The organism is Rhodococcus zopfii NBRC 100606 = JCM 9919, assembly GCF_001895025.1.
GTDB lineage: Bacteria > Actinomycetota > Actinomycetes > Mycobacteriales > Mycobacteriaceae > Rhodococcus > Rhodococcus zopfii.
The window spans coordinates 56,165-153,709 of record NZ_BCXI01000009.1 but is presented as its reverse complement, the minus strand read 5'-3'; the positions used below and the strand labels follow the sequence as shown (position 1 = coordinate 153,709).

At 68.3% G+C, this 97,545-nt stretch carries 81 protein-coding genes and 3 pseudogenes (1 of these 84 running past the window's edge); 26 read left to right on the top strand and 58 right to left on the bottom strand.

Annotated elements, in window-relative coordinates:
* The 11 genes from RZ1_RS06365 to RZ1_RS06315 all read right to left on the bottom strand — a co-directional run.
* Positions 1-267: ATP-binding cassette domain-containing protein (locus RZ1_RS06365; protein WP_139281778.1), on the bottom strand; the 267-nt coding region annotated here is incomplete at its 3' end.
* 254 nt (positions 268-521) lie between these two features.
* Positions 522-2,177, bottom strand: a complete 1,656-nt coding sequence (locus tag RZ1_RS06360; RefSeq protein WP_072810208.1) for an FAD-dependent oxidoreductase — start codon at positions 2,175-2,177, stop codon at positions 522-524.
* Positions 2,178-2,225: 48 nt separating this feature from the next.
* Positions 2,226-3,557, bottom strand: a complete 1,332-nt coding sequence (locus RZ1_RS06355) for a C40 family peptidase (protein ID WP_072810206.1) — start codon at positions 3,555-3,557, stop codon at positions 2,226-2,228.
* Between the two features lie 236 nt (positions 3,558-3,793).
* Positions 3,794-4,414, bottom strand: coding sequence for a TetR/AcrR family transcriptional regulator (locus RZ1_RS06350; protein WP_072810205.1), 621 nt, complete (start codon positions 4,412-4,414; stop codon positions 3,794-3,796).
* Between the two features lie 105 nt (positions 4,415-4,519).
* Complete coding sequence (locus RZ1_RS06345) at positions 4,520-5,755, bottom strand: cytochrome P450 (RefSeq protein ID WP_072810203.1); 1,236 nt, start codon at positions 5,753-5,755, stop codon at positions 4,520-4,522.
* 25 nt (positions 5,756-5,780) lie between these two features.
* Positions 5,781-5,999, bottom strand: coding sequence for a ferredoxin (locus tag RZ1_RS06340; RefSeq protein WP_072810202.1), 219 nt, complete (start codon positions 5,997-5,999; stop codon positions 5,781-5,783).
* Between the two features lie 40 nt (positions 6,000-6,039).
* Entirely contained in the window at positions 6,040-6,915 is an 876-nt protein-coding gene (locus RZ1_RS06335; protein ID WP_072810200.1) for an SDR family NAD(P)-dependent oxidoreductase, read from the bottom strand.
* 274 nt (positions 6,916-7,189) lie between these two features.
* Positions 7,190-7,825 carry a TetR/AcrR family transcriptional regulator gene (locus tag RZ1_RS06330; protein ID WP_072810198.1) on the bottom strand — a complete coding sequence of 212 codons (636 nt, stop codon included), beginning with the start codon at positions 7,823-7,825 and terminating at the stop codon, positions 7,190-7,192.
* 175 nt (positions 7,826-8,000) lie between these two features.
* Positions 8,001-8,843, bottom strand: coding sequence for an enoyl-CoA hydratase-related protein (locus RZ1_RS06325; protein WP_072810197.1), 843 nt, complete (start codon positions 8,841-8,843; stop codon positions 8,001-8,003).
* Positions 8,844-8,880: 37 nt separating this feature from the next.
* Positions 8,881-10,398, bottom strand: coding sequence for a class I adenylate-forming enzyme family protein (locus RZ1_RS06320; protein ID WP_072810195.1), 1,518 nt, complete (start codon positions 10,396-10,398; stop codon positions 8,881-8,883).
* Positions 10,399-10,622: 224 nt separating this feature from the next.
* Complete coding sequence (locus RZ1_RS06315; RefSeq protein WP_072810193.1) at positions 10,623-11,585, bottom strand: PDR/VanB family oxidoreductase; 963 nt, start codon at positions 11,583-11,585, stop codon at positions 10,623-10,625.
* Positions 11,586-11,688: 103 nt separating this feature from the next.
* Here RZ1_RS06315 and RZ1_RS06310 point away from each other — a divergent pair, with 103 nt between their 5' ends.
* The 3 genes from RZ1_RS06310 (at position 11,689) to RZ1_RS06300 (ending at position 14,075) form a co-directional block, all read left to right on the top strand.
* Positions 11,689-12,480 (top strand): SDR family NAD(P)-dependent oxidoreductase, encoded by a 792-nt coding sequence (locus RZ1_RS06310; RefSeq protein ID WP_072810191.1) that lies wholly within the window; start codon positions 11,689-11,691, stop codon positions 12,478-12,480.
* Between the two features lie 22 nt (positions 12,481-12,502).
* On the top strand, positions 12,503-13,372 hold the full coding sequence (locus RZ1_RS06305) for an alpha/beta fold hydrolase (protein WP_072810190.1): 870 nt from the start codon (positions 12,503-12,505) through the stop codon (positions 13,370-13,372).
* Positions 13,373-13,448: 76 nt separating this feature from the next.
* On the top strand, positions 13,449-14,075 hold the full coding sequence (locus RZ1_RS06300; RefSeq protein ID WP_072810188.1) for a TetR family transcriptional regulator: 627 nt from the start codon (positions 13,449-13,451) through the stop codon (positions 14,073-14,075).
* A 64-nt stretch (positions 14,076-14,139) separates the two neighbouring features.
* Here the strand turns inward: RZ1_RS06300 and RZ1_RS06295 are convergent, their stop codons facing one another.
* The 3 genes from RZ1_RS06295 to RZ1_RS06285 form a co-directional block, all read right to left on the bottom strand.
* On the bottom strand, positions 14,140-15,624 hold the full coding sequence (locus RZ1_RS06295; protein ID WP_072810187.1) for an aldehyde dehydrogenase: 1,485 nt from the start codon (positions 15,622-15,624) through the stop codon (positions 14,140-14,142).
* 19 nt (positions 15,625-15,643) lie between these two features.
* Positions 15,644-16,468 carry a mycofactocin-coupled SDR family oxidoreductase gene (locus tag RZ1_RS06290; protein ID WP_072810185.1) on the bottom strand — a complete coding sequence of 275 codons (825 nt, stop codon included), beginning with the start codon at positions 16,466-16,468 and terminating at the stop codon, positions 15,644-15,646.
* Positions 16,469-16,644: 176 nt separating this feature from the next.
* Positions 16,645-17,631, bottom strand: a complete 987-nt coding sequence (locus tag RZ1_RS06285; protein WP_072810249.1) for a GNAT family N-acetyltransferase — start codon at positions 17,629-17,631, stop codon at positions 16,645-16,647.
* A 186-nt stretch (positions 17,632-17,817) separates the two neighbouring features.
* Here RZ1_RS06285 and RZ1_RS06280 point away from each other — a divergent pair, with 186 nt between their 5' ends.
* Both RZ1_RS06280 and RZ1_RS06275 read left to right on the top strand, forming a co-directional pair.
* A complete protein-coding gene (locus RZ1_RS06280; RefSeq protein WP_072810183.1) occupies positions 17,818-18,987 on the top strand; it encodes an aromatic ring-hydroxylating oxygenase subunit alpha in 1,170 nt (389 codons plus the stop codon).
* A 48-nt stretch (positions 18,988-19,035) separates the two neighbouring features.
* Positions 19,036-20,187, top strand: coding sequence for an acyl-CoA dehydrogenase family protein (locus RZ1_RS06275; RefSeq protein WP_072810182.1), 1,152 nt, complete (start codon positions 19,036-19,038; stop codon positions 20,185-20,187).
* An 88-nt stretch (positions 20,188-20,275) separates the two neighbouring features.
* Here RZ1_RS06275 and RZ1_RS06270 read toward each other — a convergent pair whose 3' ends face one another.
* From RZ1_RS06270 to RZ1_RS06230, 9 genes are all read right to left on the bottom strand, one after another.
* Positions 20,276-20,428, bottom strand: a complete 153-nt coding sequence (locus RZ1_RS06270) for a DUF1059 domain-containing protein (protein ID WP_372481602.1) — start codon at positions 20,426-20,428, stop codon at positions 20,276-20,278.
* 64 nt (positions 20,429-20,492) lie between these two features.
* Positions 20,493-22,919, bottom strand: coding sequence for a CaiB/BaiF CoA transferase family protein (locus tag RZ1_RS06265; protein ID WP_072810179.1), 2,427 nt, complete (start codon positions 22,917-22,919; stop codon positions 20,493-20,495).
* Positions 22,920-22,961: 42 nt separating this feature from the next.
* Positions 22,962-24,407, bottom strand: a complete 1,446-nt coding sequence (locus tag RZ1_RS06260; RefSeq protein WP_072810177.1) for an aldehyde dehydrogenase — start codon at positions 24,405-24,407, stop codon at positions 22,962-22,964.
* A gap of 31 nt (positions 24,408-24,438) precedes the next feature.
* A complete protein-coding gene (locus tag RZ1_RS06255; protein WP_072810175.1) occupies positions 24,439-25,632 on the bottom strand; it encodes a thiolase C-terminal domain-containing protein in 1,194 nt (397 codons plus the stop codon).
* Positions 25,632-26,081, bottom strand: coding sequence for a Zn-ribbon domain-containing OB-fold protein (locus tag RZ1_RS06250; protein ID WP_072810174.1), 450 nt, complete (start codon positions 26,079-26,081; stop codon positions 25,632-25,634). Before RZ1_RS06250 ends, RZ1_RS06255 begins: the two co-directional genes overlap by 1 nt.
* On the bottom strand, positions 26,078-26,413 hold the full coding sequence (locus tag RZ1_RS06245; RefSeq protein ID WP_072810172.1) for a hypothetical protein: 336 nt from the start codon (positions 26,411-26,413) through the stop codon (positions 26,078-26,080). Before RZ1_RS06245 ends, RZ1_RS06250 begins: the two co-directional genes overlap by 4 nt.
* 79 nt (positions 26,414-26,492) lie before the next feature.
* Complete coding sequence (locus tag RZ1_RS06240) at positions 26,493-27,980, bottom strand: acetyl-CoA acetyltransferase (RefSeq protein ID WP_072810171.1); 1,488 nt, start codon at positions 27,978-27,980, stop codon at positions 26,493-26,495.
* A 110-nt stretch (positions 27,981-28,090) separates the two neighbouring features.
* Positions 28,091-29,269, bottom strand: coding sequence for an aromatic ring-hydroxylating oxygenase subunit alpha (locus tag RZ1_RS06235; protein ID WP_072810247.1), 1,179 nt, complete (start codon positions 29,267-29,269; stop codon positions 28,091-28,093).
* A 2-nt stretch (positions 29,270-29,271) separates the two neighbouring features.
* Positions 29,272-30,825, bottom strand: a complete 1,554-nt coding sequence (locus RZ1_RS06230; protein WP_072810169.1) for a class I adenylate-forming enzyme family protein — start codon at positions 30,823-30,825, stop codon at positions 29,272-29,274.
* 112 nt (positions 30,826-30,937) lie between these two features.
* On the opposite strand from RZ1_RS06230, the gene RZ1_RS06225 reads away from it, so the two are divergent.
* The 4 genes from RZ1_RS06225 to RZ1_RS06210 all read left to right on the top strand — a co-directional run bounded on the left by RZ1_RS06225 (position 30,938) and on the right by RZ1_RS06210 (position 35,309).
* Complete coding sequence (locus tag RZ1_RS06225) at positions 30,938-31,528, top strand: TetR/AcrR family transcriptional regulator (protein ID WP_072810246.1); 591 nt, start codon at positions 30,938-30,940, stop codon at positions 31,526-31,528.
* Between the two features lie 333 nt (positions 31,529-31,861).
* Entirely contained in the window at positions 31,862-32,428 is a 567-nt protein-coding gene (locus RZ1_RS06220) for a DinB family protein (protein WP_072810167.1), read from the top strand.
* Between the two features lie 43 nt (positions 32,429-32,471).
* Entirely contained in the window at positions 32,472-34,706 is a 2,235-nt protein-coding gene (locus RZ1_RS06215; RefSeq protein WP_072810165.1) for a glycoside hydrolase family 3 C-terminal domain-containing protein, read from the top strand.
* Between the two features lie 171 nt (positions 34,707-34,877).
* Positions 34,878-35,309: a YncE family protein gene (locus RZ1_RS06210; protein WP_072810164.1), complete on the top strand. Its 432-nt coding sequence runs from the start codon at positions 34,878-34,880 to the stop codon at positions 35,307-35,309.
* Between the two features lie 152 nt (positions 35,310-35,461).
* Here RZ1_RS06210 and RZ1_RS06205 read toward each other — a convergent pair whose 3' ends face one another.
* Both RZ1_RS06205 and RZ1_RS06200 read right to left on the bottom strand, forming a co-directional pair.
* Positions 35,462-36,313, bottom strand: a complete 852-nt coding sequence (locus RZ1_RS06205) for a sulfurtransferase (RefSeq protein ID WP_072810162.1) — start codon at positions 36,311-36,313, stop codon at positions 35,462-35,464.
* 2 nt (positions 36,314-36,315) lie between these two features.
* Positions 36,316-38,216, bottom strand: a pseudogene (locus RZ1_RS06200) (TerD family protein).
* Positions 38,217-38,282: 66 nt separating this feature from the next.
* On the opposite strand from RZ1_RS06200, the pseudogene RZ1_RS30835 reads away from it, so the two are divergent.
* From RZ1_RS30835 to RZ1_RS06190, 4 genes and pseudogenes are all read left to right on the top strand, one after another.
* Positions 38,283-38,561 (top strand): annotated as a pseudogene (locus RZ1_RS30835) (hypothetical protein); the annotation flags it as partial.
* Complete coding sequence (locus tag RZ1_RS29895; RefSeq protein WP_072810244.1) at positions 38,559-38,855, top strand: cytochrome C oxidase subunit IV family protein; 297 nt, start codon at positions 38,559-38,561, stop codon at positions 38,853-38,855. The pseudogene RZ1_RS30835 and the gene RZ1_RS29895, both read left to right, overlap by 3 nt.
* Positions 38,856-39,007: 152 nt before the next feature.
* Positions 39,008-39,103 (top strand): annotated as a pseudogene (locus tag RZ1_RS31165) (DUF2510 domain-containing protein); the annotation flags it as partial.
* A 105-nt stretch (positions 39,104-39,208) separates the two neighbouring features.
* Positions 39,209-39,781, top strand: coding sequence for an Ltp family lipoprotein (locus RZ1_RS06190; RefSeq protein ID WP_238071660.1), 573 nt, complete (start codon positions 39,209-39,211; stop codon positions 39,779-39,781).
* On the opposite strand, the gene RZ1_RS06185 is transcribed toward RZ1_RS06190, so the two are convergent.
* A complete protein-coding gene (locus RZ1_RS06185) occupies positions 39,778-40,620 on the bottom strand; it encodes an enoyl-CoA hydratase-related protein (protein WP_072810157.1) in 843 nt (280 codons plus the stop codon). The genes RZ1_RS06190 and RZ1_RS06185 overlap by 4 nt on opposite strands.
* A 91-nt stretch (positions 40,621-40,711) precedes the next feature.
* Between RZ1_RS06185 and RZ1_RS06180 the strand changes: the two genes are divergently transcribed.
* Both RZ1_RS06180 and RZ1_RS06175 read left to right on the top strand, forming a co-directional pair.
* On the top strand, positions 40,712-41,497 hold the full coding sequence (locus tag RZ1_RS06180) for a hypothetical protein (RefSeq protein WP_072810155.1): 786 nt from the start codon (positions 40,712-40,714) through the stop codon (positions 41,495-41,497).
* A 12-nt stretch (positions 41,498-41,509) separates the two neighbouring features.
* Positions 41,510-41,929: a CoA-binding protein gene (locus RZ1_RS06175; protein WP_072810153.1), complete on the top strand. Its 420-nt coding sequence runs from the start codon at positions 41,510-41,512 to the stop codon at positions 41,927-41,929.
* A gap of 4 nt (positions 41,930-41,933) precedes the next feature.
* Here the strand turns inward: RZ1_RS06175 and RZ1_RS06170 are convergent, their stop codons facing one another.
* The 3 genes from RZ1_RS06170 to RZ1_RS06160 form a co-directional block, all read right to left on the bottom strand.
* The gene (locus tag RZ1_RS06170) at positions 41,934-42,434 is read right to left on the bottom strand and encodes a hypothetical protein (RefSeq protein WP_072810152.1); all 501 of its coding nucleotides are present in this window, start codon (positions 42,432-42,434) and stop codon (positions 41,934-41,936) included.
* Positions 42,431-43,288, bottom strand: a complete 858-nt coding sequence (locus RZ1_RS06165; protein WP_072810150.1) for a ParA family protein — start codon at positions 43,286-43,288, stop codon at positions 42,431-42,433. Before RZ1_RS06165 ends, RZ1_RS06170 begins: the two co-directional genes overlap by 4 nt.
* A gap of 76 nt (positions 43,289-43,364) precedes the next feature.
* Positions 43,365-44,465: a zinc-binding dehydrogenase gene (locus tag RZ1_RS06160; RefSeq protein ID WP_072810148.1), complete on the bottom strand. Its 1,101-nt coding sequence runs from the start codon at positions 44,463-44,465 to the stop codon at positions 43,365-43,367.
* Between the two features lie 162 nt (positions 44,466-44,627).
* Between RZ1_RS06160 and RZ1_RS06155 the strand changes: the two genes are divergently transcribed.
* On the top strand, positions 44,628-45,458 hold the full coding sequence (locus RZ1_RS06155; protein WP_072810145.1) for an oxygenase MpaB family protein: 831 nt from the start codon (positions 44,628-44,630) through the stop codon (positions 45,456-45,458).
* Between the two features lie 35 nt (positions 45,459-45,493).
* Here RZ1_RS06155 and RZ1_RS06150 read toward each other — a convergent pair whose 3' ends face one another.
* Complete coding sequence (locus tag RZ1_RS06150; RefSeq protein ID WP_083583548.1) at positions 45,494-45,964, bottom strand: hypothetical protein; 471 nt, start codon at positions 45,962-45,964, stop codon at positions 45,494-45,496.
* Between the two features lie 77 nt (positions 45,965-46,041).
* Positions 46,042-47,223, bottom strand: a complete 1,182-nt coding sequence (locus RZ1_RS06145; protein ID WP_372481601.1) for a hypothetical protein — start codon at positions 47,221-47,223, stop codon at positions 46,042-46,044.
* A gap of 744 nt (positions 47,224-47,967) precedes the next feature.
* On the opposite strand from RZ1_RS06145, the gene RZ1_RS06140 reads away from it, so the two are divergent.
* The gene (locus RZ1_RS06140) at positions 47,968-53,445 is read left to right on the top strand and encodes an ATP-binding protein (protein ID WP_072810143.1); all 5,478 of its coding nucleotides are present in this window, start codon (positions 47,968-47,970) and stop codon (positions 53,443-53,445) included.
* 286 nt (positions 53,446-53,731) lie between these two features.
* On the opposite strand, the gene RZ1_RS06135 is transcribed toward RZ1_RS06140, so the two are convergent.
* Entirely contained in the window at positions 53,732-54,508 is a 777-nt protein-coding gene (locus RZ1_RS06135) for an alpha/beta fold hydrolase (RefSeq protein WP_072810141.1), read from the bottom strand.
* A 769-nt stretch (positions 54,509-55,277) separates the two neighbouring features.
* Between RZ1_RS06135 and fabG the strand changes: the two genes are divergently transcribed.
* The 3 genes from fabG to RZ1_RS06120 all read left to right on the top strand — a co-directional run bounded on the left by fabG (position 55,278) and on the right by RZ1_RS06120 (position 58,553).
* Entirely contained in the window at positions 55,278-56,111 is an 834-nt protein-coding gene (gene fabG / locus RZ1_RS06130) for a 3-oxoacyl-ACP reductase FabG (protein ID WP_072810238.1), read from the top strand.
* A gap of 63 nt (positions 56,112-56,174) precedes the next feature.
* Positions 56,175-58,058 carry a 3-oxoacyl-ACP synthase III family protein gene (locus RZ1_RS06125; protein ID WP_072810139.1) on the top strand — a complete coding sequence of 628 codons (1,884 nt, stop codon included), beginning with the start codon at positions 56,175-56,177 and terminating at the stop codon, positions 58,056-58,058.
* Positions 58,059-58,154: 96 nt separating this feature from the next.
* Positions 58,155-58,553: an excalibur calcium-binding domain-containing protein gene (locus RZ1_RS06120; protein WP_072810137.1), complete on the top strand. Its 399-nt coding sequence runs from the start codon at positions 58,155-58,157 to the stop codon at positions 58,551-58,553.
* 62 nt (positions 58,554-58,615) lie between these two features.
* Here the strand turns inward: RZ1_RS06120 and RZ1_RS06115 are convergent, their stop codons facing one another.
* The 4 genes from RZ1_RS06115 to RZ1_RS06100 all read right to left on the bottom strand — a co-directional run bounded on the left by RZ1_RS06115 (position 58,616) and on the right by RZ1_RS06100 (position 62,172).
* Positions 58,616-59,326 carry a maleylpyruvate isomerase family mycothiol-dependent enzyme gene (locus RZ1_RS06115; RefSeq protein ID WP_072810135.1) on the bottom strand — a complete coding sequence of 237 codons (711 nt, stop codon included), beginning with the start codon at positions 59,324-59,326 and terminating at the stop codon, positions 58,616-58,618.
* Positions 59,327-59,338: 12 nt separating this feature from the next.
* Positions 59,339-60,160, bottom strand: a complete 822-nt coding sequence (locus RZ1_RS06110) for a fumarylacetoacetate hydrolase family protein (protein ID WP_072810133.1) — start codon at positions 60,158-60,160, stop codon at positions 59,339-59,341.
* 4 nt (positions 60,161-60,164) lie between these two features.
* Entirely contained in the window at positions 60,165-61,235 is a 1,071-nt protein-coding gene (locus RZ1_RS06105) for a cupin domain-containing protein (RefSeq protein WP_072810131.1), read from the bottom strand.
* Positions 61,236-61,314: 79 nt separating this feature from the next.
* Positions 61,315-62,172 carry an IclR family transcriptional regulator gene (locus RZ1_RS06100; protein ID WP_072810130.1) on the bottom strand — a complete coding sequence of 286 codons (858 nt, stop codon included), beginning with the start codon at positions 62,170-62,172 and terminating at the stop codon, positions 61,315-61,317.
* Positions 62,173-62,220: 48 nt separating this feature from the next.
* Here RZ1_RS06100 and RZ1_RS06095 point away from each other — a divergent pair, with 48 nt between their 5' ends.
* From RZ1_RS06095 to lhgD, 3 genes are all read left to right on the top strand, one after another.
* Positions 62,221-63,480, top strand: a complete 1,260-nt coding sequence (locus RZ1_RS06095) for an MFS transporter (protein ID WP_072810128.1) — start codon at positions 62,221-62,223, stop codon at positions 63,478-63,480.
* Positions 63,481-63,602: 122 nt separating this feature from the next.
* A complete protein-coding gene (locus tag RZ1_RS06090) occupies positions 63,603-64,799 on the top strand; it encodes an FAD-dependent monooxygenase (protein ID WP_072810126.1) in 1,197 nt (398 codons plus the stop codon).
* Between the two features lie 141 nt (positions 64,800-64,940).
* Positions 64,941-66,140, top strand: coding sequence for an L-2-hydroxyglutarate dehydrogenase (gene lhgD / locus RZ1_RS06085; protein ID WP_072810124.1), 1,200 nt, complete (start codon positions 64,941-64,943; stop codon positions 66,138-66,140).
* 21 nt (positions 66,141-66,161) lie between these two features.
* Here lhgD and RZ1_RS06080 read toward each other — a convergent pair whose 3' ends face one another.
* The 13 genes from RZ1_RS06080 to RZ1_RS06020 all read right to left on the bottom strand — a co-directional run bounded on the left by RZ1_RS06080 (position 66,162) and on the right by RZ1_RS06020 (position 77,779).
* Positions 66,162-66,866, bottom strand: a complete 705-nt coding sequence (locus RZ1_RS06080; protein ID WP_072810236.1) for a type 1 glutamine amidotransferase — start codon at positions 66,864-66,866, stop codon at positions 66,162-66,164.
* A 42-nt stretch (positions 66,867-66,908) separates the two neighbouring features.
* Positions 66,909-67,652 carry an oxygenase MpaB family protein gene (locus tag RZ1_RS06075; protein WP_238071971.1) on the bottom strand — a complete coding sequence of 248 codons (744 nt, stop codon included), beginning with the start codon at positions 67,650-67,652 and terminating at the stop codon, positions 66,909-66,911.
* Between the two features lie 18 nt (positions 67,653-67,670).
* Entirely contained in the window at positions 67,671-68,579 is a 909-nt protein-coding gene (locus tag RZ1_RS06070; RefSeq protein WP_072810122.1) for an oxygenase MpaB family protein, read from the bottom strand.
* Between the two features lie 65 nt (positions 68,580-68,644).
* Complete coding sequence (locus RZ1_RS06065; RefSeq protein ID WP_072810120.1) at positions 68,645-69,865, bottom strand: MlaD family protein; 1,221 nt, start codon at positions 69,863-69,865, stop codon at positions 68,645-68,647.
* Entirely contained in the window at positions 69,862-70,941 is a 1,080-nt protein-coding gene (locus RZ1_RS06060; protein ID WP_072810118.1) for an MlaD family protein, read from the bottom strand. The genes RZ1_RS06065 and RZ1_RS06060 overlap by 4 nt, the downstream gene beginning before the upstream one ends.
* On the bottom strand, positions 70,938-72,068 hold the full coding sequence (locus tag RZ1_RS06055) for an MCE family protein (protein WP_238071970.1): 1,131 nt from the start codon (positions 72,066-72,068) through the stop codon (positions 70,938-70,940). Before RZ1_RS06055 ends, RZ1_RS06060 begins: the two co-directional genes overlap by 4 nt.
* The gene (locus RZ1_RS06050) at positions 72,065-73,114 is read right to left on the bottom strand and encodes an MCE family protein (protein WP_072810232.1); all 1,050 of its coding nucleotides are present in this window, start codon (positions 73,112-73,114) and stop codon (positions 72,065-72,067) included. The genes RZ1_RS06055 and RZ1_RS06050 overlap by 4 nt, the downstream gene beginning before the upstream one ends.
* The gene (locus RZ1_RS06045; protein ID WP_139281776.1) at positions 73,114-73,335 is read right to left on the bottom strand and encodes a hypothetical protein; all 222 of its coding nucleotides are present in this window, start codon (positions 73,333-73,335) and stop codon (positions 73,114-73,116) included. Before RZ1_RS06045 ends, RZ1_RS06050 begins: the two co-directional genes overlap by 1 nt.
* On the bottom strand, positions 73,332-74,369 hold the full coding sequence (locus tag RZ1_RS06040) for an MCE family protein (protein WP_072810113.1): 1,038 nt from the start codon (positions 74,367-74,369) through the stop codon (positions 73,332-73,334). The genes RZ1_RS06045 and RZ1_RS06040 overlap by 4 nt, the downstream gene beginning before the upstream one ends.
* Complete coding sequence (locus tag RZ1_RS06035) at positions 74,366-75,646, bottom strand: MCE family protein (RefSeq protein WP_072810111.1); 1,281 nt, start codon at positions 75,644-75,646, stop codon at positions 74,366-74,368. The genes RZ1_RS06040 and RZ1_RS06035 overlap by 4 nt, the downstream gene beginning before the upstream one ends.
* A gap of 1 nt (position 75,647) precedes the next feature.
* Positions 75,648-76,496, bottom strand: a complete 849-nt coding sequence (locus tag RZ1_RS06030) for an ABC transporter permease (RefSeq protein WP_238071972.1) — start codon at positions 76,494-76,496, stop codon at positions 75,648-75,650.
* Between the two features lie 2 nt (positions 76,497-76,498).
* Positions 76,499-77,311: an ABC transporter permease gene (locus tag RZ1_RS06025; protein WP_072810107.1), complete on the bottom strand. Its 813-nt coding sequence runs from the start codon at positions 77,309-77,311 to the stop codon at positions 76,499-76,501.
* A gap of 279 nt (positions 77,312-77,590) precedes the next feature.
* On the bottom strand, positions 77,591-77,779 hold the full coding sequence (locus tag RZ1_RS06020; protein WP_072810231.1) for a hypothetical protein: 189 nt from the start codon (positions 77,777-77,779) through the stop codon (positions 77,591-77,593).
* 424 nt (positions 77,780-78,203) lie between these two features.
* Here RZ1_RS06020 and RZ1_RS06015 point away from each other — a divergent pair, with 424 nt between their 5' ends.
* From RZ1_RS06015 to RZ1_RS06005, 3 genes are all read left to right on the top strand, one after another.
* Positions 78,204-79,451, top strand: coding sequence for a TetR/AcrR family transcriptional regulator (locus RZ1_RS06015; RefSeq protein ID WP_169917876.1), 1,248 nt, complete (start codon positions 78,204-78,206; stop codon positions 79,449-79,451).
* The gene (locus RZ1_RS06010) at positions 79,433-80,095 is read left to right on the top strand and encodes an SDR family oxidoreductase (protein WP_072810104.1); all 663 of its coding nucleotides are present in this window, start codon (positions 79,433-79,435) and stop codon (positions 80,093-80,095) included. Before RZ1_RS06015 ends, RZ1_RS06010 begins: the two co-directional genes overlap by 19 nt.
* Positions 80,096-80,172: 77 nt before the next feature.
* Entirely contained in the window at positions 80,173-80,964 is a 792-nt protein-coding gene (locus tag RZ1_RS06005) for an alpha/beta fold hydrolase (protein ID WP_072810103.1), read from the top strand.
* 66 nt (positions 80,965-81,030) lie between these two features.
* On the opposite strand, the gene RZ1_RS06000 is transcribed toward RZ1_RS06005, so the two are convergent.
* From RZ1_RS06000 to RZ1_RS05960, 9 genes are all read right to left on the bottom strand, one after another.
* A complete protein-coding gene (locus tag RZ1_RS06000) occupies positions 81,031-82,950 on the bottom strand; it encodes an FAD-dependent monooxygenase (RefSeq protein WP_072810101.1) in 1,920 nt (639 codons plus the stop codon).
* Between the two features lie 4 nt (positions 82,951-82,954).
* Positions 82,955-84,286: an MFS transporter gene (locus RZ1_RS05995; RefSeq protein ID WP_072810099.1), complete on the bottom strand. Its 1,332-nt coding sequence runs from the start codon at positions 84,284-84,286 to the stop codon at positions 82,955-82,957.
* Positions 84,287-84,404: 118 nt separating this feature from the next.
* Positions 84,405-85,343: a LysR substrate-binding domain-containing protein gene (locus RZ1_RS05990; protein ID WP_072810097.1), complete on the bottom strand. Its 939-nt coding sequence runs from the start codon at positions 85,341-85,343 to the stop codon at positions 84,405-84,407.
* Complete coding sequence (locus RZ1_RS05985; protein WP_072810096.1) at positions 85,340-86,044, bottom strand: DUF6875 domain-containing protein; 705 nt, start codon at positions 86,042-86,044, stop codon at positions 85,340-85,342. The genes RZ1_RS05990 and RZ1_RS05985 overlap by 4 nt, the downstream gene beginning before the upstream one ends.
* Before the next feature lie 107 nt (positions 86,045-86,151).
* Complete coding sequence (locus RZ1_RS05980; RefSeq protein ID WP_072810094.1) at positions 86,152-93,216, bottom strand: non-ribosomal peptide synthetase; 7,065 nt, start codon at positions 93,214-93,216, stop codon at positions 86,152-86,154.
* Between the two features lie 150 nt (positions 93,217-93,366).
* Entirely contained in the window at positions 93,367-94,359 is a 993-nt protein-coding gene (locus RZ1_RS05975; protein WP_072810092.1) for an aldo/keto reductase, read from the bottom strand.
* Positions 94,360-94,393: 34 nt separating this feature from the next.
* Positions 94,394-94,789 (bottom strand): MerR family transcriptional regulator, encoded by a 396-nt coding sequence (locus tag RZ1_RS05970; protein ID WP_072810090.1) that lies wholly within the window; start codon positions 94,787-94,789, stop codon positions 94,394-94,396.
* Positions 94,790-94,822: 33 nt separating this feature from the next.
* Positions 94,823-95,818 carry a hypothetical protein gene (locus RZ1_RS05965; RefSeq protein WP_139281775.1) on the bottom strand — a complete coding sequence of 332 codons (996 nt, stop codon included), beginning with the start codon at positions 95,816-95,818 and terminating at the stop codon, positions 94,823-94,825.
* Between the two features lie 72 nt (positions 95,819-95,890).
* Positions 95,891-97,545, bottom strand: the 3' portion of a protein-coding gene (locus RZ1_RS05960) for a hypothetical protein (protein WP_072810087.1). 463 nt of this gene lie beyond the right edge of the window; 1,655 of the gene's 2,118 nt are visible here — the last part of the coding sequence; its start codon lies off the right edge, out of view — the gene reads right to left on this strand; it ends in the stop codon at positions 95,891-95,893.

Below are 97,545 nucleotides of genomic sequence, written 5' to 3'. Positions count from 1 at the left end.
GTCCTGGAACAGCACCCCGAACAGCTTCCGGATCTCGTAGAGCTCCTTGCTCGAACACTGCAGGATGTCCGTGCCGTCGATGACGATCGAGCCCTGCTCCGGACGCAGCAGACCGATCAGCGACTTCAGGAACACCGACTTGCCCGTACCGGACGGGCCCAGCAGCGCACTGACCTCCCCCGCGGGGAGAGTCAGCGACACGTCACCCCAAATCCTTTGGCGTCCAAAGGATTTTGTCAATCCTTCGACCGAGACCTCGACACCCATCGGTTTCCTCCCGTCCGCCACTGCCTCTTCGGCGTACGCCGTCGACAGCAGCTGTCAGCGGATCATCGTGTGTAGACACATGCCGCGCAGCGGGACTCGAAGTGACCAATGTCCCGATCGCAGACAACTGTGATGCAAAATACGAAATTTGTCAATCGTCCTCAGTCCGTGTCGGAACGCCGATTGCGACCACCGCCAGCAAAATTCGGCGAACAGGAAGAATCGGACACTCCGGGTCGGCTGACGACTCGCGGTCACCGGGCGACCGCAGGTTCTCCCCGCGCGACCGACGACATCGCGCTCGTGCTCACGACCTTCACGCGGGGTCTCCCGGCGGACCGGCCCGCATTCCGTTCGAACGCGTCGATGCGACGCCATCCCTGCAGGTCGAGATAGTCGGGTTGCCGGGCGGACACAAGGGCCGCAAACGCCTTTCGGTCGCCGGCCGGTGTCGCGTGGCGGCCCTCGACGAAGTCGCCGACGATCGATGCGGCAGTCTCCGCCGAGCAGGTCTTGTTGGACCCGATCACCCCGCTCGGTCCGCGCTTGAGCCAGCCCGCCGTGTAGACACCGGGCACGCGTTCGCCGGAATCCGGGTCGATCGCCGCGCCCGCCAGGTTGGGGATCACCGCGCGGTCCTCGTCGAACGGCACTCCGGGCCGGCGCTCACCCCGGAATCCGATCGACCGGAGCACCAGACCGGTCTCGATGTCCTCGAACTCGCCGGTCTCTCCGACCCCGCCGTGCTCGTCGAGTGCATTCACCGCGGTTCTCAAGTACTCGACACGCCCGTTTCCGAGCACCTCGACGGGCGACCGCAGAAACTGCAGATGAATACGACGCCGCCCCGCCATCGGGTCCGTCTCGGCGTAGCGAGTGAGGATGTCCGCCCGGATGTGTTCGAGCGCAGACATTTCCGCGCTACCGTGATCGATTCCCGAGGCTGTGACATCGACGCCGGGAATCTCACCGAGGCCGAGCAGCTCCGGGGTGCTGAACGAGGCCGATCGCGCGCCGCGACGCCCCAGGACCACGACCTCGCGGATACGGCTCGCCGCGAGCGCTTCCAGCGCGTGCGCGGCGATGTCCGTCGTCATCAGCCTGGACACATCCGACGTGAGGACGCGCGCGACGTCGAGCGCGACGTTGCCGTTGCCCACGACCACCGCCCTCTGGCACGACAGATCCAGCCGCAGGTCCGCGTACTCGGGATGCCCGTTGTACCAGGCCACGAACTCGCGCGCAGACATACTGCCCGCCAAGCCTTCTCCCGGCACTCCGAGTGCACGATCTCCCGTCGCGCCACTCGCATACACCACAGCGTGGTGATGACGCAGAAGATCGTCGTGCGTGAGGTGACGGCCCACCTCGACGTCGAGATAGACGTCGACGTTCCGGCGCCCCATGATCCGTGTGAACGTGCCGGCGATGGACTTCGTGGAACTGTGGTCGGGCGCAACGCCGTAACGCACGAGCCCGCCCGGGACCGGGAGCCTTTCGATCATCGAGATCTCGACGTCGAGACCACGGTGGGTGCAGAGCGCGTCCGCCAGGTAGCACGCCGACGGCCCGCTTCCCACGATCGCGACGCGCAGGACACCCGATCCCCGGGCGACCTTCGGCAGCTCGGAAGCGGCCACCGGTTCCGGCGTCGGATTGTCCTCGTAGTAGGCGGCGTTCATGTCGACGAACGGCTGCATGGCGGGCGTGAGATCCTCGGGCGGAACGATCGCGTCGACCGGGCATTCGTCGACGCAGGCACCGCAGTCGATGCACGTCGCAGGGTCGATGTACAGCATCTCGGTGCGCGCGTGGATTCGTTCCTCCGGGGTCGGGTGGATGCAGTTGACCGGGCAGACCGCCACGCACCCCGCATCGTTGCAGCATGGTTGCGTCACCACGTGGGCCATCGTCGAGTTCTCCTTGTACTGGCTGTTGCTTGTTCTGGAGGGTCGAGGTCAGAGGATGCGGCGCGCCCGCATGTCGGGGAAGACATCGCCGATCCGGACGACGTCGCCGGTGGTGGGCGCGTGGACCATCTGTCCCCCGCCGATGTAGATCCCGACGTGACCGGGGCCGGGGGCCTGCCAGTTCCCGAAGACGAGATCGCCGGGACGGGCCTCCGAGAGCGGAACCTCGACCCCGACCTGCCATTGCGTCTCCGATGTTCGGGGCAGGGCGATTCCGGCCGCGGCGTGCACCGCGAACGAGGTGAGACCCGAGCAGTCGAAACCGCCGCCGGACGGCCCGTTGATGTTGCCGCCGCCCCACACGTACGGCAGTCCCAGGTAGCGGAACGCCGCGTCGATCACGTGCCGGCCGGTGTCGTCCGCGACGGGCAGGCCGAGCGCCACGAACGGCGCGAGGATCCGCTCGAACACCGGCCGGGCGGCGAGGATCTTCGCGACGTACGGCTTGGTCTGGTTCTCGTAGTCGGGTAGGCCCGCGGGCATTCCCCCCGAGCGGAGGACGGCACCGAGTCCGGCGTTGTACGCCGCGAGCGTCAGTCCGAGCGTGTCGCCCGTGACGCGCCCCTCGCGCTTCCACCCCTCGATGCGAGACCAGTTGTCGCACAGCAGGTGACCGGAAGCCATCACGGGATCGGCAACGCCGAGCACATCGGCCTTGCCGTCGCCGTCCGCGTCCTTGCCGTAGGCGTCCCACGTCCCGGGCATGAACTGGCCGGGTCCGCGGGCGCCCACGGGCGACACCGGCGCGGTGGGACCGTAGCGGAAGCCGTTCTCGACCGAGTACAGCGCGGCGAGCACCGGTGCGGTGACACCCTCGCAGATCTCTCCGGCCTTCTTCAGCCACGGCGCGAACACGGCGACCGCTCCGATCGGAGCGAGCGACGTTCCCGGGACGATCGCCGGCAGTGGTGGAAGCACAGCGGGCACGCCCGCGGCGGGGGCGGCGGTCGAGGCACCGGATCCGATGCCCCACGGGTTCGGTCGCGGCGCGGGCCCGGCGATCGCCGGCGCTCCGTCCGTCACCGGTGGTGCATCGACATCGGCGTCGCCGGTGGACGACTCGGGTACGGAGGAGTCGATCGCAGCGGTCAGGCGATCGTGGGTGTCGGTGACGGCCTGCTGGGCCGGGGCTTGAACGCCTTCGGGAAGCACGGCAAAGGCATCGTCGAGTTGTGCGCCGAGTGCGGCCGCGCCCTGCTCGACCGACTCGGCGAATGCGGCCGCGGGCTCCTGGAATGCGTCCGGCACTTCCACGCCGAGTACAGCGGTGCTGACGGCGGAGGCCACTGCCACGATCAACGACGACGGATCCACGGTCATGGTGGGTAACCCTCTCGGATCGATGGGATTCCACGTCGTCGATCTCCGCCTACGGGCGGGAAATTCTCCGCGAGTTCTTGCGGGCGACCGGACGTCGTGGGAACAAGATACAAACTTCGTACTTTGTTATACATCATGTGAGCTGAGCCACGCAACCCAGAGTCACATGAAACGACAAGGGCCCGTGGACAATTCGTCCACGGGCCCTTGCGGTGAAACCACGGGTTACGGTACCGCTACCGCATGACCTCCACGGGGGTGGTCACGATCCCGGGCAGAAGAAGGTTGGTGAGCAGGCGCTTGTTCCCGGGTCCGTCCGGCTCGCCGAAATCCATGCGCCCCACGAGAATCAACTCGACCAGAGTGATCCAGTTGCAGATCTCGACGTCGGAGATTCCCTCGCGGATCTCACCGCGACCACGAGCTGCGGCGATGAGCGGAGCCCACATCTCGTATGTCAATCGGGATGCGAGCCCGGAACTTCCGGCGAGCGCAGTCTGCCGGCCGGCATGCTCCGGAGTGACGATCAGCCGGATCGCAGGGTCCTGACGTCCTCGGTCCACGAGGTACAGCAATCCGTCCACCACCTGTTCGGCGAACGTGCTCCGATCCGCGAGATACTCGCGGGTTTGCTCGAAGAGCCTGCGGGACCTGATCTCGATCATCGATGCCATCAGGGTGTCGCGATCGCGGAAATACCGGTAGATCGTCGGTCGCGAGACACCGGTCTCCTTCGCGACGTCGTCGATGGTCGTTTTGGCGATACCGAATCGCTGGATCGCGGTGTCGGCCGCCGCAAGAATCTGCGAACGGGCAACCTCCGGGTCCTCGTCGAGGACACCTTGACGTCGCGCCATCTCGCCTCCGCTGCCGATCGGTTGCCCAGTCCGCCCCGACGATACCTCAGTTGTGCCGTTCGCCCGCCGGCCCGGCTGCCCTCGGACCGGCAGGCGAACGGTGGCTCACGCCGTGGGCGTGAACCTGATGGGCAGGCGCATGCAGCCGCGGACCTGGCTGGCGTGGAGAACCGGCGGATCCTCGGCGATCAGCGAGTAGTCCGGGATCCGGCGGTGCAGTTCCTCGAGCGCGATGGTCAGCTCGATCCGGGCCAGGTGGGATCCGAGGCACCGGTGCGGGCCGGCCCCGAACGACAAGTGCCGGTTCGGATGCCGATCGAGGATCAGCTCACCGGGATTGTCGAACTCCTCGGCGTCGCGGTTGGCCGAGCACAGCGTCAGGATGAGCTGGTCACCCTTCTTGATCTGCACACCACCGAGTTCGACGTCGCGGGTCGCGCACCGGCCGGGGGTCACGGGCGCTTCGAAGCGCAGGATCTCCTCCACCGTGCTCGGAAGCAGGGCGTCGTCGTCGAGCAGCGCCTGGCGCTGTTCGGGGTTCTTGGACAGGTGGATGATCGACCACGCGAGCGCACCCTGCGTCGTGTGGAGGCCGGCGATCAGGAGCAGGAAGAACATGCGGTACAGCTCTTCGTCTGTGAGGAGCCGCTTGCCGTCCTCGAGCTCCACTTCCGTGTGGATGAGTGTCGAGGTGATGTCGTCGCCCGGGTTCTCCCGGCGCTCCTGCACCATCTTGTGGAAGTAGCCGAACATCTCGAACCCGGCAGCGACCTGCGCCTGCTGGTTCTCTTCCTCGCTGAGACCGGGCTTGCCCATCAGGACGGTGTCGGTGGCCTCCGTGAACACCGCCGCGTCCTCGAGCGGCCAGTCCATGAGCGCCAGGAACACGCGGGTGGGCAGCTCGTGCGCGAACTCCGAGATGAATTCCGCCTCGCCCTTGCCCGCGAAACCGTCGATCAGCTCGTTGGTGTGCAGGCGGATCTGATCCGCGAGCGCCTTCATCCGGTTGGGGCTGAACAGCGGCTGCATCGCCAAGCGATATCCGGTGTGCTCCGGCGGATCCAGCTCGATCGGGATGAACTTGCCCATACCGCCCGGGCCGGTGACAAGGTTGTTGGGGTAGCTCGAGAAGGTCTCCGGGTCACGGAACACTTCGTGGATTTCCTTGTAATGCGTGACGATCCAGTGTCCACCGTGCGCGGTGGAGTACACGACCGGACCCTTGGCCGCCAACTCGGCGACCCGGGCCTGGACGTTGTCGACGGGCTGCGCGAGAGTCTGGTCGTAGATGTCGAAGTCGACGACGAGATCTTCCGGTACTGCTTTTTCGGTGGTTGTCATCAAGTATTCCTCGGGCCGGAATCCCTCAGCGGGATTCGATGGTCAGCGCTCGCTCGGGGCAGACGGCTGCCGCGGCCTCCGCGGCAGCCATATCGTCGTCGGACAGAAACTCTTTCAGGACAACGGGATATCCCTGGTCGTCGCAGTCGATCAACTGCGGGGACGTCGAATAGCACAGTCCGTGACCGGCGCAGGCCGACCGATCCACTACGAGTTGACGGGTCTGTTGTCGAGTATCGGACATGATCCGATCCCCTCCTTTTCGAAAGCCTCTGCGCGTGAGATCAGTTGGCGTTGTCGAGCGTGGGCTTCAGCTCGTCCTCGGGGAACATCATGGCAACCCGGGAGAGGGTGCCACCGTCGGTGGCGGGCAGCGTCAGACCCGTGATGTAGGCGGCATCGTCCGAGATGAGGAACAGGGCAGCGCGCGCGTTGTCCAGCAGTGACGGCGGGCGGTTGAGCTTGAGCGGGATCGGCGAGATGCCCGGATCCCAGGGACCGGCGATCTCTTCGTAGGACTTCCCGACAACCGGAGTTCCCGCGGGCGCCAGGAAGTTCGGGGACATGCCGTGGGTCGGGGCGACGGCGTTGACGCGGATGCCGTACTTGCCGAGATCCAGACTCAGACCGCGCACGAAGCCGTTGACGCCGGCCTTCGTCGCCGAGTACAGCGCGATGCTGTGGTAGGCCGCGAACGACGCGGCCGAGGAGGTCGCGAGAATGACGCCGCCGCCGTTGGCGCGGAGCGCCGGCACCGCGGCCTTCGCCGTGTAGATGACACCGCTCAGGTTCACACCGCAGACATGCTCCCAGTCCGCCGCGGTGAGGTCCTGGAACTCGACCTGCTCACCACCGGCGACGGACGGGACACCACCGCGGGACACGACGCCCGCGTTGGCCCAGGCCACGTCGAGCTTTCCGAACCGATCGACGGTCGCCCCGACCGCGTCGATGACCTGCTGCTCGTTGCTCACGTCGGCGGTGATCGCAACGGCCGTACCACCCTGCTGCTCGACCAGTTCGACGGTGCCCTTGGCGCGTTCGGGGTCGATGTCGACGACGGCGATCTTTGCGCCCTCGGAAGCGAACAGCTGGGAAGCCTCGCGTCCCAGCCCGGAACCCGCACCGGTGATGAGAACGACCTTGTCTTCGAGTTTCATGCGAGCTCCTATGCTCAGTGGGCTGACGTGGATTCAGGAGATGTCCGGTGCAGCAAGGGGTTCCACACTCCGGCCGATTCGAGCCCGAGTGGATGCAGTCTTCCCGCCTCGCATGAGGTGGCCCTACCGCGTGTGACTCACATTACCTCCGCGGTACAGCTGACGTCAATCGAATTTTGTAACATGCAACGTCGGTGCCCCACGAAAGGCGGCCGGCCCCTTCCCGAGCAGGGAAGAGGCCGGCCGTGGTGGTCGCGGGCCGAAACCCGCGGGCCTACTTCAGAACTTGCCGATTCACGATGGCAGCGTCGGTCACGATGCTCGGCAACAGGAAGTTGGTGAGCATCCGCCGATTCTCCGGATCGTCCTCCGAGCTGAAGTCCATACGCCCGACGAGGACGAGCTGGACCAAGGCGATCCACTCGCAGATCTCCTCGTCGGTCAGGCCCTCCCGAATCTCCCCGCGCTCGCGTGCCTCGTCGAGCAGCGGTGCCCACATTTCGTACGTCAGCCTCGCGGCGAGTCCGGTACTGCCGACGAGCGCCGTGGCCAGGTCCATGTGCTCGGGACTCACGATCAGTCGAACGATCGGATCGTGACGTCCGCGTTCGACGAGAAAGACCAGGCCGTCGACGATCTGATCCGCGAGCGTGCGCCGCTCACCCAGATACGCGCGGGCCTTGTCGAACAGGCGTCGCGATCTGGCCTCGATCAGGGCCGTGATGAGCGTGTCCCGGTCGCCGAAATAGCGGTAGACCGTCGGCCTGGAAACCCCTGCCTCCTTGGCAATGTCGTCCATCGTCGTCTTGGAGACGCCGTACCGCTGGAACATCGACTCGGCAGCCTTCAGGATCTGCCCGCGCGCCACCTCCGTGTCATCACTGAGGACGCTCCCCCGCCGTCGCGCCATGTCTTTGCTCCTGAAACTTCTAGGTTCCCTGCAGATATGTCTTCTGATGATACAAGATTCGTTACTTGTCAGCGAAACGAGCCGTGTCACACCGGGTCACGACGCACGCGAACGCCCCGGAGATGGAACCTCCGGGGCGTTCGGGACCCGCGCGGGCGGGTTCGGTTCTCGTCGACTACCGGAAGAGGTCCGGTAGTCCGTCGGACACCGTGTCCGGAAACTCGGGTTCTCGCTTCGAGAGGAAGGCATCGACCCCTTCCCGCACGTCGCCCGACGTTCCGCGGACGTGGATACCGATCGATTCGGCACGATGCGCGATCTCGGGTTCGGGCGCACCGAGCATCCGCCACATCAGCTGACGGGTCAGCGCGACCGATACCGGTGCCTTGCCGGTCACGAGGTCGCGGGCGATCTCGAGGGCCCGGTCCAGGACCTGCCCGGCCGGAACCAGCTCGCGGACGAGTCCCCGCTCGAGCGCTTCCGCCGCCGGCACCATCCGGCCGCCCACCGTCCACTCGACCGCGGTCGAGATTCCGACGACCCGGGGCAGGAACCAGGTCGAGCAGGCTTCCGGCACGAGTCCACGCCGGGCGAACACGAACCCGAACTTCGCCGTGTCCGACGCGATCCGGATGTCGGCCGGCAGCGTCATCGTGACGCCGACGCCCGCGGCCGGTCCGTTGATCGCGGCGATCACAGGCTTGAGCGACCGGTAGATCCGCAGCGCGACCTGTCCGCCCGTATCCGGCGGTGCCCCACCGGTATCCGGATCGTCACCGAGGACGAACGTGTCGCCGCCCGCCGCGAGGTCCGCTCCGGCACAGAATGCGCGACCGGTACCGGTGAGGACGACGGCCCGCACCGAGTCGTCCGCGTCGGTCTCGTCGAAGATCGCGACGAGTCTGTGACACATCTCGTTGGTGAACGCGTTGAGGCGGTCGGGCCGGTTCAATCTGACAACGGCGATCTCGCCGCGGTGTTCGAGAACGACGATGTCGTCGGTCGCTGCCTGGGACACTGACTGCTTCCTTCCGCGGATCACGGACCCGTGAAGGTCAGCGCACCTTCTCGAAACGTTCGGACACGTCCCGGTATTCGGACCGGATCGCGGTCTTCGACAGCTTGCCGCTCGGGAGCCGGGGCAGCGGCTCGTCGCGGATCACGACGTAGCGCGGAACCTTGTAGTCGGCCATCAGCCGGTCGCAGTGCTCGACGATGGTCGCCTCGTCGACGCCTTCGGCGACGGTCACGATCGCGGCGGGGGTCTCGCCGAACCGGTCGTCGGACGCCGCGATCACCGCGACCTCCTGGACGCCGGGGATCTCGCTGATGACCCGCTCGATCTCGACGGGCGAGATGTTGATGCCACCGGTGATGATGAGGTCCTTGAGCCGGTCGACGAACTTGACGCGACCGGCCTCGTCGAGCGTGCCGAGGTCGCCGCTGTGCAGCCAGCCGCCGCGCAGCGCGGTCGCGGTGGATTCCTCGTCGTTCCAGTATCCGGGGGTGACGCCGGGACCGCGCAGAAGGATTTCGCCTTCCTCACCGGGATCGGCCTCGGTGCCGTCTGCGCGGACGACCTTGATCTCGGTGAAGATCGAGCCCGACCCGCACGAGTCGGGGTGATCGAACGCCTCGGCGACGAGGGTGGCGGTGGCGACGCCCCCGGCCTCGGTCATGCCGTAGATCTGGCGCAGCGCGACGCCCTTGTCGGCCCACCGCTTCAGCAGCGCCGGCGCGACGGCGGCACCACCGACGATGGCGGTGCGCAGCGAGGACAGGTCGGCGTCCGCGAACTCGGGGGCGCGTGAGATCGCGTCGAAGATGAGCGGCACGCCGAAAATGGCCTGGACCTTGTGCTCACCGAGCAGCGTGGCCGCGCGAGACGGATCGAGTTCCTTCTCGATGACCAGGGTGCCGCCGAGAACGGTCGTCATGATCAGACCCCAGACGAGACCCGGAGTGAAGACCAGCGGCAGCACGAGCAGCGACGTGGAACCGGGCCGGAAGCCCTCCTCGGTCAGCGTCGCTTCGAAGACGATGTTGAGCAGGGTCCGGTTCGTGCAGATCACGCCCTTGGACAGGCCGGTGGATCCGCTGGTGAACAGCAGTGCCGTCGGCTCGTCGGGCTCGATGTCGACGCGGAAGTCGTCCTGCTCGCCGTCCTGGAGCGCGGCGATGTCCGCGAAGGTCAGCGTCTCGAAGGTGCTGCCGAGGTCGCGCGCCTCCTCGACGGTCGCGACGAACTCTTCGGGCGTGACGACCAAGACCGCGCCGGCATCGTCGACGACCTTGCGAAGTTCGGCCGGCTTGAACCGCGGATTGAGCGGAACCAGGACCGCGCCTGCCTTGATGACGCCGAGCGCGACGACCGGCCAGGTCAGCGAGTTCGGGCCGAGTACGCCGACGCGCTGTCCACGCTCGATGCCGCGCTCGACGAGTGTGCGCGCGATGCGGCTGGACCAGTCCTGGAGCTGACGGTAGGTGAGGGATTCGCCCGCGACGACGAGCGCATCCTGATTCCCCTTCGTCTTCGCCCACCAGTGCAATGCCGAACCGACGGTGGCAGCCATGTGTTCCTTACCTTTCGTCTGTCGCACACTCGCGACATCGTGCTACGGAGAGCCTGCGGTGGACCCTCCGGTCCGGGTGCAGGGGAATCATCGAAACGGGTTCACCGGCAGGAGCATTCGACTCCGACGAAGTCGTGGAGCGCGCTTCCCTTTCACCGTGGTGTTCACGGTATCCGGTACCCGATGAGACGTCAATCAAAATTTGTAATTTGCAACACAGTCGGTCAGAGATCCAGGACGAGCTTCGCGCTGCAGCTGCGCGAAACGCAGATCATCATGCAGTCGTTGGCGGCCTGTTCGTCTTCGGTGAGCACCGAGTCGCGATGGTCGGGAACCCCGTCCAGCACCGCGGTTTCACAGGTGCCGCATGTGCCCTCCCGGCACGAGAACGGCACGTCGCCTCCGGCCCGGAGGACCGCGTCGAGCATCGATTCGTCCGCCGCGACCTCGACGGTCGTCCCGCTCCGCCGCAGCTCGACCTCGAACGCCGCATCCACCGCACCGGCAGGTCGTTCCTTGGCGGCAAAGCGCTCGAGGTGCAGGGTCAGATTGCTCCGGCCCCGGCATTCGTTCTCGATCGCCTGCAGCAGCGGCTCGGGTCCGCAGCAGTAGACGGCCGTCCCGTCCGCGACGGCATCGAGCGCGGCGGACAGGTCGAGGATTCCGAACTCGTCCTGCGGGCGCAGTTCGACACGGTCGGGGTAGGCGTCGGCCAGTTCGTCCGCGAACGCCATCGAGGACCGGTTCCGGCCGCCGTACAGCAGCTTCCAGTCGGCCCCGGCCGCGTCGACCGCGCGCACCATCGGAAGCAGCGGAGTGATGCCGATCCCGCCCGCAACGAACAGGAACGACTGCGCGCTCGCGAGGGCGAAATTGTTTCGCGGCCCCCCGATTCCGACGAGGTCACCGACCTGAAGCGCATCGTGGACCCACCTGGATCCGCCGCGGCCGTTCTCCTCCCGGAGGACCGCGACGGTCAACGACTTCCGATCCGCGGGGTCGCCACACAGCGAGTACTGGCGTTCGGTGTTCCCGTCGACGACCAGATCGATGTGGGCGCCGGGATCCCAAGCCGGAACGTCACCGCCGTCCGGATCGGCGAACCGGACCGCGACGACGCCGACTGAGACCACGTCCTTTCCGATCACCTGCATCTTGCTCTGATCGCTGGCGGCATTTCCGGCCATCGGCGCACTCGCTCCCGTAGATTTCACCTGCCATGTAATCTTATGTAATTAGTTTTATGGGGTGCAACCCCCCACTCCCCCCCGACGCGCACACGGAGCTCTCATGACCTCGACTTCGCCTTCCGCCGAAACCGATTCCGTTCTCGACCTCTTCCGCCTGGACGGGTCGGTCGCGGTCGTCACGGGCGCAGGCAGCGGACTCGGCGCCGGATTCGCCCGCGCGCTGGCCGAAGCGGGCGCCGACGTCGTGATCGCGGCCCGCCGGCGCGACCGTCTCGAGGCCGTCGCACGCTCCGTCGAGGCGACCGGACGCCGGTGCCTCGTCGTACCGACCGATGTCACCGTCCCCGAGCAGTGCGACGCCCTCGCCCGAGCCGCGGTCGGCGACTTCGGCCGGCTCGACGTCCTCGTCAACAACGCAGGCGTCACGAGTTCGGCGCCCGCGACGCGCGAGAACCCCGACGAATTCCGTGCGGTTCTCGACGTGAACCTGATGGGCAGCTACTGGGCCGCCCAGGCGTGCGGTCGCGTCATGGAACCGGGATCGAGCATCGTCAACGTCTCGAGCATGCTCGGCCTGATCAAGTCGGTACTTCCCCAGGCCGCGTACGCGGCGAGCAAGGCCGGGCTCATCGGTCTGACCCGCGACCTGTCGAACCAGTGGGCGAAGCGCAAGGGCATCCGGGTCAACGCGATCGCACCGGGCTTCGTCGAGACGGATCTGATCTCCGAGATGTCCTCGGATATTCTCGACGAGTTCCTGCGCGGCAGTTCGCTCGGCCGCACGGCACAGCAGCACGAGATCGACGCCGCGGTGATTTTCCTCGCGAGCCGTGCCTCCGGGTACATCACCGGCTCGACGCTCGCCGTCGACGGCGGAACCTCCGGGCACTGATCTCTCGAACGTTAGGATCCAGATGACCCCAAGCCCCGCACCGACGATCCTCCGCGGCGACGGCGTGTCCCTCGCCGCCGACCGGTGGGAACCTGCCGGCACCGTGGCCGGCACCGTCCTGCTGTTCCACGGCGGTGGGCAGACGCGGCATTCGTGGCAGCGGACCGGCGCACGGCTCGCCGAGAACGGCTGGCGCGCCTACGCGATCGACGGTCGCGGACACGGCGACAGCGAGTGGGCACCCGACGGCGACTACAGCTACGACGCACACGCCCGCGACATCCGCGCGATCGTCGGGGAACTCGACACCCCGCCCGTCCTGGTCGGCGCGTCACTCGGTGGCATGGCATCCCTCGTGGCGATCGGTGACGATCCGGGGCTGGCCCGTGCGCTGGTGCTCGTCGACATCACGCCGAAGGCGGAGCCGGAGGGCATCGGCCGGATCACCGGGTTCATGCGTGCGGGTCTGGACGGCTTCGACAGTCTCGACGCCGCGCTCGAGGCGGTCGTCGCCTACAACCCGAACCGTCGCCGGCAGCCGCGAGCGGACGGACTGCGCAAGAACCTGCGTGAACGGGACGGTCGCTGGTACTGGCACTGGGACCCGCGCATGCTCGCGGAGGCCTCCCACGCCCCCGAAACGGTCGAGGTCCGCGAGAACCGGGCCCGCACGGCGGCACGTGCCGTCACCGTCCCGACGTTGCTGATCCGCGGGGCGCAGTCGGATGTGGTCAGCCGCGAGGGTGCAGAAGAGCTCCTCGAACTGATCCCCGGGGCGCGGTACATCGACGTCGGCGGCGCCGGGCACATGGTCGGCGGCGACGACAACGACGTGCTGAGCCTGGGCCTGATCGATTTCCTGGCCGGGACCGTCGCGACCGTCGGACCGTAGGCTCCGCCCCAACCGATACCATTCGACCTCGACCCGCCGCGCGTCCGCCGGCACCCCCACGAGCCGGAAGCGAGACATGGCCCGACCGTCGAAACCTCTCATCAGTCGCGCCACAGCGGTCGCCGCATCCATCGAGATCATCGACTCCGAGGGGCTCGACGCCTTCAGTCTTCCGCGTTTGGCCAAGCACCTCGGGGTCCGGGCACCGTCGCTGTACCACCATTTCTCCGACAAGTCGGAGATTCTCTCCGCGGTCGCGCAGCACATCGCCGGCGCCATCGCCATCCCCCGCCGCAAGCCCGGGCCCGACTGGCCCGAGTACTTCGTTGCGCTGAGCTCGAATCTGCGCCGATCGATCCTCAAACACCGCAACGCGGCGCCGATCCTGCTCCAGTACCTGCCGCGCGATCTTCTGATCGGCAGCTACGAGGAAACCGCGCGTTTCCTCGAAGCGTCGAACGTGCCGACGCGGCTGCACGTGCAGATCCTCGACGGCATGGAACGACTCACCCTCGGCGCCGTCCTCACCGAGGCGATGCGCAAACCGAGCACCAAGTCGACGATCTTCCCGAACGTCGACCCGGAGTCGCAGCCGCTGCTCACCCGGGCGCTCGCGGAGAACGAGATGACCTCGAAGCAGTTGTTCGAGGAGATGGTCCGCAGCTTCCTGTACGGCGTCATGCGCAACGAAACCGTCGACTGATTCTGGTCACGAAACACCACTGCCCCCGGTCCGAGGACCGGGGGCAGTGGTGTTCACCCGCCTATCAGGGCATGTGGACGGTCTTGGTTTCGAGGAACTCCTCGATACCCTCGACGCCACCCTCGCGACCCAACCCGGACTGCTTGTAGCCGCCGAACGGCAGCGTGAAGTCCATCGTCGCGGTGTTGACGCTGATGGTTCCGGTACGGATGCGCTTGGCGATCTCGAAACCGCGATCGAGGTCCTCGGTGTACACGGCACCCGAGAGGCCGTAGTCGGAGTTGTTGGCGATCGCCACGGCGTCGTCCTCGTCCTCGTACGTGATCACGGAGATCACCGGACCGAAGACCTCTTCCTGCGCGATACGGGAGTCGGGCGCGACGCCGTCGAGCAGGGTCGGCGCGACGAAGAAGCCCTGGTCGACACCCTCGGGGCGGCCGCCACCGAGAGCGACGGTGGCACCCTCCGCCTTCGCGATGTCGATGTAGCCGAGTACGCGGTCGAGGTGACGCTGCGACGCGAGGGGGCCGAGGAAGTTGGTGGGCTCCCACGGGTTGCCGATCGGCAGGGCGCCGTACGCGGCCTTGAGCGCCTCGAGAACCTCGTCGTGGCGCTTGCGGGAGACCAGGACGCGGGTCAGGGCGATGCATGCCTGGCCGGACTGCATGCAGCCGCCCATGGGCAGCGTCTGCAGGACGTGTCCGAGGTCCGCGTCGTCGAGGATGATCGCGGCCGACTTGCCGCCGAGTTCCAGGGACACCCGGGCGATGCGCTCGCTCGCGAGAGCCATGATGCGACGACCCGCGGCACTGCTGCCCGTGAACGTGATGTGGTCGACGTCGGGGTTCGTCACCAGCGACTCGGAGACCTCGCGATCGGCGCACAGCACGCTCACGACACCCTCGGGGATGAGACCGCGCTCGACGAGATCGCCGATGACGTCGGCGAACACGGACGGCGAGATCGGCGCATCGGGGGCGGTCTTGAGGACGACCGAGCAACCGGCGACGAGAGCGGGCGCGACCTTGAACGCGATCGTCCCGATCGGGCCGTTCCACGGGATGATCGCGGCGACGACTCCGGTGGGCTCCTTGATGATCCGCGATACGCCACCGGCGGCACGCGGCCGCTCCTCGACGAGTTCGATGGTCCGGGCGGCAGCGGCGACGGCACGGTACAGGCCGACGGTCATCTGCTGGGTCTGCTGGCTGACTCCGAGCGGGACACCGACCTCGACGACACCGAGCGTCGTCAGGTCGTCGAGTCGCGCTTCCAGGCCGTCCGCGATCGCATCGAGGACGTCGGCGCGCTCGGCGACGGTGCGAGAGGCCCAGTCACCCTTGTCGAAGGACTCGCGCGCAGCCGCGACGGCACGGGCGACGTCCTCCGCGGTCGCGGCCCGCACCCGGGCGACGGTCTGTTCGCTGTAGGAGTCGACCAGGTCGATCCAGTCGTCGCCCGTCGAGTCGACCCAGCGGCCGCCGATGAACACCTGTTCGCGATCGGCGATCGCCGGTGACGTCCCGGCCTGGGTTTCGGTCGTGGTCATGTCGTGCAGCTCCTTGGGTTCAGCGGATGTTGTAGCCGGCGTCGACGGGGAAGGTCACGCCGGTGACGTAGCGGCCTTCGTCGGAGGCCAGGTAGACGATGGCGTTGCTGATGTCGACGGCCTCGATGAGTTCGACGGGCATCGGGTTCTTGTAGGACTCGTCTGCCGCGACGTCCGGGTTCGCTCCGAGGAACTCGGCGTACTCGAGGTTCGCGACCATCGGGGTGTTCACCCCGGTGGGATGAATCGTGTTCACACGGATGCTATGCGGGGCAAGCTGTTTCGCGTAGATGCGCATCAGGCCGACGACGCCGTGCTTGGCGGCACTGTATCCGACCTGGCCGGGCAGGGTGTTGAGCCCGATGCTGGTGAGGCCGGCCGCGCTGCTGGTGATGATGATCGAACCGCCCTCGCCGCGCTCGACGAGATCCGGGACGGTCACCTCGAGAACGTGCCACACGCCGGTGAGCATGGTGTCGATCGCGTCGTGCCACGCCTGACGCTGCTCTCCGGGCCCGATGACGGGCATGATGCCGGCGTTGGGGAGGACGATGTCGACCTTGCCGAACTGCTCGATGCCCGCGTTGTAGGCGTTCTGGACGTCCTCGATGTTGCGGACGTCGCCGATCGACGTGACGATGGCGCCGCCGGCTTCCTTCACCAGACGCTCGGTCTCGGCGAGGTCCTCGCTCGTCGCCATCGGGTAGAACACCGTGGGAATCTGCTCGCAGATGTCCATCGCGATGATGGATGCACCCTCCTCCGCGAGACGGACCGCGTGCGATCTGCCCTGACCGCGCGCGGCACCGGTGATGAACGCGACCTTGCCCTCGAGTCGACCCATGGGTGTTCCTCTCCGAGTACGAGTCCCGGCGGGCGCGCGCGGGCGCCGGCGGCGGGGACTGTCGAACGATCGAATTGACCTCGGCCCACACTGCCTGTGAGCCACGACACAGACGGTAGCCGCCTACAGCCGTTAGGTCAACACCGAACATAGATCGTTATTTGTAAAGGTGTGAATCAGAAGCCGGGCTCGGTGGCCCACCCACCGACCTGATAGCACGAGTGCTCGTCCTCCTGCTCGAATCCCAGCAGCCGGCACATGCGCACGGCACCTGCATCTTTCGGGTCGATGCGCATCAGCGCGAGCTGCGCGCCCGCCTCGCCGAGGACTTCGAGAGCGCGCGTCGTCAGCGCCGTGCCGATTCCGGACCCGCGCGCCTCCTCCGTGGTCACCAGCGCACGGATCGACGCCGCAGCCAGGCCCAGATGCGACGCGAGATCCGGTTTCACCCAGACGAATCCGATGCTTCGCCCGGATCCGTCCCGCGCCACGATCACACTGCCCGATCCGGCGCGAATCTCGTCGGCCAGACGCTCCCGGTGCCCGTTTCCCATTGCGGCGCCGAGCAGAACGTCGCCGATCGCTCGCGACGACTCGGGATCATCGAGCGGCGCCGCCTCCGCGAGGGTGACGTCACCCGGCAGGACGACGGGTTCGATCGGGCCGGCGAACGGCCCGGACAGGTGCCGGAACAGCGTCCACTGCCGCGCTACGGTATCGATCCCGAAACGACGGGTGAGACGCTCGGACGCGGGGTGGGTGCCGTACGCCCAGCAGCGCAGCGCCTTGGCACCACTCCCCTCCCAGCCCTCTTCCGCGTCGGTGCGCAGGCCGACCTCCTCGACCAGGGTGGTGGCAATGCCCCGCGAGCGGTAGTCGGGATGGACGACGAACCGCACGGTGCCCAAGCCGTCGCCGTCGACCCGCAGGTGCAGGTACCCGACGATCACCAGGGGCGCGTCCTCGCGCGCGCTGAGATCCCTGCGCGCCTTGATCACGAGATGGGAGATCCGCGTGCCCCCGGCCCCGACCGCGGAGACGTCAGCCGGGGAGATCCAGGAGAAGCCGGCCTCCGCGTCGTACTCGGCGGACGTTGTCACCAGATTCAGCACCTCGTCGCGATCGGCGGGCTCCACCTCGGGAGACCATTGGTACGAGATCATCGTCATCACTCCTCATCTGCCGATATTCCGCCATAAATCTAACGACCTTCGGTATAGGCCCGCAATGGCGACGACCATCCGACATTTACACTTAAATCTACATGGGTTAGATTTAGGAGGAACCGAACCACAGCCGGAGCCGAGGCCCTGCGAAGGCACCGCTCCGCAACACTCTGGAGGCCACCCATGACAGAGGTCGGAATTCCCACCGAGGAGCGGATTCGCCGAGCGCTCGATCACCTGCGCAACGACACCACCGACGAGTTCGAGCACATCACTTGGTTCGAACCCCGCGAGTTCATCGATCCCGACGTCGCGAAGCTCGAACGCGACCGAGTGTTCGGCACCGTGCCGTCGATCGTCGCCCACGGTTCCGAGATCCCCAAGGCCGGCGACTTCATCACGCTCGAACTCCCCCGCAACAACGTCATCGTGGTGCGCCAGCGTGACGGCAGCGTCAAGACCCTGGTGAACCAGTGCCGGCACCGCGGCGCGATGGTCGAGAAGGAAGAGAAGGGTCGCTGCCGGCTGTTCTCGTGCCCGTACCACCGCTGGTCATACGACACCGACGGAACGCTGCGGACCATCACCCGCGACAACACGTTCGGCGAGGCCGACCGTGAGGAACGGAACCTGATCCAGCTCCCCACCGAGGAACGGCACGGCTTCATCTGGATGATCGACGACGCCGACGCCACCATCGACGTCGCGGACTGGCTCGGCCCGGAGATGGACGCCATCCTCGCGTCACACAACCTCGACACCCTGGTGACCACCCGGACGAAGGTGTTCGACGAGCCCGTCAACTGGAAGCTCATGCAGGACGCGTTCCTCGACGGTTACCACATCCAGTACGCGCACCCGAACACCGCAGCCAAGCACATCCACACCAACGTGATGTCGTTCGAGGACTTCGGTCATCACTGCCGGTTCATGAACCTGCGCAAGACGATCGACCGGTGGATCGAGGAGGATCCCGGCGATCGCAGTCTCGCCGAGCACACCACCGAAACCCACTTCCTCGGACCGAACAGCACCCTGCTGCGCCAGCCCGACCACTACCAGCTGCTCACGTTCCGGCCCGACCGCACCGATCCGGGCCGCTGCCACATGGAGATCCGGCTGATCTGCCCGACGGTCGAGAACAGCGGCATGACCGAGGAAAGCTACAACCGGCGGTGGGACAAGAACATCGAGATCCTCATCGCGGTGCTCCACAACGAGGACTTCCCGATCCTGCGCGACTCACAGCGCGCGATGGCCAGCGCGAACGCCGGCAACATGCTCCTGGGTCGCAACGAGGTCGCCAACCAGGTGTTCCGGCGCTCGATCCAGCAGCTCGTGCACGGGAACTGACACAGAACCACGCGGCGCCCCTCGGGCGCCGCACATCAGGAGGATCACGTGGAGAGCGATCTCTTCGAGCAGGACCACCTGCTTTTCCGCGACTCGGTCCGGGGCTTCGTCGACAGACACGTCGTGCCGAACCTCGAGAAATGGGACGCGGACCGGCTCATCGACCGGGACACCTGGCTGGCCGCCGGGGCACAGGGCCTGCTCGGCCTGTCCGTCCCCGAAGACTTCGGAGGCGTCGGGGCGACCGACTACCGGTTCCGGGTGGTGATCCAATCCGAGATCGCCCGGGTCGGCGCCTCGGCACTGCAATCCGGGTTCTCGACGAACGACGACATCGTCCTGAACTACCTGCTGCGCCACGGGAACGACGAGCAGAAGCGGCGGTGGCTCCCCGGGTTCGTCACGGGCGAGACCATCGGTGCCATCGCGATGAGCGAGCCCGCCGCCGGCAGCGACCTGCGGGGCATCACCACCACTGCGGTCGCGGCCGGCGACGGCTGGATCCTCAACGGATCCAAGACGTTCATCACGAGCGGTATCCTCGCCGATCTCGTCATCGTGTTCGCACGGACGGGCGACAGCGCCGGTTCGCGTGACTTCAGCCTGTTCGTCGTCGAGGAGGGCATGCCGGGCTTCTCCCGCGGCCGCAAGCTCGACAAGGTCGGCCTGCACGCGCAGGACACCGCCGAGCTGTTCTTCTCGGACGTGCACGTCCCGAAGGAGAACCTCCTCGGTGAGCTCGGCGGCGGCTTCCGCTATCTCATGCAGTCGCTGCCGCTCGAACGGCTCGGTATCGGGATCGCCGCGCAGATGTCGGCCGAAGCCGTGATGGGCTGGACGCTCGACTACGTCAAGGAGCGCACCGCATTCGGCCGGCGAATCGGCGAGTTCCAGGGGCTAGGCTTCACGCTCGCGGAACTACAGACGGCCGTCGAGGTTTCACGCACCTATATCGACCGCTGCGTCCGCGAGTACAACAAGGGCACGCTCACGGCGGTCGACGCGTCGAAAGCCAAGCTGTGGGCGACCGAGCTGCAGGGCCGTGTCATCGACGCCGGTGTCCAGTTCCACGGCGGCTACGGCTACATGATGGAATACCCGGTCGCGAAGGCGTTCATCGATGCGCGCATCCAGCGCATCTACGGTGGCACCAACGAGATCATGAAGGAGATCATCCACCGCGATCTCCTGAAGGCCTGACTTCACCCGACCAACGAGGACGGGACCCGATCGAATCGGGTCCCGTCCTTGTTTCGGCTCCGTGTTCGGGTGGCCGGCAGCGTCACCGTCAATATGCGATGAACAGGATCTCGTCGCGCGAGTACTCCATTCCCGGATGCGACTCGGTCAGGTGCGCTTGCGTCTTCTCCACCAGATCGTCCTCATCGGTGCCGGTGATCGCAACGCCACACGGGCAGGACAATCTCGTCTTCATTCTCATATCGCTCGGCCCTTCCGTTCCAACGAGTTCAGCGGATATTCGGGTAGATCTGTGACCGGCTCGGTCACACCGTGGAGGAAGCCGCCTCCTCCAGCGCCGGATCGCCGGCGGCCGGCTGCAGAACACCCTCGCGCACCAGGGAGTCGATCTCGGCCGAGCTCAGACCGAGAATCTCCTCGCAGATCTCCCGGGTCTGCTGCCCGGAGAGCGGCGCCTGCCGCAGCGGCCAGTCCGGCAACGTCGAGAAGTGCGCCACCTGCTTGGCCGTCGGCAAGGCCGCGGGCAGCATCTCGTGTTCGAGCTCTGTGTACGCACCCCGCGCGACGAGCTGCGGGTCGGTGAGCAACTCGGGCAGCCGGACCATTGCACCCGCCGGCACGCCGGACGCCTGCAGGGTTTCCATCGCCTCGGTCGGCGAACGGAGCGCCAGCCAGCCCGCGAGCACCTCATCGGCCTCTGCACGGTGCCGAATCCGCAGCTCGGTGGTGGCGAAACGCGGATCATCGGCGAGCTCGGGCCGCCCGACGACGGCGCACAGTCGCGTCCAGTCCGCGTCGTCACGAACCGTGACGACACACCACTCGTCGTCACCGGCACACGCGAACACACCCGACGGCGCGCGGTAGGGGTCGGAATTGCCCGGGGCGTGAATCGAGCCGGGTTCGAGGGACTCCGCGGCCAGGATGGTCCCGAGCTGGACTATCGCGGTATCGGCCTGCGCGACCTCGATCTCGGTGCCCGTGCCCGTGCGGAGCCGCTCGACGAGGGCGGCAAGGACCACGGTCGCCGCGACCTGCCCGGCGATGTGGTCCGGGTACACGGTCGATCCGTCGCACAGCCCGTCGGAGGTGTCCGAGTACCGCCACATCGCCGACACGCCGCACGCGGCGCGCACGAGCGGTCCGTACCCCAGCCGCGTGTTCCACGGTCCGACGCTTCCGAAGGCGCTGCTCTCCGAGACGATGATGCGCGGGTTGATCGCGGTGAGCCGGTCGTAGGACAACCCCATCGAGGCGAGCGTCCCGGGTTTGAAATTCGCCAGGACGATGTCGGCCTCGGCGACCAGCTTCTCGAAGATCCGGATGCCTTCGGGATCGCGCAGATTCACGCCGAGGCTGCGGCGGTTGCGGTGTCCCCACGCGACCGAGGCCGCGAGGGCACTGCCCCGCTTGGACTGCCGCAGTCCGTCGGGGAAGGCCGCATTCTCGATCTTGATGACGTCGGCACCGTAGTCGGCGAACTGGCGGCCGAGTTCGGCGCCGAACACGACGACGCCCATGTCCAGTACGCGCAGGCCCTCGAACGGTCTGGTGCCCACCTCGTGTCGGGGCGCGGCGACCGGTGCGGCGTCGGCCGGTACAGCACCGAGCACCTCGTCGGTGTGCTCACCGAGTCCGGGTGCGCGGGTCCGGATCCCGGCACGGGCACCCGCGATCGTCGCATACCCGGAGGGCACCCGGGCAGAGACTCCCGGGGCGATCTCGGTGTCCACGAACGTGCCCGACACCGCGAAGTGTTCGGTCTCGAGGACCTCCGAGACGGTCGAGACACCGCCGATCGGGATGCCGCGGCGTGCCCCCTCCGCGACCAGTCGGTCGCGGGTGTAGGTGCTGAACAACTCCTCGATGAGCGGGTTGAGTCGATCGGACGCGGCGAACCGGGCCGGGATCGTGTCGAACTTCGAATCCGCGAATTCCGCCGGCTCACCGAGCCATTCGAACATCGCGCGCCACTGGCGCTTCGCGAGGAGGGCGATGCGGACCTGACCGTCGGCGCACCGGAACACCGGATAGAAGTTGGCCGCGTCGGGACGTCCCCGGGGAAAGTCCTCGGAGCGGCCGGCCGCGGCCGAGCCCTGGACACCGAAGCCCGGGTCGAACCCGTGCACGAGGACCTCGAAGGCGGAGATGTCGACGGTCTGCCCGCGTCCGGTGTGGAGCCGGTCGTAGTACGCGAGCAACGCGGACCACGCCGTGTGCACGCCGACCGACTCGTCGGCCGGCCCGGTCGGGGGCAGCAGCGGAGCCATCCCCGGCTCACCGGAGCGCGAGAGCCCCCCGGACAGGGCATACAGCACCTGTTCGGTCGAGGCCCACTCGCGGTACGGACCGTCCTGACCGAAACCGCTGACGGAGACCGCGACGAGTTCCGGGTTGACGCGGCACAGATCGGCCGCGCCCACGCCGCGCTCGGCGAGGTAGCCCGGGGCGAGGGATTCGACGAGGATGTCCGCGTGCGACGCGAGGTCCCGCAGGCGGTCCCGTCCGGCGTCGTCGTCCAGGTCGAGCACGATTCCCCGCTTGTTCGCGTTCCGCAGCGCGAACGGAATGCTCACGCCGTTCCGCAGCGGGGGCGCGGTGCGTGACGCCGAGCCTCCCGGACATTCGATCCGGACGACATCGGCGCCGAGATCGGCGAGGAATCGGCCCGCCGATTCTCCGAGCCCGTCGGTGAGGTCCAGAACTCGGACACCGTGCAGGGGTAGTGCCATCGTGTGCTCCAAATCGTGTGCGCGCCGCGGTCCGGGTGCCGGTCAGCGGGTGCCGAAGTACACCGACTTCGCGGTGTAGTAGGGCGCCAGGCCCTCGGGACCGAGCTCGCGGCCCAGTCCCGACGCCTTGACCCCGCCGAACGGCGCGTTGAGGTCGAGCGCGTAGTGGTTGACTCCGATTGTGCCGCTGTGGATCCGCGCGGCAAGGTCGAACCCGTGCTGTTCGTCGGTGGTCCACACGGTGCCGCCGAGGCCGTACTCGGAATCGTTGGCGATCGCGACGGCTTCGTCCTCGTCGGCGAACGGAATGACGGTCAGGACGGGACCGAAGATCTCTTCCTGGGCGATGCGGGCCGAGTTGTCGACGTCGACGAAGACGGTCGGTTCGACGAACCAGCCGAGCGGCTGCGACGCAGGCGCCGAGCCGCCGGTGGTGATCCGGTAGCCCGCGGCCCGCCCGTCCTCGATGTAGCCGAGCACCCGGGTGCGCTGCGCCTCCGAGACGAGCGGCCCGATCTGGGTGGCGGGATCCAGCGGATCCCCCACGGTGAGGGCACGGACGGTCTCGGTGACGGCGTCGACGACCTCGTCGTAACGCGAGCGTGGCGCCAGGATGCGGGTGCTCGCGTGACAGGTCTGACCGTTGTTGACCAGCGACACCTCGAGCAGGTTGGCGGCGAAGACATCCAGGTCCGCGTTCTCGGTGACGATCGACGCGGATTTGCCGCCGAGTTCGAGGGTGACCGGGCGCAGCAGCCGTCCGCACACCTCGCCGATCGCGCGACCCGCCGCGGTGGAACCGGTGAACGCGACCTTGTCGACCCCCGGGTGCTCCACCAGGTAGGCACCTGCTTCGCGCCCGGCAGGCACGACATTGATGACCCCAGCGGGCAATCCCGCGTCGGCTGCGGCGTCGGCGAAGACGAACGCGTCGAGGGCGGTCTCCGGGGCCGGCTTCAGCACGACGGTGCAGCCCGCGGCGAGGGCCGGTGCAAGTTTCATGGCGGCGAGCGGCTGCGGGTAGTTCCACGGCGTGATCGCGGCGACGACACCGACGGGCTCCCGGCGGACGACGGTCCGCCCCCCGAAGGTGCTCGGGCGCACGTCGTCACCGGTCGAACTGCGGATCAGCCCGGCGTAGTACGAGACCATGGCCGCGGGGCCGAAACCGTTGACGGCGTTGGACAGTGAGATCGGCATGCCGTTCTCGCGGGTGACCAGCCGGGCGGTGTCCCGGCCGCGGGCCTTGAGCGCACCGGCGAACCGATCGAGCAGGTCGGCACGTTCGGTGGGGGACAGAGCGCCCCACGGTCCGCTCAGGGCGCTGCGCGCCGCCGCCACGGCGGCATCGATGTCGGCGTTCGACGCCGTGGCGCTGCGGCCGAGCACCTTCCCGGTTGCCGCTTCGAGAACGTCGGTGCCGGCGCCGGACTGCGGCGCGACCCATCGGCCGCCGATGAACAGCTCGTTCCGGTCCACGTCGTTCATGTCGTGCCTTTCGGATCGCAGGGTATGGGCGTCACAGGGTGTCTTCGTGGCCGAACAGCACCGAACTGACGAGCGGTGCCATGGGGCCGCCGATGAACAGCGAGGTCTTCGCATCGGCCACCGGGTTGGTGGAGGTGCCACGGATCTGGCGGACGGCCTCGACCGCGAGGTTCAGCCCGTTGACGAAGGAGTCCGCGAGGTTACCGCCGCTCGTGTTGACCGGAAGTTTTCCGGTGGGGGCGGTGAGGTTCTCGACCGTCATGACGGTGCCGGCCGCCTCGCCGGACGGGCACAGACCGTGGTCGATGAGAGCCGCGACCGCCGGTCCGCTGAAGTTCTCGTAGACCTGCACCACGTCGATATCCTCGGGCCCGAGACCCGCGTACGACCAGAGTCGTTGTGCCACACCGGGTTTTCCGTTGTTGGCCGGTCCGAAACCGGCGGACGAGTACTGCTCACCGAGATCGTTGTCGATCAGTTCGGAGAATCCGCCGGGTGCGCCCTGCGCGCCGGCGATCACGTACGCCGGGTCCGGGCGCAGGGTCTTCGCGCGCTCGGCGGAGACGAGCACGAGGGCGACGGCGCCGTCGCTCTCACGCGAGCAGTCGAACAGATGGAACGGTTCGGCGATCAGGCGCGAGTTCTCGTACGTCTGCTCGTCGAGCGGACGACCGTACCCCTGAGCGGTCGGGTTGTTCTGGGCGTGCTGGTATGCGGCGAGGACCAGCGCCCGCATCGCGGTGCGTGGCACTCCCCCGTGTTCGAGCATCCGCTGGGTGCGCATCGCGCAGATCTGCGCGGGCGAGCCGACACCGTGGGCGAGGAAGTGACTGCCGTAGTGGTACTTCGCGTAGCCGAGGCGCCCGGTATCGGCCTGGGACATCGCGCGGTACACGACGACGCACTCGGCCTGACCGGTGGCGATCGCGGCCGCGGCGTTGGTGATCGCGGCCGCGACGCTGCCGCCGCCACCGCCCCACATCATGTTCGACCAGCGCAGTTCGTCGATCAGCAGTGCGCCGCCGAGGATCGCCCCGTCGTTGGCTCCGCCCGCATAGGAGACGAAACCGTCGATCTCGCGGGGATTCACCCCGGCATCGGCGCACGCCGCGAGGATGGATTCGAGGAGCATCCGCTTCTCACCGTGCGGGGCCTCGCCGCGCCGGTAGTGCTGCTCCGCGACGCCGACGACCGCGGCCGCACCGCGCATTCCGGTCGTGCTCATCACTTGTCTCCCTTCGTGGCACGCGTGCGCCGCCAGCGCACGAGCGGCCACGTCGCGCCTTCGTCGTGCTCGACGGCGCCGATCACCTCGTCACCGATGCGGGGATCCTCGTCGAGGTCGTCGACCAGAATCCCGAGCACGCGGCGTCCGCCTGCGTGCGGCAGTTCGACGAGCACGGTGACGTAGGGCAGGCGCGAGGCGTACTCGTCCATGTACGGATACCAGCTGCGATGCCAGCTGTACACGGTGCCGGTGGGCTCGACTGCCTCCCAACGAAGTTCGAAGCTGTGGCAGTTGCCGCAGACGGTCTGCGGGCCCCAGATCCAGCTGCCGCAGTCGGCGCAGATCTGCAGGCGCAGTTCACCTTCCAGCAGTCCGTCCCAGTGGGGCCGATCGAGTCCGTCGGGCGCGGGGCCCCACGCTTCGGCGGCGGCGTGCGCGTCGGTCATTTCGCAGCGTCCGTTGCCGCGGGGAAGTTCTCGAGTTCTGCGGCGAGCCAGCGGCCGTCGCGGAACTCCCAGATGGAGCGCAGTCCGACCGAGCGGTCGCCGAGGTCGTAGACGGTCTCGCCGACCATGCGCTCGCCGTCGGACCGGACGTCCTTGATCGCGAAACCGGCGACGGCCGCCCGGGGCACGTCGACCCCCTCGAAGACCTGCGGGATGTTCTCGCGGACGATATCGGCGATCGCGTCGGACATCCGTCCGGCCGCCACATGGTTCACATGGCGCTCGTACAGGTCACGGAAGGCTGCGACCGACGTTGATTCTTCAGAAGACATGGGGAAACTCCTCGACGTCGCGGACGGCGAGCGCCGTTCCGCTGAACGCATTAACCTTAAGGCATTAGATAACGGGCAGTCAACGGCCATCGAGGACGAAGGTCCCGTCCGACGCGACCCGCACTGCCCTACCTGCGACATCCGACTCGACCAGTTCGGCGAGCGCATCAGGCTCGGTGGTGAACACGAGCGTCCGCTCACCCCCGGGCGTGCGCGCGGCCAGGAATCCGCGGTCGGGGTTGCCGTCCCGGTCGTGCACGACCGTCCACGACTCGGCCACCGCACGCCCGTCGTACGAGAGCAGCGCCGTCACGCGCGGTTCGCGGTCGACGTCGTCCTGCACGTCGATCCGCCGGAACCCCCCGGCGGGCGGCTCCGTCCGGTAGATGCCCATCGCATGCTTGGTCAGATAGCCGCTGTTGGCGGTGACCAGCCCGTACGCGCCCGGCGATTCCCGCAACAACGTCGCCATCGTCGCGATCGAATGGGACACGTAGTTGTTCCACGGCCCGCCGCCGAACGTGAGGCCGCCGGTCACGGTGAGGGGCCGACCCGGATCGTCCAGGGCAAGGCCGAGTTCGTTCGCCGCGACCTGCACCGCGGACGGAAAACACGAATACACGTCGACGTACGCGAGGTCGTCGAGACCGATCCGGGCGAGGGACAGGGCACGCTGTCCCGCAATCCGGATCGCCGGGGAACCGTCCAGTGCGCCGCGTTCGGCGACCGCGTACGTGTCGTGGGATTCGGTGCCGGACTGCGGGAACACCCAGTTCTCGCGGGGAACACCCATCCGGATGGCGGTCTCGACCGAGCACATCAGCAGTACCGCAGCCTGGTCGACCATGTTGTTGGAGTTGAGCAGTTTCGGATAGGGCGTAGCGATCATGCGATTGTCAGGTGACGGCGTCGCAATCTCCGTTGCGCTGTACTCGCGCTGCACCCAGGCGTGCGGATTGGTGGCCGCGACCTTGCTGAAGCGGGACCACAGCCCGCCGATGAACTCGCTGTGCTCGGCGGGTGAACGGCCGGCGGAGATCCGCAGGGCCTGCTCGAACAGCGGGTAGACGTACGACGGGCGGTCCAGGCCGATCCGGCGCTCGCTCGCCGCGGCCATGGGAACGTCGGTCACCATGATCTCGGCCGCGGGCACCGACTCGTCCTGGACCGTCCAGTCGGGACGGATCTTCTGCGCACGCAGTTTGGTGCGGGTACGCCACGACTCTGCGCCACCGATCAGGACCACGTCGGCACGACCGGCGGCGATGTCCTCGGCCGCGCCGTTGACCATCACCTGCGGCGTGCTGCCGCCGTTGCCCGAGTACCCGGTGTGACGAACCCTAGCCCCGATCCGTTCACCCACGAGCGCGCCCGGATCACGGTAGCGCCACGACAGCAGCCCGACCACCCGCACGGAGTCCACGTGCTCGAGCAGTCGCGCCGACCCGGCCCCGGCGGCCGCCGCGCGTGCCGCTCGGACCATGAGATCGACGGGCTCGACTCCCCCGTCACGCTCGTTGACCTGACCACCGCCGACCAGGACGGGGGTTCTCGGATCGAGTTTCACAACTGCACCACTTCCGGAACGGACCGACTTCGGTATCTTCGAATTCGTCCGTTAGCCTAATGGCTTTAGTTTCCATCCTCAAGGCGCGCGGCTGCTCCGGCCCGTGGAGGCTACGCGCCCGCGGCGAGGAGCCTCCGGATCTCCCTGCGGAACAGATGACTCGCGAGTTCGTTGCGGCCTAGCAGCATCGTGCCCGCGTCGAGGCTCGTCAGCGCCCGCTGCGAACCGTCGAGGATCGGGAAGTCCTCGTCGTGGAGGATTGCGATGAGGATCTCCCAGTTCTTCCTCCACCGCTTCGCCCAGCGTTCCTCGGTGAGGCCGCTGTCCTCGACGGTCGGCGCCATGACCCGCATCTGCATGATCGCCTCGTCCGGGCTCGCTCCGACCGGGCGGAACGTCAGCAGCTCGATGTGGGTCGCGTGCCGCAGGAGCATCGTGTTCGGCGCGAGGAAACAACTCTCGATCGTGTGCTCGATCATCGACGGCGTCCACGAGATGTCCTGGCCGATGAACCGGTCGATGGACTTGCGGCTGGTGAGGAACCAGAAGTGGCGTCCGAAGTCCTCGAGCGCGACCGCGTTGGTGTGCAGCATCTTGCCGGCCGTGTTCGGGTGCGCATACTTGACGTGGTAGTTGTCCAGGAAGCCGTCCTGGAGGATCTTCCAGTTCGTGGGGCGTCGGTAGGTGTGCGGATCGACGCTGACGAGGCTGTCGATCTCGAAACTCGCCAGGATCGCATCCATCTCCGTTCCGAGCCACTCCGCGACATCGATTCCGCGCTGCGCGTTGTCGACGATCCACACGAAACCGTGGCGCTCTTCGACCGGAAGCTCGACGAGACCGAACCGCGAGCGATCGAAGTCTCCGAATGTGTTGTCCAGCGTGACCGTCCGGAGTTCACCGCTCGGGTCATACGACCATCGGTGATAGGGGCACGAGAATATGCGGCACTTGCCGGACTCCTGGGTCACCAGTTCGGCACCGCGATGCCGGCACGCGTTGACGAAAGCCTTGACGCTGCCGTCCTTCTGACGGATGACGATCGCCTTGTTCCGCGGCAGCTCGACCGTCACGAAGGTGTTCGCTCCCTCGATCTCCGAACTGTGCGCGACGATGAACGGAACCTCGCCGAAGATTCGATCGCGTTCGGCTTCGGCCAACGCCGGATCCTGATAGTCGTCACGCTCGAACCGTTCGATCTCGGCCCACTGATCCGTCACCGAATCGTCGAGATGGGTGAGCAGCTTCCGGAGCGCGCGGTCGCGGATGTCCTGCAGGTCGCGGGTGATGTTCACTGTGCTGCCCCTCCGTCGAGTGCCTCCGAGGTCCGGCCGAACCGGTCGTACCGTGCGGGAATGTCGGAATATTCCGAGCGCAGAACCTTTTTGTCGATCTTCAGGCTCGAGGTGCGTGGCATCGGTTCGTCGCGGAAGACGACATAGCGGGGCGTCTTGTAGTTCGAGAGGCGTCCGCGGCAATGGTCCACGACCTCGGCCCGAGTGAGATCGCCGGCAGCGCGGATCAGGACGGCCGGGGTCTCGCCGAACTCGTCGTCGGGAACGCCGATCACCGCGGCTTCGAGGACCTCGGGCAGTTCGAGGACGGCCCGTTCGAGTTCGGCGGCGTAGATGTTCATGCCGCCCGAGATGATGACGTCCTTCGTACGGCCTACGACGCGGAGCGCGCCCTCGTCGTCCATGACACCCACGTCGCCGGTGCGCAACCACCCATCACCGAACGTTTGGGCGGTAAGGGCGTCGTCCTGCCAGTAACCCGCCGCGACTCCCGGTCCGGAGATCCGGATCTCACCGGGTGTCCCTGCCGGGCAAACCGTCCCGTCTGCATCCGTGACCTCGACCCTGGTGAGAATCCCGCCGAATCCCACCGACTCCGGTTTGCGGATCGACAGGTCGACGGTCGGGAACGTGACCATCGACAGGGACTCGGTGAGTCCGTATGCCTGCCTCAACCCGACACCCTTCGCCGCCCACGCATCGATGAGTCCGCGCGTCACGGGGTTTCCTCCGACGAACACGACCTTCAACGACGACAGGTCGGTGTCGCCGAATCCCGGCAGCGCGGCCATCTGCTCGAAGAAGATCGTGGTGCCCGCCATCGAGGTGATGCGTTCGGATGCGATGAGAGACATCGCGACCTGCGGATCCCACTTGGGCAGCATCACAATGCTGCCGCCGAGGACGAGCGGCGCGAGGAAGCCGTTGAGCAGCCCCGCGGCGAAGGACATCGAACTGACGTTGAGTATGCGAGCCCCGGTGAGTTCGGGTGCCTGGAGGGTCCATTCGAAGAAGGCGCCGAGAAGCGATTCATGGGTGTACACAACCCCTTTCGGAGCTCCCGTGGAGCCGGAGGTCGGGATGATGCACACGACGTCCGACGGATCACCGGCCGGGGCGGACACAATGCCGTCGACGCCTGCGGAGCACAACGTCTCGGCGTCGAGAATCTGCGGGGGCTCTTCCGTCTCCTTGCAGGCCAGGTCGGCGACCTCACGACTCCCGGCCGAGGCCACGACGACCGTCGGTGTCAGCTTCCGGTACACCTCGGACAGCTCTGCCTGCGCCTGACGTTCGTTCAAGGGGCACAGGACCGCACCCATCCGGATGGCCCCGAGCGCGGCGATCGCCCAGTCGGTCGAGAGGGATCCGAGCACACCGACGCGGTCGCCGTGGCGGACTCCGGCAGCCGCGAGCCGGAGCGCCGCGCGATCCATCGCGGTGGTGAGCTCGTTCCAGGTCAGTACCCCACTGTCACAGGTCAGTGCCGGGGCGTCGGGTTGACGAACGGCCCAAGCCTGGATCGCTCGGACGGCCGTGGTATCGCGCATGTGCGCACTCCTTGTCGGGAGAGGTGGGAAGGTTCGAATTTGTGTGGTGGTGAAGGCGTTCAGTGGAGCGATCGGCCGGGAGTACGATGTCCGGCGGACCGAGGAGGAAGAGATGGGGCGGAAGCCGGCGATCACGCGGGACGCCGTGGCGACCGCCGCACTCGACCTCATCGACCGCGACGGCATGGCCGGCTTCAGTCTTGAACGGACCGCGTCCGCGCTCGGCGTCCGCGCTCCGTCCCTGTACAACCACTTCGCCGACAAGACCGAGATCCTCGGTGAGGTGGCGCGCGTGGTGGTGCTCGAGACCCCTCGTGTTCCCGATCCGGCGCCCGGGCAGTGGCGCAGCTGGCTGATCGCCGAATGCCTCGAGTTCCGCAACACCCTGATGCGTCATCCGAATGCGGTCCCCGTGGTGGTCACGTGGTTTCCCGAGCCGCTGCTCCACAAGCTGTATGCGCAGTATTCGACTCTGCTCGGCGACCACGGCGTTCCGGCATCCGATCACCTTTTCCTGCTCGAGGCCACCCACCGGATGACGATCGGATCCGCGATGTGCGCTGCTACCGGACGCCCGGCACTGGTGGAGTTGCCGTCCGGCAACCCAACCGAGCGAGTCGCTACAGCGCCGCCCGACGCCGACTCGGCGCTGTTCGAGCGGATGCTGGTGACATTTCTCGCGGGATTCGATGAACATCCTTGAGCCGCAGGGCTGTCCGCGCGAGGGTGCAGTCCGGGTGAACAGCGGGGGGTGAACGCATGGAGGCCTCCTCCGGTCCGAACGCCGCCGACCGGAGGGCCGTTCGGTCCACATCCGGCCGTATGGCGTGCATCACAAGAAATAAACTATCGTCGTTAGTCTAATGCGTCAACCTCCGTTCCGGATCCGCCTGCGGCCGCGGCGCCGGGCCGGTGACATCACCACCGGATACCGCCGTCGTCGTCGCGGTGCACTCGCGGAAGACCGATGCGCGACCCGAACATGCGACGACCATCCGGGAAGCCGACGAGGCGGCCGGTGTAGGACAGTGGATCCATGAACGCATTCGACCTGAACCACTCGCTGCGCGAGCAGTGGGAATTCCACTGGAACCACCAGCTCCGAGCCAGACTCGAAGGCCTCTCCGACGACGAGTACTTCTGGTCGCCGGTACCCGACGCGTGGAGCGTGCGGCCGCGCGGCACGTCGACAGCGCAGATCCAGGCCGGTTCGGGCGACTTCACCATCGACTTCGCCTTCCCCGAACCCGCGCCGGCGCCGTTCACCACGATCGCGTGGCGGCTCGGGCACGTCATCGTCGGGGTGCTCGCGGCCCGTAATACGTCGCACTTCGGTTCCCCACCGGCGTCGTACGACTCGTGGGAGTACGCGGGCGACGCCGCGACCGCGCTCGAGCAGCTCGAAACGCAGCTCGACATGTGGCTGACCGGCGTGCGGGAGCTCGGCGACGACGGGTTACCGGTCCCGGTCGGCGACAAGGAACCGTATCCGGAGCTCACGATGGCGGATCTGGTCCTGCACATCCACCGCGAGTTGATCCATCACCTGTCGGAAGTCTCGCTTCTCCGCGACCTGTATGCGCACATGCACCGCACCTCCTGACCCAGTGGGATAACCTCCCGAACAGCCGACCCGAAGGAGCAGCATGACGGACGCCGCCGAGATCGTCGCCGACCTCACGCTGGAGGAGAAGGCCTCGCTGACGAGCGGCCTGAACTTCTGGTTCACCGAGCCCGTCGCGCGCGCCGGGATTCCGTCGATCATGCTGACCGACGGCCCGCACGGGGTCCGGAAGCAGACCGGTGGCGGCGACCATCTGGGCCTCGGGGACGCGGTGCCCGCGACATGCTTCCCGCCGGCGGTCGCATTGGGTGGCACGTTCGATCCGGCTTTGCTGGAGCGGGTCGGGGTTGCGCTGGGCACCGAGGCTCGCGCCGAGCAGGTCGCGATCCTCCTCGGACCGGGCATCAACATCAAACGAAGCCCGTTGTGCGGGCGCAACTTCGAGCATCTGTCCGAGGATCCGCTGCTGTCCGGCGTGCTGGGGGCTGCGTTGGTGCGCGGTCTGCAGTCGCAGGGTGTGGGTGCGTCGCTCAAGCACTACGCGGCGAACAATCAGGAGACCGACCGGATGCGGGTGTCGGCGGATATCGACCCTCGTCCGATGCGCGAAATCTATCTGCGTGGGTTCCAGCGGGTCGTCGAGGACGCCCGGCCGTGGACGGTGATGTGCTCCTACAACCGCATCAACGGCGTGTACGCGTCGGAGAACCGGTGGCTTCTCACCGAGGTGCTGCGCGACGAGTGGGGGTTCGACGGTCTCGTCGTCAGCGACTGGGGCGCGGTCGCAGATCGGGTCGCGGCGCTGTCAGCGGGGCTGGACCTGGAGATGCCGTCGACCGGTGGCCGCACCGACGCCGAGATCGTCGCCGCGGTGCGCGCGGGCACCCTCGACGAGTCGGTGCTCGACACCGCCGCGCGCCGGATCGTCGACCTGGTGCGCCGGGCTGTCGCGGGCGCGCAACCGGACGCGACATACGACGCGGACGCACACCACGCACTGGCGCGGGAAGCAGCTGCCGCGTCGGTTGTGCTGTTGCGCAACGAACATGGCCTCCTCCCCCTCGCTCCGGACACGAAGGTCGCGGTGATCGGCGAACTCGCCCGCACGCCGCGCTACCAGGGTGCCGGATCGTCCCGGATCAACCCGACGCGGCTGGACAACGCGCTCGACGAGATCCGCGCACTCGCGACCGTCGAGGTGCCGTTCGCGGCGGGCTACGGGGCCGACGGCTCCGCGTCGCCGGAGCTGACCGCCGAGGCGACCGCCGCGGCGGTCGCCGCGGATACCGTGCTGCTGTTCCTCGGGGTGCCCGCCGAGCTGGAGTCGGAAGGCTTCGACCGCGACGATCTCGAGCTGCCCGCCTCGCAGCTCGACCTGCTGGATGCGGTGGTCGCGGCGAACCCGAACACCGCCGTCGTGCTGTCCAACGGTGGTGTGGTCCGACTGTCGGGTTTCGCGGAGCGGGTGCCCGCGATCGTCGAGGGCTGGCTGCTCGGGCAGGCAGGTGGCGGCGGACTCGCCGACGTGCTCTACGGGGTGGTGAATCCGTCGGCGCGGCTCGCCGAAACCGTTCCCGTGCGGCTCGAGGACACCGCCGCGTATGGGAATTTCCCCGGCGAGCACGGCCACGTCCGCTACGGCGAGGGCCTGCACGTCGGCTACCGCTGGTACGACGCGCGGCAGCTGGAGGTGTCGTACCCGTTCGGATTCGGCTTGTCCTACACCACCTTCGACTACAGCGACGCCGCCGTGACCACCGACGGCGGTCTGGCCGTGACGGTCACCGTCACCAATACGGGCGACCGGGACGGCTCCGAGGTCGTGCAGGTCTACATCGGCCTTCCCGGTTCCGCGGTGGCGCGGGCGCCGCGCGAGTTGAAGGGCTTCGCGAAGGTGCACCTCGCGGTCGGCGAGTCCCGGACCGTGCGGGTCCCGGTGCGCCGCTCCGACCTCGCGTACTGGGACACCCGCGTCGACGCCTGGGTCGTCGAGGGCGGCACCTACACGGTCGAGGTCGGGGCGTCGAGCCGGGACATCCGCGCCACGTGCACGGTCGACGTGGCCGGCGACGAGGTGCGGCTGCCGCTGTCGCTGGACTCGTCGATCGGTGAGGTCCTCGCCGACCCGGTGGCTGCCGGGTTGGTGTTGGAGGCCTTCGCATCCCTGACCGGCGGTGGCGCGGCCCCGCCCCTCGACGAGAGCGTGTTGAAGATGGCCGAGTCGATGCCGCTGAGCCGGATGGTCGGGTTCCTCGGCGACAAGTTCGACCGCGACAAGCTGCAGCAACTGATCGATGCCGCGAACGCCCCTCGATAGGCGCAATCACCGTACGGCGCGTGCCGTGTGGATCATTCGACCGACTGTGCAGCACCGCCGCAGTGTGATTGATTCGGGTGGCAAACGCCGGGGGTCGGCATTCACTCGATGACGGGCGGAGGACGTACTCGTGACACGGGGCGACACATCGTCGGAGCCGACGAATTCACCGTGATCGATACGGCCCACAAGGTCGTCACGTCGAGATTCCGAATCGGGAACGAGTACCCGGAGGTTTCCCGGGGATTCGCCGTGATCACCGGACGACTGTACGTCCCGATTCCGATCGGCGGTGAATTCGATTGGACTGGAGGAAAAGTCGACGTCATCGACCCCTCCACCGACACCGGCCCATACCCCGTCGCGTTCGACGGCGGCGGCGACTCTGCAATCGATCCGGCCCGGCAGTCGCTGTACATCACGAACTTCAGTGGCGGCACTGCATCCGAAATCAACCTGGAAACAATGGAGTTGGTTCGTACCCACCGGGTCGGCGACGCTCCGCGAAGCCCCGTCGTCGATCCCGGAACACACAACGTCTACACATCGGACGGCCTCTCCCGCAGCATCTCGGTGAGCGAGCCCGAAACGTCGTGGCGCTGACCACACGACGCGGACGCGGTGCGGTTCGCGGATGCGGACCGTTCGGGCGGCGGCGGTGCCGGCACACCCCGCGACCGAAAGCCGGAAGTCGATCCCTGGCCCAGCCGGGTGAAGACTCCCCTCCCCCGGCCAGGACGGCGGCCGGAGATCGATCAGTCTGTGGCGGGGCCGGTTTCGACGGGATTGGCCGGATCCGACGACCATTGCGACCACGAACCGGGGAACAGCGCGAGATCGATGCCCGCGACCTCGGCGGCGGCGACGACCACCGCGGCGGTTACGCCCGACCCGCAGTAGGCGCCGGCCTCGTTCCCGCCGTCGACGCCGCGCGCCGCGAACAGAGCACGCAGGTCGTCGGCGGGCGCGAACCGGCCGTCCGGCCCGAGCAGTGCGGTGGACGGCAGGTTCACCGCCCCCGGAATGTGCCCGGCGACCGGGTCGATCGGTTCGATCTCGCCGCGGAATCGTTCGGGCGCGCGGGCGTCGAGGAGCACGCCGTCGCGGGCGAGTTCCGCGGCGTCGGCGGCGGTGAGGGTTGCGAGCGCGCCTGCGTCGAAGTTCCTGTGCACAAGGGTGATCGAGCCAGGCCGGGGTGATTCGACCTCGGTGCCGACGGGCTTGCCGAGCGCGCGCCACGCGCCGAGTCCTCCGTCGAGGATCCGCACGTCCCCGAGTCCGGCGGCGCGCAACATCCACCATGCGCGGGAGGAACCGGCACGGTTCCAGTCGTCGTAGACGACGACGGTGTCGCCGTCGTCGACACCCCACCGCCGCAGCGACGCTTCGAGGGCGTCGCCGGACGGCAACGGGTGCCGGCCGCGGCCGGGCACGGTGTGGTCGCTGAGGTCGGTTTCCAGGTCGACGTACACCGCGCCCGGGATGTGCCCACTCTCGAACGCCGCGTGGCCGTCTGGTTCGGCGAGCGACCACCTGACGTCGAGCACGCGCACCGAGGTTCCGGACGCGAGGAGTTCGGCGAGCTCTTCCGGGGAGACAAGGGTCATGGTCAGTCCTCCTCAGCGACGTCGACGCCGTACCGGAGGACCAGTGCGGCCAGGTCGTCGTCGTATCCCTGCCCGACCGCACGCACTCGCCACTTGCCGGCACGCCGGTAGATCTCGGTGAGCACCATGGTGCGTTCGGTGGTGCCGGCGTCGAGGACGAACGTCGCGGCGGTGGTGTCGTCGCCGTCGACGCTCACCGACACGGCACCGAGATCACCGAACGTGCGGTCACCGTCGATGGCCGCGGCGATGGCGATGCGGTGGCAGTCCTCGGGCAGCCCGGCGAGGTCGAGACGCACGCACTGTTCGCTGGGCCCATCGACGGTCAGCTCGACAACCCCGTCGTCGACGAGCGGGTTGTTGTAGAACACGAAATCGTCGTCGGTGTCGACCTTGTCGTCCGGTCCGAGCAGGAACGCGACGACGTCGACATCGATCGGGTCCATACCCGACTCGTCGCCGACGGCCTCGGCCTTCCATGCGACGTTCACCGCCCACGACGAGTTCTTCGCGGGCAGGTCGATGACCTCGCCGCGGGACAGCACGGGCGCGGACAGTTGCGCTTCGAGACGCATGTGCGGGGGCACGACACCCCGGTCGAGGGCGGCGTCGACGTCCTCCTGGCTGAGGATCGGGAGCTGCCGCGCCGTGACGCGCGGCATGCGTTTGTCGTCGTGGCCGCCGTCGAGGACGAGCACGTCGGTGACCGCGGCGGTGAAGTTGAGCGCGGGCCGGGCGCCGAGCTGGGTGATGCGGGAGCGCATCAGCACCCGTCGAGGTGATTGCCGCCGAGCAGCAACACGCGACGCCCGGACCACAGTTTCGGCTTCTGCCCGGCCAGTGCCCAGGTCCGGGCGGGGATCTCGGCCGGTGCGGCGGACTGCTCGATGACGATCGGCGTCTCCAGTGGCATTCCGGGCTGGGGCACCACGTCGATGACGGTCGCGACCTTCGGCACACCGGGCCGCACCCGGGCGAGCAGCTCTTCGAGTTGCGGTTCGTCGATGATCGGGATGTCCAGCGCCATGGCCTTGCGGACCTTGCCGGTCTGCACGATCGGGTCGTTGCACACCAGCACGCTGGTCTGGCGGCTGACCTGGTTCATCACGTCGAGGCCGGCGACGGTCATGCGGGATGCGAGCGTCAGGCGCGGGGTGGTGGTCGAGCCGCTGACGACGACCTTCATGCCCTGCACGAGACCGGCGTCGGTGAGCCGGCCCGGGTTCTGCCAGTCACACGCCACACGCGGCACCGAATCCGGGTAGGCGGCCCTGCGTCCGCGGCAGTTCACGACGGGCAGTGGCAGCTGCAGGCTGTCCGCCAGCGCGGCGCTGTGCCGGAACACCTCGGACAGGACGCGAGCGTCGTCGTAGGCGTCGTGTTCCTGCAGCTGCTGCACCTTCCAGTGCTGCGCGAGGGTGGCGAGCCGGAAGTTGGGGACGTCGAGTTCGAGGCGTCGCGACAGCGCCATCGTGCACAGCCGGTGCTGCACGGGCAGGGACGTTCCGGCGCGGCGGAATTCGGCGTCGAGGAAGCCGTAGTCGAACGTGGCGTTGTGGGCGACGAGGGTGCCGCCGTCGAGTATGTCGGCGAGGTCGCGGGAGATGTCCTCGAATCGCGGTGCGCCGGCGAGTCGTTCGCGGGTCAGGTTGTGGACGTGGACGGGACCGGGATCGCAGTCCGGGTTCACGAGGGTGGAGAACTCACGCTCGACCATGCCGTCCGCGTCCAGGACCAGCGCGGCGACGCTGAGCACGCGGTGGGCGTTGGGGCGCAGACCCGAGGTCTCGACGTCGACGACGACCCACCGGTGGTCGCGCGGCAGTGTCGTCGTGTGAGTATCGGTCACGTTTCCTCCGGCTTGTCTCCACGTGCCGGGCTGCACCCCGGCACGTGGAGACATTCTGACCCGACAGTCCGACACGATCGGTGTCACCCCCCGGCGCCGGCGAGGAGAAGACCCCGGGCCATGCGCCGCCTTCCACACGGCCCTCAGCCCGGGGCGGCGCGGGGTGGCAAACCCGACGTCTGGCTCGTCTACTGGATCTTCCCAGGCTTCTACGCCGTGTTCGGCGTGATCATCTGCCTGCTGACGCGGGTGACGCCACCACCGCGGCCGGACGTGTCGACCGTCCAGAAGGTCGAGTTCTTCGCACAGCACCACAGCATGATCCAGATCGGGTTCTGTCTGCTGCTGGTCCTGCTCGGCGGCGCCGCGATCACCAACGGGCCGGTCGGCTATCACATGACAGAAGCGACGAAGACCCGGGCCGGCACGTCGACCCGCACCATCACCGTCACGTGGCTCGCGCTGACGGCCATCACCATCGGATCGTGGTGGCTCGCGCCCGGCCACTCAACGACGACGGTCGGTGCCAGCGTGCCGATCACCGTGCTGGTCCTCGCACTCGCCGCCGTCAAGTGCCGCCTGATCATCCGGACCTTCATGGAGGTCCGCGGCGCCCCGCGCTGGTTGCGGTGGGCGACCGACGGCTGGCTCGTCGCACTGATCGCGGCGGCGCTCGTGCTCTACCTGATCTGATCGATTGCGACGGTCAGTCAGCGATTCTCACGGGCCACGCGACGGCCATCGCCGAACCGGACCACCGGATACGAATTCGACTCCACCGCAGCAGTCGTGTGATCGTCGCCACATCCGGTAACGGCGGATTATTCGCTAGGTAAAGAACAATCATGACTACACCTGCTGGATGGCATCCCGACCCCGAAGGCTCCGCGCAACTGCGGTGGTGGGACGGACAGCAGTGGACGTCAGCGGTTCAGCCATACCCGGCGAGCCCGACACTGCCCGAACCCATGCCGGAGTTGCCTGCAGTCCCGGGGTCCGGCCAGACGAACCGCAAGAAATGGCCGTGGATCGCGGGGGCGGCAGCGGTGCTCGTCGTCGTCGCCGGCGCGTTCGGCTCTCTCGGCAGGTCCTCTGACGAGGCATCGAGCGCTCAGGCGGAAACGACGCAGTCCAGTGCGACGGAAACTACCCCGGCCACCACGAAACCGACGACCTCGACCAAAGTCCCCTCCACAACAACGGCAACAACCTCGACTGCCGGCCCGACACCCACACAGACACTGGTGACGCCTGTCGAAACAGTGACCCAGGCACGTACCGTGACCGTCGAACCGGCGACCACGGCGCCGGCAAGGACGCAGGCCGGGATGACTGCGGGGCAGAGGAACGCCGTACGATCGGCGAGCGACTATCTCGACTACACCGCATTCTCGCGCCAGGGTCTGATCGAGCAGCTGGAGTTCGAGGACTACTCCACCGAGGACGCGACTTTCGCCGTGGACTACATTTCACCCGATTGGAATGAGCAGGCCGCGAAAGCCGCGGAGGACTATCTCGACTACACCGCCTTTTCGCGTCAGGGCCTGATCGACCAGTTGATGTTCGAGGGATACACCAGAACGCAGGCCGAGTACGGAGTCGATCAGGCCGGCCTCTAGTCGAACAGATCCGGCAGCCCGTCCGAAACGCGGTTGGGGAACTGCGGCTCCCGCTTCTCGAGGAACGCCTCGACACCTTCACGCACGTCGTCGGAGGCGCCGCGGACGTAGATGCCGATGGACTCGGCCCGGTGCGCGACCTCCGGCCCGGATGCACCGAGCATCCGCCACATCAGTTGCCGGGTCAGGGCCACCGAGACCGGCGCGGTCCCGGAGACGAGTTCGCGGGCGACCTCGAGGGCGCGGTCGAGGACCCGGTCGGCCGGGACGAGTTCGCGCACCAGGCCGCGCGCGAGCGCTTCGTCCGCGGGCACCATCTTCCCGCCGACGGTCCATTCGACGGCGGTGGAGATCCCCACCACACGGGGCAGGAACCACGTGGAGCAGGCTTCCGGCACCAGCCCGCGACGCGCAAACACGAAGCCGAATTTTGCTGTGTCCGAAGCGATCCGGATATCGGCGGGCAGGGTCATGGTGACACCGACGCCGGCGGCGGGACCGTTGATGGCCGCGATGACCGGTTTGGTGGAACGGAAGATCCGCAGGGAGACCAGGCCGCCCGTGTCGGCGGGTGCGCCGCCGGTGTGGGGACCGTCGTCGAGAACGAATGTGTCGCCGCCGGCACCGAGGTCCGCGCCCGCGCAGAAGGCCCGGCCGGTTCCGGTGAGCACGATCGCCCGCACGTCGTCGTCGGCGTCGAGTTCGTCGAAGACCTCGAGCAGCCGGTGGCACATCTCGGTGGTGAAGGCGTTGAGCCGGTCGGGGCGGTTCAACCGCACGATCGCGACGGTCCCGTCGCGATCGACGACAACGGACTTCTCGGTACCGGTCTCGGACACGCGGCGCCCTCCCTTTCAGGGTTTCGAACCTTTCGCAGCAACCTACCGGTACGGCCCCATCGTGACGGCCGAAGGACTAGCGTTCGGGTATATGCGCAGGACGGCGAAGATATTCGCGGCCGCTGCCGCGCTGATGGCGATTGTGCTGGGACCCCCGTCCGCGTGGGCAGCGCCGACACCGATACCGGCCCCCGACGGGACGGTGAGTGCCCCCGCCCGCACGCAGATCTCGTTCGCCTCGCTGTCCGGTGTGCGTACCGGAACGGCGAACGAACACCAATCGCGCACCGCGATGTCGATCGCCAAGCTCTATCTCGCCGAGCACGTCGTCCGGCTCGGCGATCCCGCGGATCGTGACGCCGCCGTCGAGATGATCCGCTCCTCCGACGACGGGATCGCCGAGCGGCTGCACGCGAAGTACCCCGGCGCGATCGGCACGACGACCGCCGCGTTCGGCCTGATCGACACGCGCACCTCCGGATACTGGGGAAGCGCGACGACGTCGACCTACGACATGGTCACCTACCTGGATACGAAGATTCGCACGGATCCCGGGTCACCGGTGCTCGCGGCCATGGCGTCGGCCCATGAACGAGCGGCGGACGGAACCGCACAGGACTTCGGTACCGCTCGGCTGCCGGGGGTGATCGGCACCAAATGGGGATGGACGGACGATCACGTTTCCGCGCACGCATCCGCCTCCTTCGGAACGGATTTCGTGGTCGCCGCGTCGACCTACGGTTCGGCCGAGCAGCTTTCGTCCGACGTGACCGCCGCGTTCACGGACGGGCGGGCCGCACCACCACCGGTCGAACCGTTGTGCGTCCCGACGGTGCCGCCGCTGTGCGTACCGGGGACAGGGACGACGATTCCCTAGTATTTTGCCGCCATGACCAGTTCGTGGCAGGACCCCGATGCCGTCGAGTTCATGCTCGACGAATGCGACACGTGGGCGGTCGTCGGGTTGTCCGGCGATCCGACCCGGACCGCGTACGAGATCGCGGGGCTGTTGCAATCGCGCGGCAAACGTATCGTCCCGATCCACCCGTCGGCGCAGACGGTGCTCGGTGAGCAGGGCTACGCGACGCTCGCGGACGTGCCGTTCCCGATCGACGTCGTCGATGTGTTCCGCCGATCGGAGGCCGCAGGCGAGTTCGCGGACCAGGCGGTGGACATCGGCGCGAAGGCCGTGTGGTTCCAGCTCGGCGTCGTCGACGAGGACGCGTTCGACCGGACCATCGCCGCGGGTGTCCCGATGGTGATGGACACCTGCCCCGCGATCGAGTGGCGCAAACGCGGCAGGATGTGACAGCTCAGCGGAACGCGTCGCCTTTTGTCCACGCAGCCTTGACGCGTTCGACGATGCGATCGTGCAGTTTCGACGCCGTGCGCCACCGCATCGCCAGCCGGTCGTAGTCCATGTTGTGTTCGGCGACGATGTCCTTGAGCTGTTCGAGTTCGAGGGGCGCGAGCCGGGCGCGCAGACCGTCCTCGCCGTCGGCGCGGTACACCGCGAACGGATCGAACGGGCCGGGGGAACGCTTGCCGCGGCGCGCGGCCGGCTTCTTCTCGACCGGCGTCACCGGGACGGGTGCCGGCGCAGGCGCGGCCGCCGGTTCGCCGGCCGCGGCGATCGCACCGGCCAGGGCCTTCGCGAAACGCGGTGTGCGGGCGGCTTCGTCGGCGATGACCTGAACGAGCTTGGTCAGGGCGGTCGCGACGGCCGGGCTGCCTTCGTTCAGACGCAGCACAGCCGCACCGGCCTCCCCGATGTGCAGGCGCAGCCGGGCTTCGGTGCGGTCGATGTCGGTCACAGCAGTACCTGCGCATTCATGAGTACGTCCTCGGTAAGCATGCGCAGTGCGTCGTATTGCCCGCTGTTGCCGTATTTGCGCTTGAGCGTGCCGTAGGCGACGAACTCGGCGGACTGCGCGATCTGGGTGGCCTCGGGAATCCACGCGGGCACGACGTTGGCGATGCGCGGATCGCGCTGCAGCCTCTCGATGGTGCTGCGGTGCAGGTTCGACGCGCTCCGGTACTTCGTGATGACGAGTCCGATCTCCTTGATGGGATGGCCGACCCGATCCGCGAACTTCTCCACACGCGTCTGGAGTTGCGGAATTCCGTAGGTGGACAGGATGTCCGGGATCGTCGGGATGATGTATCCGTCGGCGAACCGCAGGCCGTTGAGGGTGAGCATGCCGAGGTTCGGCGGGCAGTCCACGAGGATGTAGTCGTACTGGTCGGCGATGGGTGCGATCGCGTCGGTGAGCACCTCGACGGGCCGCGTCGAGAGCGGATCGGCGTACTGCTGGTGGCTCAAGCCCTCCTGGACGTCCATCAGGTCGAGCGACGACGCGAGCAGATCCACACCCTTGACCGATTTCACCGAGGAGACATTGCGTTGCAGCGCCTTCTCGAGGTCGAAGTCCGGTCGCGACGGCTTGACGGCTTTCTCGAACAACGTCGCGAGGGTCCAGCCGAGTTCGTTGAGTTCGTGCCAGCGTTCCTCGCCGACCATCATGGTGGTGAGGTTGGTCTGCGGATCGAGGTCGATCAGCAGCACGCGCTGCCCGAAATCGGCGGCCATGAACTCCGCCAGCGCCGCGGTCGTCGTGGTCTTCCCGACGCCGCCCTTCAGGTTGATCGTCGCGATAACCCGCGCCACCGCCCGCTCCCTCCGCAAGAACTTCTCGTTGCGCGGGAAACTATACGGTGGTGCTACCGGGCGGCTTCGGAGCAGGTCAGGGGAACTCGACAATCGCGCGGCCCACGATCTCGCCGCGCCCGAGCGCCCGGTACGCCTCGTCGACGTCGTCGATCGGGTAGCGGCGGGTGATGACGCTCTCGGGCCGGACGGTTCCGGCGGCGACCATCGCGAGCAGCGCGGGCATGTCGGTGCGGGCCCGCGCTCCGTAGGAGCCTCGGATCTCGAGTTTGCGCCGCACCAGCCGGGCCAGATCGATCTCGCCGGTCGACCCGGCCGGGGCGATCCCCACCACGACGGCGCGTCCGCCGTCGTCGAGGACGTTCAGGGCCGTCGCGAACGTGTCGGCGCGGCCGAGTGCTTCGAAGGCGACGCGGACACCGGTGCCCCCGGTCAGCTCCCGGATCGCCTCCACGGGATCGGTGACCGACGAGTTCACGGTATGGGTCGCGCCGAGTTCGGTGACGGCGGCGAGTTTGTCGTCGCTCACGTCGACGGCGATGATCTGCGTCGCGCCCGCCGCCTTCGCGAACTGGACGATGCTGGATCCGACACCGCCGGCGGCGATCACGGCGACGCGGTCGCCGACGACGACCTGCGCGACGTTCGCGACCGCGCCGTACGCGGTGAACGAACTGCACCCGAGGATCGACACCTCACCGAGCCCGACACCGTCGGGGACACGGAACACGTCGGTGGCGGGGACGACGCAGTATTCGGCGAGCCCGCCCATCGAGTACATCGCCAGGGGCGTGCCATCGGCGCGGGACAGCCGGGTCTCGCCGTCGTAGAGGGTGCCGCCGAGACGGTTGTAGGCGAAGAACTTCTCGCACAGGTCCTCCGCGCCGCGCACGCAGTGACGGCAGCTACCGCACGGCATGATGAAGCTGCACACGACCGGGTCGCCGACGGCGAGCCCCTCCACGTCGTCACCGAGTTCGGCGACGGTGCCGGACACCTCGTGCCCGAGGACCGCGGGCACCGGGAACGCGACCTCCGACCGCAGTACGTGCAGGTCGGTGTGGCACACCCCGCACGCGGAGACCTTCACCAGCACCTCGCCGCGGCGCGGGGCCGGGCGGGGGATGTCCTCGACGACGAGGGTCGGTGCGTTTCCTTCGAACACAGCAGCTTTCACGGCCAGTCACCTTCCGTTCGATGTCGTCGGACAGGCCCACGCTCGTACGACATCGGCGGTCCCGGCGGCAAGAGCCGCCGGACTCCGGCCGATTCCCTCCGCACGCCTGCAGTACTAGAGTGGTCAGCAACTGAGCACATCTGTAGTCAGATGGAGGGGCGTATGCGTACCATCGACACACTCGGAGATCTCGTCTCGCCGCTCGGCGGCTCGATCAACGCCGCCAACGTGATCATGCAGCTCGCGCACCCCGGCGTCGGACAGGGTGTGGTCGACAGCAAGGTCGACGCCGGCCGGGCGGATCTGCACCCCGTCAAACGTGCCCGCACCACCGGCACCTACCTGGCCGTCGCCGTGTTCGGCACCGACGACGACCGCGACTTCATGCGCGAATCCGTCCGGAAGATCCACGCCCACGTCACCTCCGAACCCGACGCCGCCGTGCGCTACAGCGCGAACTCCCCCGCCCTGCAGCGGTGGGTCGCGCTCTGCCTGCTCGAGTACTTCATCGACCAGCACGAATTTCTCTACGGCCCGCTCGACGAGGACGAGTACCACCGGATCCTGGTCGACGGCAGCTCCCTCGGGACCACGCTGAATGTGCGCCGCGACGCCTGGCCGACCACCCGCGCGGAGTACGAGGAGCTCTGGAGGACGGGGGTCGCGGAGATCTCGATGAACGACGAGGTCCGCGACTATCTCACCGCCCTGTGCAATCTCGGGTTCCTCGAGGTGCGTCTCGGCCGGATGGGTCGCGCGATCCACCGTGTGCTCGGGACACCGTTCGAGCTGGTCACGCGCGGCGCTCTGCCGCCCGAGTTCCGCGACGTCATGCATTACCCGTGGACCCCTGACGACCAGCGTCGATTCGACCGTTATCTGAGGGCGGTGCGCCGGATCCACCGGGTGACCCCGCACCTGTGGCCGCTGTTGTGGAAGACCTATCTCGTCGACATGCGCGCCCGCCGGCGCCTGGGTCTCCGCGTCTTCTGAACGGTCACACTCGACGACCGCGCCGGCGCCGCGGGTTACCTGCCCTTGGCCTCGACACTGATCGCGCCGTTCGCGCCCTCGGGATTCGCGGTGACGGCCGAATCGGCGGTCGCATAGCCGTGCAGGTCGAGGCTCGGCGCGTGGTCGAGGACCGCCCGGACGACGGTGTTTCCGGACAGGAAGATGATGACGCCGTCGGCACCCGTGGTGGGCAGGTTCTTCCAGATGGTGCTCTCGGTGCCGATGCTGCGGTTCACCTCGCTCATCAGCAGCGGCACACGGAAGTAGTACATGCGGTCCCACCCGCCCCCGATGCTCGCGGTCTCCGCGACGTCGCCGACGGTGCGGGGCTCCCCATTGATCAGAACCGTTTCGAACGCGGTTTCGAGGACCGGGTCTTCGACGATCTCAACGGTGTTCGTACCGCCGCCGCATGCCACCCCCGTTGCCGTCACCGCGGCAGCCAGTCCCAGAATCCCGCTCTTCCGCTCCCACCACGACGTCACTCCGGTAACTCCTACCACTCGCCCCCCACCAAGACGGCGTGAAAGCTATCACCCGGGCGGAAGCGCGTCCACGGCGGTCAGACCGGGGGCCGCTCCCGCGAGGTGAGGGCCGCAATGTCGCCGCGCAGAGCGAGGTGCAGCGAACGGAGCGACCCTGCTGCGGCGTCGACCTGGTCACCCACGAAATGTGTGTTCTCTGCGGACAATTCGCGCGTGCCGGATCGTCCGATGAGTCGGTCGATGCGCTCGTCCAGGCTCGCGGTCCGTTCGGCCACCCGGTCGTGACACATCTGCTCCTCGGCCATGGTGAGCAGATCGCCGATGCGCGCGAGTGCCGCGACGCGGTCGACGAGCTGATCCCACACCGCTTCCAGCGCCCTCGCTCTCACCTCGAGTCCGGGGCGGGCGGCGGGCGCGGTGCGTGCCGCATCGGCGAGTTCGGCCAGCAGCCCGCGCAGGGCGACGGTGTCGACGGCGATCTGGGTCAACTCGTCGGCCAGGTCCAGTTGCGCGCGCTGCACGACGAGTTGCTCGGAGTTCCATGCCGTCGACGTCTCGATGCGGTCGTAGAGGCTGCCCGCGAGATACAGCAGCGTGTCGTAGCGGTCGGCGAAGCGATCGTCGTCCTCGGGAACCCGGCGGGTCAGCGCCTCGGCGGCACGGCGACCGGCAGCCTCGGCGGGGGTGCCCTCGGACCAGCGTGCGACCCGCTCGACCGCGACACCGAGGACGGCCCCGCGGGCCTGCGCAGTGACCGGCACCGACAGCGGCACGGGGGTGCGCTGCAGCGCGGCGAACAGCGCGTCGCGTTGCGCCGGGTCGAGGTGCACACCGTCGCGGCGGTCGCGGCGCATGGCCCGCACACCCTGCGCGTAGTGCGCCGGGGAGTGCGCGAACGCGCGATGCGCGGCACGCAGGCGCTTGTCCAATTCGATTGCGCGGTACTCGAACACGAGCCGGACCGCGCCGGGGCGCAGTTCCGCTGCGCGCGCCGCAATGCGCGCGTGTTCGTCGGTGAGGCGGCGCAGGTCGCCGAAGCCGTCGAGGGTGGGCAGGGGCCGGCCTGCTCGGCGTCGCGCGGCAAGGATCTCGCGGGTTTCTTCGTCGAGGTGCCCCGCGGCCAGGCACAGCGCTGCGGCATCGCTCAGCGGGGCATGCCGGCCGTCGATGCGGCCGTGTTCGCACCAGTGGCGCACCTGGTGGTCGATGCGTTCGCGGCGCAGCGTGGGCGGTTCGAACGGCTGCTCGTCGGACATCATTCAGGGCCTCCTCGCGGTGTCCGGACCCTTCCACTGTTCCAGAATCCGTGGGACTGCGGTGCGGGCCGACCGCCCGAGGACGGAGGGAGGCCACGGCGCCGGGCCGCAACTTTCGAGACCCGGCGGTCCGATTCGGTGAGATGGATCACAGAATTTCCGATTCCTGCCGGATTTGCCCCAGTTCATCCTTGACAAATCCCCACGCTTTGTCGAGCGCAGCGCGGGGCACCCCGCGATACCGACGGGTAACCCACGTAAACGACGCAGACCGCGACATTACCGGCCGGTGTTACCGCGGAGTACGCGGTGTGACGGTCGACACCCCACCCCTCCCGCGCCTCGCGCCGAGCCTCAATTCACGCCCCCGGCAACGTCTTCCAGCACAGAAGGAGCTCGGTTACAAGACCCCTGGGGTGCCGATATCCAAAACGTGACAAACCCTCATGTTTGGTCCATGCTGTTTACCGGAAGGAATACCCGTGCGGGGCGGCCATCGACGACGATGACCGAAAGTGGCGGGAAGACCTGCCGCAGAGCCGTCCGCCGGACCGGGACCAGCCGGGCCTTCGGACCCATGACCTGCCTGTGCCCACCATGAGGAGTCGACCGATTACATGCACGCGCCTTCGTTATCAACCCGTGACGTTGGCGTCCTGATCGGTTAACTTGTTTTCCTCATCGGGGCGGAGTTTCGACGAGCGTCGCTACAAGCGCGCACAACCTTGGAGAACGGTGGCAACGAGTATGTTCAAGCGGATCGCAGTGGTCAACAGGGGTGAGGCGGCAGTCCGTCTCATCCGCGCAGTCCGGGAGCTCAACTCCGAGCACAACTACGACATCAAGACCATCGCGCTGCACACCGAGGCCGAGCGGCGGGCGATGTTCGTCCGCCAGGCCGACGAAGGCGTCACCCTCCGGCCGTCCACCACGGCCGCGACCTCCTACCTCGACCACGCCGAACTCGAGCGCGCCCTCGTCGAGGCGAAGGCCGACGCCGTGTGGGTCGGCTGGGGATTCGTCGCCGAGGACCCCGCATTCGCGGAACTGTGCACCAAGCTGGGCATCACCTTCATCGGCCCGTCCGCCGACGCCATGCGGCTGCTCGGCGACAAGGTCGAAGCCAAGCTCCTCGCCGAGAAGGTCGGCGTGCCCGTCGCCCCCTGGTCCGGCGGCCCCGTCGAGAACCGTGCCGACGCCCGCCGGCACGCCCAGGCCATCGGCTACCCGCTGATCATCAAGGCCCGCTCCGGCGGCGGCGGCCGCGGCATCCGCAAGGTATACGCGGAGGACGAGCTCGAACTCGCCCTCGAACGCACCCAGGGCGAGGCCGAGCGGTCCTTCGGCGACCCCGTCGTGTTCATCGAGCGTCTCGTCACCGACGCCCGCCACGTCGAGGTGCAGGTCATCGCCGACAACCACGGCAACGTCTGGGCGCCGGGTGTGCGCGACTGCTCCATCCAGCGCAAGAACCAGAAGGTCATCGAGGAATCCGCGTCGCCGCTGCTCACCAAGGAGCAGTCCGACCACCTGCGCGAGGTGTCCGCGAACCTGGTGCGCGCCGCCGGTTACAGCGGCGCCGGCACCGTCGAATACCTGTACCAGCCCGACCTGAAGATCTTCACGTTCCTCGAGGTCAACACCCGCCTGCAGGTCGAGCACCCCATCACCGAGGCCACCACCGGCATCGACCTGGTCAAGTTGCAGATCCTCGTCGCGTCCGGCGAGGCACTGCCCGGCGACTGCCCGCCGGAGTTCGGGCATGCCGTCGAGGCCCGCCTCAACGCCGAAGACGCCGACAACGGGTTCGCTCCGGCACCGGGCACCGTGCAACTGCTGAAGTTCCCGCTCGGTTCGGGTCTGCGCGTCGACACCGGCATCGCCCAGGGCGACGTCATCCCGCCCGACTACGACTCGATGGTCGCCAAGATCATCGCGTGGGGCCGCGACCGCGACGAGGCCCTGGCCCGCCTGCGCACCGCGCTGCGCGAGACCACAGTCGTGCTCGACGGCGGCACCACCACCAAGTCCTTCCTGCTCGAACTGCTCGACCGCTCCGAGGTCGTCGACGCCACCGCCGACACCGGCTGGCTGGACCGCACCGGCGCCGGCACCGCCACCGGCCCCAGCCGGGTCGCCGACGTCGCGCTGATCGCCACCGCCATCGACGTGTACGACGCCGACGAGGCCCGCGAACGCTCCGCGTTCCTCACCTCCGCGCGCGGCGGCCGCCCCCGCGCCGGCCACACCGTCGGCCGCAAGATCGAGCTGAGCTACCAGGGCCAGGCCTACGAACTGTTCGTCGGACAGGTCGGTCCGCACCGCTACCGTGTCGAAACCGGAAGCGGCGAACAGGATGTCGACGTCGATCGTCTCGGCGACTACGAATCGCGCGTGACGGTCGCGGGGCGGCGCCACCACGTCGTCTCCATCGCCGGACCCGCCCACTTCCTCGTCGAGGTCGACGGTGTCAGCCACCAGATCAGCCAGGACGAAGCCGGTGTCGTACGCACGCCCGCGCCCGCCGTCGTCGTCGCGGTACCCGTCGCCGTCGGTGACGAGGTCGAATCCGGGCAGACCCTCGTGGTGCTCGAGTCCATGAAGATGGAGACCGCGGTCCGCGCGCCGTTCGCCGGCAAGGTCCGTGAAGTCCTCGCGGTCGTGAACTCGCAGGTCGACGCAGGCGCCCCGCTGCTGCGCGTCGACCAGATCGCCGAGGAAACCGTCACCGCCGTCGTCGAACGGGTCGAGTTCCCCGCTCCCGCGCCCGCGACCACCGGCGACGCCGCGGCCGATGCGCTCGCACGCATCGACGCCCTCGAGGCACTGATCACCGGCTACGACGTGTCCGCCCAGCGCACCGCGACGCTGCTCAGCGAGTACGACCGGCTGCGCAGCGAGGCCGTGAAGGACTGCGATCTGGTCCGCGCCGAACTGTCGCTGCTCACCACGTTCGCGGACGTGTGCGAACTGTCGCGCAACCGGCCCACCCAGGACGAGGAGTCCGGCGACGACCGGGTGCACAGCCCCCGCGAGTACTTCCACGGCTACCTGCAGTCCCTCGACGTCGAGGTCGGCGGCCTGCCGGACAGCTTCCGCACCCGCCTGTCGCGCGCACTGCGCCACTACGACGTCGACTCACTCGAACGCACCGGCGAACTCGAGGAAGCCGTCTACCGGCTGTTCCTGGCGCAGCAGCGCATCGAGACGGCGGTGCCGGTGGTGTCCGCGCTGCTCGACCGGTGGCTCGCGAATGTCGAGACTCCGCGCCTGTCGCACGAACTCAACGAGGTTCTGGACCGCCTGATCGTCGCCACCCAGGTGCGGTACCCGCTCATCGGGGACACCGCCCGCAACCTGCGGTTCCGGTTCTTCGAGGAACCGGTGATCCGCAAGGCCCGCGAGCAGGTGTACGACGGGGTACGCGGCAGCCTCGCATACCTCGCCGACAACCCGCAGGCCGGTGATTACGCGCAGCGCGTCGAGTCCCTCGTCGCGACGCCCGAACCGCTCATCGACCTGCTCGCGCAGCAGATCACCCGCCCCGAATCGGTGCCGGGCCCGCTGCTCGAGGTGATCACCCGGCGCGCCTACAAGATCCGCACCCTCGAGGACGTGCAGTCCTACACGGCCGACGGCCGCCAGTTCGTCACCGGCAGCTTCGATCTGCGCGGCACCCGCCTGTACCTCATCTCCGCCGAGGCCCGGTTCGCCGAACTGTCGGCGGTGCTCGACTCGGTCGAAGCCGCCGCGAAGCCGCTGCCGAGCACCGAGAACCTGGTGATCGACCTGTACGTGGCGTGGAACGACGCCCCGGCCGACGCCGACGCGCAGGCCGAAGCGCTGCGTACCGAGCTGCTCGCCCGCCCGGTGACCGCCACAGCTCGCCGCGTCACGGTCACGGTGTGCCACACCGACATCGCCGAGGAGCACGTCTTCACGTTCCGACCGTTCCCCGGCGGGTTCGCGGAGGAGAACAACATCCGCGACATCCACCCGCTCACCGGGCAGCGGCTCGATCTGTGGCGGCTGAAGAACTTCGTCGGCACGCGACTGCCCGCGAACCCCGACACGTACCTGTATCACCTTGTCGCCAACGAGAATCCGTCCGACGAGCGATTCGTCGCCCTCGCCGAGGTCCGCGACATCGCACCGCAGCGTGACGAGACGGGTGCGATCGTGGCGCTGCCCGCCTTCGAACGGGCACTGGCCAGCTGCCTCGACGGCATGCGCCGGGCACAGGCCGCCCGCGGCAATCGCCGTCTCGACTCGAACCGCGTGGTGCTGTTCGTGTGGCCGGTCGTCGACCTGACGCTCGACGAGCTCAAGCGCGTCGGGCAGGGGGCGGCGCCGCTCACCGTCGGTGCCGGCCTCGAGGAGATCACCGTCATCGGCTGGCTGCGTACCACCCCGGAATCCCCGGCACGCGAAGTGGCGCTGCGGTTCTCGTACCGTTCCGGCGCCGGCGTCGTCGCCCGGGTGACCGAGCCGCCGAAGGAGCCGCTGCAGCCGCTCGACGAGTACACCCAGAAGGTCCAGCGCTCCCGGGCACGCGGCACGGTGTACCCGTACGAACTCGTTCCGCTGCTCACCAAGAGCAACGGCACCTTCGTCGAATACGACTTCGATGCCTCCGGCGAACTGGTGCCGGTGGACCGCCCGTACGGCCGGAACACCGCCGGCCTGATCGTCGGCGTCGTCACCACCAAGACCTCCCGGTACCCCGAAGGCATGACCCGTGTCGCGCTGTTCGGTGACCCCACCAAGGCGCTGGGCACGGTCGCCGAGGCCGAATGCTCCCGCCTGGTCGCCGCGGTCGATCTGGCCGAGAAGCTCGGTGCCCCGGTCGAATGGTTCGCGCTCTCGTCCGGCGCCACCATCTCCATGGGCTCGGGCACCGAGAACATGGACTGGGTGTCGCGCGGGCTGCGCCGCATCATCACGTTCACGCAGAACGGCGGCGAGATCAACGTCATCGTCACCGGCATCAACGTCGGCGCCCAGCCGTACTGGAACGCCGAAGCGACGATGCTCATGCACACCAAGGGCATCCTCGTGATGACCCCGGACAGCGCGATGGTGCTCACCGGCAAGCAGTCCCTCGACTACTCCGGTGGCGTGTCGGCCGAGGACAACTTCGGCATCGGCGGTTACGACCGTGTCATGGGCCCCAACGGTCAGGCGCAGTACTGGGCCCCGAACGTGTCGGCTGCCGTCGAGATCCTGTTCGGCCACTACGCGCACGCGTACCTCGCGCCGGGAGAACGTTTCCCGCGCAAGGCCGAGTCGGCCGACCCGATCGACCGCGACGTCCGGGTGTACCCGCACGTGCATCCGTCCAGCGACTTCACCACAGTCGGCGACATCTTCTCCGCGGAGACGAACCCGGATCGCAAGAAGCCGTTCGACATCCGCACGGTGATGCGCGCCGTCGTCGACCAGGACCACGCGGTGCTCGAGCGCTGGGCGGACATGGCCGACGCCGACACCTCCGTGGTGTTCGATGCCCACCTCGGCGGCCACGCGGTGACCGTGATCGGCATCGAGTCCCGCGCGATCGCCCGCAAGGGCTGGTTCCCGACCGACGGACCGGACCAGTGGACTTCGGGCACGCTGTTCCCGAAGTCGTCGAAGAAGACGGCCCGCGCAATCAACGCGGCGAGCGGGAACCGGCCCCTGGTGGTGCTGGCGAACCTGTCGGGCTTCGACGGCTCCCCCGAGTCGCTGCGCAACCTGCAGCTCGAGAACGGCGCCGAGATCGGCCGTGCCATCGTCAACTTCGACGGCCCGATCGTGTTCGTCGTCGTCTCCCGCTACCACGGCGGCGCGTTCGTGGTGTTCTCCGGGGCACTGAACGAGAACATGGAAGTGCTCGCGGTCGAAGGCTCGTTCGCGTCGGTGCTCGGCGGCGCACCCGCCGCGGCGGTGGTGTTCACCCGCGACGTGAACAAGCGCACCGCCGGTGACGCCCGCGTCGTCGAGCTCGAGGCTCAGCTCGCCGCCGCCGAGGACGGCGAGAAGGCCCGCCTCGGTGTCGAACTCGCGACGCTGCGCACCACGGTGCGGTCGGAGAAGCTCGGTGAGGTGGCCGCCGAATTCGAGGCGATCCACAACATCCAGCGCGCCCAGCAGGTCGGATCCGTGCACCGGATCGTGCCGGCTGCCGAACTGCGTCCGCAGATCATCGCCGCCGTCGAACGAGGGGTCGCGAAGACGCTCGCGTAACCCGGCAGCATACGAAGGGCCCCGCACCACGAACAGGTGCGGGGCCCTTCGGCGTCGGTGCCGATGGCCGGCGGGTGTCGTTGTGGTGCTCCGGTTTTTCCGAGCGAATGTATCGTTCGTCTCCTCAGATCGAGCGAATGTACCCTTCGGTCGGGAGAACTGGAGGCGCGCAGGGGCGGGAACGCGCGCGGATGCGTTTGCCCGGTCGGCTCCCCCGGATCCGAGCGAATGTATCGCTCGTCTCCTCAGATCGAGCGAATGTACCCTTCGCTCGGGAGAACCGGGGTCAGTCGAGGGTGTGGATCCAGTCGGCGACCACCCGCGCGACCTCGTGCGGAGCCTCGGGGATCAGCGCGTGCCCACAACCCGGGATGAGGGCCGTGGTGACCTTGTCGGCGCCGAATTCGTCGACGAGCTCGCTGCGGGTGTCTGCGGGCCGGAACACGTCCTCACCGCCCTGCACGTCCAGCAGCGGCGACGGCGCGACCGTCCACCACGACTCCTTGTCCGTCGCCGCCATTGCGGCCCGCTGCGCGACGATCGCGTCGGGCCACCAGCCGCCCAGCCACTCCGACGGGTCGTGGCCGTCGGCGAAAAACACCGCGGCGAGGTCCTCCAGACGTTCTTCGTCGGGCAGGGTCGGATCCGAGCAGCGGGCGACGCGGGCGGTCAGCGACGCCGGGAAGTGCCGGCCGCCGGCGGCGAGCACGGCGACGCCGCGCACCAGGTCGGGCCGGTCCGCGGCGAGGACGCGGGCCACGTAGTGACCGAAGGCATGACCGGCCACCACGGCCGGTGCAGCGTCGAGGTGTTCGAGTACCTCGGCGACGTCCCTGGCGAGGTCGTGGAGGTCCAGACCGGCCAGTGGGCCGCGACTGGTCCCGCTCCCGCGTGGCTGCGGGCGCAGCACCCGGAAGCCCGCCGCGGCGAGATCCTGCGCGACGGGATCGAAATCGCGGGAATCCCGTCCCAGGGACGGCAGCAGGACGACGGTGGGGCCGGCACCGTCGACGAGCACCTCGATCCGGACGCCGCCGAATCGGACCACGTGGTTGTCACCCATGTCCGCCACACTAGTTCCGCATCCGACGCCCCGGATTGCAGCCCTGGCACTTCGCGCCAAATCGGTCGCGAGCGGACCCCGCGGACGTGGCACTCGACGCCAGATTCACGTCTTGTGACGAGGTTCACATCGAACGGGCGGCGACACCCGGAGCCGGATAGGACAGATGCTTCCGGACGAGGTACCCGAACATTTGCTGCACTCAGTGCATTTCACAGCCAGGCCATCGCCAGGACCGCCGCGGATGTCCATTCGTCTTCGTAATACATTTTGCACCAATGCTTTTCAAACATACTGTGCGAATGTTGGCGAATCTCTTGACAGTTCACCCTTGGAGATCGGGTATATCGAAGCCACTCGGCAGGTAAACGATTCGTGAAGCGTGAGCGAGCATGCGGCCCGCACGTACCGTGCCGGTACATGCTGGACGCATGACCTGATCGACGGTGTCGAACTTCCGCTTGGTTCTCCTAATAATCTGTCCGGCAATATATTTCGAAGATTCCCCGCTCCGGCAGGGAACAAAGTCCCTGCAGCGGTGTGGATATGACAAACGCCGCACGATGCTGCACGATCTTGGCATCAGCATTCACCACCCGCGATTGAGATCCCCATCCTTCCGGCCTACAGCGGTTTTGCCGCACCATCGGAACCCCCTCGGGCAAGTTCCGGTGAAGACGCCGGGATGCGCGAGCCGAACCGTCTCGGCGATGGTTCGAACCGCGCGTCGACACCACACGTCGAGGACGACCAGAGCAGGAGAACCGATATGACCAGCACCCTCGAGCCGTCGGCCGTCACCGTGGCACCCGGCACCAAACTCCGCGGACGCGTCGCATTCGTCACCGGTGGAACACGCGGCATCGGCGCGGCCATCAGCCGCAGCCTCGCCGCCCAGGGTGCAACCGTCGCCGCGGGCTTCGGCCGCAACACCGAACAGGCCGCACAGTTCCTCGGCGTTCTCGAGCGCGAGTCCCGGAACGGCGCCCGCATGAGCGTGCACCAGGGCGACGTCTCCGACCCCGCCGCGTGCCGCCGCACCATCGACGAGGTGATCGACCGCCACGGCCGCATCGACATCCTGATCAACAACGCCGGCATCACGATCGACCGCACCGTCCCGAAGATGACGGACGACGACTGGAACGACGTCATCGCCGTGAACCTGTCCGGTGCGTTCTTCCTGGCACAGGCCGCCATGAAGCACATGCTCCCCCGCGGCACCGGCCGGATCGTCAACGTCTCGTCCGTCATCGGCGAGACCGGCAATATCGGCCAGGCGAACTACGCCGCGTCCAAGGCCGGCCTCTTCGGCCTCACCAAGACCCTCGCCAAGGAGGCGGCCTTCCATCTGGCCCGCGCCGGCAAGCTCGACGACGGCGGTATCGGACTGACCATCAACACCGTCACCCCCGGCTTCGTCGCCACCGAAATGGTCGACGCCATCCCGGACAAGGTTCTCGACCGCATCAAGGAGGGCATCCCGGTCAAACGCCTCGCCCACCCGGACGAGATCGCCCGGGTCGTGCACTTCCTCGCCGCGGACGCCTCCTCGTACATCACCGGCCAGGTGTGGGGCGTCAACGGCGGCCTCGACATGTGACTCCACAGTCGACGTGAGCCCCTCCAGTTCCGACACCTCCCTCCCGAACGGCAGATCGTCCACATGCAGCAATTCGAAGTCAATCGACACGGCCGAATCGTCTTTCCGTGCAATTTCTTTCCCGATCTCGACTTCTCGACGATCACGAACCTCGAGCAACTCGATGCGATCATCCGCCGCGACTTCGACACGAAGGCGCCGACGGTCTCGGAGATGATCTCGCGCAGCGCGCAGGGCGCCTACCGGTCGAAGACCGATCTCATGCGCGACATGGCACTGAACGTGTACTGGGCGAATCGATTCGTCATCACCATGTTCGAGAAGCGCCCGATGCGATGGGCGGATGTGCCGCGCACCCGCGACGATGTCTATATGCCGGTACTCACCCCGTGGCCCGACAGCGAAGCCCGGGCCGCGGACATCGAGGGCGCGTTCCGCGCGTTGCCGTCCGGTCGGGACGCCGCCGCGGAGGACCGCATCTTCGACGTCCTCTTCGACGTGTTCGCCGCGCGCAAGCACATCGCGGCGGACCTTCCGACGGTCAAACCCACCGTCGGGCAGATGCTGGCGGATCCGACCAACATGACGTTGCGGCTCGGCGACTACGATCCGGACTTCCGTCGCTACGGCTACGACGAGATCCTCGACGTCACCGAGGACGTGGCAGAACTCGAAGCCCTGCACCGCTGGGCGATGGTGCTGCACAACCAGCAGCCGTGGGATCGCACCCAGGCCGAGCTCGTCGCGGTCGGTGACCTGAAGGACGACGACTACGTGGTGGTTCTGTATCCGCGTGATCGTCACGTCCAGCGCTTCATCTCCAGGGCGCTGACAGCGACTCCGTCCGGCGCCGTGCTCGCCCCGGCCGCCGCCTCGCTCGAGCCCGTCGCGCCGGCGCGGCCCTTCCCGCCGATCGACGTGCGCCGCGACTTCACCGTCCGGCCGCGGATCGAGGCGTTGTCGGCGGTGCACGGCGACACGGTGTGTACGAACGAGGATCTGATCCGCAATTCGGCGTACAGCTGGTCACCGATGACGGCGGACGAGATCGCCGCGAAGACCGGCATCGAGCAGCGGCGCTATACCTCCGGTAGCTTCGAGGAACTCGCGTTGAAGGCGGCGAAATCCGCTCTCGCCCACGCGCAGCGAGGACCCGAGGACATCGGCGGCGTCATCGTGTGCACGTGCACCAGTTCCCGGCCCATTCCGTCGCTCGCGACCTGGCTCTGCGGCGAACTGGGTATCGGTCAGACGCACGCGGCCTACGATCTGGTCGCGGCGTGCGCGGGCCTGCCGTACGGTCTCGCCGAGGCGACCCGCATCCTGCAGCAGGTCGAGCGGCCCGTGCTCGTGGTGTGCGTCGAGAAGTTCTCCGACAAGGTCGGCAACGTCCGGCCGTCTCGGATGATCTTCGGTGACGGTGCGGCCGCGATCGTCGTCGGCGTCGCGCCCGAGGGTGCCGAATCCGACATCGACTACCTGCAGACGTATGCCGGCGGCCCGGCGAGCGAGATCAACTCGATCATCTGGCCGAACCCGGACTTCGACAACTCCATCACGGTGTACGGACCGGAGGTGAAGTCGCTGGCCGGCCGGTACCTCGGGCAGATGCTCGACGAATTGAAGGCGCTTCCCGCGCCCGACGGCGGGCAGGGCACTCTGCTCGACAACATCGACGTGGTCGTGCCGCATCAGGCCAACAAGACGATGGTGCTCGAGCTGGCCGCCGCGTCCGGCTTGGCACCCGACCGGCTGTACTTCAACATCGAGAAGGTCGGCAACGCGTCGTCGGCGAGCATCCCGCTCGCCATCTCCGATGCCGTCCGCGACGGTGTGATCACCGAGCCCGTACGGGTGTTCGCACCCGGATTCGGTGCCGGAGCGGTCGCGGGATTCTCGGTGATGCGGGTCGATCCGGCGGTCGTCGCACCGTCGCTCACTGCCTGACCCCGCACTTCGTAACGAATGTTCCGAATGCCGCGATCATGAGGTTCGGTCGGCCGGTCGGCCGACCGAACCTTTTCCCCGAAAGGAACAGCGCGAATGAAGTTTCGCCGTTTCGCGATTGCTGCGCTCGGCTGTGTTTCGCTGACCGTGGTCGCCCCCACGACCGCGAACGCGTTCAGCCTCACCGATCTGCTGCCGACGGGCGTCGCCGACATCTTCCCGAGCGGATCCGCGGGCCTGTTCGCGCCTCCGGCACCGCCGGTCCCCGCTCCCGCACCGCCGGTCCCCGCTCCCGCACCGCCGGCACCGCCCGCACCCCCGGCGCCGCAGGCACCGGCCGAGCCGTCGCCTCGGCCCGCACCGAGCACCGGCTACAGGAACTGCACCGAAGCGTGGAATGCCGGTGTGGCACCGCTCTACCGCGGAGAGGCCGGCTACGCACCGAAACTCGACCGCGACAGCGACGGCGTCGCCTGCGAAAAGGACCCCCGCTAGAGACGGTGATGGGACCATCCCCTGGTCTGACCAGGGGATGGTCCCATCCCGGGGTACGGGCCTCAGAGCCAGCGGGGCGGGGTCACCTCTCCCCCGGTGACGCCGACGGCGCCCCGGCCGGCGGCCCAGCGGACCACCGACGCGAGGGAGCCCTGGACCTTGTGAGTCACCTCGGCATCCTTCACGATCACCGGCGCGCGGCCCTCGACCTCGAGGGCAAGACCGGCACCGAGGTCCTTCTTGCGCCACATGCCGACGATGTCGTCGAGCAGCGAATCGAGCACGACTTCCGGGAAATCACCGAAGCGACCGCCGTTTCCGAGATCGACTGCGTGGATCCACACTTCACGGGTCCGCATCCATGCCGATTCCTCGGCGGGCACCAACCGGCCCTGCGCGGTCCGGACCTGCGCCTGCCACGCCGAATCCGGCAGGTTCCGCCACTTCTCGTCCAACCGGGCGACGGTGTGCGCGAACAGGTTCCGCAGCGCCGCCGGGCTGAGGGTCGCGCCCTCGGCGATCTCCTGCGCACGCTGATCGGTCGACGCGTACATCGGGGTCTCGACACCCGTTGCGGCCCAATCCATCAGGCGGCACAACGCAGCCGCGTTGTAGCCGATGTGCGCCACCAGATGCCGGCGGCTCCACCCGTCCAGCAGGGTGGGACCGTCGAGTTCGTCGTCGGTCAGCTCGGCCAGCCGCTGCGAGAGATACGAGGTGCCGCGCCGCGCGATCAGCAGACGCTCGGACAACTCGAGTTCGTTGAATCGCACCGCAGACAACTCCTACTTGATGATGGTCTTGTTCTTGACCGTGCCGAGGCCCTCGATGGTGACCTCGCAGACCTCGCCGTCCTGAATGTAGCGGGCGGGCTTGCGCGCGTGGCCGACACCGCCGGTGGTGCCGGTGATGATGACGTCGCCCGGCTGCAGGGTCACGATGTGCGAGATGTAGTCGACGAGCTTGGCCGGCGTGAACACCAGGTCGCTGGTGTTCGACGACTGCATGACCTCACCCTCGAGACGCGTCTCGATGGCGGTGCCGAGCTGGTAGTCGGTGTCGAGGACCGGGCCGAAACCGCTGGTCTTTTCGAAGGTCTTGCCCTGATCCCACTGCAGGGTGCGGTACTGGTAGTCGCGCATCGTGTAGTCGTTGATGACCGAGTAGCCGGCGATGTACTCGGCGGCGTCGGGCTCGGAGACCTGGTAGGCCTGCTTGCCGATGACGACGGCGAGCTCGGCCTCCCAGTCGAGCTGGGATCCGGCGTAGGCGGGGACGAGCACGTCGTCGTAGGGGCCGGTGAGGGCTTCCTTGAACTTCGAGAAGAGGGTCGGGTATTCCGGCAGGTCGCGGCCCATCTCCTTGATGTGAGTGGCGTAGTTCAGTCCGACACACACGATCTTGCCGGGTGCGGGGACGACCGGTGCGTAGTCGGCGTCCGCGAGGTCGACGGTCTTGCCCGAAGCCCGCTCGGCCACGGACTTCCAGTCGGCGTCGCCGAGCAGCGCGGACAGATCGGCGTAGCCGTCGATCACGGTGGCGCTGGAATCGCTGTCGACGCGGACAGCGGCGGTGCCGCCGTCGAGACGGAGGGTGGCAAGTCGCATGAGGTCAGGCTCCTTCGGAGATGATGGTGCGGTTGAAATGCAGACGCTCCACGATCGGCGCGTCGGAGAAGGCGAACAGGTCGATGCCGTTGTCGGTTTCGAGCGACCATTCGGTCCAGGACGGCACCACGATCATGTCGCCCTTGGTGACGTCATGGGTCTGGTCGGCGAGGTGGAAGCGGCCCTGCCCCTCGAAGACCTGGAAGACCACCGACCCGACATCGCGGCGGGCTCGGGTCTGCGCCCCCGCCCGCAGGCGGTGGAACTCGGCGCGGATCGTCGGCATGACGTCGCCGCCGGTGGTGGGATTGGTGTAGCGGATGGCGGCGTGGCCGGGCTCCGGGGTGGCCGCGTAGCCCTCGTCCTCGAGGGCGAGCTGCTCGCTCAGGGCGCGGTCGGTGTGCACCCAGCGGTAGCACGCGATCGGCGAGCTGGTCTTGCGGTCGACGCCGACGAGGGGACGCAGCCCCGGATGGACCCACAGCCGCTCCGAGCGGGAGATGTCCGGGGTGCTCTCGTCGGTCACTCCGTCCGAACCGAACTCGAAGAATCCGGTGTCGGTGTAGTGCACGAACGGGATATCGAGGCCGTCGATCCACGCCATCGGCTGATCGGTCTCGTTGTGGTGGCCGTGAAAGTTCCAGCCCGGGGTGAGCAGGAAGTCGCCGCGGCGCATCGCGACCGGGTCGCCGTTGACCACGGTCCACACACCTTCGCCCTCGACGACGAAGCGGAAGGCGTTCTGCGAGTGGCGATGCTCGGGCGCGGTCTCCTTCGGGCCGAGGTACTGGATGGCCGCCCACAACGTCGGGGTGACGTACGGGACGCCGCCGAGACCCGGGTTCGCCAGCGCGATCGCACGGCGTTCACCACCGCGCCCGACCGGCACGAGGTCCCCGGCGCGTTGCGCCAGCGGGTACAGCGTCGACCACCTCCACACGAACGGCACGGCCTTGGACGTCGGGACCGTCGGCATCAGATCGCTCAGCTGGGTCCACAACGGATTGAGGTGTTCCGTCTCGAAGTCGGCATACAGCTTCTGCAGCTCGGGATCGATGGGCTCGGTGGCAGTCATGAGTTCTCCTCTCGGCAACGGGGCATCTCGTTGTCCGGCGCTGATTCCAACGTAGGGGGCCTCGATCACCACAGGCCATCTATTTCTGCTGTGCAGAATACTGCGTCTCCGGTCCGTCGATACGTGCGATGTCCACCTCGATCCCCCGCACCGCGGCCTGGATCTGTGAGACGAGCTTTCCGCGTAGGTGTTGCCGGTACCGGGTGACCGGCACCGCGGCGGTGATGGCCCCGATGGCCGTGCCGCGCCCGTTGCGGATGGCCACTCCGATCGCGGCGACGCCCTCCTCCGTCTGCTCGACGTTGACCGCGAATCCCAACTTGCGCGCGGCCTCGAGTTCGTGCAGGAACTCCTCGAACTCGCCGATGGCCATCCGGCGGTCCGTCTCGTACGCCGGCGTCGGCCCCTGACTGATGCTGGGTTCGTCCGCGGGGCGCAGATACAGCTGCTCGAGCACCGCACGTGGGAGTTCCGCCAGCAGGATGCGCCCGCCGGCGGTCAGCTCCGCAGGTAGCACCTGACCTCGGCGATCGCCCACACGCAGGATCGACGCGGCCTCGGCGGTCCAGAGGAAACGCGCCTGTGATCCCACGCGGATGACGAGGTTGATCGTCTCGTCGGCGAGCGCCGCGAGCGCTTCCATGTGGGGCCGGCACGTGTCGGTGAAGTCGCGTGTCCATCCGTGCTGTGCGGGACCGACCCCCAGCGCCGGACCCGGGTGATACATCCTCTTCTCGTCCTGCACCGCGAACCCTCGGTACACCAGCATGGCGAGCAGGCGGTGTGCCGTCGACGGGGCCGTGCCGAGTTCCTGGGCCGCATCCTTGAGCCGGAGAGCCCCTGCGTCGCGAAGCAGTTGGAGCAGACGCAACGCGTTGTCGACCGACTCGAGCATGTACGTCGGCTTCCGGATCTTGCCCCTCGGCTTGTTCTGCATAGCAGAACTTTATTGCATCGACAGGTGGTGCGCACCCACCGTTGAAGGATGCATCCATCCAACGAGGTTTCACCGACGCGGGTCGGCGGCAGCATCACCCTGCCCCGTGCCCACGTGATCGCGGTGATCGTCTGCTGGCTCTTCGTCGTGTTCGACGGATATGACCTCATCGTCTACGGCAATGTCATATCGAGTCTGCAGGACGAGTGGGGCATCAGCGCCTCGACCGCCGGGACCCTGGGAAGCCTCGCGTTCGTCGGCATGATGATCGGCGCGGTGCTCGCCGGCCGATTGTCGGATGCGATCGGACGAAAAAAGGCAGTCATCGGCTGCGTGGTCGTTCTCTCCATCTTCACCACCCTCTGTGCGATGGCACCGGGACCGATCGTCTTCGGCCTGCTGCGTCTGATCGCCGGCATCGGGCTGGGTGGCCTCGTACCCACCTCGAATGCCCTGGCCGCCGAACTGGTGCCGAACAAGTGGCGCGCTGCCGTGGCCACCATGATGATGTCGGGCGTCCCGATCGGCGGGTCGATCGCGGCACTGATCGGTATCCCCGTCATCCCCAACTGGGGTTGGCGTCCGATGTTCGCGTTTGCCCTGATCCCCTTGTTGATCCTCGTTCCGCTCGCCATGAAGGTGCTGCCGAGCCACTCGGTACTGGACACCCATCCCGACAGCTCCGAGGGCGGATTCAAGGCGCTCCTCGGCGCACGTTTCCGCACCATCAGCATCATGTTCGCCGCGGTCACGATCGTGACGCTGCTGGCCTGGTACGGACTCGGTACGTGGCTGCCCAAGCTCATGCAGGGTGAAGGCACCGACCTCGGCAACGCGCTCACGTTCGCCTTGGCGCTGAATCTCGGCGCGGTCGCCGGATCCTTCATCACCGCCTGGGGCGGGGTGCGCTTCGGGTCGGTGCCGACCAGCATCATCGCCGCGCTCATCGCCGGTATCGCCCTGCTGACGTTGCTGCTCGATCCGCCGGTCGCCGCGGTCTACCTGATCTTCGTGCTCGCCGGTGTCGGCACCCACGGCACGCAGGCCCTGATCATCGCCGCGGTCGCCTCCTACTACCCCGACCATCTCCGTGGCACCGCCCTCGGCTGGGCACTCGGCGTCGGACGCATCGGCGCCGTCGCAGCCCCGCAGATCGGCGGCTGGCTGCTCGCCGCCGGACTCGGTGCCGATTCGAACTTCGTCCTCTTCGGCATCAGCGCCCTGATCTCGTCGCTGCTGTTGACCGTGATCTGGAAGAAGTTCCCCGCCCAACATGAACCGCTGCGCGGGCCCATTTTGGCCCACTGATCGCGGTGCGATCGTCGCCCACTGATCGCGGTGCGATCGTCACCCACTGATCGCGGTGCGATCGTCGCCCACTATCGCGGTTTGATCATCGACCCCCGCTTCTCACGACCCGAAGGAGTGTCATGTCCGATCTGAAGGACGCACGAGTTCTCATTGCCGGTGGCGGCATCGGCGGTGTCGCCAATGCCCTCGCCTTGTCCCTCGAGGGTGCCCAGGTCACGCTGTTCGAGCGGGCTCCCGAGTTCGGCGAGGTGGGCGCCGGCCTCCAGATCGGCCCGCACGGCTCGCGCATCCTGCAGTCGCTCGGTGTGTACGACGAGGTCATCGCCAAGGGTGTGCTGCCCAAGAACCTCGTGTTTCGGGACGCGGTGACCGCGGAGATCCTCACGAAGGTCGACCTCGGCCACGACTACCAGCAGCACTACGGCGGTGTGTACTTCGTGGTGCACCGCTCCGACCTGCATTCGGTGCTCGTCGAGGCGGCCCGTAGGGCCGGCGCCGACCTGCGCGTCAACTCCGGCGTGGAGGACGTGGTCACCGAGGGTGACACCGTGCGCGTCATCCTCGAGAACGGTGAGGAGCACGTCGGCGACGTCGCGCTCGGCATGGACGGTCTGCACTCGCGGCTGCGCCCGAAGCTTTCCGACGACAAGCCGGTCGGCTCCGGATATGTTGCCTTCCGCGGCACCTTCCCGATGAGCGAGGTGCCGTTGGAGGAGGAGATCGAGGACGTCGTGGGTTACATCGGCCCGCGCTGCCACTTCATCCAGTACCCGCTGCGCCAGGGCGAGATGCTCAACCAGGTCGCCGTCTTCCAGTCGCCCGCGTTCCTGCGCGGCGAGGAGAAGTGGGGCAGCCCCGAGGAACTCGCCCACGCGTACGACCACTGCCACGAGAGCGTGCAGGCGGCCCTGAAGTACCTGTGGACCGACCGCTGGTGGCCGATGTTCGACCGCAACCCGATCGACAACTGGGTCGACGGTCGCATGATTCTGCTCGGCGACGCCGCGCACCCGCCGCTGCAGTACCTCGCATCCGGTGCCGTCATGGCGCTCGAGGATGCCAAGTGCCTCGCCGACTACGCGGCCGCGGATCTGCAGGGCGACACGAAGAACTGGCCGAAGATCCTCCGGGACGTCAACGCGGAACGCGCACCGCGCTGCAACCGCATCCTGACGACCGGCCGCATGTGGGGCGACCTGTGGCACCTCGACGGCGCCGGCCGCGAGGCCCGCAACGAGCTGTTCCGCATCCGCGACACGTCGAGCTACAAGTACACCGACTGGCTGTGGGGCTACAGCTCCGACCGCAACCGCTGATCTGCCGGCTGCCGCCGCCCCGTGTCACTCCGTCTCGGTGAGGGACGCGGGGCGGCACCCGTCGGCGTCTGGCAGGGATATCGAACTCGAGGTACCTGCACCCGGCGTCCGATTGCCGTACGGGCACCTACCATTGCGCGCATGAGTGCGCTACGAGCCGCGGTCGTCGGCGGCGGAATCATCGGTGCCGCAACGGCACGCCGGCTCACCGAGTGCGGTGCCACCGTGACCTTGTTCGAGAAGGAACACGACCTCGCCGCGCACCAGACCGGGCACAACAGCGGCGTGGTCCACGCCGGGCTGTACTACACCCCCGGCAGCCTCAAGGCACGACTGTGCCGCCGCGGTGTGGACCTGCTGCGCGACTACGCGACCGAGCGGAACCTGCCGTACGAGGAGTGCGGCAAACTCGTCGTCGCACTCGACGGCTCCGAACTCGGCCGCCTCGACGCGATCTCCGCACGGGCCACCGAGAACGGGGTGCCCGGCGTCCGGAGGATCGGCCCGCAGGAGATCGAAGCGATCGAACCGCGTGCCCGCGGGGTCGCTGCACTGCACTCCCCGCACACCGCGATCGTCGACTACGTCGCGATCACCACCGCCCTCGCGGGCGACGTCGTCGCGGCGGGCGGCACCGTCCGCACGGGCATCGAGGTCACCGGCCTGAGCCCCCGCGGCGACGAGGTTCTCGTCGGGACCGGGTCCGGCACCGAGGCGTTCGATCTCGTGATCACCTGCGCGGGATTGCAGTCGGACCGGCTCGCCCGCGCCGCAGGCGACGCGGCGACCCCGCGGATCGTGCCCTTCCTCGGTGACTACTACCTGCTGCGACCCGAGCTCTCGACGGCGGTGCGCGGCCTGATCTACCCGGTGCCGGATCCGCGTTACCCGTTCCTCGGCGTGCACCTGACCAAACGGATCGACGGTTCGATCATGCTCGGTCCCAACGCCTTCCTCTCCCCCGGCCGGGAGGCCTACGCCAGGCGATCCGGCTCCGCGCGGGACCTGTGGGATGCGATTGCCTTCCCCGGTTTCGCACGGTTCGCGGCCCGCAACGTACCGGCGGCGCTGCGCGAACTGAGGACCGCGGTGAGCACCCGTGAGTTCGTCACCGAGGCAGCGAAATACGTTCCCGGTCTCACCGTCGCCGACGTGGTGCGCGGGCCCCGGGGAATTCGAGCCCAGGCGATGAACGCCGACGGCAGCCTCGAGGACGACTTCGTCGTCACCGGACACGGACGTCTCGTGCACCTGCGCAACGCACCTTCCCCCGGCGCGACGTCGTCGATGGCCATCGCCGAATATCTCGTCGACGCCGCGCTGGAGCGGGTCGCCCGCTGACCGCTCGGTGAATCGTCGTGCTCAGGCGATCGACTCGGCCCACCGCGTCATGACCGCGTGCGCCTGCGCGGATGTCTGCGTGTGCACGGACCCGAGTTCGGCGAGCATCTCCTCGGCCGCACCGGCTCCGAGGGTGTCCTCGAGGGCCCGGCGGTATTCGTCGATCGCGAGCCACTGCGCGGCGACGTCGGGACCGGCCTCGAGGTGGAACTGCACGCCGTAGCTGCGGCCGTGCCGGAACAACTGGTTCGGATACGCCGGCGACGACGCCAGCAGCGTTGCTCCCGTCGGCAGATCGAACGTGTCGCCGTGCCACTGCAGGGTCGGGAAACTCGCCGGCAGTTCACCCCACACCGGGTCCGCCGCGGACGCGTCGGTCAGTTCCACATCGCACACCCCGACCTCCGGTACCTGACCCGGATAGACCTTCGCGTCCAGCGCGGCCGCCAGCAACTGCGCACCCAGACACACACCCCACACCGGAACATTCGATGCGAGAGCTGAACGCAGATAAGCGATCTCGTCGTCGATCCACGGCACGAGCGCCCCGTCGTTCACTCCCATCGGGCCACCCATCACCACGATCCCCCGATAGTCGACCGTCTCCGGAAGCGGCTCTCGCCACAACCGGACCGTGTGCACCGGTCCGAACCTTTCGAGCGCCGGCAGATAGTCCGCGGGACCTTCGCATTCGACGTGCCGCAGTTCCAGGAAGCCAGATGTCATCGGCACATCATGGCAGCCGAATGTTACGCGCGATAGTCCGTGTCAGAGCCGGGGAGCGTCGGACGGACGACGGGACAGTGCGGCGACCGCCTTGCGTCGCAGAACGTAGCGGCGCAACGCCCGCCGGTCGGCGGCGGTCACCTCGACCCCCCACATCTCCTGCGCGATGGGATGCATCAGTCCCCGCACGGCGCGGGTGGGCACCCCGCGCGGCACCCAGTCCCGCGGACGCAATATCTGGTCCCGATAGAAGTCGCCCCGCGAGGTCCGATGCAGCACCGTGCGGCACGTGTCGTCGAACCAGCCGGAAAACCCGGCCCACGTGTCCGGTAGCCCCCGGTCGCTGATCCCGTACCGGCGGTACCACGCGCCGCAGTCGCGGTACAGATCCTCCCGGTCGCGGTCGGTCAACGGCCGCACGAACGTCTCGATCATGGTGACGAGCGTTTCCACGTAGGTGGCGTGCTGGAACTGGAACAGGTCCGGATTCAGGCTGTGATAGCGACGGCCCAGATCGTCGACACCCTTGATGTGCTCGTGCCCGCGCCGGATGATCGACGACAGGTCCGTGTCGTCGTACGCCATCCGGATCAGAATCGGAACGGTGTGCCGTTTGTGCAGCCACAGCCGACGCGGTGTTCGTGAATGCTCCATTCCCGCAGCGAGAGCCGGATGCAGCATCTGCAGACCCACCGCACGCGGCAACGCAAGCAGGAACCGCCGATCGCCGAGATATCGGCGCAGCAGCCCGTCCGGGTCGAGGTCGGTCGAATGCGCGACCATCATGAACTCGGATGACCGGTGTCAGATGATGTTCCTGCCGGACTTCAGGCGGTGACGAAGGTCCACCATCAGCGCGAGGCTGCCACCGTGCCGGATGAACTTCGGAATGAACCGGTTGACGAACGAGACGAAGACGAACAGGTGCTCGAAACGGCGGCGGTCGTCCTCGCTCCAGCTGACGCCGAGCTGTTCGCGGAAGTACGGGGGCAGCGTCCCGATCGTGAGGAACCGCAGCAGGTTTCCGAACATCTTCCGCATCGGCCAGTTGATCATCTTCAGCCCGACGAGATCCAGCAGGAACTGCCTGGTGGTCTCGTCGAACACGACACGCTCGCAGCCGCGGTTCCAATAGCGTTCGAAGTCGGCTCGGGTGGCGGGCCACATCTCCTCGGTGACCTGCAGTGTCGTCCCGAGTTTCGATGCTGTGGAGTAGAAGTCCTCGATCTGCTCCTCGTCGAGCGTGCCGTGCAGCAACTGGTAGCTGTCCTCGATGCCGACGTAGAGGCACGCGGCCACCCACATCTGCAACTCGCGGTTGAACGCGTTGTACTTCACGGGACTGTTCTCATCGGAGCGCACCTGCCGATGCGCACCGTTGACGGCCTCACGGAACGCCATGCGCTCCTCGTCCGTACCCAGGATCGCGACCGCCAGGTACTGCGTGGTGGTACGCGCACGCTTCCACGGGTGGTGGACGAGCGAACCGGACGGCACGCGGCTCTCCATCACGCCGTAGGCGACCTCCGGCCAGCCGAGCTGCATGATCACATTCGAGGCGGCGCCGGCGAACGACCAGAAGTCGATGGCGTCGGACAGGGCATGCTTCTTCCGGCTCCACCGATTGGGGCCACTGGTGATCTTGATTCGGGCGCGCTCGGAGGTCAGCACGGGTTCGGTTTCCACAGTTTCGTCGAGGTAATGCGCGGGCATCGGGTCCTCCTGAGGTTCTGTTCGGACGGTGGTGCCGGATCGGCACCGGACGTGGTTCCTACCTGTCAGTTCCCTTCACTGCCGATGCCCTGGAGCAGCATCCGCCAGAAGGCCGCGAGTTCTTCGCCCGCCGGGATGAGGATCGGATCGGCGACGACCGGGGGGCCGATGAGCGTGCCGGGCGTCGTCCGATTCGCCACACCGAGATCGTTCGGCCGCGGAGCGTTCTGTGCGCCGCGCTGGCCGTGATCCTCACCGGGCGGGCAGTAGTGCGTGAGGTCGACCGTCACCGGCGACTCGTCGCCGAGCTGACGGCGCGGCGTGTCGTACACACACACCGGCCCCTGCGTCGCGATGAGCGCGAAGTCCGCGCGGTCGCCGTGCACGATGGATTCGAGTGCGGCCAGACCACGGGGAAGCGCGACCAGCCCGGTCTGCAGCGCGGCCGAACGGTCCGAGATGATCGGTGCGACGTCGACGAGGTCGGCGAGGACCGCCGCGAAGGAGTCCTCGTTGGCGGCGAGCACACCGTCCGCGCGACGCATGGCATCCGGAGTGGTCGTCATCATCTCACCGATCCGGTCCTCGTTGGCGTACAGCGTGTCCGCGATCGTGCGAGCCGCGGCAATGCCGTCGACGAACCGCTCCGAGTTGTTCGCCATCGTGGATGTCAAACCTGCCGTGCGGCTGAGCAGTTCGGTCAGATCCGTCGCGTGGGTTTCGAGACGGCCGGACAGGTCGTCGGCGTCGGTGATGAGCCGCGCCAGATCGGGGCCCAGACCCTGGAACGCCGCGCCGAGTTCGGCACCGACGGTGGCGATGGTGCCGGGTTCGACCGTGTCGAGCAGCGCTGCCGTGCTGGCGAGCGTTTCGGCGATCTGGATCGGCTGCTCCTCGGCGGGCATCTCGATCGAATCGCCGCTCGCGAGGTACGGCCCGTGATCGACGCGCGGGAAGATGTCGACGTTGAGCATGCCGGCGAGCGTGCCCTGGGTGATCTTCGCGATCGAGTCGGTGGGGATCTCGGTGCCACCTTCGAGCTCGAGTTCGATTCGGGCGCCGCCGCGCTGCGGATCGACCGACACCGCCGACACGGCACCGACCTGGACGCCGCGATAGGTGACGACGGTGCCTTCCGAGACACCGAGCGCGTCGTCGACGTAGGCGGACAGCCGCATCTCGTCGCCGAGTCCACGCGGGCCGACGATGTAGTAGATGCCGTAGGGGACCACGATCAGGGCGGTCAACGCGAACAGGACGAGCTGGACGAGGACGATCTTCTTCATCTGGTGCCTCCTCCGAGCAGATCCTGCAGGGACGTCGATGACGGTTCGGCCGGGGTCCCCGTGAAGACGCCGCCGGTCAGGACCGTGTCGATGCTCTCCGGGATCTCGAGGGCACCGTCGAACACGAGGTAGTCGCCGCGTACGGCCTTCCCGAACGCATCCATGAACGCGTTCATGGCCGCGAGGGTGCTGCCCATGCGGTCGTTGAACGCCTGGAGGGTGGACGCGACCGTCCCCGCGTCGGTCAGCAACCCGGCCGGTCCCTGCGGCACGGCACCTGTCAGTGCCTGCACGTTCACGGCGAGGCGGGTCGTCGAGTCGAGCAGCGCGGAGATGGAGTCGCGCTGCGCGACGAGCACCTCGACCGCACCCGCCGTGTTCGCGAGATAGGTGTCCATCGTCTGCTCTTCGTCTGCCATCCGGCGGGTGACGTCGGCGGCCAGCGTCATCGCCTCGTCGAACGCGGTCTGCTGGTCGATCGCCCGCGTCATCAGATCGGTTGCGGTGTCGGCGAGCGACTGCACCCGATCGGACCGTCCGGTGAACGCGACGTTCAGTTCGTCGACGACGGTCGCAAGCTGATCCATTCCGCTGCCGCTGACGACGGTGCCGAGGGACGCGAGCATCGTCTCGACACGCGGGCCGAGATCGGTGTTCTCCACATCGATCACGTCACCGTCGGACAACCGCTCCGAGGACGCGTCCACCGGGGTGACGAGCCGCAGATACGGACTGCCCAACGCGGACGGAATCTCCACGGACACAAGAACATTGTCCGGAACCTCGAGCTCACGCTGCAGCGACACCCGCAAGCTGGCACCGGTGGTCGCGGTGTTCAGGGACGCGACCCGCCCGACGATCTGCTGGCCGTATCGGACATCGGCGCCGAGGACGATGCCGTCGGCGCTCGCCAGCTGCACCTCGACGTCGAACGCACCGGCACCGGCGGACCGCCCGACGGGAAGATCCTGGATGCCGTACCCGCAGCCGGACACGACGACCGCGCCTGCGACCGCGGCCGCCAGCGCGGCGACGCGGACTGGCCGCCGGGAGGGAAAGGTTGGTGTCGGGGTCACGGATTCCCTCCGGTGATGGCGGTGACGATTCCCAGCGGATCGGACGCGCTGATCGGGAACGTGATGGGGTTGGTGAATCCGGCGCCGGTGCACAGCGGCAGCGGATGCTCCGCACACAGCGGGCCGGCGACCGCGAACTGGGTCAGGTTCGTCGACACGTTCAGCCGGATGCGGCTGCGCCCGTCGGGACCGACCGTGTTCTCGAGGTTCTGCATCATGAGCGGCACGAGGTCCATGAACTCCGCGAGCCCGGCCTGGTTGCCGGTCAGGGCGGAGCCAAGGCCCTCCAGGTTCGTCGAGATCGCACCGAAGCTGTCCTGGTGCTGGGAGACGAAGCTGTCGAGTTCGGCGAAAACCGTCTGCAATTCCTCGAGCGGCACGGTGATGTCGAGGTCCGCGTCCTGCCACACCGTCGACAACGTGGACATGTCGTCGACCATGCTGTCCAGGGACACCTGCCGTGCGTCCATCGCCTCGATGAGCGTGGACAGGTTCTCGACGAGCACCGAGAAGTCGTCGGAGGTTCCGCCGATGACTCCGGTGGCGGCACTGAGGTCGCGGATGGCGTTGTTGAAGGCCTCGCCCTGCCCGCCCCAGGTCTGCGCGCCGCTCGTGAGCACCGAGCCGACGTCGCCGCCGTCCGGTCCCATGAAGTCGACGAGTGTCGAGAGGCTGCCGAGCATCCCGTCGATGTCGATCGGCGAATGCGTGCGCTCGATCGGAATGGTCGACCGGTCGGGCAGTTCCGGGCCGTCGGTGTAGGCGGGGCCCAGTTCGATGTACCGCTCGCTGATGATCGCGGGGCTCATCACGTACGCGGACACGTCGGCGGGGAGCTTCACCGATTCGGGGACGGTCATCGTCACCCGCACGGAGGTGCCCTGCGGTTCGACGTCGGTGACGGTGCCGACACCGACGCCGAGGACGGCGACCTTGCTCCCGGTGTAGATGCCGTTGACGTACTCGAAGTCGGCGTGCACCGTGGTGACCCGGTCGGTGCGGCCGAAGATGTACCAGACTGGCGCGACAATCAGGAGAAGCGCGACCACGACGAGCGAGACGATCTTCTTCCGGTTCGACGGCCGGGCTGCGGTGGGCTGTTCGCTCCCCGGCATTTCCTGTGTCATCGACATTCCTGCATCACTCCGATCGCGCACAGAAGGTTGTCGGGCAGGACCGCGGCGGGTGTGGTGACGTCGGCCCAGGTGCCGTTTCCGGTGGCGTCGGTGACGGTGCGCAGTGCCGGCGGGAGCTGCGTCATGAGCGCGGCGATGTCGTCCGAGTTCCGTTGCAACGTGGCGGTCACGGCGGTCAGGTTCGCCACGAGCCGGTCGGCTTCCTCGCGGTTCTCGGTGAACGTCTGCGACAGGGTTGCGATGACGGTGCGCAGGTTGTTCGCGAGCCCGGTCAGCATTTCCTTGCGAACCGACATGGTCTGGACGAGAGTGCGTGCGTCCACGGCGGTTTCGACGAGGGAGTCCTGCTGGTCGACCGCCATCACCGACAATCGGCGGGACATCTCGAGCAGCTGGTCGAACTGTTCGCTGTGGCGGCCGAATGCGGCCGACGCCGCGCTGATGCCGGTGAGGGTGCGTTCGATCTGTCCGCTGTCGGACGGCATCACCTGCGACAGTGTGGTCATCATCTGTTCCATCGCGTCGAGGTCGAGCTCCTGCGACACCCGCTCCGCACCGGCACCGACCTCGTCGAGGGAGTACGGCACGGTCGTGCGATCGAGCGGGATGGTGTCGGCGCCGTCGTCGACGCCGCCGGGGCGCACGTCGAGATAGCGTTTGCCGAGCACGGTTTCGAGGCGGACCGATGCGGTGGAGGTATTGCCGACGGTGCGGTTGTCGTCGAGACGGAACTCGACGTCCACGTGGTCGCCGGCGAGCACGATGTTCTCGACCCGCCCGGCCGGGACACCTGCGACGTACACGGGGTCGCCGGTCGCCAAACCGGCGGCGTTCGCGAATTCCGCTGTGTACGGATCGGTTCGGGCCTGGTACCAGAATCGTGGGATACCGATCGCGGCACCCAGGCCGACGATGATGACGACGATGCCGATCGTGCCGAGCACCAGGGGCATGTGCGAGGTGTTCTGCCGGCGGCCGAACCCGAACAGGAACTCGAGCGCGCCGACGAACACGTCGATCAGTCTGACCAGGAACATCATGGCAGCGTTCCCTCCCCCGGCGCGGAGGCCGCGGAATTCTCCAGCACGGCCACCAGATCGTCGATGTGGGCGATCCCGATCGCGACGAGCGCGACACCCGCACCGAGGACGACGACGACGAACATCCAGGCGAAGCTCTGCAGAATCCGCCCGTTGTGGCCGCCGAGCGATCGGACGCCGCGGACGAGGAGATCGATGAGTCGTGTCAAGAGGATCATCGGCACACCGGCGAGTGGGTCGGACCGAAGATGTTCACTTCTGCGTCGCCTGCTTTCAGGGTGAAGTTGCACAGGTAGAGGCTCACGAAGCTGCCGTACCGGCCGGTGCGGTTGATCTGATTCGCGAAGTTCGGGAGATTCGCCAGCATGCGTTCGAACTCGGGAGTGTTCGCGATCCAGGTGTCGGTGACGGACGCAAGGCCGGCCAGCGAGCGAGCGAACGCACCGTCGGACTGCGCCATGATGTCGGCGACCTCGTCGACCGTCGCGCTACCCGTGTCGAGGAACCCGGCGATGCGTGTTCCGTCGCCGACCACCGAATCACCCAGTACAGCAAGACCGTTCACGAGAGAGTTGAGCTCGTCGCTGCGGTTGTCGAGGGTGCCGAGCAACCGGGTCATGTTGTCGACGACCTCCCCGAGGATGCCCTCGCGATCACCGAGGCTGCCGGTCAGTGTCGCGACCCGGTCCAGGAACTGTGCGACGGCATCGCTGCGCCCGTTGAACGTGTCGGTGATGTTGCGGGCGAGAATGTTGACTTCCTCGGGCGGCAGCGACTCGAACAGCGGCCGGAACCCGTTCATCAGTGCCGTCAGGTCGACCGGCGGGGTCGTCTGCGAGATCGGGACCACCGATCCGGGTGCCAGCACCTCGGACGAGCCGGGGGCGTCGACGTACGGTTCGGGCATCGTGATCGCCACGTACCGGGCACCGAGCATGTCGCCGTACCGCACCGCGGCCTGCACGTCGCCGGTGAGCACCTGATCGCCCTCGATCTCGACGGTCACCCGCGCGAGCGCAGCGCCACCGGCCGTGTCGGCGACGGCGACCGAGTCGACCCGGCCGACCCGCACACCGGACACCGTGACGGGGTTTCCGACGTTGAGGCCCTCGACGTCGGTGAACTCGAGGACGTAGCGGTCGGTGGAGCCGCGGACCGGAACCGCAAGGGTGTTGAACACCAGGGATCCGCAGATCGCACCGACGGCGCAGTAGCCGACGAGCGACACCATCTGGGAACGCTTCAGTTTCACGGGATCCGCACCTCGCTTCCACGGACGAGCGGGCCGAGGATGAACGTGAGCGCCGGATTCAGCGCCGCACCGGCCTCGGGGAGCGAGGCGGGAACGGTCACGCCGGCGACATCGAGTGCATCTTCGAGCAGCCGCAGCGGCTCGGCCTCCTCCGGTCCGCCGACGACTCGCGTCGGCGCACTGTAGGTGCCGTTGCCAGGACTGTTGCATTCGAGACCGGTGAGCGAACCGTAGGCCGGGCAGTCCGCCGACGTGTACGGCAGCGGGTCGGCGAACGACGGCACCGCGGTGATGTTGAACCGTCCGGTCGAGAAGACCCGTGCCCCGGCGTTGCCGAACAGCTCCGCGTTCGCAAGGGTGCCGTACAGCCCGTCCGGGTTGGCGGCGGTGGTCGCGAGGATCGTCCCGATCGAATCGGTGACGGTGATCATCGCGTGCCGGCGCTCACCGGCGAATCCGTCGACCGATGCGGCGAGCAACGTCGCCGCGTCGAAGGCGTCGGCCAGCCGATCGCGGTTCTCGACGATCGCACCGGAGACCTCGGCGGCGGACGCGACCATGCCGACGATGTCCGGGGTGGCTGCCGACAGCGACCGCATCACCTCGACGAACTGCGGTGTGGCATCGAGGAATTCGGCGGCGGCGGGGGCCATCTCGTCACTGACCGTGGCGAAGCGGTCGATCGTGCGTCCGATGGTCGCGCCGTTGCCGTCGAGCGCGCTGCTCAGTGCGCTCAGCGCGACGGAGAGCTGGTCGGGGCGCATGTCGTCGAGCACGCCGGCCATCTTCGTGAACACGTCGTACATCGCGACGGCTTCCGGACCCGAGTCGACCGCGATCGTGCCGGCCTGCCCGAGTGTGCTGCCGGCGGACGCGGCCGTCGCCTCGATGTCGGCGGCGGCCGGGTCGACGCCGGCGGCCGGGTCGACGAGCTCGACGTAGATGTCGCCGAAGAACGTGCGGGGCACGACGCGGGCGAGCACCGACGACGGTACGAGCTCCGCCGCGTCGGATTCGATCGCCAGGCGCACCTGCGACTCGGCCGAGCCTGCCTCGACGGATGCGATCCGCCCGATCTCGACACCGTGGTACCGCACGGGTGCCCCACCGTTGACGAGACCGACGGCAGCGGGCACCTCCACGAAGACGTCGTTCGTGTCCTCGAACGTTCCGGTACCGCGCAGCACCATGCCGACCGCGACACCCAGGGCGACGCAGACGCTCGCCGCCCCGAACAGGATGTACTTCGTCTTCTCACGTGATGTGGGTCGATCCACGTCACACCCCCATTCCCGGAACTTCGGGGACCAGCCCCCACAGCGCGAACGTGAGCAGCACGTCGAGGACACCGATCGACAGGATCGCGGTGCGCAGGGCACGGCCGGCCGCGGCACCCACACCTGCCGGACCACCCGAGGCGTAGTACCCGTACGCGCAGTGCACGAGGCTGACGACCATCGCGAAGACCATGGCCTTGACCCCGGAATACAGCAGGTCCTGAGGAGTGAGGACCAGATGGAAGAAGTAGTCGTACGTACCGGCCGACGCCCCGTTGAAGACCACGACGACCAGGCGCGTGGACAGGTAGCTCGCGAGCAGGCCGATCATGTAGATCGGGATGACGCAGACCATCGCGGCGAGCGTGCGCGTGGCGGCGAGGAACGGAATCGACCGGATGGCCATCGAGTCGAGCGCGTCGATCTCGTCCGAGATCCGCATGGCACCGATCTGCGCGGTGAAGCCCACCCCGACCTTCGCCGACAACGCGATCGCCACGACCACTGGTGCGAGCTCTCGGGTGTTCGCGACCGCCGACAGCATTCCCGACATCGTCGTCATGCCGACGAGTTCGAGACCGCGCTGCGTTTCGACGCCGAGCATCATCGCCGCGGCGAGAGACATCGCGAACACGATGCCGATCGTGCCGCCACCGGACAGCAAGGACTGGGTACCGAAGCTGACCTCGCTGATCTGCGCGATCACATGCTTGCGGAACTTGCTGAGCGCGTAGGGAATCGATCCGATGGTGCGGAAGTAGAACGAGACGTGCATGCCGAGCGTCGCGAGGTTGTCGCCGAGACGGTTGACCGCGCGGGTCGCGGTATGGAGGGGTTCGCGGGCAGTCAGGGTCAACGGAACTCCCCCACCGCCGGAACGATGACCGTGTACAGCGCCGAAAGCGCGGTGTTCACGATGAACACGAGCGCGAACGCGATGACGACGGCTTCGTTGACGGCGTCGGCGACACCGCGCGGACCGCCCTTGGTGTGCAGTCCCTTGAACGTCGCGACCAGCGCGGAGAGCAGGCCGAACACGGCCGACTTGACCAGCGCCATAACGAAATCCGCGGGCCGGCCGTACTCGGCGAAGGTCGCCATGAATGTTCCGGCGGGCAGATGCTGGACGTAGATGTGGTAGAGCCAGCATGCGCCGACACCACCGAGGGTGACGATCGAGCACAGCGCGAGCGAGACGACGACGGCACCGACGAGGCGGGGGGCGACGAGACGTTCGAGGACGTCGAGACCCATGACCTCCATCGCGTCGATCTCCTCACGGATCTTGCGCGAGCCGAGATCGGTGCAGATGGCGGAGCCTGCCACGCCCGCGAGCATGAGCGCACACACCAGGGCGGAGGCCTGGCCGACGATGATGAAGGCGACGACGGCGCCGGAGTAGCCACCGGCACCGATCCGGCCGGCGAGCTCGCCGACCGACACCGCGATGAACACGCCGACCGGGATCATCAGCAGCAGCGACGGCCCCGTGCACACGCGCCCGATGAACAGCGTCTGAGTCACCGTCTCGTACAGCGACAGCCGGCGCCGCAGCACGGCGACGACGAGAACGACGAGCGACTGCACGGCGAATCCGATGAGGAATCCGCCCTCGGTCGCGACGTCGCGAACCGGCCCACGAGGAGCCGGCAATTCGTAGGTCATCTACTGCATCCCTTCGGGTTTCGCACAGGGGTGGCTCCGTCGATCGGGTACGGAAGCAGACGTGAATTCAGGGTGAAGTGTGACACACACTCCGATGCCGGACAAGACCTAAGTGAACAGCGATTCTCATCTGATCGGGCAGGCGCGCCCCCGCGGTCGGCACGGGACCGAGCGTCTGCGAGCTGGGGACAAGCGGTTTCTGTCAGGGCTTTTCACCGGGCGGCCGGTGTCGTCTACGATGCACCGATCGGTCCGTTAGGAGAACGCTGATACCACCCGCTAGGTCATGCACACGTCCGAGAACGTCAGCACCGGCCAGCAGACGACGGAGCCGAGGAAGGAGATCACCAGATCGACACCTTCCATATCGGCGAGGTGCGAGGTGTGCGTGAGCGTCCAGATCAGCCCGATCAGGCCGTAGGGAATGGCAACGAGAACGACGAGACCGATGAACTCGGCGACGGACATCTCGTAGGACAGGACTTTGCGTGCGACATCGAGCACCGGTCGGACTCCTGAACGATGGGCGGACAGTAGGTCGGGAACGCCGAGCGCCGGTCGGACCGGCGGCATGGATCGGGACGGGCACGCGAACCTGCATCCAACGGACGCGACGGACGCTATCACTGCGTTGCCGCAGGGCGCTCAATTTTGTGAACAATCATTCCGAAGGAGTCGTCCGACAGTCGATCACCACTCTTCCCCGAATAATTCCAGTTCACAGCGTTGAATCCTGGAGAGAACCAAGCCGATGAAGCCTCGATGTCAGGCATATGTGGACAGCGATTCGCAAATGCCGAATTGACATATGCTCACACGGAGCGTCACGCCCACGGCAGCGGCAACCGGACAACACCGACAGGGCAAACCGAGCGAACAGAGGCAGGTGCGCGTGGTCATCAAGACTTCCTCCCCCCCGGTCGAGCGCCGGTCGCGGCCGAAGGACCGTCGCGACCGCATCGCAACCGCGGCCGCGATCGCCTTCAGCGAGCGCGGCTACCACGGGGTGAGCGTCGAGGACATCGCCGCCGAGGTCGGAATCACCAAATCCGCGCTCTACCGCCACTTCCCGGGAAAGTACGCGCTGTTCCTCAACTCGGCCCTGATCCTCCTCGACGCGCTCGAAGCCGCACTCGAGCAATCATCGGGTGCGCATCCGGGAAACCCCCACGAGCAGCTCCGGGCACACCTGTCCTCGATCATCGGCACCACGATCACCCACCGCCGCACGGCGGGCATCTACCGATGGAAGCGCCGGTACCTGCACAAGAAGGACCGGCAGCCCATCCGCACGAGGTCGTGGGAGGTCAACCGGGCCATCCGCGAATGCGTCATCCGCATCCGCCCCGAACTGTCCGACGGGGACGCCTTCGTCACCGTCGCCGCGATGCTCAGCGTGATCGGCAGTATCACCGCACACAGCCTCGTGCTCTCCCCGCGCCGCGTCGAGCAGCTCCTGCTCGACGCGTGCACCGCGATCGCCGAATCCGATGTCGCGCCGACCGGCAGGCCCGCGACCGTGCCCGAAGCCGTGCCGGAGTCCGCCGCGGTGGGCAACATGCGCGAGGATCTGTTGCGGGCGTCGGTCCAGCTCTTCCACGACCGGGGATACGCGGAGATCGGGGTCGAGGAGATCGCCGCCGCGGTCGGCCTGCCGGCGTCCGGGGTGTACCGCTACTACCCGTCGAAGGCGGATATTCTCGCGGCCGCGTTCTATCGGGCCATCGACGGGCTCGAAGCCGCGGTCGCCGAGGAAGTGCGTACCGCCACCGACCCGGTCGACGCGGTGCGCGCCCTGACGGCGGTGTACGTGGACCTGTCGTTCTCACAGCGTGAGCTGATGTCCGTGTATTTCGCGGAGCTGATCAATGTGGCGCCCGGGCCACGCGCGGATCTGCGGCTGCGGCAACGCTCGAACATCGAGCAGTGGGCGGCCCTCCTGCGTGAGGTCCGACCCGAGCTGTCCGTCGTCGAATCGCGGTTCCTCATGTACGGGGCGCTCAACCTGGTGTCCGATCTCGGGGTGTTCCTCGGTCCCGCCGCGGCGCAGCAGGAGGCCCCGCGCATCCACAATCTGATGACGATCACGCTGCTCGGTTCGAACGTCCCGGAAGGACAGGCATGGCACGCATCGCACTGATCGGCGGACACGGGAAGGTGGCGCTGCACCTCGAACGGTTGCTGGCCGATGCCGGACACGAGACCAGCGCGTTGATCCGGAATCCGGACCACGCCGCCGACGTGCGCGCCGCCGGTGGCAACCCGGTGGTCGCCGACGTCGAGCACCTCGACGTCGCCGCGTTCGCCGATCTGCTGCGCGGCCACGATGCGGTGGTGTGGTCGGCGGGCGCGGGCGGCGGCAACCCGGACCGCACGTACGCGGTGGACCGGGATGCCGCAATCACATCGATGACCGCGGCGCAACAGGCCGGGGTGCGGCGCTACGTGATGGTGTCGTACTTCGGAGCCGGGCCCGCCCACGGAATTCCCGAGGACAACAGCTTCTTTCCGTACGCACAGGCGAAGGCGGCCGCCGACACCCACCTGCGTGCCACCGACCTGGATTGGACGATCCTGGGTCCGGGACCGCTGACGGCCGATCCGGCGACGGGGCTGATCGACACGGGTGCGGCCGCCGCCGGGGGCAGGGTGAGCCGGGCCGACGTCGCCGCGGTCGCCGCCGCGGTGCTCGAAGACCCGCGGACGGTGCACCGCACGATCGAATTCAACAACGGCCGGACACCGATCGCGGACGTCCTCGACGTCCTCGGGACGAATTCCTGAACCCGCGGTCGTGGCCGGACCGCCGCGATAGATTCCCGGTAGTTCGCGACCGCACAACGGCGACGGGAGCACGGTCGATGACGGCGTCCGAAGGAACGTGGGATCCGGCGATGGCCTGGCTGCGGCTCGGATCGGGTGCGCCGCTGGTGCTGCTGCCGGGCCTGAGCGCGCATCACCGAGCCCCGCAGGGATTCGACCGCAAGGCGCAGCTCGGCGCGATGAAACCGTATGCCGCACACCGCGAGGTGTGGTCGGTCAATCGACCGGTGGGCCTGCTCGCCGGCACCACGATCGCGGATTTGGCTCGCGATTACGCCGAGGCGATACGCGAGAGGTTCGATGCGCCGGTCGACGTGATGGGCACCTCCACCGGCGGCAGCATCGCACTACAGCTCGCCGCGGACCATCCGGACGTGGTGCGCCGGCTCGTCCTGGTCATCGCGGCGCATCGGCTCGGCCCCGGCCGGCGGGTCCAGCGGGACGCGGCCGCGCAGGTGCGGGCGGGCCGTCCCCGCCGCGCGATCGCCGGGCTCGCCGCCGCGACCGCCGCCCACGGCTGGTCGCGGCGCCTGTTGTGGATCGCTGGCTGGCTGCTCGAGCCCGCGATGGGCCGGCACGGATACGACGACATGCTGGTGGTCGCCGACGCCGAGGACGGCTTCGATCTGACGGACCGGCTGGGCGAGATCGCCTGCCCCGTGCTGGTCGTGGGAGGAGACCGCGACGGCTTCTACGGTGCCGACCTGTTCCGCGAGACGGCTCGCGGCGTTCCCGACGGGCGGCTGCTGCTGTATCGCCGGGTGGGGCACCTGGGCGTGATGCGCAGCAAGCGCCTGCCCGCCGACGTGCTGAACTTCCTCGATCGCTGAGCCGACCGCCCCGACGGCCGAATGCCGCACCGGCGCGGCCGGTGCGGCATTCCGCGGTGGACCGGATCAGGCCTGCGGGGTGAGTTCCGCGACCCGGACCGGCGAGGTGTCGGCCGCGGCGGCGACGGCTTCCTCGAACTCACGGCGCCCGACCTGCGAACCGAGGACCAGGGCGAGACGGGTGAGGAAACCCTCGCGATCGGATTCGTCGGCCTGGTCGATCGCGGCGGACAGGCCCAGCCACACGTTCTCGCGGCGCTCTTCGTCGTCGGTCAGGGCGTCGGCCGGACGCGCCGGGACGGCGGGGCCGTCGGGGGCGGTGCCGGTGCGCAGCGCGTCCGCGACACCGGACAGCCCGGCCACCGGCACACGGCACAGCACCAGTCCGTCGGGGCGGATCACGAACGCCTCGCCGGCCCTCGCGCCGAGGGCCTCGATCAGATCCGGAGCGTCGAGCACGGTGACATCGGCAGGGGCACCGCCCACCGCGCCGCCGACCAGGACGGCCCGCACACTCTCCGGGGACAGGGCGGCACCGAGTTCGGCCGCGGCGGCAGCCAGGGCCGAGCTGCCATCCGCGTCGAGACCCACACCGAGCACGGCGAAACCGGTTCCGCGCACCACGTTCAGCGACGAGTCCACGGCGCTGGCCGCGGTGACGACACGCACCTTCCGGTCGTCCACGGGGTCGCCCGGCAGCACACCGGTGACGCCCTCGGCGACGGGCCACGTCAGCGGGGAGATCCGGGCGTGGGTCGCGCTGGACTGGCGCGGGTTGATGAGGTGCCCGAACTCCGGGCGGTTCACCGCGAGCGCGAGCACCGCGTCGCGGGTCGTGCGGTGGCCGTGGCTGCCGGGCGACATGATGAGCGTGGACTTCCCGGCGTTCGCGACATTCTGTTCCCAGGCGTGGTGCCGCTCGACCGAGTACGCCTGCAGCAGTGCAGGTTCGGCGTTGCCGTGGATCACGGCGGCGAGCTGCCACGCGAGGGTTTCGGCGTCCTCCATGCCGGAGTTGAGGCCGCGCACGCCGAAGATCGGCACCAGGTGCGCGGCGTCGCCGGCGAACAGGATGCGGTCGTGGGTGAAGTCGCGCAGGGCCAGCGCGCGGGCGCTGTAGAAGCCGTGCCATTCGAGGGTCCACGGCAGATCGTTCTGCAGCCAGTCCAGGTGCTTCGTGATCCGCGCCCGGATCGCCTCCTCCTGGGTCTCGATCTCGGCGTCCTCGGACGGGTCGAGCTGATAGTCGATGCGCCAGATGTTCTTCGGCTGCTTGTGCATGATGATCGTCGAGCCGGGGTTGCTCGGCGGGTCGAACCACACCATGCGCTCGGCGGGCAGCTCGGACTCCCAGTGGATGTCCGCGATGACGTAGCGGCCCTCGTAGTTGGTGCCCTCGAGGCGCAGCCCGGCGAGTTCACGCATCCGGCTGCGGCCGCCGTCCGCGGCGACGACCCAGCGCGCCCGCAGGTGCCGCTTGCCGTCGGCGGTGTCGATCTCGAGGGTGACCTCGTCGTCGCCGCGCAGAATGCCGGCGATGCTCGCCGACCAGTACAGGGTGATGAGCGGGTTCCGCTCGATGGTGTCGACGACGATCTGCTCGTACTCGGACTGGGAGACGTTGATCATCGGCGGGCGCACGTCGAAGTCGCGCAGCGGCATCCGGAAGTGCAGGACCTGCTGGTCGCGGTAGAAGCTGCGGCCGCCGACCCACGGCAGCACGATCTGCTCGAGTTCGGCGCCGTAGCCGAGGCGGGCCGCGGCCTCGAGGCTGTGGCGAGAGATGCAGATCGCGCGGCTGCCGAAGGACACCTGATCGGCGGCCTCGATGATGGTGACCGGGATGCCGCGCTGGGCCAGGCCGAGTGCCGCGGCCATACCGATGGGCCCCCCGCCCACGATGACGACGGGCAGGGCCTCGTCGGTGGGCTGCATCGATTCGAAGCTCGACGCGGGGTACTTCCGGGGCTGGTAGTAGGTCGACATGTGGTCAGATCCCTTCCTGGTCGAGACGGGCGGGACGTGCGGGGGTGGAGGGCACGCGGAGGACGAGGATGCTCACGAGGCTGATCAGCGCGATCAGGACGAAGTAGCCGGTGATGGACCACGAGGTGCCGGTCTTCGCGAACAGCGTGGTGGCGATCATCGGGGCGAGACCACCGCCGAGGATTGCGCCGATCTGGTAGCCGAGGGACGCACCGCTGTAGCGCACGGCGGGCGGGAACAGCTCGGAGAACAGCGCTGACTGGGGCCCGGCACAGCAGCCGAGCGTGAACCCGAGTCCGGCCATCGCCAGGAACATGACGGGCAGGGTCGCGGTGTCCATGAGCGGGAAGAACAGGGCGGCGGCGATCACCAGGGCCGCGGAACTGCGGATGTAGACGGTGCGCCGGCCGACGAGGTCGGATCGCCATGCGCTGAACGCCATGCCGGCCATCCAGAACGGGCACGAGGCGATGAGCAGGGTCAGCATCGTCGTCTGGGAGAAACCGAGTTCCTTCTCGCCGTACTTGAGCACGTAGACCATGTAGGCGTAGGCGATGCCGTTGGTGGCGATGAACGTGCCGCCGGCCAGCAGAACCGTCTTCCAGTGCTTGGTGAGCACCTCGATGATCGGCAGCTTCGCGGCAGCGTCGGCGCTCTCGTCCTTCGACTTCCGGAACTCGTCGCTCTCCTCGAGGCCGAGGCGGATCCACATCGCGACACCGACGAGCACGGCCGAGAGCAGGAACGGAACGCGCCAGCCCCACGAGTCGAACGTCGCCTCGTCCATGAAGATGGACAGCGGCAGGAAGACCAGGTTGGCGAGCAGGACACCGGCGGGTACCCCGATCTGCGGCGCCGCGCCGTACAGGCCGCGCTTGCCGGCGGGAGCGTTCTCGGTGGCCACGAGCACCGCGCCACCCCACTCGCCACCGACACCGAGTCCCTGGACGAAACGGAGGACGACGAGCAGGATCGGGGCGGCGACTCCGATGGCCGCGTAGTTCGGTAGCAGGCCGATCGTGACGGTCGCGAAGCCCATCAGCAGCAGCGACGTCACCAGCATCGATTTGCGGCCGACGCGGTCGCCGAAGTGGCCCATGACGACACCGCCGATGGGCCGGGCGACGAACCCGACGGCAAGGGTCGCGAAGGCGGCGAGCGTGCCGGCCAGGTCGGAGGTGCCCGGGAAGAACTGGGGCCCGAGCACGAGTGCCGCGGCGGTGCCGTAGATGAAGAAGTCGTACCACTCGATCGCGGTGCCGACGAAACTTCCGACAGCGGCCTTGCGCGCGGTTGCGGCCGTGCGGGACGCCTCGCGCTTGTCGATAACCGTCATGGATGGGGACCTTTCGAGGAGGGCGGAGACGTGACCGCCGACACCACGATGACCCCCACCACAACCCCGTGAAAAGCGCGAAAATTGCCGCTTATTCCCCGGCTCTCTCGAAGTAGTCTTATTTCTGCACGTGGGAAGGGACGATCGACCCTGCCGCGAAGGTGAGAAATTCCCGGGCCGCCCGACTCAGCAGGGCCCCGTCCTTCCAGGCGACGACGACGTCGACCGGCGCGGGAACAGGGTCGGTGACGTCGCGGACAGCGATCTCGAAGCCCTCGTAGGTGATGTCGCGTCGCGGCCGCGACAACAGCAGCGTCCAGCCCAGGCCCCGGCCGACGAACGCCCGGGAGGTCTCGAAGTTGCGGGTCCGGTACACCACGTTCGGGGTGAATCCGGCGGTCCGGCACACCCCCAGCCCGTGGCTCGAGCTCGGCGGCGAATCGAGTAGCACCATCGGTGCGTCCCCGAGGTCCTGCAGCCGGATCGGCTCGTCGCCCGCCGCCAGGGGATGTGCCGCGGGCAGCAGCACCATCGGGTTGCGCTGCCCGATCGTCACCGTGCCCAGCCCGGGCCGCAAATCCAGGGCATACATCACCGCGACGTCCAGTTCCCCGGACTCGAGTTGAGCGGTGAGATGGTTCTGGTCGTCCTCGTGGAAATCGAGGTGCACCCGCGGATGGCTGCGGATGAATCCGTCCAGGAGCGCCGGCAGCACGGTCGGCCCCAGCGACGGATAGCACCCGACCTTGACCCTGCCGACCACCTCACCGGCCTCGGCGCGGGCGTCGGCCTGCAACTCCCCCGCCTGGTGCAGCAGGATCCTGGCCCGCTCGAGCACGCCCTCACCGGTCGGGGTGAGCCGCACCCCGCGCGCCCGCTGCCGGATACACAGCCGGGCACCGAGGGCACGTTCGAGTTCGGTGATCGACGAGGACACCGCCGACTGCGACATGCTCAGTACGTCCGCGGCGCCGGCGATCGACCCCCACTCTGCGACCGCGACGAACGCCGCGAGCTGGCGGAGTGTGTAGTGGGGAACAGGATCGACCGGGCTCATGCCCCCACGGTAGGCGCTGCGAGCTTCTCGGCGATCTCGGTCCGCACCGCCGACGGCACCGAACCGGCGAACTTCTTGAGGTAGGCCAGGACCCAATCCCGGTCGTCGGCGAGGAACGGGAAGTCCGAGCCGACCATGTGCCGGACGGCGAGCATGGGCAGCGGGGCGTCGAGTGCGCGGAAGTCGCTGTTGCGCAGACCGGAGACCGTGCACCCCGGGTAGAACTGGCCGAGCATCAGACCCTGCAGGACGAAATCCGACTTGCGGTCGTTCTGCACCCGCTCGATCACGTCGTAGTCCGTCATATCGGGGAAGACCACGACGACGGCCTTGAGGGCGGCGTCGGCGCCGGATCCGGGGGGCAATTCGGGGAACAGCTCGGCCAGATCGTCGGCGATGGCCCGCATGCGGTCCTCCCCGACATCGGCGCCCGGGACGAACGCCGCCCAGAACAGTCGCCGGGTGATCGACGGGCCGGCGAACGGGCACACGGGGCCGGTCCGGCCGAGGTCCTCGTGCGGCCGGCACAGGTAGTCGACCGCCCAGCGCCGGAGTTCGCCGGCGCGGGGGTGCTCGTCGGCACCGAAGCCGTCGAACAGGCTGCCGAGTTCGACGCCCGACCGGGGTCCTCGCACACGGAAGTCAGGATGGACCTCGGCAGAAGGTGTTTCGTCTCCGAGCTGACGGGTGGTGATCGACATGTTTTCTCCCAGAAGCTGTGTGGCCGAGACCGTCGGATGTCGTGAGACCAGAATCCTGCGGTGAGGCCGGCCGGGCCAGGCACCCCAGGGGTGCGTCTGCGTACCCCTCATGCCGTCGCGGTGTCCGCGGCCAGCAGGTGCCGCGCAAGGGCGGGGCCGAGAACGTCGAGGGCCTGCGGTCCCGTCAACTGCTGGTGGGTGGCGGGCACCGCGTGCTCGTCGATCCGCCCGGCGATGTGCCGCGTCCAGGCAGCTGCGGCGGTCGGGTCGTCGACGGATTCCGCGGCCGCGAAGTACAGGAGATCGGTGTCGAGCGACATCGATGGCCTGTGCGCGACAGCGAGTTCCACCGTCGCAGTGAACACGCGGTGCAGCGCCTCGACGCGCTCCGGGGTCACCGCGTCGAACAGGCCCCCCGTGTGACGCAGCACGTCCGCGGCCTGTTCGGCGGTGAGTGTGTCGTCGACGGGCAGGTCACCGAACTCGGCGAGCAGTTCCCCGAGGGTCGGCGGTTCGATGCGGATGTCGTTCTCGCCCAGCAGATGCGAATCGAGCATCGTGAGGGTCGCGACCGACTCGGGACCGAGCCGCACCGACATCTCGTGGGCGATCTGACCGCCCACCGAGTACCCGACGAGATGGTACGGACCGTCCGGCTGCACGGACCGGATCTGATCGATGTAGCGGTCGGCGAGCTCGGCGAGGGAACCGAACCGGACCTGCGGGTCGGTGAGCGCCGGGGACTGCAGTCCGTACACCGGGCGGTCCCCCAAGTAGGGCACCAGACCGGTGAAACACCAGGCCAGGCCGATCGCCGGATGGATGCAGAACACCGGAGTGCCCGCACCGTCGGGGCGCAGCGGCAGCAGCGGCGCCAGCGCGTCGTCGGCCTCGCGGTCCGGCGCGCTGGTGATCCGGTGGGCCAGGGCTTCCGGCGTGGGGTCGGTGAAGATCCACTGCACGGGCACCCGCCGGTCGACCCGGTCCGAGATCGTCGCGATCAGCACGGTCGCGCTCAGGGACGTGCCACCGAGTGCAAAGTAATTGTCGTCCAACCCGACCCGCTCGAGTCCGAGGTCGTCGGCGAAGGCGTCGGCGACGATCGTCTCGGCGGCGTCGCGCGGCGCCCGGTAGGCGACCCGGGTGTGCTCGGGCCGCGGCAGAGCGGCACGGTCGAGTTTGCCGTTGGCGGTGACCGGGACCCGGTCGAGGACGGTGACGGTCGCGGGAACCATGTGCGGCGCGAGCCGGGTACGGGCGTGGCCGAGCACCGCATCGGTGTCGACGACGGCGCCCGGGGCCGCGACGACATAGCCGGCGAGCCGATCGCCGTCGGCGTGGGCGACGGCGTGCGCGACCCCGGGATATCCGAGCAGCGCCGATTCGATCTCACCGAGCTCGATGCGGAACCCGCGCACCTTCACCTGCTGGTCGGAGCGGCCGACGTAGTCGAGTTCGAGCGTCCCGTCGTCGCGGCGACGCCAGCGCACAAGGTCGCCGGTGCGGTACATGCGCTGCCCGTTCGGTGCGGCGACGAACCGGGCCGCCGACAGTCCGGGGCGATTGCGGTATCCGCGGGCCAGCCCCGGCCCGGACAGATACAGCTCTCCCACGACGCCGACCGGCACCGGCCGCAACCGGTCGTCGAGCACGAGTTCGCCGAATCCGCGGATCGGACCGCCGATCGTGACGGGTTCTCCCGCCACGAGTGGTCGTCCCGCATTCGACTGGATCGTTGTTTCCGCCGGCCCGTACGTGTTCACCATCGTCCGGCCAGGGGCCCACCGCGCGACGAGTTCCGGAGGGCAGGTCTCACCACCGACCACGACGGTGCTCAGGTGGTCGAGTCCGGTCGGATCGACCGTGCCGAGCGCGGCGGGCGTCAGTGCCGCGTGCGTGACCTGCTCGCGTGCCAGCAGGTCGGCGAGCTCGCGGCCGCCGAACACCCCGGGCGGGGAGATCACCAGGCTGCCGCCGGTTCCGAACGCCCACAACATTTCCAGCACCGCCGCGTCGAAACTCGGCGATGCCGCGTGCAACACCCGCGCGTGCGGCCCGAGCCCGAACCGGGCGCGCTGCTCGGCCACCAGGTTCGCGAGCCCCGCATGCGTGACCTCCACGCCCTTCGGCACCCCCGTCGAGCCGGACGTGTAGATGACATACGCGGCATGCTCGGGCCGCAGCGGCACCCGCACCCCCGGGCGATGGGAATCTTCGCCCGGATAGGCCGAAGACTGTTTCCCATCACCCGGGGAGGACGGAGGCACGGCGAGCCAGGGGACGGAGCCCGGGAGATGCCCGGCCGAGTCGGGCGTGGTGAGGCCCAGGGAGGCACCGGAATCGGCGAGCATGTGCTCGATGCGACCGGCCGGGTACTGGGGGTCGACGGGGACGAACGCGGCACCGGTTTTCGCGACCGCCCATACGGCGAGCACCGACTCCACCGAGCGGGTCATCGCGATCGCGACCACCGACTCCGGGCCGACGCCGGAATCGGACAGGTTGTGTGCCAGTCGATTCGACTGATCATCCAGCTCACGGTAGGTGAGCCGACGCTCCCCCGCGACCACCGCGACCGCTTCGGGTTCGGCGACCGCCGCGGCGGCGAACAACTCCGGCAGGGTGACGCCGGGAGCCGACGTACCGCCCGAAACCGGAACCAGTTCGGCACGTTCGGCGTCGTCGAGGAGGTCGAAGGCGCCGACCGGCCGAGTCGGCTCGGCGACGACGGCGCCGAGGAGACGCACGAACCGCCGCACGAAGCCGTCGACGGTGTCACGGTCGAAGATGTCGGTGGTGAAACCGAATTCGGCGATCATGCCGGCAGGGGCGCCGGAGCGATCGCGGGTCTCGTCGACGCTCAGGTACAGATCACACTTGGCGACCTCGAGATCGACGTCGACGGTCTCGACGACCAGCCCCGGCAGATCGAGTCGGGTCGCATCGAGGTTGCGGAACTCGAGGAGCACCTGGAACAGCGGCGCGTGCGCGGAGGATCGCACCGGATCGAGCGCCCGGACGACATGATCGAACGGGACGTCCGCGTGCCCGAATGCGTCGAGATCACCGTCACGCGCCTGGGTCACCAGATCACCGAACGTGGACTGCGGTGCGATGCGGGTACGGAGGGTCACCGTGTTGACGAACATCCCGACCATGTCGTCGAGCGCCGCGGCGCCGCGGCCCGCCACCGGCGTGCCGATCGCGAGATCGTCTGTGCCCGAGAGCTTCCCGAGCAGAAGAGCGAGGGCAGCGTGCACCACCATGAACACGGTGGCGTCGTGGTCGCGGGCCAGGTCGATCACCGCACGGTGCAGGGCCGGGCCGATCTCGAACGGCACGGCGGCGCCGTGCGCGGAGCGGAACACCGTCCGATCCCGATCGGTGGGCAGTTCGAGCAGTTCCGGCAGCCCGTCGAGGGTGCGACGCCAGAAGTCGATCTGAGCGGTCGCGAGCGACGCCGGGTCGGTGTCGTCGCCTACGACCTCCCGCTGCCACAGGGTGTAGTCGGCGTAGTGCGCGGGCATCGGCATCCACTGCGGCGCAAGCCCAACGGCGCGGGTCGTGTAGGCGAGCATCACGTCCCGCGCAAGCGGTGCCATCGAGAATCCGTCGGCCGCGATGTGGTGCAACACGATCGCGACGACATGCTCGTCCGGGCCCAGCCGGAACAGTGCGGTGCGCATCGGCACGTCGACGCTCACGTCGAACCCGGCGGAGGCGACGGCACGCAGCCGCTCCCGCAACTCGCTTTCGCCCGAAACCGGCACCGGTGTGAGGTCGTCGGTGCCGATGCTGTCGGCGGGGAGCACGACCTGATGGGGGCCCAGCGTCGACGACGGGTGGACGGTGCGCAGCGACTCGTGCCGATCCAGCACGTCGGCCAGAGCGGCGCGCAGCGCATCGAGGTCCAACTCACCGGTCAGGCGCAAGACGATCGGAACGTTGTAGGCCGGGGAGGCCGGATCGACCTGGTTGACGACCCACATACGCTGCTGCGCGAGCGAGAGCGGCACGTACTCCGGGCGGGGACCCGCGACCAGCGCGGGCCGATCCCCCACGCGCCGACCGGCCGCATCGGTGCGCGCGGCCGGCGCCGCGACGGCATCGGTGCGCGCGGCCAGCGCCGCGACGGTCGGCGCCTCGAACAACTCCCGCACACCCAGATCCGTGCCCGCGTCGGTGTTGACGCGCGCGACCACGCGGGTCGCGCTCAGCGAGTTGCCGCCGAGGTCGAAGAAGTTGTCGTCGAGACCGACCCGGTCCAGGCCCAGCACCTCGGCGAAGGCCGCCGCGGCGGCCCGCTCGGTGCCGGTGACCGGCGCCCGGTATTCGGCACGGGCGAGGTCCGGGGCGGGCAGGGCTGCGCGGTCGAGCTTGCCGACCGGGGTGAGCGGCAGTTCGTCCAGCATCACGATCGCCGCCGGAATCATGTGGGACGGCACGAAATCCCGGAGGTGCTCGAGCAGCGCCGCTGCGTCGGGATCGGTCGCCGTGCCCGGTTCGGCCGGGGCGGGAAGCACGTAGGACACGAGCACGGTGTCCCCGCCCGGTCCGCGGCGCCCGACGGTGACGGCGAAGTCGACGCCGCGATGACGGGTGAGGGCGGCATCGATCTCGCCGAGTTCGATGCGGATGCCGCGGATCTTGACCTGGAAGTCGGACCGGCCGAGGTAGTCGAGGGTCGGGGCGCCCTCGGCGGTCTCCCGCCAGCGCACCACGTCACCGGTGCGGTACAGCCGCGCACCGGGTTCGCCGAAGGGGTCGGCGACGAACCGGGACGCGGTCAGCGCCGGCCGTCCCCGGTAGCCGCGGGCCAGCGCAGGCCCGCCGAGGTACAGTTCGCCGGCGACACCGGCCGGGACGGGACGCAGCGCGGCGTCGAGGACCACCTCGGTGAACCCGCGGGCCGGTCCGCCGATGGTCACCGGTTCTCCCGGGGCGAGTGCGCCGCTGAGGTTGGACATCACGGTCGATTCGGTGGGCCCGTATCCGTCGAGCATCGTCCGGCCGGGAGCCCAACGCTCCACCAGTTCCGGTGCGCACGCCTCCCCCGCGACGAGCAGGACACGCAGCGCGTCGAGGCCGGCCGGGTCGAGCGAGGCGAGCACGCTCGGGGTGAGCACGGCATGCGTGACGGCCTCGCGACGCAGCAGGCCGGTGAGGTCGTCGCCGCCGTACACTGCCGGGGGGACGACGACCAGCGTCGCGGCCGATCCGATCGCCCACAGCATCTCGAACACCGACGCGTCGAAACTCGGTGAGGCACAGTGCAGCACCTTCGCATCCCGGTCGATGTCCAGGGTGCGTTGCTCGGCCACGAGGCCGGCGAGGCCGCGGTGCGTGACGACGACACCCTTGGGCAGCCCGGTCGATCCCGACGTGTAGATCACGTAGGCGGCCTGACCGGGATGGACCGGGGCGCCTTCGTCGATCGGAGCGTCGGACACGTCCTCCGTGGGTTCGTCGAGCACGAGCCAGCGCACCGAACCGGGCAGCCGGCGCAGTGTCGACGAGACGGTCACGCCGACAGTCACTTCCGAATCGGTGATCATGTGCTCGATGCGTCCGGCCGGGTGGGTCGGGTCCACCGGCACGAATGCGGCACCGGTCTTCGCGACGGCCCACACCGCGGTCACCGACTCGACGGATCGGGTGAGCGCGACCGCGACGATCGACTCGCGTCGCACCCCGGCGGCGCGCAGGACACGAGCGAGCCGGTTCGAGGACGCATCGAGTTCGGCGTAGGTGACGTGGCGGCCGGACCCCGCGAGTGCGATTCCGTCCGGGTTCGCTGCGACCGCGTCGGCCAGCAGCTGCGGCAGCGTGACCTCGGGCATCGAGGCGGCACCGGGCACGAGGGTGCGGTGCGGGGCCTCGAGGTCCGCCGCCCGGGTGCCCGAATCGGCGGCGAGCATCGCCTCGACGAGCGCGACGACGGCGTCGTGGTGTGCCCGCAGATCGTGGTCGCCGTAACGATTCGGATTCGCGGCGGACTCGACGAACACCGTTGCCCCACTGCGGTACACGTTCACAGTGAGGTCCGGGACGGGGCCGGTCGTGAGGATGTGGAAGTCGGCGGACAACGCGCCGAACTGCAGGTGCCGGTCGAACAGCATCACGTTGACCATCGGACCCGACACGGCCCGGGCGGCGGCGTCGGCGCCGAGGTCGCGCAGGATGTCCTCGACGTTGCCGCGCTGGTGCCGCAGCGCGCCGAGCAGTTCGCCCTGGACCCGGTCCACGAGGTCGCCGACGGTGTCGCCCGGACGCATCCCGACCCGGATCGGAGCGACGTTGGCGAGCATGCCACCCGAGCGCCGCAGGATCGCGGTGGGACGGGCCGAGACCGGAATGTCGACGGTAACCTCGCGGCGGCCGGTGCGTCGCGACAGGTAGTGAGCGAACGCCGCGACGAGGGTGGCGGCCGGGGCGGCCTCGGTGTCCGCGAGGAACGCGGCGGCCCGGTCGGACAGGGCGGTGCGGACCGTGCGGCTCGTCGCGACCGGCGGTGCGTCCCGGTCGGCGAGGGAGGCACCGCCCGTGCGGGTGTTCAGGCGCTGCGCCCAGTAGTCGCGGTCGGCAGCGAACCGGTGGGACGCGCGGTAGTCGCGGTCGAGCCGTTCGAGGGTACGCAGGTCCGCAGCCCGGTTCGGTTCCGGCACAGAGTGTTCCACCGCGGCGGTGTAGAGGGAGGCGACGCGGCCGACCATGGTCGCGGCGCCGTGCCCGTCGAGCGCGATGTGGTGGATGCGGCTGTACCACAGGTAATGCGCATCACCGACCCGCAGCAGCGTCGACTCGCACAGGTGGTCGCGGTCGAAATCGACCGGGGATGTGTAGTTCGCGTGCATCCACGACTGCGCAGCGGTCAACGGGTCCGGTTCGGCACGGAAGTCGAGGAACCCCATCGCCGCGTCCACCGGCGGGTCGACCACCTGGTGCGGTTCGCCGTCGACCTCGACGATGCGCAGGAACACCGACTGGAACTCGTGTGCGGCGCGCATCGCCACATCGCGGAAGAGCGCGACATCGAGCGCACCCCGGATGTCGAGATACTGGGCGATGCAGATCGGCACATCGGGTGCGAGTTGCTGCGCGAACCACAGTCCGTGCTGGGCGGCCGAGAGCGGGAACGGCTCGTGGACGGTGGTCGACGCGGCGTGGTCCATCGATTCACAACCCCTGTAATGCCGGCGCCGCGGGTCCGCGGCGGGACGGTGGATTCTTCGGTTCGCCGGTTCCGATCCGGCTACTCCACGGTCCCGCGGCGGGGCCTCACGATGAACCCACCCCAGGGGTGTTGTGTGCTCACCCGTGCATCAAGCGTCGATGCTGCTCATGTCGCCGTAACGGGCACCGGCGACGGCGCCGCGCGGTACGGCGGCGTCGAGCGCCGCGACGTCGTCCGGCCCGAGATGCACCTCGAGTGCGGCCACGTTCTGCTCCAGATAGCGCACCCGCTTGGTCCCGGGGATCGGCACCACGTCGTCGCCCTGTGCCACGACCCAGGCGAGGGCGAGTTGCCCCGGTGTGCAGCCGCGGTCGTCGGCGAGCGCGCGGACCCGCTCGACGAGCGTGAGATTGGTCTGCAGGTTCTCGCCGCTCGACCGCGGGAAGTACGCGGACCCGCGGCTGTCGCCGGCAGTGAACCCGGACGCCGGCACCGTCCCGGTGAGCAGCCCCCGGCCGAGCGGTGAGTACGGAACCAGGCCGATGCCGAGTTCGCGCAGCGTCGGCAGGATCTCGTCCTCGATGTCGCGGGTGAACAGGGAATATTCAGTCTGCAGCGCTGTGATCGGGTGCACGGTGTGTGCGCGGCGGATGGTCGCCGCCGATGCCTCGGACAGACCGAGGTGGCGGACCTTGCCTGCGGCGACGAGTTCGGCCATCGCGCCGACCGTGTCCTCGATCGGCACGGTCTTGTCGACGCGATGCTGATAGTAGAGGTCGATGTGGTCGACGCCGAGCCGCTCGAGGGAGGCATCACACGCGGCTCGCACGTAGTCGGGGTGACCATTGATGCGGAGACGGGTGCCGTCGGGGCGGCGTTCGTTGCCGAACTTGGTGGCGAGTTGCACCTCGCCGCGGCGACCGGCAATCGCCCGGCCGACGAGCCGCTCGTTGGTGAACGGACCGTACATGTCCGCGGTGTCGAGAAACGTGACGCCCAGGTCGAGGGCACGGTGGATCGTTTCGATTCCACCGGCCTCGTCGGTCGTTCCGTAGAACTCCGACATGCCCATGCAGCCGAGGCCGAGAGCCGAGACGTCGAGGGATGCGGTGGTGCCGAGTGTGCGCTGGTGGATGGTCATGTCGTCCAGCCAACAGCCTGGAGTGCACTCCAGGTCAAGCCCCGGCTGCGCGGGCCGCCCGTTCGAGCCGGTCGGTGTAGATGGCGAGCTTGTGGTCGATCGCGCCCAGATGGGCGGTGACCTCGGCGAGCTGACGCAACACCTCGAGCCGGTGGGCCTGCAGCAGCGCGACCCGCTCGGTCTCGTTGCCGTCCCCGGCACGCACGAGATCGGCGTACCTCCGGACGTCGCGGATCGGCATACCGGTGGCGCGCAACCGAGTCACCAGCTCGATCCAGCTCAGATCGTGGTCCTGGTAGCGGCGATGGCCGCTGCCCGAACGCGGCACCGGCCGTAGCAGCAGGCCGTCCCGCTCGTAGTACCGCAACGTCTCGATGGACAGTCCGAGCCGGTCCGCGGCGGCGGCAATGGGAATCCCGATGGCAGGCATATCCCGAGTGTCACTCCTGGAGTGCACTCCGGGTCAAGTGGTCTCGTTCGGTGCGGCGGCACCCGGGATGTCGGCGGAGGGGACGTCGGCGTCGGCGTCGGCGTCGTGACGATGCCGGGCCTCGCCGACCTTGGCGATGCCGCGGCCGATCCGCTCGACACCGGAAGCACCGACGCCGGCGGCCCGGTCACCGAACGCCTTGGCGCTGCCACCGATCGCCACGCCGAGCGCACCACCGACGATGCGAACGGGACTGGAAATCTCGTCGAGTGCCTCGGCGATCCCGGGATCCTCGTCGTCGAGCCACCCGGCGGCATCGGCCCGGCACGCCCCACGGAAGTCGTCGAGGTCCTGACGCAGCTCGAGCATTCCCTTCACGGTGCGTGTCGACGACAACCGCCGCACGAGTTCGAAGGCAGTGCCTTCGGCGGACCGCGCCAGCGCGCGGCGGGCGCGTCGCAGCAACTCGCCGTCGTGACCGAAGTGCTCGGCAAGCAGTCCGCGGGCCTCGGCGATCGCCCCGGGCAGCGCGCCGGGATCGTCGGTACGCAGGTTGTCGAGGCGCAGACGGTGCCACAGGTACAGCGAGTCCTCGACGAGGACGAGCAGTTGCAGGGTCTCACCGAGCCGCTGCTCGGGGTCGAGGGCGCCGGGTTCGGCAGCGTCGGCGGAGTCGAGAACCACCGACGCGCGGTTGCGCAATCGGGTCACGGCCGTGGCGAGCGGCGCACCGAGATCGGCGATGGCTTCCCATTCCCGCGTCGGCAGCGCACCGGCCTGGTCGACGATCGCGACGGCGCGGGTCAGCGCATTGTGGTGGGCGACGACATCGCCGAGGCCGGGGGCATCGGCGAGTTCGAGGACCTGCTCGACAGCGCTCGAACCGGCGGGATTCGAACCGGTACCGACCGCCCCGGACGACATCCGGGCCACCGCGGCCTCCACCGACGAGACGGCAGCGCGCAGCGCGCGGACCACCGCGTCGACCGGTTCGCCGGCGGGGATGTCGGGGTTCGGTTCGTCGGTCATGGTGTCCATGGTGCTACGTCCGGTTTCCGGGCGCACGCGCTACCCGGCACTCGCACGCGCCACCCGATCCCGTCAGTTCGGGACGCGCACCCACGCGTCCTCGAGCAACGCCACGATGTCGATCTCGCGTCGGGCCCGGTACGCGCTCAGGACCCGACGCGGACGGGTCTCGTCGTCGAGCCCGATCGCGGCGGCGAGCGCCTCCGCCGTGCCCTCCTCGGGCACGATCTCCGGTGCCGAATGCCCGACCAGAGCCAGCGCCTTGCGCAGCGGCTCGGCATTCTCGGCGACCGTGCGCAGCGGCACGACATCGAAATGCCCGTCGGGATGGAACTCGAGGAACACCTCGTTGTCCTCGTCGACCCCGAGGTCCTCGAGGAATCGGCGCACCGTGCCGAGCTGCGGGGTCGCACCGGACCACCGAATCACCTGCGTTCCCAGACGGGAACCGAGCACCACTTCCCCGCCGGGCGGGCATCCGACGATCCCCGCGACGGCGGACGGTACCGGGAAGTCGGCGCCGCGCAGGTGGTCGCGGGTGGCCGTGACACGCAGCCGGGCGACGCCGCCGAGCAGGTAGAGCCGGCGTGTGCGGCGCGGCGATCGCATCTGGATGTGAGTGCGCATCCGCCGCCGGACGCGGCCGCCGACGATCTCGAAGTCGCCGCTGTCCGCGAAGATCCGGGCCGCGGCCTCGGAGATCTGGAACCGCGCGGCCAGCGCTCCGGCGAGTGCGGTGGCGTCGACGGCGGCCCCGCCGGGGGCGTCGACGGCGGCCCCGCCGGCGGCGTCGACGATCCGGGCGATGCGAGCCCGGACAGCCCCCGGAACGTCGGTCTCCCACTGGACCAGGGACCACATTCCCGATGCGGTGACGGCGAACCGCTCGTCCTCCGCGATCTCGTCGATGATGGTCGCGGTGTCGTGGGTGGTGTCCATGCGGGTGACGAGGGCGGCGGCGGGCATCGGGTCGCCCAGGATCTCGAGCACCTGCGCCGCGCGGTCGGCCAGGCTGTCCTGGCGAGTGAGGACCCGCCCGTCGAACACCGGCAGTCCGCAGTGCCGCAGCCACGCGGTGAGTTCACCGGCGGGCAGATTCCACAGGGCCGTAACCGCGGCGGGCTCGACGACCCCGTTCTCGGATTCGAGCTCGGCGAGCAAGGCGCGCGTCTGTCTCTCCGCCTCGGCCAGGTTCGGCACCGCGACCCAACCGCCTGACACATCGAAGCGGTCGTCGAGACGGTTCAGCACCTGACGGAGCGGAACGTCGAGACCCGGTACCGGGCGGGACAGGTCCGGATACATCGCCTCGATCCGGTCGAACGAGGCGACGGGACGCACGTGCACGCGCAGCGCGGCGAGCAGGTCCCCGACCGCCGTGCCGAACGGGAATGTCGACGGGGCGGACGGGTCCACGGCGACCTCGCCGAGGACCCGCTGCCGCAGGTTCTCCCGATCGGGTGCGGGCAGGGTGGCCACGTAGTCGCCGAGTTCGGTGATCGGATCGTCCGGGTCGGGCAGCGGCAGGTCCCGCGCGGTGAGGGCGGTGATGCGCGCGGCCACCTCCTGGATCTCCTCGGGGGCGCCGTCCTCGAGCTCGACGCGCAGCAACGGACGGTCGCCGTGGCCACGCAGCACCCGCCATCGGGCCAGCTCCGCGAGGTCGGCGAGGAGCAGATCGAGTGCGGGCACCTCCGGTCCGGCCTGCGCACCGGGGGATGCGCGCA

Bases quoted from the DNA above. Each gene is read 5' to 3' on its own strand.
- RZ1_RS06345 (WP_072810203.1), bottom strand. From the start codon at position 5,755: ATGACAACCACCGAAAAAGCAGTACCGGAAGATCTCGTCGTCGACTTC.
- RZ1_RS05965 (WP_139281775.1), bottom strand. From the start codon at position 95,818: ATGACCGACGAACCGAACCCCGACATCCCCGCCGGCGAACCGGTCGAC.
- RZ1_RS06175 (WP_072810153.1), top strand. From the start codon at position 41,510: ATGACCAGTTCGTGGCAGGACCCCGATGCCGTCGAGTTCATGCTCGAC.
- RZ1_RS06010 (WP_072810104.1), top strand. From the start codon at position 79,433: ATGGCACGCATCGCACTGATCGGCGGACACGGGAAGGTGGCGCTGCAC.
- RZ1_RS06055 (WP_238071970.1), bottom strand. From the start codon at position 72,068: ATGACACAGGAAATGCCGGGGAGCGAACAGCCCACCGCAGCCCGGCCG.
- RZ1_RS06070 (WP_072810122.1), bottom strand. From the start codon at position 68,579: ATGCCCGCGCATTACCTCGACGAAACTGTGGAAACCGAACCCGTGCTG.
- RZ1_RS05985 (WP_072810096.1), bottom strand. From the start codon at position 86,044: ATGTCGATCACCACCCGTCAGCTCGGAGACGAAACACCTTCTGCCGAG.
- RZ1_RS05990 (WP_072810097.1), bottom strand. From the start codon at position 85,343: ATGAGCCCGGTCGATCCTGTTCCCCACTACACACTCCGCCAGCTCGCG.
- RZ1_RS06100 (WP_072810130.1), bottom strand. From the start codon at position 62,172: ATGCAGAACAAGCCGAGGGGCAAGATCCGGAAGCCGACGTACATGCTC.
- RZ1_RS06290 (WP_072810185.1), bottom strand. From the start codon at position 16,468: ATGGGTCGACTCGAGGGCAAGGTCGCGTTCATCACCGGTGCCGCGCGC.
- RZ1_RS05975 (WP_072810092.1), bottom strand. From the start codon at position 94,359: ATGACCATCCACCAGCGCACACTCGGCACCACCGCATCCCTCGACGTC.
- RZ1_RS06215 (WP_072810165.1), top strand. From the start codon at position 32,472: ATGACGGACGCCGCCGAGATCGTCGCCGACCTCACGCTGGAGGAGAAG.
- RZ1_RS06260 (WP_072810177.1), bottom strand. From the start codon at position 24,407: ATGAACGACGTGGACCGGAACGAGCTGTTCATCGGCGGCCGATGGGTC.
- RZ1_RS06140 (WP_072810143.1), top strand. From the start codon at position 47,968: ATGTTCAAGCGGATCGCAGTGGTCAACAGGGGTGAGGCGGCAGTCCGT.
- RZ1_RS06220 (WP_072810167.1), top strand. From the start codon at position 31,862: ATGAACGCATTCGACCTGAACCACTCGCTGCGCGAGCAGTGGGAATTC.
- RZ1_RS06125 (WP_072810139.1), top strand. From the start codon at position 56,175: ATGCAGCAATTCGAAGTCAATCGACACGGCCGAATCGTCTTTCCGTGC.
- RZ1_RS06205 (WP_072810162.1), bottom strand. From the start codon at position 36,313: ATGACCCTTGTCTCCCCGGAAGAGCTCGCCGAACTCCTCGCGTCCGGA.
- RZ1_RS06110 (WP_072810133.1), bottom strand. From the start codon at position 60,160: ATGCGACTTGCCACCCTCCGTCTCGACGGCGGCACCGCCGCTGTCCGC.
- RZ1_RS05970 (WP_072810090.1), bottom strand. From the start codon at position 94,789: ATGCCTGCCATCGGGATTCCCATTGCCGCCGCCGCGGACCGGCTCGGA.
- RZ1_RS06090 (WP_072810126.1), top strand. From the start codon at position 63,603: ATGTCCGATCTGAAGGACGCACGAGTTCTCATTGCCGGTGGCGGCATC.
- RZ1_RS06315 (WP_072810193.1), bottom strand. From the start codon at position 11,585: ATGGCCGGAAATGCCGCCAGCGATCAGAGCAAGATGCAGGTGATCGGA.
- RZ1_RS06065 (WP_072810120.1), bottom strand. From the start codon at position 69,865: ATGAAGAAGATCGTCCTCGTCCAGCTCGTCCTGTTCGCGTTGACCGCC.
- RZ1_RS06230 (WP_072810169.1), bottom strand. From the start codon at position 30,825: ATGCGCGATACCACGGCCGTCCGAGCGATCCAGGCTTGGGCCGTTCGT.
- RZ1_RS06310 (WP_072810191.1), top strand. From the start codon at position 11,689: ATGACCTCGACTTCGCCTTCCGCCGAAACCGATTCCGTTCTCGACCTC.
- RZ1_RS06145 (WP_372481601.1), bottom strand. From the start codon at position 47,223: ATGATGTCCGACGAGCAGCCGTTCGAACCGCCCACGCTGCGCCGCGAA.
- RZ1_RS06180 (WP_072810155.1), top strand. From the start codon at position 40,712: ATGCGCAGGACGGCGAAGATATTCGCGGCCGCTGCCGCGCTGATGGCG.
- RZ1_RS06340 (WP_072810202.1), bottom strand. From the start codon at position 5,999: ATGTCCGATACTCGACAACAGACCCGTCAACTCGTAGTGGATCGGTCG.
- RZ1_RS06245 (WP_072810172.1), bottom strand. From the start codon at position 26,413: ATGTCTTCTGAAGAATCAACGTCGGTCGCAGCCTTCCGTGACCTGTAC.
- RZ1_RS06135 (WP_072810141.1), bottom strand. From the start codon at position 54,508: ATGGGTGACAACCACGTGGTCCGATTCGGCGGCGTCCGGATCGAGGTG.
- RZ1_RS06270 (WP_372481602.1), bottom strand. From the start codon at position 20,428: ATGAGAATGAAGACGAGATTGTCCTGCCCGTGTGGCGTTGCGATCACC.
- RZ1_RS06320 (WP_072810195.1), bottom strand. From the start codon at position 10,398: ATGGCTGCCACCGTCGGTTCGGCATTGCACTGGTGGGCGAAGACGAAG.
- RZ1_RS06355 (WP_072810206.1), bottom strand. From the start codon at position 3,557: ATGACCGTGGATCCGTCGTCGTTGATCGTGGCAGTGGCCTCCGCCGTC.
- RZ1_RS06335 (WP_072810200.1), bottom strand. From the start codon at position 6,915: ATGAAACTCGAAGACAAGGTCGTTCTCATCACCGGTGCGGGTTCCGGG.
- RZ1_RS06095 (WP_072810128.1), top strand. From the start codon at position 62,221: ATGCATCCATCCAACGAGGTTTCACCGACGCGGGTCGGCGGCAGCATC.
- lhgD (WP_072810124.1), top strand. From the start codon at position 64,941: ATGAGTGCGCTACGAGCCGCGGTCGTCGGCGGCGGAATCATCGGTGCC.
- RZ1_RS06080 (WP_072810236.1), bottom strand. From the start codon at position 66,866: ATGACATCTGGCTTCCTGGAACTGCGGCACGTCGAATGCGAAGGTCCC.
- RZ1_RS06265 (WP_072810179.1), bottom strand. From the start codon at position 22,919: ATGGCACTACCCCTGCACGGTGTCCGAGTTCTGGACCTCACCGACGGG.
- fabG (WP_072810238.1), top strand. From the start codon at position 55,278: ATGACCAGCACCCTCGAGCCGTCGGCCGTCACCGTGGCACCCGGCACC.
- RZ1_RS06255 (WP_072810175.1), bottom strand. From the start codon at position 25,632: ATGAGCACGACCGGAATGCGCGGTGCGGCCGCGGTCGTCGGCGTCGCG.
- RZ1_RS06305 (WP_072810190.1), top strand. From the start codon at position 12,503: ATGACCCCAAGCCCCGCACCGACGATCCTCCGCGGCGACGGCGTGTCC.
- RZ1_RS05980 (WP_072810094.1), bottom strand. From the start codon at position 93,216: ATGGACCACGCCGCGTCGACCACCGTCCACGAGCCGTTCCCGCTCTCG.
- RZ1_RS05995 (WP_072810099.1), bottom strand. From the start codon at position 84,286: ATGACGGTTATCGACAAGCGCGAGGCGTCCCGCACGGCCGCAACCGCG.
- RZ1_RS06075 (WP_238071971.1), bottom strand. From the start codon at position 67,652: ATGATGGTCGCGCATTCGACCGACCTCGACCCGGACGGGCTGCTGCGC.
- RZ1_RS06120 (WP_072810137.1), top strand. From the start codon at position 58,155: ATGAAGTTTCGCCGTTTCGCGATTGCTGCGCTCGGCTGTGTTTCGCTG.
- RZ1_RS06050 (WP_072810232.1), bottom strand. From the start codon at position 73,114: ATGTTCCTGGTCAGACTGATCGACGTGTTCGTCGGCGCGCTCGAGTTC.
- RZ1_RS06155 (WP_072810145.1), top strand. From the start codon at position 44,628: ATGCGTACCATCGACACACTCGGAGATCTCGTCTCGCCGCTCGGCGGC.
- RZ1_RS06005 (WP_072810103.1), top strand. From the start codon at position 80,173: ATGACGGCGTCCGAAGGAACGTGGGATCCGGCGATGGCCTGGCTGCGG.
- RZ1_RS29895 (WP_072810244.1), top strand. From the start codon at position 38,559: ATGACAGAAGCGACGAAGACCCGGGCCGGCACGTCGACCCGCACCATC.
- RZ1_RS06285 (WP_072810249.1), bottom strand. From the start codon at position 17,631: ATGATCTCGTACCAATGGTCTCCCGAGGTGGAGCCCGCCGATCGCGAC.
- RZ1_RS06330 (WP_072810198.1), bottom strand. From the start codon at position 7,825: ATGGCGCGACGGCGGGGGAGCGTCCTCAGTGATGACACGGAGGTGGCG.
- RZ1_RS06300 (WP_072810188.1), top strand. From the start codon at position 13,449: ATGGCCCGACCGTCGAAACCTCTCATCAGTCGCGCCACAGCGGTCGCC.
- RZ1_RS06350 (WP_072810205.1), bottom strand. From the start codon at position 4,414: ATGGCGCGACGTCAAGGTGTCCTCGACGAGGACCCGGAGGTTGCCCGT.
- RZ1_RS06105 (WP_072810131.1), bottom strand. From the start codon at position 61,235: ATGACTGCCACCGAGCCCATCGATCCCGAGCTGCAGAAGCTGTATGCC.
- RZ1_RS06025 (WP_072810107.1), bottom strand. From the start codon at position 77,311: ATGACCTACGAATTGCCGGCTCCTCGTGGGCCGGTTCGCGACGTCGCG.
- RZ1_RS06000 (WP_072810101.1), bottom strand. From the start codon at position 82,950: ATGTCGACCTACTACCAGCCCCGGAAGTACCCCGCGTCGAGCTTCGAA.
- RZ1_RS06045 (WP_139281776.1), bottom strand. From the start codon at position 73,335: ATGATCCTCTTGACACGACTCATCGATCTCCTCGTCCGCGGCGTCCGA.
- RZ1_RS06280 (WP_072810183.1), top strand. From the start codon at position 17,818: ATGACAGAGGTCGGAATTCCCACCGAGGAGCGGATTCGCCGAGCGCTC.
- RZ1_RS06360 (WP_072810208.1), bottom strand. From the start codon at position 2,177: ATGGCCCACGTGGTGACGCAACCATGCTGCAACGATGCGGGGTGCGTG.
- RZ1_RS06020 (WP_072810231.1), bottom strand. From the start codon at position 77,779: ATGTCCGTCGCCGAGTTCATCGGTCTCGTCGTTCTCGTTGCCATTCCC.
- RZ1_RS06225 (WP_072810246.1), top strand. From the start codon at position 30,938: ATGGGGCGGAAGCCGGCGATCACGCGGGACGCCGTGGCGACCGCCGCA.
- RZ1_RS06250 (WP_072810174.1), bottom strand. From the start codon at position 26,081: ATGACCGACGCGCACGCCGCCGCCGAAGCGTGGGGCCCCGCGCCCGAC.
- RZ1_RS06295 (WP_072810187.1), bottom strand. From the start codon at position 15,624: ATGACCACGACCGAAACCCAGGCCGGGACGTCACCGGCGATCGCCGAT.